99 protein-coding genes, 1 tRNA gene, 1 other RNA gene and 13 pseudogenes (2 of these 114 cut by a window edge) are annotated in these 115,343 nt (G+C 34.3%); 42 read left to right on the top strand and 72 right to left on the bottom strand.

What is annotated here, in order from left to right; genetic code table 11:
* A pseudogene (locus OOK82_RS06995) lies at positions 1 to 73 on the bottom strand (efflux RND transporter permease subunit) (it extends 3,001 nt beyond the left edge of the window).
* Positions 74 to 234: 161 nt separating this feature from the next.
* Here OOK82_RS06995 and OOK82_RS06990 point away from each other — a divergent pair.
* Positions 235 to 885 (top strand): hypothetical protein, encoded by a 651-nt coding sequence (locus tag OOK82_RS06990; RefSeq protein WP_063631240.1) that lies wholly within the window; start codon positions 235 to 237, stop codon positions 883 to 885.
* Between the two features lie 3 nt (positions 886 to 888).
* Here the strand turns inward: OOK82_RS06990 and OOK82_RS06985 are convergent, their stop codons facing one another.
* Entirely contained in the window at positions 889 to 1,626 is a 738-nt protein-coding gene (locus OOK82_RS06985; RefSeq protein ID WP_264687127.1) for a type I glutamate--ammonia ligase, read from the bottom strand.
* Between the two features lie 326 nt (positions 1,627 to 1,952).
* Between OOK82_RS06985 and dnaA the strand changes: the two genes are divergently transcribed.
* The gene (gene dnaA, locus OOK82_RS06980) at positions 1,953 to 3,335 is read left to right on the top strand and encodes a chromosomal replication initiator protein DnaA (protein ID WP_012481713.1); all 1,383 of its coding nucleotides are present in this window, start codon (positions 1,953 to 1,955) and stop codon (positions 3,333 to 3,335) included.
* A 157-nt stretch (positions 3,336 to 3,492) separates the two neighbouring features.
* On the top strand, positions 3,493 to 4,368 hold the full coding sequence (secF, locus tag OOK82_RS06975; RefSeq protein ID WP_010401100.1) for a protein translocase subunit SecF: 876 nt from the start codon (positions 3,493 to 3,495) through the stop codon (positions 4,366 to 4,368).
* Positions 4,369 to 4,373: 5 nt separating this feature from the next.
* Here secF and OOK82_RS06970 read toward each other — a convergent pair whose 3' ends face one another.
* A complete protein-coding gene (locus tag OOK82_RS06970) occupies positions 4,374 to 4,898 on the bottom strand; it encodes a TIGR02281 family clan AA aspartic protease (RefSeq protein WP_264704613.1) in 525 nt (174 codons plus the stop codon).
* 113 nt (positions 4,899 to 5,011) lie between these two features.
* Between OOK82_RS06970 and yidC the strand changes: the two genes are divergently transcribed.
* From yidC to OOK82_RS06950, 4 genes are all read left to right on the top strand, one after another.
* Positions 5,012 to 6,721: a membrane protein insertase YidC gene (yidC, locus tag OOK82_RS06965; protein ID WP_007302796.1), complete on the top strand. Its 1,710-nt coding sequence runs from the start codon at positions 5,012 to 5,014 to the stop codon at positions 6,719 to 6,721.
* Positions 6,699 to 7,127 (top strand): 6,7-dimethyl-8-ribityllumazine synthase, encoded by a 429-nt coding sequence (locus OOK82_RS06960; RefSeq protein WP_007302797.1) that lies wholly within the window; start codon positions 6,699 to 6,701, stop codon positions 7,125 to 7,127. Before yidC ends, OOK82_RS06960 begins: the two co-directional genes overlap by 23 nt.
* Positions 7,127 to 7,609, top strand: coding sequence for a transcription antitermination factor NusB (nusB, locus tag OOK82_RS06955; protein ID WP_064085381.1), 483 nt, complete (start codon positions 7,127 to 7,129; stop codon positions 7,607 to 7,609). Before OOK82_RS06960 ends, nusB begins: the two co-directional genes overlap by 1 nt.
* 394 nt (positions 7,610 to 8,003) lie before the next feature.
* Positions 8,004 to 9,233: an IS256 family transposase gene (locus OOK82_RS06950; RefSeq protein ID WP_264704249.1), complete on the top strand. Its 1,230-nt coding sequence runs from the start codon at positions 8,004 to 8,006 to the stop codon at positions 9,231 to 9,233.
* A 319-nt stretch (positions 9,234 to 9,552) separates the two neighbouring features.
* Here the strand turns inward: OOK82_RS06950 and OOK82_RS06945 are convergent, their stop codons facing one another.
* The 3 genes from OOK82_RS06945 to OOK82_RS06935 are packed head-to-tail and all read right to left on the bottom strand — an operon-like array spanning position 9,553 to position 11,275.
* A complete protein-coding gene (locus OOK82_RS06945; protein WP_264685157.1) occupies positions 9,553 to 9,918 on the bottom strand; it encodes a helix-turn-helix domain-containing protein in 366 nt (121 codons plus the stop codon).
* A gap of 40 nt (positions 9,919 to 9,958) precedes the next feature.
* Positions 9,959 to 10,291, bottom strand: coding sequence for a helix-turn-helix domain-containing protein (locus tag OOK82_RS06940; protein ID WP_264685158.1), 333 nt, complete (start codon positions 10,289 to 10,291; stop codon positions 9,959 to 9,961).
* A gap of 51 nt (positions 10,292 to 10,342) precedes the next feature.
* Positions 10,343 to 11,275, bottom strand: coding sequence for a hypothetical protein (locus OOK82_RS06935; RefSeq protein ID WP_264704250.1), 933 nt, complete (start codon positions 11,273 to 11,275; stop codon positions 10,343 to 10,345).
* Positions 11,276 to 11,473: 198 nt separating this feature from the next.
* Between OOK82_RS06935 and OOK82_RS06930 the strand changes: the two genes are divergently transcribed.
* The 3 genes from OOK82_RS06930 (at position 11,474) to OOK82_RS06920 (ending at position 14,511) form a co-directional block, all read left to right on the top strand.
* Positions 11,474 to 12,277, top strand: a complete 804-nt coding sequence (locus OOK82_RS06930) for a hypothetical protein (RefSeq protein WP_264704251.1) — start codon at positions 11,474 to 11,476, stop codon at positions 12,275 to 12,277.
* A 268-nt stretch (positions 12,278 to 12,545) separates the two neighbouring features.
* Positions 12,546 to 14,231, top strand: coding sequence for a recombinase family protein (locus tag OOK82_RS06925; RefSeq protein WP_264704252.1), 1,686 nt, complete (start codon positions 12,546 to 12,548; stop codon positions 14,229 to 14,231).
* Positions 14,232 to 14,250: 19 nt separating this feature from the next.
* Positions 14,251 to 14,511: a hypothetical protein gene (locus tag OOK82_RS06920; RefSeq protein ID WP_264686642.1), complete on the top strand. Its 261-nt coding sequence runs from the start codon at positions 14,251 to 14,253 to the stop codon at positions 14,509 to 14,511.
* 136 nt (positions 14,512 to 14,647) lie between these two features.
* Here OOK82_RS06920 and OOK82_RS06915 read toward each other — a convergent pair whose 3' ends face one another.
* The 4 genes from OOK82_RS06915 to OOK82_RS06900 form a co-directional block, all read right to left on the bottom strand.
* Positions 14,648 to 15,019, bottom strand: a complete 372-nt coding sequence (locus tag OOK82_RS06915; RefSeq protein ID WP_041582616.1) for a helix-turn-helix domain-containing protein — start codon at positions 15,017 to 15,019, stop codon at positions 14,648 to 14,650.
* A gap of 34 nt (positions 15,020 to 15,053) precedes the next feature.
* Complete coding sequence (locus OOK82_RS06910; protein ID WP_041582615.1) at positions 15,054 to 15,386, bottom strand: helix-turn-helix domain-containing protein; 333 nt, start codon at positions 15,384 to 15,386, stop codon at positions 15,054 to 15,056.
* 103 nt (positions 15,387 to 15,489) lie between these two features.
* Positions 15,490 to 16,149: a JAB domain-containing protein gene (locus OOK82_RS06905; RefSeq protein ID WP_012673223.1), complete on the bottom strand. Its 660-nt coding sequence runs from the start codon at positions 16,147 to 16,149 to the stop codon at positions 15,490 to 15,492.
* A gap of 127 nt (positions 16,150 to 16,276) precedes the next feature.
* Positions 16,277 to 16,747, bottom strand: a complete 471-nt coding sequence (locus tag OOK82_RS06900; RefSeq protein WP_127464170.1) for a hypothetical protein — start codon at positions 16,745 to 16,747, stop codon at positions 16,277 to 16,279.
* A 75-nt stretch (positions 16,748 to 16,822) separates the two neighbouring features.
* Here OOK82_RS06900 and miaA point away from each other — a divergent pair, with 75 nt between their 5' ends.
* The gene (gene miaA / locus OOK82_RS06895; protein ID WP_010407423.1) at positions 16,823 to 17,707 is read left to right on the top strand and encodes a tRNA (adenosine(37)-N6)-dimethylallyltransferase MiaA; all 885 of its coding nucleotides are present in this window, start codon (positions 16,823 to 16,825) and stop codon (positions 17,705 to 17,707) included.
* A gap of 367 nt (positions 17,708 to 18,074) precedes the next feature.
* On the opposite strand, the gene OOK82_RS06890 is transcribed toward miaA, so the two are convergent.
* The 5 genes from OOK82_RS06890 to OOK82_RS06870 all read right to left on the bottom strand — a co-directional run bounded on the left by OOK82_RS06890 (position 18,075) and on the right by OOK82_RS06870 (position 24,956).
* Positions 18,075 to 19,637, bottom strand: coding sequence for a Mur ligase family protein (locus tag OOK82_RS06890; RefSeq protein WP_264687252.1), 1,563 nt, complete (start codon positions 19,635 to 19,637; stop codon positions 18,075 to 18,077).
* Complete coding sequence (metC, locus tag OOK82_RS06885) at positions 19,606 to 20,838, bottom strand: cystathionine beta-lyase (RefSeq protein ID WP_006013396.1); 1,233 nt, start codon at positions 20,836 to 20,838, stop codon at positions 19,606 to 19,608. Before metC ends, OOK82_RS06890 begins: the two co-directional genes overlap by 32 nt.
* A 7-nt stretch (positions 20,839 to 20,845) precedes the next feature.
* Positions 20,846 to 21,130: a BolA family protein gene (locus OOK82_RS06880; RefSeq protein WP_039950480.1), complete on the bottom strand. Its 285-nt coding sequence runs from the start codon at positions 21,128 to 21,130 to the stop codon at positions 20,846 to 20,848.
* Between the two features lie 72 nt (positions 21,131 to 21,202).
* Positions 21,203 to 23,125, bottom strand: a complete 1,923-nt coding sequence (gene dnaK / locus OOK82_RS06875) for a molecular chaperone DnaK (RefSeq protein ID WP_264704612.1) — start codon at positions 23,123 to 23,125, stop codon at positions 21,203 to 21,205.
* Positions 23,126 to 23,198: 73 nt separating this feature from the next.
* The gene (locus OOK82_RS06870) at positions 23,199 to 24,956 is read right to left on the bottom strand and encodes an Rne/Rng family ribonuclease (RefSeq protein ID WP_264704611.1); all 1,758 of its coding nucleotides are present in this window, start codon (positions 24,954 to 24,956) and stop codon (positions 23,199 to 23,201) included.
* Between the two features lie 149 nt (positions 24,957 to 25,105).
* Here OOK82_RS06870 and rpmG point away from each other — a divergent pair, with 149 nt between their 5' ends.
* Entirely contained in the window at positions 25,106 to 25,306 is a 201-nt protein-coding gene (gene rpmG / locus OOK82_RS06865; RefSeq protein WP_012481745.1) for a 50S ribosomal protein L33, read from the top strand.
* A gap of 549 nt (positions 25,307 to 25,855) precedes the next feature.
* Here rpmG and OOK82_RS06860 read toward each other — a convergent pair.
* Complete coding sequence (locus OOK82_RS06860) at positions 25,856 to 26,731, bottom strand: zinc ABC transporter substrate-binding protein (RefSeq protein WP_264686435.1); 876 nt, start codon at positions 26,729 to 26,731, stop codon at positions 25,856 to 25,858.
* On the opposite strand from OOK82_RS06860, the gene OOK82_RS06855 reads away from it, so the two are divergent.
* On the top strand, positions 26,723 to 27,454 hold the full coding sequence (locus OOK82_RS06855; RefSeq protein WP_264686436.1) for a metal ABC transporter ATP-binding protein: 732 nt from the start codon (positions 26,723 to 26,725) through the stop codon (positions 27,452 to 27,454). The genes OOK82_RS06860 and OOK82_RS06855 overlap by 9 nt on opposite strands.
* Positions 27,451 to 28,872 carry a 2-polyprenylphenol 6-hydroxylase gene (ubiB, locus tag OOK82_RS06850; protein ID WP_264686437.1) on the top strand — a complete coding sequence of 474 codons (1,422 nt, stop codon included), beginning with the start codon at positions 27,451 to 27,453 and terminating at the stop codon, positions 28,870 to 28,872. Before OOK82_RS06855 ends, ubiB begins: the two co-directional genes overlap by 4 nt.
* 142 nt (positions 28,873 to 29,014) lie before the next feature.
* On the opposite strand, the gene OOK82_RS06845 is transcribed toward ubiB, so the two are convergent.
* From OOK82_RS06845 to OOK82_RS06825, 5 genes and pseudogenes are all read right to left on the bottom strand, one after another.
* Entirely contained in the window at positions 29,015 to 30,487 is a 1,473-nt protein-coding gene (locus tag OOK82_RS06845; protein WP_264704610.1) for a TomO hydrophobic C-terminal domain-containing protein, read from the bottom strand.
* A 91-nt stretch (positions 30,488 to 30,578) separates the two neighbouring features.
* Complete coding sequence (gene trxB, locus OOK82_RS06840; RefSeq protein ID WP_264686439.1) at positions 30,579 to 31,526, bottom strand: thioredoxin-disulfide reductase; 948 nt, start codon at positions 31,524 to 31,526, stop codon at positions 30,579 to 30,581.
* Complete coding sequence (locus tag OOK82_RS06835) at positions 31,513 to 32,112, bottom strand: peroxiredoxin (protein ID WP_010401485.1); 600 nt, start codon at positions 32,110 to 32,112, stop codon at positions 31,513 to 31,515. Before OOK82_RS06835 ends, trxB begins: the two co-directional genes overlap by 14 nt.
* Before the next feature lie 146 nt (positions 32,113 to 32,258).
* Positions 32,259 to 32,886 (bottom strand): annotated as a pseudogene (locus tag OOK82_RS06830) (IS6 family transposase).
* A 46-nt stretch (positions 32,887 to 32,932) separates the two neighbouring features.
* Positions 32,933 to 33,313: a hypothetical protein gene (locus tag OOK82_RS06825; protein ID WP_264704609.1), complete on the bottom strand. Its 381-nt coding sequence runs from the start codon at positions 33,311 to 33,313 to the stop codon at positions 32,933 to 32,935.
* A 161-nt stretch (positions 33,314 to 33,474) separates the two neighbouring features.
* Between OOK82_RS06825 and ubiH the strand changes: the two genes are divergently transcribed.
* The gene (ubiH, locus tag OOK82_RS06820; RefSeq protein WP_264686442.1) at positions 33,475 to 34,632 is read left to right on the top strand and encodes a 2-octaprenyl-6-methoxyphenyl hydroxylase; all 1,158 of its coding nucleotides are present in this window, start codon (positions 33,475 to 33,477) and stop codon (positions 34,630 to 34,632) included.
* A 231-nt stretch (positions 34,633 to 34,863) separates the two neighbouring features.
* On the opposite strand, the gene OOK82_RS06815 is transcribed toward ubiH, so the two are convergent.
* Positions 34,864 to 35,793, bottom strand: a complete 930-nt coding sequence (locus OOK82_RS06815) for a gamma-glutamyl-gamma-aminobutyrate hydrolase family protein (RefSeq protein ID WP_264686443.1) — start codon at positions 35,791 to 35,793, stop codon at positions 34,864 to 34,866.
* A 60-nt stretch (positions 35,794 to 35,853) separates the two neighbouring features.
* Positions 35,854 to 35,926: transfer RNA gene (locus OOK82_RS06810), tRNA-Phe, on the bottom strand.
* 74 nt (positions 35,927 to 36,000) lie between these two features.
* Between OOK82_RS06810 and coaD the strand changes: the two genes are divergently transcribed.
* Both coaD and OOK82_RS06800 read left to right on the top strand, forming a co-directional pair.
* Positions 36,001 to 36,507 (top strand): pantetheine-phosphate adenylyltransferase, encoded by a 507-nt coding sequence (gene coaD, locus OOK82_RS06805; protein ID WP_063630499.1) that lies wholly within the window; start codon positions 36,001 to 36,003, stop codon positions 36,505 to 36,507.
* A 71-nt stretch (positions 36,508 to 36,578) separates the two neighbouring features.
* Complete coding sequence (locus tag OOK82_RS06800) at positions 36,579 to 36,788, top strand: zinc-finger domain-containing protein (protein ID WP_006013766.1); 210 nt, start codon at positions 36,579 to 36,581, stop codon at positions 36,786 to 36,788.
* Positions 36,789 to 36,802: 14 nt separating this feature from the next.
* On the opposite strand, the gene OOK82_RS06795 is transcribed toward OOK82_RS06800, so the two are convergent.
* From OOK82_RS06795 to OOK82_RS06785, 3 genes are all read right to left on the bottom strand, one after another.
* Positions 36,803 to 37,429, bottom strand: a complete 627-nt coding sequence (locus OOK82_RS06795; protein WP_063630497.1) for a phosphatidate cytidylyltransferase — start codon at positions 37,427 to 37,429, stop codon at positions 36,803 to 36,805.
* A complete protein-coding gene (gene uppS, locus OOK82_RS06790) occupies positions 37,419 to 38,114 on the bottom strand; it encodes a polyprenyl diphosphate synthase (RefSeq protein ID WP_063630495.1) in 696 nt (231 codons plus the stop codon). Before uppS ends, OOK82_RS06795 begins: the two co-directional genes overlap by 11 nt.
* 235 nt (positions 38,115 to 38,349) lie before the next feature.
* On the bottom strand, positions 38,350 to 39,987 hold the full coding sequence (locus OOK82_RS06785; RefSeq protein ID WP_264686444.1) for a hypothetical protein: 1,638 nt from the start codon (positions 39,985 to 39,987) through the stop codon (positions 38,350 to 38,352).
* 151 nt (positions 39,988 to 40,138) lie between these two features.
* On the opposite strand from OOK82_RS06785, the gene odhB reads away from it, so the two are divergent.
* On the top strand, positions 40,139 to 41,311 hold the full coding sequence (gene odhB, locus OOK82_RS06780) for a 2-oxoglutarate dehydrogenase complex dihydrolipoyllysine-residue succinyltransferase (protein ID WP_264704608.1): 1,173 nt from the start codon (positions 40,139 to 40,141) through the stop codon (positions 41,309 to 41,311).
* A 93-nt stretch (positions 41,312 to 41,404) separates the two neighbouring features.
* On the opposite strand, the pseudogene OOK82_RS07785 reads toward odhB, so the two are convergent.
* The 4 genes and pseudogenes from OOK82_RS07785 to OOK82_RS06750 all read right to left on the bottom strand — a co-directional run bounded on the left by OOK82_RS07785 (position 41,405) and on the right by OOK82_RS06750 (position 45,137).
* Positions 41,405 to 42,312 (bottom strand): annotated as a pseudogene (locus OOK82_RS07785) (IS5 family transposase).
* Positions 42,313 to 42,386: 74 nt separating this feature from the next.
* Entirely contained in the window at positions 42,387 to 43,115 is a 729-nt protein-coding gene (locus OOK82_RS06765; RefSeq protein WP_264686472.1) for an ankyrin repeat domain-containing protein, read from the bottom strand.
* 457 nt (positions 43,116 to 43,572) lie between these two features.
* A pseudogene (locus tag OOK82_RS07730) lies at positions 43,573 to 45,030 on the bottom strand (reverse transcriptase N-terminal domain-containing protein); the annotation flags it as partial.
* Positions 45,009 to 45,137, bottom strand: a complete 129-nt coding sequence (locus OOK82_RS06750; RefSeq protein ID WP_264686740.1) for a hypothetical protein — start codon at positions 45,135 to 45,137, stop codon at positions 45,009 to 45,011. The gene OOK82_RS06750 and the pseudogene OOK82_RS07730, both read right to left, overlap by 22 nt.
* 118 nt (positions 45,138 to 45,255) lie before the next feature.
* Here OOK82_RS06750 and OOK82_RS06745 point away from each other — a divergent pair.
* Positions 45,256 to 45,926, top strand: a pseudogene (locus tag OOK82_RS06745) (IS630 family transposase); the annotation flags it as partial.
* A 45-nt stretch (positions 45,927 to 45,971) separates the two neighbouring features.
* Here OOK82_RS06745 and OOK82_RS06740 read toward each other — a convergent pair.
* A pseudogene (locus OOK82_RS06740) lies at positions 45,972 to 47,185 on the bottom strand (IS256 family transposase).
* A 79-nt stretch (positions 47,186 to 47,264) separates the two neighbouring features.
* Between OOK82_RS06740 and OOK82_RS06735 the strand changes: the two are divergent.
* Positions 47,265 to 47,423, top strand: a pseudogene (locus OOK82_RS06735) (transposase); the annotation flags it as partial.
* Positions 47,424 to 47,493: 70 nt separating this feature from the next.
* On the opposite strand, the gene OOK82_RS06730 reads toward OOK82_RS06735, so the two are convergent.
* Positions 47,494 to 50,853: an ankyrin repeat domain-containing protein gene (locus tag OOK82_RS06730; RefSeq protein ID WP_264704605.1), complete on the bottom strand. Its 3,360-nt coding sequence runs from the start codon at positions 50,851 to 50,853 to the stop codon at positions 47,494 to 47,496.
* 681 nt (positions 50,854 to 51,534) lie between these two features.
* On the opposite strand from OOK82_RS06730, the gene OOK82_RS06725 reads away from it, so the two are divergent.
* Both OOK82_RS06725 and OOK82_RS06720 read left to right on the top strand, forming a co-directional pair.
* Positions 51,535 to 54,183 carry an ankyrin repeat domain-containing protein gene (locus tag OOK82_RS06725; RefSeq protein WP_264704604.1) on the top strand — a complete coding sequence of 883 codons (2,649 nt, stop codon included), beginning with the start codon at positions 51,535 to 51,537 and terminating at the stop codon, positions 54,181 to 54,183.
* A gap of 81 nt (positions 54,184 to 54,264) precedes the next feature.
* Positions 54,265 to 56,349, top strand: coding sequence for an ankyrin repeat domain-containing protein (locus tag OOK82_RS06720; RefSeq protein WP_264704603.1), 2,085 nt, complete (start codon positions 54,265 to 54,267; stop codon positions 56,347 to 56,349).
* A gap of 113 nt (positions 56,350 to 56,462) precedes the next feature.
* Here the strand turns inward: OOK82_RS06720 and OOK82_RS06715 are convergent, their stop codons facing one another.
* The 6 genes and pseudogenes from OOK82_RS06715 to OOK82_RS06690 all read right to left on the bottom strand — a co-directional run.
* Complete coding sequence (locus OOK82_RS06715) at positions 56,463 to 57,776, bottom strand: hypothetical protein (RefSeq protein WP_264704602.1); 1,314 nt, start codon at positions 57,774 to 57,776, stop codon at positions 56,463 to 56,465.
* 66 nt (positions 57,777 to 57,842) lie between these two features.
* A pseudogene (locus tag OOK82_RS06710) lies at positions 57,843 to 59,337 on the bottom strand (recombinase family protein).
* Positions 59,330 to 59,770, bottom strand: a complete 441-nt coding sequence (locus OOK82_RS06705; protein WP_264704370.1) for a DUF2924 domain-containing protein — start codon at positions 59,768 to 59,770, stop codon at positions 59,330 to 59,332. Before OOK82_RS06705 ends, OOK82_RS06710 begins: the two are co-directional and overlap by 8 nt.
* Before the next feature lie 4 nt (positions 59,771 to 59,774).
* Positions 59,775 to 60,236 carry an ankyrin repeat domain-containing protein gene (locus OOK82_RS06700; protein WP_264704369.1) on the bottom strand — a complete coding sequence of 154 codons (462 nt, stop codon included), beginning with the start codon at positions 60,234 to 60,236 and terminating at the stop codon, positions 59,775 to 59,777.
* 33 nt (positions 60,237 to 60,269) lie between these two features.
* Positions 60,270 to 60,998 (bottom strand): ankyrin repeat domain-containing protein, encoded by a 729-nt coding sequence (locus OOK82_RS06695; RefSeq protein ID WP_264704368.1) that lies wholly within the window; start codon positions 60,996 to 60,998, stop codon positions 60,270 to 60,272.
* A 167-nt stretch (positions 60,999 to 61,165) separates the two neighbouring features.
* A pseudogene (locus OOK82_RS06690) lies at positions 61,166 to 61,540 on the bottom strand (phage tail protein); the annotation flags it as partial.
* Between the two features lie 221 nt (positions 61,541 to 61,761).
* Here OOK82_RS06690 and OOK82_RS06685 point away from each other — a divergent pair.
* Positions 61,762 to 62,706, top strand: a complete 945-nt coding sequence (locus OOK82_RS06685; RefSeq protein WP_264336326.1) for an IS110 family RNA-guided transposase — start codon at positions 61,762 to 61,764, stop codon at positions 62,704 to 62,706.
* An 81-nt stretch (positions 62,707 to 62,787) separates the two neighbouring features.
* Here the strand turns inward: OOK82_RS06685 and OOK82_RS06680 are convergent, their stop codons facing one another.
* From OOK82_RS06680 to OOK82_RS06595, 18 genes and pseudogenes are all read right to left on the bottom strand, one after another.
* A complete protein-coding gene (locus OOK82_RS06680; RefSeq protein WP_264377167.1) occupies positions 62,788 to 63,765 on the bottom strand; it encodes a phage tail protein in 978 nt (325 codons plus the stop codon).
* Between the two features lie 6 nt (positions 63,766 to 63,771).
* Entirely contained in the window at positions 63,772 to 64,569 is a 798-nt protein-coding gene (locus tag OOK82_RS06675) for a baseplate assembly protein (protein WP_264377168.1), read from the bottom strand.
* Between the two features lie 9 nt (positions 64,570 to 64,578).
* Positions 64,579 to 64,914, bottom strand: a complete 336-nt coding sequence (locus tag OOK82_RS06670) for a GPW/gp25 family protein (protein ID WP_264377169.1) — start codon at positions 64,912 to 64,914, stop codon at positions 64,579 to 64,581.
* Positions 64,915 to 64,919: 5 nt separating this feature from the next.
* Positions 64,920 to 65,174, bottom strand: a complete 255-nt coding sequence (locus tag OOK82_RS06665) for a PAAR domain-containing protein (protein WP_264686947.1) — start codon at positions 65,172 to 65,174, stop codon at positions 64,920 to 64,922.
* Positions 65,175 to 65,182: 8 nt separating this feature from the next.
* Entirely contained in the window at positions 65,183 to 65,638 is a 456-nt protein-coding gene (locus OOK82_RS06660) for a phage baseplate assembly protein V (protein ID WP_264686946.1), read from the bottom strand.
* Entirely contained in the window at positions 65,625 to 66,098 is a 474-nt protein-coding gene (locus OOK82_RS06655; protein WP_264686945.1) for a hypothetical protein, read from the bottom strand. Before OOK82_RS06655 ends, OOK82_RS06660 begins: the two co-directional genes overlap by 14 nt.
* Positions 66,079 to 66,581, bottom strand: a pseudogene (locus OOK82_RS06650) (phage tail protein). Before OOK82_RS06650 ends, OOK82_RS06655 begins: the two are co-directional and overlap by 20 nt.
* Before the next feature lies 1 nt (position 66,582).
* Positions 66,583 to 66,888, bottom strand: a complete 306-nt coding sequence (locus OOK82_RS06645; RefSeq protein ID WP_262986521.1) for a head-tail joining protein — start codon at positions 66,886 to 66,888, stop codon at positions 66,583 to 66,585.
* A 96-nt stretch (positions 66,889 to 66,984) separates the two neighbouring features.
* Positions 66,985 to 67,989 carry a major capsid protein gene (locus tag OOK82_RS06640; protein ID WP_264704601.1) on the bottom strand — a complete coding sequence of 335 codons (1,005 nt, stop codon included), beginning with the start codon at positions 67,987 to 67,989 and terminating at the stop codon, positions 66,985 to 66,987.
* Between the two features lie 24 nt (positions 67,990 to 68,013).
* Positions 68,014 to 68,385, bottom strand: coding sequence for a head decoration protein (locus OOK82_RS06635; RefSeq protein ID WP_264686943.1), 372 nt, complete (start codon positions 68,383 to 68,385; stop codon positions 68,014 to 68,016).
* Complete coding sequence (locus tag OOK82_RS06630) at positions 68,360 to 69,466, bottom strand: S49 family peptidase (RefSeq protein ID WP_264377348.1); 1,107 nt, start codon at positions 69,464 to 69,466, stop codon at positions 68,360 to 68,362. The genes OOK82_RS06635 and OOK82_RS06630 overlap by 26 nt, the downstream gene beginning before the upstream one ends.
* Positions 69,463 to 70,881 carry a phage portal protein gene (locus OOK82_RS06625; RefSeq protein ID WP_264686942.1) on the bottom strand — a complete coding sequence of 473 codons (1,419 nt, stop codon included), beginning with the start codon at positions 70,879 to 70,881 and terminating at the stop codon, positions 69,463 to 69,465. Before OOK82_RS06625 ends, OOK82_RS06630 begins: the two co-directional genes overlap by 4 nt.
* Positions 70,881 to 71,912: a PDDEXK nuclease domain-containing protein gene (locus OOK82_RS06620; RefSeq protein ID WP_012482036.1), complete on the bottom strand. Its 1,032-nt coding sequence runs from the start codon at positions 71,910 to 71,912 to the stop codon at positions 70,881 to 70,883. Before OOK82_RS06620 ends, OOK82_RS06625 begins: the two co-directional genes overlap by 1 nt.
* Positions 71,913 to 71,938: 26 nt before the next feature.
* On the bottom strand, positions 71,939 to 72,163 hold the full coding sequence (locus OOK82_RS06615; RefSeq protein ID WP_211908700.1) for a hypothetical protein: 225 nt from the start codon (positions 72,161 to 72,163) through the stop codon (positions 71,939 to 71,941).
* Position 72,164: 1 nt separating this feature from the next.
* Entirely contained in the window at positions 72,165 to 73,994 is a 1,830-nt protein-coding gene (locus OOK82_RS06610; RefSeq protein ID WP_264704600.1) for a phage terminase large subunit family protein, read from the bottom strand.
* On the bottom strand, positions 73,991 to 75,475 hold the full coding sequence (locus tag OOK82_RS06605) for an ankyrin repeat domain-containing protein (protein WP_141457102.1): 1,485 nt from the start codon (positions 75,473 to 75,475) through the stop codon (positions 73,991 to 73,993). The genes OOK82_RS06610 and OOK82_RS06605 overlap by 4 nt, the downstream gene beginning before the upstream one ends.
* A gap of 19 nt (positions 75,476 to 75,494) precedes the next feature.
* A complete protein-coding gene (locus tag OOK82_RS06600; RefSeq protein WP_264686939.1) occupies positions 75,495 to 75,965 on the bottom strand; it encodes a hypothetical protein in 471 nt (156 codons plus the stop codon).
* A gap of 133 nt (positions 75,966 to 76,098) precedes the next feature.
* On the bottom strand, positions 76,099 to 76,569 hold the full coding sequence (locus OOK82_RS06595) for a RuvC family protein (protein ID WP_264377173.1): 471 nt from the start codon (positions 76,567 to 76,569) through the stop codon (positions 76,099 to 76,101).
* Between the two features lie 724 nt (positions 76,570 to 77,293).
* Between OOK82_RS06595 and OOK82_RS06590 the strand changes: the two genes are divergently transcribed.
* The 6 genes and pseudogenes from OOK82_RS06590 to OOK82_RS06565 all read left to right on the top strand — a co-directional run bounded on the left by OOK82_RS06590 (position 77,294) and on the right by OOK82_RS06565 (position 84,189).
* Complete coding sequence (locus OOK82_RS06590) at positions 77,294 to 77,785, top strand: RNA polymerase sigma factor (RefSeq protein ID WP_264377175.1); 492 nt, start codon at positions 77,294 to 77,296, stop codon at positions 77,783 to 77,785.
* 49 nt (positions 77,786 to 77,834) lie between these two features.
* Positions 77,835 to 78,632: an ATP-binding protein gene (locus tag OOK82_RS06585; RefSeq protein WP_264377176.1), complete on the top strand. Its 798-nt coding sequence runs from the start codon at positions 77,835 to 77,837 to the stop codon at positions 78,630 to 78,632.
* Between the two features lie 23 nt (positions 78,633 to 78,655).
* Positions 78,656 to 79,135, top strand: a complete 480-nt coding sequence (locus tag OOK82_RS06580; protein ID WP_264377177.1) for a hypothetical protein — start codon at positions 78,656 to 78,658, stop codon at positions 79,133 to 79,135.
* Positions 79,132 to 80,364 carry an AAA family ATPase gene (locus OOK82_RS06575; protein WP_264686937.1) on the top strand — a complete coding sequence of 411 codons (1,233 nt, stop codon included), beginning with the start codon at positions 79,132 to 79,134 and terminating at the stop codon, positions 80,362 to 80,364. The genes OOK82_RS06580 and OOK82_RS06575 overlap by 4 nt, the downstream gene beginning before the upstream one ends.
* 514 nt (positions 80,365 to 80,878) lie before the next feature.
* Positions 80,879 to 82,210 (top strand): group II intron reverse transcriptase/maturase, encoded by a 1,332-nt coding sequence (ltrA, locus tag OOK82_RS06570; RefSeq protein ID WP_264686936.1) that lies wholly within the window; start codon positions 80,879 to 80,881, stop codon positions 82,208 to 82,210.
* Positions 82,211 to 82,231: 21 nt separating this feature from the next.
* A pseudogene (locus OOK82_RS06565) lies at positions 82,232 to 84,189 on the top strand (AAA family ATPase).
* A gap of 12 nt (positions 84,190 to 84,201) precedes the next feature.
* Here OOK82_RS06565 and OOK82_RS06560 read toward each other — a convergent pair.
* From OOK82_RS06560 to OOK82_RS06550, 3 genes are read right to left on the bottom strand one after another with little or no spacing between them, the layout of a single operon-like run.
* Entirely contained in the window at positions 84,202 to 84,645 is a 444-nt protein-coding gene (locus tag OOK82_RS06560; protein WP_264704434.1) for a hypothetical protein, read from the bottom strand.
* 45 nt (positions 84,646 to 84,690) lie between these two features.
* Positions 84,691 to 85,311: a hypothetical protein gene (locus OOK82_RS06555; RefSeq protein ID WP_264704433.1), complete on the bottom strand. Its 621-nt coding sequence runs from the start codon at positions 85,309 to 85,311 to the stop codon at positions 84,691 to 84,693.
* A complete protein-coding gene (locus OOK82_RS06550; protein WP_264704432.1) occupies positions 85,277 to 86,473 on the bottom strand; it encodes a hypothetical protein in 1,197 nt (398 codons plus the stop codon). The genes OOK82_RS06555 and OOK82_RS06550 overlap by 35 nt, the downstream gene beginning before the upstream one ends.
* A 342-nt stretch (positions 86,474 to 86,815) precedes the next feature.
* Here OOK82_RS06550 and OOK82_RS06545 point away from each other — a divergent pair, with 342 nt between their 5' ends.
* The 7 genes and pseudogenes from OOK82_RS06545 to OOK82_RS06505 all read left to right on the top strand — a co-directional run bounded on the left by OOK82_RS06545 (position 86,816) and on the right by OOK82_RS06505 (position 93,865).
* The gene (locus OOK82_RS06545; protein WP_264686691.1) at positions 86,816 to 88,447 is read left to right on the top strand and encodes a recombinase family protein; all 1,632 of its coding nucleotides are present in this window, start codon (positions 86,816 to 86,818) and stop codon (positions 88,445 to 88,447) included.
* Positions 88,368 to 89,844 (top strand): annotated as a pseudogene (locus OOK82_RS07725) (YifB family Mg chelatase-like AAA ATPase). Before OOK82_RS06545 ends, OOK82_RS07725 begins: the two are co-directional and overlap by 80 nt.
* Before the next feature lie 77 nt (positions 89,845 to 89,921).
* On the top strand, positions 89,922 to 90,410 hold the full coding sequence (locus tag OOK82_RS06530; protein WP_264704597.1) for a hypothetical protein: 489 nt from the start codon (positions 89,922 to 89,924) through the stop codon (positions 90,408 to 90,410).
* 231 nt (positions 90,411 to 90,641) lie between these two features.
* A complete protein-coding gene (ftsZ, locus tag OOK82_RS06525; protein WP_264375783.1) occupies positions 90,642 to 91,826 on the top strand; it encodes a cell division protein FtsZ in 1,185 nt (394 codons plus the stop codon).
* The gene (locus OOK82_RS06520; protein WP_064085650.1) at positions 91,826 to 92,224 is read left to right on the top strand and encodes an EVE domain-containing protein; all 399 of its coding nucleotides are present in this window, start codon (positions 91,826 to 91,828) and stop codon (positions 92,222 to 92,224) included. The genes ftsZ and OOK82_RS06520 overlap by 1 nt, the downstream gene beginning before the upstream one ends.
* 339 nt (positions 92,225 to 92,563) lie before the next feature.
* The gene (gene ybeY / locus OOK82_RS06510) at positions 92,564 to 93,022 is read left to right on the top strand and encodes an rRNA maturation RNase YbeY (protein ID WP_015587883.1); all 459 of its coding nucleotides are present in this window, start codon (positions 92,564 to 92,566) and stop codon (positions 93,020 to 93,022) included.
* A 54-nt stretch (positions 93,023 to 93,076) separates the two neighbouring features.
* The gene (locus OOK82_RS06505) at positions 93,077 to 93,865 is read left to right on the top strand and encodes a succinate dehydrogenase iron-sulfur subunit (RefSeq protein WP_211908529.1); all 789 of its coding nucleotides are present in this window, start codon (positions 93,077 to 93,079) and stop codon (positions 93,863 to 93,865) included.
* A 3-nt stretch (positions 93,866 to 93,868) separates the two neighbouring features.
* On the opposite strand, the gene OOK82_RS06500 is transcribed toward OOK82_RS06505, so the two are convergent.
* The 4 genes from OOK82_RS06500 to OOK82_RS06485 are packed head-to-tail and all read right to left on the bottom strand — an operon-like array spanning position 93,869 to position 97,301.
* Positions 93,869 to 95,005: a hypothetical protein gene (locus OOK82_RS06500; RefSeq protein ID WP_319803562.1), complete on the bottom strand. Its 1,137-nt coding sequence runs from the start codon at positions 95,003 to 95,005 to the stop codon at positions 93,869 to 93,871.
* 35 nt (positions 95,006 to 95,040) lie between these two features.
* Positions 95,041 to 95,832, bottom strand: coding sequence for a GNAT family N-acetyltransferase (locus tag OOK82_RS06495; protein ID WP_064085647.1), 792 nt, complete (start codon positions 95,830 to 95,832; stop codon positions 95,041 to 95,043).
* Positions 95,822 to 96,304 (bottom strand): phosphatidylglycerophosphatase A family protein, encoded by a 483-nt coding sequence (locus OOK82_RS06490; RefSeq protein WP_029237689.1) that lies wholly within the window; start codon positions 96,302 to 96,304, stop codon positions 95,822 to 95,824. Before OOK82_RS06490 ends, OOK82_RS06495 begins: the two co-directional genes overlap by 11 nt.
* 19 nt (positions 96,305 to 96,323) lie before the next feature.
* On the bottom strand, positions 96,324 to 97,301 hold the full coding sequence (locus tag OOK82_RS06485) for an NAD(P)H-dependent glycerol-3-phosphate dehydrogenase (RefSeq protein ID WP_264704596.1): 978 nt from the start codon (positions 97,299 to 97,301) through the stop codon (positions 96,324 to 96,326).
* A 323-nt stretch (positions 97,302 to 97,624) separates the two neighbouring features.
* Here OOK82_RS06485 and OOK82_RS06480 point away from each other — a divergent pair, with 323 nt between their 5' ends.
* On the top strand, positions 97,625 to 98,395 hold the full coding sequence (locus tag OOK82_RS06480; protein WP_010406882.1) for a response regulator transcription factor: 771 nt from the start codon (positions 97,625 to 97,627) through the stop codon (positions 98,393 to 98,395).
* A 355-nt stretch (positions 98,396 to 98,750) separates the two neighbouring features.
* Here OOK82_RS06480 and rnpB read toward each other — a convergent pair.
* Positions 98,751 to 99,100: RNase P RNA component class A (gene rnpB / locus OOK82_RS06475), an RNA gene on the bottom strand.
* 157 nt (positions 99,101 to 99,257) lie between these two features.
* Positions 99,258 to 101,495 carry a hypothetical protein gene (locus tag OOK82_RS06470; RefSeq protein ID WP_264704595.1) on the bottom strand — a complete coding sequence of 746 codons (2,238 nt, stop codon included), beginning with the start codon at positions 101,493 to 101,495 and terminating at the stop codon, positions 99,258 to 99,260.
* 589 nt (positions 101,496 to 102,084) lie between these two features.
* Here OOK82_RS06470 and OOK82_RS06465 point away from each other — a divergent pair.
* The 4 genes from OOK82_RS06465 to OOK82_RS06450 all read left to right on the top strand — a co-directional run bounded on the left by OOK82_RS06465 (position 102,085) and on the right by OOK82_RS06450 (position 106,380).
* On the top strand, positions 102,085 to 104,148 hold the full coding sequence (locus OOK82_RS06465; RefSeq protein ID WP_264704594.1) for an ankyrin repeat domain-containing protein: 2,064 nt from the start codon (positions 102,085 to 102,087) through the stop codon (positions 104,146 to 104,148).
* A 97-nt stretch (positions 104,149 to 104,245) separates the two neighbouring features.
* Positions 104,246 to 104,746, top strand: a complete 501-nt coding sequence (gene nuoE / locus OOK82_RS06460; RefSeq protein ID WP_264686698.1) for an NADH-quinone oxidoreductase subunit NuoE — start codon at positions 104,246 to 104,248, stop codon at positions 104,744 to 104,746.
* On the top strand, positions 104,747 to 105,958 hold the full coding sequence (tgt, locus tag OOK82_RS06455) for a tRNA guanosine(34) transglycosylase Tgt (protein WP_254229541.1): 1,212 nt from the start codon (positions 104,747 to 104,749) through the stop codon (positions 105,956 to 105,958). It abuts the gene before it with no gap.
* 104 nt (positions 105,959 to 106,062) lie between these two features.
* Positions 106,063 to 106,380: a WD_0736 family protein gene (locus OOK82_RS06450; protein WP_010402415.1), complete on the top strand. Its 318-nt coding sequence runs from the start codon at positions 106,063 to 106,065 to the stop codon at positions 106,378 to 106,380.
* Here OOK82_RS06450 and OOK82_RS06445 read toward each other — a convergent pair.
* Both OOK82_RS06445 and OOK82_RS06440 read right to left on the bottom strand, forming a co-directional pair.
* A complete protein-coding gene (locus OOK82_RS06445; RefSeq protein WP_264704593.1) occupies positions 106,377 to 107,651 on the bottom strand; it encodes a M16 family metallopeptidase in 1,275 nt (424 codons plus the stop codon). The genes OOK82_RS06450 and OOK82_RS06445 overlap by 4 nt on opposite strands.
* 1 nt (position 107,652) lies before the next feature.
* The gene (locus OOK82_RS06440) at positions 107,653 to 108,261 is read right to left on the bottom strand and encodes a superoxide dismutase (protein ID WP_264375731.1); all 609 of its coding nucleotides are present in this window, start codon (positions 108,259 to 108,261) and stop codon (positions 107,653 to 107,655) included.
* 134 nt (positions 108,262 to 108,395) lie between these two features.
* Here OOK82_RS06440 and OOK82_RS07780 point away from each other — a divergent pair.
* A pseudogene (locus OOK82_RS07780) lies at positions 108,396 to 108,928 on the top strand (hypothetical protein).
* Between the two features lie 553 nt (positions 108,929 to 109,481).
* On the opposite strand, the gene OOK82_RS06425 reads toward OOK82_RS07780, so the two are convergent.
* The 5 genes from OOK82_RS06425 to OOK82_RS06405 form a co-directional block, all read right to left on the bottom strand.
* Positions 109,482 to 109,628: a hypothetical protein gene (locus tag OOK82_RS06425; RefSeq protein ID WP_164819305.1), complete on the bottom strand. Its 147-nt coding sequence runs from the start codon at positions 109,626 to 109,628 to the stop codon at positions 109,482 to 109,484.
* 87 nt (positions 109,629 to 109,715) lie between these two features.
* Positions 109,716 to 110,264, bottom strand: a complete 549-nt coding sequence (gene rsmD / locus OOK82_RS06420) for a 16S rRNA (guanine(966)-N(2))-methyltransferase RsmD (protein WP_010402438.1) — start codon at positions 110,262 to 110,264, stop codon at positions 109,716 to 109,718.
* A gap of 104 nt (positions 110,265 to 110,368) precedes the next feature.
* Complete coding sequence (locus OOK82_RS06415) at positions 110,369 to 110,998, bottom strand: WD_0853 family protein (RefSeq protein ID WP_064085846.1); 630 nt, start codon at positions 110,996 to 110,998, stop codon at positions 110,369 to 110,371.
* On the bottom strand, positions 110,982 to 114,233 hold the full coding sequence (locus OOK82_RS06410) for a TrbL/VirB6 family protein (RefSeq protein WP_264686701.1): 3,252 nt from the start codon (positions 114,231 to 114,233) through the stop codon (positions 110,982 to 110,984). Before OOK82_RS06410 ends, OOK82_RS06415 begins: the two co-directional genes overlap by 17 nt.
* 81 nt (positions 114,234 to 114,314) lie before the next feature.
* Positions 114,315 to 115,343: the 3' portion of a TrbL/VirB6 family protein gene (locus OOK82_RS06405; protein ID WP_264704590.1), read on the bottom strand. It continues 1,878 nt past the right edge of the window; only the last 1,029 of its 2,907 coding nucleotides appear in the window; its start codon lies off the right edge, out of view; its stop codon occupies positions 114,315 to 114,317.

The following is a 115,343-nucleotide window of genomic DNA, read 5'->3' as shown; positions in this document are numbered from 1 at the left end:
TATGAGCCGAAGGTAAAATCACGATAAGCAATAATATTACTGTTCTATTCCTCTCTACAAGTAAGCTTTTCATGCCAAACATTATACGTATTTATATCATATTATAGCTAAGATAAATTATATATTAATTAATCCTCATATAGCTTTATGTAAATGATTAAAATTTTTACAATTTTGCAAGCGTAAGAAAATTTCTATATAATATGACTTTAGTATGGTATTTGAGGGATTATTATGGTAGCAGTTTTAAGTGTGACAGAAGGCAAGAATAAAGTGATCGTATCTGGGTTGGTTGGTGTTTCATCAACTTTAGTATTTTTAACAGTGATTCACATTGCTGCAAAGATAGCCATTATAGTTACTGCTGCTGCAGTTACTTACGCATTACTTTCATTGCTTAATAAAGCAGGAGCTAAGTCTGTTAAAACTGATGATATGTCAGAAGATGAAGGGTATAGCAGTGTTGATGAAGGTGAAGAAAAAGATACCGTAAAAGAACCAAAAAGAACTGAAACTGAGCTAGAAGAAGAATTAAAAAATAAAAGAGCAGAAGAAGAAATGAAAAATGGACTACCTAAACATATGGATTTCAAAGGTAATTCACTTTCTAAAAGTGCTGATACTACAGATAGTCATTTCGTTTCTAGTGCTACAAATATTGTTATGGAACCTTTACCTAAACACATGGATGCACTTGGTAATCCACTTCCTGAGCAGCCACCGAGCAACCTTACCAATATAGGGCTTGGATCATCTAAAAGTACGCAGAAACTATCTGCTGCAGACTTGCTATTACAGTATGGGAATGTAAATAATGATGTGAGGAAAGTGCTAGAATGGCCAATTACCTCAAAGGAGTTTAATGGGTTAGGGTTTAACAGGTAGTTGCTATATCAAACTCTCCATCTTATATTGAGGATCAGATGCAATGCCATACACTCTATTTGGCGGAGCAATTTTGTTCTCTATACCAAAAACTATACCTTCAATTATTGCTGTGAGTACTTTTTCAAGGTTACAATCTGCTCCAGGAACACGGTGCTCTAGGCGGCATCTTTTGGAATCGTTGCCAAAATAGGGAATTCTTATCGCAGCAGTTCTGTTATTCACTCCCCAACTAATCGTAGTTGGAGTATGAATATCTGGGTACTGAAATCTTAAATATGAATCATCATTTGGAGCAAAAAATAGCATATGTTTTTTCATCATTGCACATAATCCACCTATGCTGTGAATCAGGTGTTCACTATATTTTTGCTTATTGCCATAAAATAAGTTATTATTATTTGAATCCATGAGGCTAACATGTACATTTAGTGCGCTGCCTGCTCTATCCAAATAAGGTTTTGCTTTAAAAGAAACATTACCATCGAACTCTTGTGCTGTTCCAATCAGTAATTTTTTTACTAACTCAAAATGCATAATTAAATTATCAGGACTCGTATAACAATCACTTTTTATCTCGTATTGGTTTAAAGAACTCTCTTTCTCACAAAAAAATCCAAGAGAAGCTATTTTATTTTTGATGCTATTCAGAAATAAATATTCTTTTTTTATTCCCTCAGTGTAAAACTCCAGTTCAATACCGAATACAGTATTATGACTCAAATTACTTAATATAATCACAAATTTACTTCAATAAATTTATACTAAATCAGCTATATTTATACAAGTACTTTACTTATTTATCAGTAAATTTAATATCTTATTTATACATAATATATTACTATTTTTTAATAACATACTTCTAATCCTCGGTACAAGCGACATTTACAAATTGATTGTTTTTATTTCAAAAAAATGATCAATTTTAGTGCTTTTATACTCTTTACAACTCGTCAAAAAATCCTCATAATTTTAGATATGTATTAAGTAGTGTTAGCTTTTTATCTTACAGTAAGCTATTGATTATCTTGCATCTTTCTGATTATTGTTCTTTCTTGGTGTGGTATATGAACTTAACTAACCCTAAGGTTTCTACTATGTTTTTTGATCAGATTATTACAGTAACGGACCACAATGTTACTTGGGAAAAAATCCAAAATTATCTCCATAATCTCTATGGAGAAGCAACATATAACAGCTGGCTGAGTTCACTAAGATTTATCAGCAACAGAAATGGAGAAGTTTTGTTGTCTGTACCAACAAGATTTATAAAGGAGTGGATTACAGTTCACTACATGGAAAAAATATTGTCATTATGGCAAAGCGAAGATCAAAGTGTATGTTCTATTGATATTCAATTAATTGAAGAAAGAAATTCAAATTCTAATACGATACTAAAAAATAGAGAGGAAAATAATCATAATCTTGGTTCACCACTAGATACCAGATTCACTTTTGATAATTTTGTGGTAGGAAAGTCAAATGAGTTAGCATTTACAGCGGCAAAGCGTGTAGCGGAATCTATAGATCCAATATCAGGAAGCAACCCTTTATTTCTATATGGTGGAGTGGGACTTGGTAAAACACATTTAATGCATGCTATAGCTTGGGACATAGTCAATTCTCCGTCAGCAAAAAGAAAAGTGGTATATTTATCAGCAGAGAAATTTATGTATCAATATATTACGGCGCTGCGGAGCAAAGATATTATGTTATTTAAAGAGCAATTTAGATCAGTAGATGTATTGATGGTAGATGATGTGCAATTTATCAGTGGTAAAGATAGTACACAAGAAGAATTTTTTCACACTTTCAATGCATTGATAGACCAAAATAAACAATTGGTTATATCAGCTGATAGGTCTCCTAGTGATCTTGATGGAGTAGAAGAAAGAATAAAATCACGACTTGGTTGGGGATTAGTTGCAGATATTAATGAAACAACTTTTGAATTAAGACTTGGTATATTGCAGGCGAAAGTGGAACGAATGAATATGTATGTTCCCAAGGATGTCCTAGAATTTTTGGCAAGGAATATAAAATCCAATATAAGAGAACTAGAAGGAGCATTAAATAAGGTTGCTCATACCTCTTTAATTGGAAGAAGCATGACAGTAGAATCAGCTAGTGAGACCCTAATTGATCTTCTTAGGTCAAATCATAGGTCAATCACAATAGAAGAAATACAGAAAAAAATAGCTGAATTTTTCAATATAAAGATTGCAGATATGCAATCTAATAGAAGGCTCCGCAGTCTTGCGAGGCCGAGACAAATAGCTATGTATTTCGCAAAGAAGTTTACGCAAAAAAGTTTACCAGATATTGGAAGAAATTTTGGTGGTAGAGATCATGCTACTGTTATACACGCAGTCAAACAAGTGGAAAATTTCATAAGAACTGACCCAAAATTTGCTGATGAAATCAATCGATTAAAAAAGATGTTTAAGTAGCACTTTATTAATGACAACCAGGCTGTTTTCATTTTTTTGATCAAATATCTTTTTCAAGTAGATTAAGTAAATCAAAGATCATTATTAGTATAAGCTAAGAGAAAATAGCTAGTCGATTGCTTAAAAAGTATATAAAATCACAATTTAAGTAGGAAATATGGCAATTAGACTTATTCCAGATAATCTTGATATAAAATTTAGTAAATATAGAAATTTGACAGCACTTGTTAGCGTTATTCTTATCATTTTTTCAATGCTTACTTTTATGCTGCGAGGAATGAATTTGGGTATAGACTTTACAGGTGGAATTTTGATAGAGATAAAATCTTCAAGCAAGGATGATGCTATTCTCGGTATATTAAAAGAGAGTGGATTTACGATACAGAGTTCAAAAGCTGGTGATAACTTAGTTGTGCGGTTTAAAGATGAGGGAGATGAAGATAAAATTAAAAAGGTTAAAAGTATATTAGAGAGCAAATTAGGTAATTTAGTAACTTATCGCAAAATAGATTATGTTGGTCCACAAATAGGCTCAACGCAGATATTTGAAGGGATATCAGCTATGTTAATTGCAATTATTGGAATATTTTTTTATGTTTGGCTTAGATTTAACTGGCAGTGTGGACTTGGTGGAATAATGGCACTGATCCATGATGTGATTTTAACTCTTGGCTTTATCAGTTTAACGAGTATTGAGTTTAATATTTCATCAGTTGCAGCTCTCCTTACCGTAATTGGCTACTCAATCAATAACTCAGTGGTTATATATGATCGGATTCGAGAGTATCAAAAAAGTGGAAAAAATGCAAAAATAGGTGAAGTAGTTGATGCCAGCATTAATTCGACGCTATTTCGCACTATGTTAACTTCAGGTACTACTCTTCTTGCCGCTCTTCCTTTAGTGCTGATTTGTACAGGTGTGGTCAGAGACTTCTGCTTAATCATTTCTTTTGGCATTGCAATCGGCACCTGTTCCGCAATATTTATCTCTGCTCCTATATTGACCTGCAGAGCGTTGATAAGTAGAGTATAGAACGTTTAACTACGATATAATATTAGCTTGTTATCCCTAATAGTGAAATGAAAATATCTCAAAAAGCTCATACCAAGTAATGAATGGGACATAGAGTGAGTATTAACACTAGCGTGCACATCATTAATTAAAAAATTTCCTATTTTAACTTGAGGTATTTGAACCACTCCAGCTTTTATTTGACCTTTTGCAGTTTCATATATTTTAAAGTCTTGAATGTTTTGTAAGTTAATACCAGCATGTAACGCATCTTTTTGCGATAGAACAATATCAGTTGCTCCGGTATCAAGCAAAAACGTTATATTACGATCATTGACTTGAGCTTGAATATAAAAGTGTCCATCGCATGACTTTGTAAATTCAATACTTCCGCCATTTTGAACCCTTCCTTTGTACGGTAGAAAAGTGCTCAGAAACCTATTGCTTAGTTTATCCCCTTGTGAATCAATAAACATTGCAGTAATGACTATTATCAGTAGCCAAATAACTAGATTTTTTGCTGCATTCATATTATTAAAATTTGAAGCCATAAGAGTAAATTTTTAAGATTAGCGTTAAAAGCTATTATTAAAAATAAGTAAATTTTATTGTTTTAGTACAATATTTAATATATACTTTAAGGAGGTATGTTCGATTTAATTTCATGTCAGAAGCAAAAAATTTAATTTTAGCAACAATTCTTTCTATATTGATTATAGTATTATGGCATATTATTTATGATAATTTTCTTAACACGAGCCAAAGCCAACCATCGATTGAAAATATTGAACATATCGAATCTTCTAACGACCTTGCTCCTATGATATACCAAAATCGTTCTGAAATTATTAATTCTACTAGAGAACAGAGAGTTAATTTAACCAATAACATGCTTGAAGGATCAATTTCTCTGAAAGGTGCAAGGTTTGATGACTTAATCTTAACTAACTACCACTTAGAACCGAGTTCTTCTTCTCCACAAGTGGTGTTACTGTCACCTGCAGAATCAAAAGATGTATATTTCGCAGAATTTGGGTGGCTCGATCCGAATGAAAAGATTAAAGTTCCAGATTCTAAAACAGTATGGCAAGCAGATAAACTCAATCAAAAAGAGGTCAATTTATTTTGGGATAATGAAAATGGCATTTTATTTAGAATGAAAATTAGCCTTGACGATAACTACATGTTTAAAGTTGAGCAAATTATTGAAAACAATACAAAAGATAATGTAGTTTTGGTTCCCTATGGTAAAATCAATCGTAAACGTGATAATATTAACGAATCCTATTGGATATCACATGAAGGAGTACTAGGTGCATTTAACAATAAACTAGAGGAGTGGACATATAAGGATATTTCCAAGAAACGTTTAATAAAGGCCAGCACAAGTGAAAAAAGTTGGTTTGGTTTTGCTGATAAATATTGGTTTACAGCTATCATACCTGAAAAATCTGATCAAATAAATGTAAGTATTAAGCATACGAATGTTAATAACATTGATAAGTTTCAAGTAGATTTTGTTAAACCTTACAAACACATACTCCCTGGTGCAAGTGTTTCTACTCTGAACTACTTTTTTGCTGGGGCAAAGAAGTTGAATTTACTTGATTCTTATAAAGACACTCTTAATATACCTTTATTTGATAAGGCTGTAGATTTTGGTGTACTTTATTTTATAACCAAGCCAGTGTTTTTACTGCTTGAATATTTTAACTTTGTTTTGAAAAATTTTGGCTTAGCAATATTATTGCTAACTTTAGTAATCAAACTTTTGATGCTTCCCTTATCTAATAGATCATATATTTCGATGTTCAAGGTGAAAAGCCTGCAGCCTGAATTAACTCGTATAAAAGAGTTGTACAAAAATGACAGCTTAAAGCAGCACAAAGAGACAATTGCGTTGTTCAAGAGAAACAATGTAAATCCAATGTCGAGCATTTTCCCTATGCTCATACAAATACCAGTATTTTTTGCTCTGTATAAAGTATTATTTGTTACTATAGAGATGAGACACGCCCCTTTTTATTTATGGATTAAGGATCTTTCAGCTTCTGATCCAACAAACATTTTTACATTATTTGGGTTGTTTAATTATAACTTTCCTATTTCTATAGGCATTTTACCTATAATTTTCGGCGCTACCATGATAATTCAGCAGAAGCTAAGTGAGAAAGATCAAACCAGTAAAGATGATATTCAAGTAAATGTTATGAAGTTTTTACCTTACATTTCTGTCTTTATTTTTTCTTCTTTTCCTGCCGGCCTGGTAATATATTGGATATTTAGTAATATTATAACTCTGGTTCAACAATCATTAATAAAGTTGCTTTTAACAAGAAAAGTAGGAATGAATGTCGAAAATACTAATAGTTAATTCAGTTTATTATACTGAAATAGCAAACCTTTTGCTTGAGGGTGCAACTGATAAATTCAAAGGAAATAATATTGGTTACGAGATAATTAAAGCGCCTGGTACGTTTGAGATACCAGCTGCAATTCTTTTTGCGGTCAAAGGCAAGAATACTAATTATGATGGTTATTTAGCTCTTGGATGTGTAATTCGTGGTGAAACTGATCATTATAAATACGTTTGTAAAGGAGTAATCGAAGGCTTAAATGCAATTGTTATGCATCATGCAATACCTCTTGGTATGGGAATAATCACAGCAGATAGTAAAGATAAAGCACTAATTAGAGCTGACAAAAATAAAAAGAACGTTGGTGGCCATGCAGCCTCAACTGTTTTGCATATGATAGATCTACACAATAAATTAAAATAATGGAGGAAAAACCAGTAGATAAAAAGTGGCGCATAAAAAGAAGTACGGCAAGATTTTTTGTTGTACAAGTTGCTTACTCAAATATTTTCGTAGGTTACAACAAAAGCACTTTTAAATTGGAAAATTGTGAACTTAAGGACTACATAAGTACGTTGAAAGATATATTTGAATGTGAAGAATTTGAACATCAGTTCTTAGAAAACTTGTTATGTAAGGTTATAAAAAGCAGTGAAGAATATGATAAAATAATAGAGTCTTATTTACACCCAAGCTGGTCACTTTCACGATTAAATCTTATAAGCTTATCTATTTTGCGTGTTGCAGTATGTGAGTTAATTGATTTTGATACACCAGCACCAATTGTTATTAATGAATATACTAACATTGCATCTGATTTACTTGATGCTCCAAACAAAATTGGCTTTATTAATGGGTTGTTAGATAAGGTAAAGGATGCAGTCAGACTAAATAAAAACCCTTAGTAACTTCTCGTAAGGTATTCGTTCAGTAGGGTGGCAAAATAAGATAGAAAAGACAGCTATAGAAATAAATGGTGTTATCCAATATGATGGCAGTGCTCCTTTTTCTGTCATCCCAGTGCTTGACACTGGGATCGAGATTGCAAGTAATGCATTCGGTTTGGTAAGTATGGATTTTGCGTTATAGAATGAAACACTTTTGGTAAAGAAAACTGGATCCCAGTGTCAAGCACTGGGATGACACCACTTTTGCTTCGATATTTACACATTAGTCATGCATCTGAACGGATACTTTGAGACAGCTTCTATAATAAGCTAAAAAAGAGGGAATGTTCAAAAAAGTGTGTCAAACCGAGAAATAAAAATAAAATAGAAACAAAAAATAGAGGTTTGATATATGAGTTACAAAATAGAAAATGGAACGACTGGCCTGGTAGATTACAAAGAGCTGGAAGCAAATATACTGTCATCAATAAGGGAAGGTAAACCATTGATGGGGAGAGATGGAGCATTAACACCATTTGTAAAAAGGCTGCTGGAAGCAAGTCTAGAAGGTGAAATAGAGCATCATTTATCCAATGAAAGAGAAGAAAAGAATCGAAGAAACGGAAAGAATGGCAAAACTTTGAAGACGAGTGCAGGTTCATTTGAACTATTGACACCAAGAGATAGAGAGGGAAGTTTCGAACCACAGATAGTGAAAAAAAGGCAAACAACAGAACTTGAAACAAAGGTCTTGAACATGTTTGCAAGCGGTGTGGGATACAGGGATATAGCATCCTATGTGGAAGAAATCTATGACCATAAAATATCTGCAGCAGAGATATCTGGAATTACAGATAAATTACTGCCTATAATCAATGAATGGAGGAGTCGTCCCCTACAATCAGTATACCCGATAGTATTTATGGATGGGATGTTTTTTAAGGTCAAAGAGAATGGACATTGCATAAGTAAATGCATGTACAATATATTAGGAATAGACCAAAATGGCAGAAAAGAAGTACTGGGTTTTTACTTAGCAGAAAGTGAGGGAGCTAACTTCTGGCTAGGCGTATTAAATGACTTAAAAGAGAGAGGAGTAGAAGACATTTTGATAGCTTGTGTTGACGGTCTGAAAAGCTTCCCTACAGCTATAAATAGCGTATTTCCCAATGCTGAGGTACAGTTATGCATTGTGCACCAAATAAGAAATTCACTAAAATACGTATCCAGCAAAGATATAAAAGTTTTTATGAATGATTTGAAAAAAATATACCGTGCTACAAGTAGAGAAATCGCCGAAAATTATTTACTTGAACTGGAGGAAAAATGGGGTGAAAAATATCCTTTAGTCATAAAATCGTGGCAAAACAATTGGGAAAATTTGTCTAGTTATTTTAAGTATTCTGGCCCTGTTAGAAGGCTAATTTATACCACCAATCCAATTGAGGGGTTGCACAGACAAATCAGAAAATTTACTAAAACCAAAGGTTCATTTACCAGTACAAATGCCTTGTACAAATTGGTATATTGTGCTATAAAAAAGATAGAGCAAAAATGGGCTATGGCTTTGCCTAATTGGGCTCTAACTATATCTCAACTTGATATCTTTTTTCCTGATAGGTTAAAAATTGAGTTGAACTAAAAATTCGCTTTGACACACTTTTTTGAACATTCCCCAAAAAAGCACAGGAATTTGGCTACATCTTAGTTCAAAAAGATGAACTGGTTGAGGGAGTTTCTTAGAAGCGTTTTCTGCTACAACCTTTTCTTGCACTACCTTATCTCTGTGAACGGTTGCAATTATTTTAGAAAAGTTTATAAATTACTAACTTAATATATAAAATAGTTTTTTTTCATCTTCTTTTTTCCTTATTCTACTTTTCCTTAACTTGACGCAATGGTTTATTGAAAACTTCTTCATGTTATGAAAATATCCAGGTATTTGTACTTTAAAACCTGTATTATTTGTGAGCAAGAGCCTTAATCACTAAATGAACAATGTCACACAAAGTTTCATCCTCAATTTTTCTATATTCCCTCACTAGCCTTGATATTTCTTCGCTGCCTACATCGCTATTGAAGGCCTTATCATGTAAGTCTTCAGAGGCTTTGGTAAAAAAATACGACATATCAACCGATAGTACTTCTGCTAATTTATATAACCTATCAACTACAAGCCTAATCTCTCCGCTTTCATATCCTTGTACATGCTGGAATGAAATTTCAAGCTTTTTTCCTAAGTCTCTTTGACTAAAACCACACATTAGCCTTCTTTTCCTTATTCTTTCACCTATTTGTTTATCAATAGGATGTTGTTTATCTTGCACAATCACTTATTAATACCTTAACTTGTATATTAAAGTAGTACTAACTTTCATTATAACTTTGAGAAAAAGATTTTACCAATGTATAAACTACACTACGTAACCTTTTGCCTTTAATTTCATTATATCCTTTGACTAACTTTAGTATTTCTTCATCATAAGCTTCATGTGAGTCAGTGTGCATATCAGTAAAAAAGTTAGCAACATCTATCGATAGTGCTTTTGCTAAATCATATAATCTACTGGCCAAAACACAATTTGAACCATTTTCGTACTTTTGTATCTGTCTATACGAAACACCTATTCTCTTTCCCAATTCGGTCTGTGTCAAAGCACGATCTAACCTAAGTTGTTTTATTTTTTTACCTAATTGCACTTTTCACCTCTTATTCAAATTTACAACAAATTTTATGAAGTGGAAAAAAAGCTAGCAAAGTAATTGCTTTAATAATTTCTGCCTCTCGCTAATTAAATCGTTTGGCCTTACGTATTTTTTCTCAATTTCCCTCATCTCTTTTTCTCGTTCTGCAATGCTATTTCGTATTACTTCAGCCGAGTATCTGCTTTTGCCACATGCAAACTCTGATCTTAATCTTCTAACCTTATATTCGAGCTCAACAAATCTTTCATGCTGCTCAAGAAGCTCTATCATGTGTTTGATTTCAGAATTCAGCTTTTTTTCCTCAACATCTTTCACAATAAAAGAAAGCAGAAGCTTATCTATTTGGTAATCAATATTTGGTTGGGTAGCAAACAGATTGATCATAGCTTTTACATCAGTAGGATTTGCAACTAATAAGCTAAAATTACTACATAAAAAACTATAGAACTTTATCGTCTTCACAAGATAATTTTTCATATCTTGTGATAATTGAAATTCTTTGTGAATTCCTGATAACGATATTTTTAATTCTTCCAAATATTTCGTATCAAAATTACTTACTTTTTCAGGTACAAGAATCATGAGCAGCTTTTTTATGAGCTCAACATCATTTGACTTAACTGCATTATAAAGAGCTTTATCCTTATCTTTTTTTAAATCATAAAGCTCTGATGAGTTATCTATACTGAATAAATAGTTTGCTACGTCAGTGTTTCCTTGAGGAGAATAGATCAGAATATCCAATTCTCTTAGCGGGTGGTCATCATTAAACTTTTCTAGTAACTGCTTATCGGTAGTTTCCTCTATTGCTAAAGCAGCTTTACTGATCTTTTTCAGTTCAGAAACATTATCTCTTGAATTTTCAAGTATGTCTTTAGCCTTGTCTAGCAGCTGCTCATATAGAACTATTTTTTCTTCATCATCAAGTAGCTGACAATGCTTTTTCAGCTTTTCAGTAGAGTAAGATAGGATATCCATTTTTTTCAATTTTACGATTACGATACCCCATTTTTGTTGAAACTGAAATAATTTTTATAGGATGTGTTTTTCTAGTGTAGATGCCCGCAAAACTTGTTATTATAATATACAGTAAATCAATAAGTCGTATAATATTAACAATTAAATAATATTTATCACGATATGATCGAATAGTAATGAAATTAAGTGAGGGTTACAATGAAAAAAATAAATGGTAAAAAATTGTCTAGTAAAATGTTAAAAGCGGTAGAGCGAATAGCAAAAGAAGGGTTATTACCTAATTTTATAAAAGCTGCTCCAACAGCAAATAAAAAGATTAGTAAATTACCTGTCTTAACATATCCTGAGGAGCTCAATCCATTTCGATCAGCTTTATGCAAGATAAGGCTAAGTGAATATGAAAATATGAAACTAAATGAATTCTTGGAAAAAGCTATTGCAGCTGAAAATATAGACAAATTAAGTAAAATTGTCGATGAAGTTTTGGATTTAGGAATAAGAATAAATGCTGCCAATGAGGATGGCTTTAGCTTTGCTAACGTTACAATGTTTAAGATGTATCGTGATGAGTTCAAAGGAAATAAACAAGAAGATATAATCAGGAAGTTAGCCTTACATGGAGCAGATTTTAATGTACAAGTTGATAAGAAAATAGCTGAAAAAGTGCAAAAAGAAATTGAGCCACAAATATATAGTAGGCTCAAAAAGCTCAGGGAAGTTGGAGAGAACGCTACTATAGAAGGAACTGTTGAAAATGTAGAAATTGATAATAAGACCTTCTATATGGAATTTTCACATAGCTGCATAGTTGATGTTGCCAAAGTTGTAGAAGGCGCAAAAAACTTGGGCCTGAGCAAGGGAGATTTAAATCTCGGTGGCAATATCATAAAAATAGGTGATGGTGAAGTTGAGGTCAAAACTGGGAAAGACGGTAAAAGAAATTACGTAGATATATCCGATAACAGCGCTTTTACACTACCGACAATGTTGCAAAAAACATAAAAATAAAACTAGAGAAAACCATTTCTCGAAAACTTCTGTGTCCAGAACCAAGAGTCCGATTTACTTATAGCGCTAATAATCAATTAACCATCGGCTTTAAGGAATGATATGAACATATTATTTCAAGGAAAAGTCATGAGAAACAAGAGATTAGCTATCCAAATTAGCTGTAGCTATGAACCTAATCGGTTAGCAGAACAATGCTTATCAGATGCTTATGAAAAGGTAGTGTCAAAGGAAATAAGTCAAAAAAACTTAAAACATAAAAATGGGATTCAAGGAGGGTCAAATGGTAACAGTATGTTTATATGCGAGAGTTTCTTCGGGGAAACAAGTAGAAGGAAATACGATAGAAAGTCAAATTGCAGCTTTAGAGAAGCAAATTAATCTGGACGGATACAGATTGTTAAGTGAGTATAAATTTATTGATAACGGCTACAGTGGATCTCATTTAGTCCGCCCTGATTTAGAAAAATTACGTGATAAAGTAACAGAAGGTAAAATTGATAAGATTTACATTCATTCTCCTGATCGTTTATCTAGAAAATATGCATATCAAATGGTGCTGATTGAAGAATTTGAAAAAGCAGGAGCAAAAGTGGTTTTTTTAAATTATGAGATTAACGGTAACCCAGAATCTCAATTACTGTTACAAATGCAAGGTATGATAGCAGAATATGAACGTGCGAAAATTATGGAACGAAGTCGTCGTGGTAAAATCTATGCAGCTAACAAAGGCTATGTAAATGTAATGGGAGGAGCTCCTTATGGTTATCGTTATATAGATAAGCATATGGGAGGAGGACAAGCTTTATTTGAGATTAACGAAAAAGAAGCTGATGTCGTTCGTAAAGTATTTTTGTGGATAGGCAGAGAAAGAACAAGTATTGGGGAAGTATGTCGTCGGCTAAATACTATGTCCATTAAGACACAAAAAGGAAAAGAACGCTGGAATAAAGGTACAATTTGGAGTATGTTGAAAAACCCTGCTTACAAAGGACAAGCAGCTTTTGGTAGAAGAAGGTTAGGAGTAAGATTAAAGCAAGTAAGACCACAGAAAGGCTCTTGTGAGCAGCCAAAAAGTAACCACTCTGTCTATCCTGTTGAAAAAGCAAATTGGATTTATATTAAAGTGCCAAATATAGTAGATGAAGATATATTTGATATTGTTCAAGAACAATTAGCTGAAAATAGAAAAGTAGCAAGGACAAGAAAAAGAGGAGCAAAGTACTTACTACAAGGTTTAGTCATATGTAAGCGTTGTAATTACGGATGTTACGGAACTTGCATGAGAAGTAGACGAGAAGAAGAAGGTGGTCATTATGCATATTACCGTTGTAGTGGTAAAGATTCTTACCGTTTTGGTGGTAATAAGATTTGTGACAATAAACCCATTCGCTCAGATGCATTAGAAACAGCTGTGTGGGAAGAGGTTAAGCAGTTATTGAAAAATCCAAACAGGATTTTAGAAGAATACAAGCGTAGGCTTTCAGAACTAAAAAAATCATCATTGGATCAAAAAAGTGACCTGCTAGAGAAACAAGAAAATAAATTAAAACGTGGTATTGCTAGACTTATCGATAGTTATGCTCAAGAATATATCAATCAAGAGGAATTTGAACCACGAATTAAAGCAATGAAACAAAGCTTAAAAACAATTAAAGAAGAGAAGAAAAAGATATTTTATCAAAAGGAATTAGAACAGGAGGTAACTCTGGTTGTGGCCAATTTAGAAGACTTTTCTTCCAATATTACGTTAAACCTTGATAACGCAGACTGGTTAACTAAACGTGATATTATCAGAACATTGGTCAAGAGAATTGAAATTAACCTTGAGGACGTAAATGTGGTATTTCGCGTAAAAGAGCTACCGAACTCTTCTGGACATAATGGAAAGGAAAATAAAAATTTGCAACATTGTCGTAGGTGTATTTACAGTAACACTTTGCACTAGCCTAGGAGAGCTAAATTTAATGATATATCATGACACAGAAGACTATCATCAAGTACAAGTTGAGGTAGAAGATGAAGAAATGTGGAACGAGTTGCAAGAAATAGGAGAAATCGTAGGAAAGGGTTGTTTATTTGGTGGAATGTCTGTTAAAGAAGTAGTGGAAAAAGGCAGCTTTACTAGATGTGGAAGGTGGGGCGACCAAAATTCTAAAAGTAGTGAGACCTTTTCTTGGGTGAGCAAATTAAAAGATACCAAAACGACATCTGTAGGACGTTCTTGATTGGTGGCTATGTTTTTACATAGCCATAATTATTGCAAAGTAAAGTAGTTCTTGAAATTTAATCAAAATTACCATAAAAAATTTACCTTAACTAGCATTGCTTGTAGAAGTGGATTGAAGATATATTCAGGCAATATTATTTATTGGCAAGCGCTTTTATCACTGAATGCACAATATCACGCAACGTTTCATCCTTAATTTTCCTGTATTCCCTCACTAGCCTTGATATTTCTTCACTACCCACATCGCTACAAAAGGCCTTATCGTGTAAGTCTTCAGAAGCTTTGGTAAAAAAATATGACATATCAACGGACAAAGCTTCTGCCAAATTATACAATCTATCAATTACAAGCCTTACCTCTCCAGTTTCATATCCTTGTATATGCTGAAATGAAATTCCGAGCTTTTTTCCTAAGTCTCTTTGGCTAAAACCGCATATTAACCTTCTCTTCCTTATTCTTTCACCTATTTGTTTATCAATAGGATGTTGTTCATCTTGTACAATCATTTATTAATATATTAACTGAGGTATTGAAGCAATACTAACTCTCATTGTAACTTTGAGAAAAAGATTTTACCAATATATAAACTACGCTACGTAACCTTTTGCTTTTAATTTCATTATATCCTTTGACTAATTTTAGTATTTCTTCATCATAAGTTTCATGTGAGTCGACATGCACATCAGTAAAAAAATCAGCCACATTAATCGATAGTGCTTTTGCTAAGTCGTATAGCCTACTGGCCAAAATTTGGTTTGAACTATTTTCGTACCTTTGTATTTGTCTATACGAAACGCCTATTTTCTTTCCCAACTCAGTTTGTGTTAAACCACAGTATAATCTAAGTTCTTTTATTTTTTTGCCTAATTCCACCTTTCATTACTAATTTTAGCTGCTCAAGCTTATATTGAATTTTTTAATTTATGAAGTAGAAAAAAAGAAGGAAAGTTGGAGAACTTTCCTTCCGGTCTACAGATTACAATAAACCACTATCATAAAAACTAAAGTGGCTCTTCTGTGTTACGATTATGTGATCTATTAATTTCATTCCTACATTTTCGCAGGTTGCAGCTAATGTAAGTGTGTTATCCTCATCCTCCTTTGATGGTTCTGTATCTCCACTTGGATGATTATGTGAAATTGCAATAGATGATGCATCGATCAGTAATCCCTGTTTGATTATTTCTCTCACATATAGAGGTACTCTGTCTATAGTTCCACAGTCTTGAATATACTCGTATATCAAATGACCACTTCGATCTAAGTATATTACTCGCAAGCTTTCCTTTCGTGACTGCCCTATTGCTGTTTTAAAGTATTTTAGTAGCTCTTCTCTGTTATCAAGAATCGACAGCTTTTTTAACTTACCTTTCAGTATCCTATCGAAAATCTCTTTCAGACAAAAGATACTTGCTATTGCTCCATCATTCATTCCTGTAACATTTTTTAGCTCATGAAAGTCAGCGTTAATTACCCTTCCTAAACTACTAAAGAGCTCTATTAGCTTTTTGGCCACTTCTCTTCCTTCTTCACATTCAGATAGAGTACGTTCCAGTAGCTCATGGTCAAGTAAAGACCTGCCTCTACTTGATAAAATGCGAGTTTCCAATTTTTCTTTTCTCTCACTATTATTCATAAAAACCTCCAAGGTCAACATTATATACAAATTCAACGCCAGCTTTCTGACGCAGTAGTTCTCGAGGAATAACCCTTTTGAACTCTAAATTTGCAATGTTGTCCTTGTTGCTTTTACAACAGATTTACTACAATCCGAACTCCGCATTGATTTTATCGACTATCTCCTGTGGTGGATCATCTCCCCATCCTGAATATAAAATCTCTCCATAATCTGCAACATCTATAGAGCCAGTTCTACTTTTTGCCAGAAACATTTCTCTTTTATCTTTATCAACTAATACATAGTGCCAAGCTGATCTTCCTCGATCTTTACCACGAACTAGATATATGAGATCTGATCTACTTCTTCTTGTTGCATCAGCAAAGGATCTTTCGTTGATAGTTCTGCTTTTACTCTTTATGCCGCCACTTTCAGAAAAAGCTTCCTTGGCTTCAGCTTTTTTGTTTGCCAATTCAGAAATTTTTCCTTTTGCTCCTAGTGCATGTTCTTTGGTATTTTGAGATGAATACTTACTGGAAAAACCTCCTCTTGTCTCATTAGAGGTCCTATTTGTAAAACGCTTAGTAAACGAGTTATCGTTATCATTTTCTGCCATAAAAGTCTCCAAATTTTAGATTGTAGAATCCAAATTTTTACTACACCCTATCATAGGTTAGTTAAATTAATATAAATGAAGGATAATATAGTAATTATTACAGGAATTACAGCCTCAGGTAAATCAGAATTATGCGATAACTTGATAAAAAAGTATAAAAACATTAGCATAATAAACTGTGACTCAAAGCAGGTATACAAAGAGATTCCCGTAATTACTGCTCAACCACCAAAGCAGAAAGAATTTTATAGGCTATACGGTTATGTTTCAGCAAGAGAAAATTATTCCGTAGGTTTATGGCTAGAGGATTTAAAGAGGGAAGTTAACAACGCGCTGAAAAATTCACGAATACCCATCATCACTGGAGGAAGTGGGCTTTACATTAGCAGCTTAATCAAGGGATTATCATCGATTCCACAAATAAGCCAGGAAGTGAGAGAAAACGTAAATGAACTTAGGAAAAATTTAAGTAAAGAGGAATTCTACAAATTAGTGCTAAGCAAAGATCCAAGGATTCAAGGTAAAATATTTATTAATGACTCACATCGCCTCTCAAGAGCACTTGAAGTTATCACTGAAACTGGCAAGACAATCTTTGTATGGCAAGAAAATAGACAGCCTCCTTTGTTCAATAATTTTAAGGTATATACAATTCTACCTAAACGTGAGGATATATACCGAAAAATAAATTCTCGTTTTATTGAAATGGTTGAAAATGGAGCAATTGATGAAGTAAAAAACCTACTTAGCATGAACCCATCTCCACATTTGCCAGCTATGAAAGCACATGGAGTACCAGAAATTATAAGATACTTAAAAGGGGAGATTACTTTAGACGAAGCAATACAGATTGCTCAAACAAACACAAGGCATTATGCAAAACGCCAGTACACTTGGTTTAAAAATCAATTTCCGAATTCTCAAGTGATTGACTGTGCAAATAAATTGACAGAATTTTAGATATTTTGATTATTATGTATTATATTGCTATGCCTATGCAAACTTTTCTTGATAGTATTAAACTTTTTTCTTAAAGAACTTTCATCATTGCCTAAATTGTGATTATTAAATTCTTTGTAAAAATATTCTTACTTATGAAGCGCTACTATACCTGTAAGAGCCTTTATCACTAAATGAACTATATCACGCAATATTTCATCCTCAATTTTTCTATATTCTCTCACTAATCTTGTAACCACAATCTCCACTTTCATATCCTTGTATAGCTCTTCTCATAATAGTAGGAACAAGATAAGATAGTGATTTAGTGTAACAAGAAGGTAAAAATGCCAGCAGCGTAAAGTTATGACTTAAGGAAAAAAGCCATTCAGGCGTTGGATGAAGGAGAGAGCAAAACAGCAGTAGCAAATTTTTGGCCCTCTCTAATAACTTCAACATCACTAAATTCAAGGGATTGGCCTTCTATTATTTGGAATCTTTCATGTCCTTTTCCTGCAACTAGCAGAATCATATTTTCATCATGTGCTATATTTATACCTTTCTCTATAGCTTTTTTTCTATCTCCTATCTCCAGTGCATCAGGGCAATGTAACAAAATATCGTGACGAATTTTCCCCGGATCTTCATCACGCGGATTGTCATCTGTGACTATAACTTTACCTGCAAGCATTTGTGCTATTTTACCCATCTCTGCACGTTTTGTTTGATCACGATTCCCGCCACAACCGAACACTAGAACTATCTTTTTATTGAAGTGCCATTTTAAAGACAACAGAGCTTGTTTGAGTGCACTTGGAGTATGAGCGTAATCGACAAATGCAAAAGTGTTCACTTTTTCCATTCTTCCAGGTGGAGAAGCGAGTTTATCTATACACATTCTTTGATAGTCCATACCAGATGAAATAACTATACCGATTGCACACAACAAATTATATGCTTGAAATTGCCCAAAAATCGGAAAAAATGCGTTATAAATTTCATCACCGATTTGAATTGTTAGGTATTGACCATTGGCAGTGGGTATCTGCTTTAATAAAGTAATGTCAGAGTTTTTTTTTCCATAGGTTATAACTTTGTTGCCACGCTTTTCAGCTATGTTGAGCAACTCTCCATATTCGCCTATATCTGCATTTAAAATCGCTGTTTTTTCTTTTGGCAATACCTCATCAAACAACCTTTTCTTGGCCTCAAAATACTCATCGATACTTTTGTGATAGTCCAAATGATCTTGAGAAAAATTAGTAAAAGCTGCAGCATTGAGCCTGAGTCCATGGATTCTGTATTGATCGATTCCATGGCTTGAAGCTTCTAATGCTAAGTGTTCTACGTTCTTATTATTTATGTCACGCAATGTGGAATAAAGATCATCTGCACTTGGCGTTGTAAGGCTATTATCTTTTCTATTATTATTGACACATGTTCCCAGTGTTCCTATAGACGCTACATTATCTTGCCAAATCTGGCGACAAAATTCCACCACTGAAGTTTTACCATTCGTACCAGTTACAGCAGCAACATATTTAGGTTGTTTGAATTGATAAAACCTGCTGACTATTTCACTGTATATTCCTTGAGGGTCCGAGTGGTAAAGCACTGCAAAACTTGGAGTACTTGTCATTCGAGTAGCGGACACTGGAATCCAGTTTTCATTATACAATTGTCTAGTATGCTTGTTTACAATTAAATTTTCTGGATCCCAGTGTCTGAGCACTGGGATGACATCTTTCTTGGCCCCTTGTATTACAACGTCTACACAGTTGTGTACACATCCATTAGGAAGACATGTTACGTGTTCTTTACTCCTTTCTGACACACAAACAAAAAGGTAACCTTCTTTAACTCTCTTAGGATTACATGTGACGCCTTTGATTTCAATATCAAAGTCAGCATTTACAATGTTATGCAGTAGCTCTTTCAGTCTCACAATCATCTTTAACACTTGAACATGGCAGTCTTATTAATGCAGTATTCAAGTCAAAAATCAAATCTTCAGGATCTTCTAGTCCGCAAAATATTCGCACAAAACTTCCACCATAATCTGAATTCATTACAGATCTTGACATAGATCTATGGTCTACTGGTAATATCAAACTGTCACATCCTCCCCAAGAAGCACCAATGCCGAAAACTTTCATGTGATCAACCATGCAGCCTAGTTCTTCACATGAATATTCTCTATCGAGTACTATACTAAATACGCTACTTGCCCCTTTGAAATAACTTTTCCATAAATCATGCTGAGAATAGGAAAAGAGTGCGGGGTATAAGACTTTTTTGATTTTTGGATGTTTTTCCAGCCACTTTGCCACTTGCATTGCTGTACTTTGATGCTTCCTCATGCGTGTTTGCAGTGTTCTAAGTCCCCTGTGTGCAAGGTAACAGTCATGCGATTGAATGGTGACTCCATAATTTTTATAGCTCTCATAAAGCAATTTAAAAATTTTACTTTCAGCAACCATAGCTCCCATCACTAGATCTGAGTGACCGGCTAGATACTTTGTCACCGCGTATAGTGCAACATCAATTCCATAATCAAGCGGCTTAAACAACAAAGGAGTGGCCCATGAATTGTCACAAACGGTTACGATTCCACGTGCTTTAGCAACTTTTACTATATGCTCTATATTTGAAATCTCAAACGTTATAGAACCAGGAGTCTCAATCATGATGAGTGAAGTATTACTCTGAACTAAATCAGTTATATCCTGTGTCGGATTATAAAAAGTTACTTCTACTCCTCTTTTTGGTAGCTCATTTTCGGCAAATCTCTTTAGCCTATAATAACTATTATCTTGTATCAGGACATGTGAACCTGCTTTAGTGAAAGTCAAAATAGCAAAAGTAAGTGCAAATAATCCAGAAGGGTAGATGAGTGCTTGTCCCCTACCCTCAATTTCAGCCAGTGCATTTGAAAAATAATGAACAGTAGGCGTACCAACATTACTGTAACTGTAATCCCTTGCAACACCATCATTGATTACATCGTATATACTTTCTCCATTTGCTGCATTTAAGTAGTCCTTGTAAGTAGGAAATAATATAGTAGAAGAATGATAAACTGGTGGGTTCATCGACCCTTTATAATCATTAAATTTTCTTCCTGCTTTAACTAATAAAGACTCTTCGTTCACATTTTTATTATTTATTTTTTAGATTGTATTCGCTTTGCGTATACAAGTGAAGAGAAATCGCATGTAATCGCTCTATTTCACTCTTTAATAATTCATAGATCAATTTATGCCTCTTTAAAGAGCTCATTCCAGAAAAGTCGTTAGATATTAATACTAATTTGATATGTGAAGGTAGTGTCGAAGAAGAAGCAAAATAATGATCTGCATGCTTTGCTGATTCATCGATAATATTAATATCAATTACACCTATTGAATCGCGTAATTTTTCTTCTATTGTCTTAATAATATCCACAATAGTTCCTTTAAGCAACAATACGCTCCTCTTGTCATCCCACAGTATCTGGGCACTGGGATGACAATCGAATTACTTATTCTCTTCTTTATTATCTATGTCTTGATAATCAGAATCTACTACTTTTTCTTCCTTATCATTTGGATTTCCTTCTGATGAAAAGCCATTTTCAGCACTGTTTTGCTGAGATGCTTGATACATAGCTTCTCCAAGCTTCATAGAAAGTTGAGAAAGATTAGTAACCTTCTGTTGTATTGAATCAGCATCATCAATATTATCAGACTTACTAACTTCCTTTAATTCATTAACTGCATTCTCAATAGCAGATTTATCTTCTGGAGAAATTTTATCACCATATTCTGTCAAAGATTTTTCTGTAGAATGAACTAAACTATCCGCTTGATTCTTCACTTCAATAAATTTCTTACGCTTTTCATCTTCTTGTGCTTTTTCCTCAGCTTCTCTCACCATCCGATTTATTTCATCCTCCGATAAACCACCTGAAGACTGAATACGTATTTTTTGCTCTTTTCCAGTAGCTTTATCCTTTGCAGAAACATGCGCTATTCCATTTGCATCTATATCAAATGTCACCTCAATTTGAGGAACCCCGCGAGGAGCAGGTGGTATTCCTTCTAAACTAAACTGACCAAGCAGTTTATTATCAACCGCCAATTTTCTTTCACCTTGATGTACCTTAATTGTAACGGCTGTTTGGTTATCTTCTGCAGTTGAAAACACCTGAGATTTTTTTGTGGGAATAGTAGTATTACGTTCAATAAGTGGAGTGAACACTCCCCCTAGAGTTTCAATACCAAGAGAAAGTGGAGTTACGTCAAGTAGTAACACATCTCTTACATCACCTTGAATAATTCCTGCTTGTATTGCAGCCCCAATTGCTACAACTTCATCAGGGTTAACTCCTCTATGTGGATCTTTGCCAAAGAATTCTTTAACTTTCTCTATGACTTTTGGCATACGAGTCATGCCACCAACAAGAACTACTTCACCAATTTGACTAGCAGACAAACCAGCATCTTCAAGAGCTTTTTTGCAAGGAATTATAGTCCTTTCAATTAAATCATTCACTAAACTTTCAAGCTTTGCTCTTGTTAGCTTCATATTTAAGTGTTTTGGGCCACTTGCATCAGCTGTAACAAACGGTAGATTTATTTCTGTTTCCATTGCACTTGACAATTCTACCTTTGCTTTTTCTGCAGCTTCTTTGATTCTTTGCATAGCCATTGGATCGTTTTTCAAATCAATGCCATTACTTTTCTTGAATTCACCCAGTAAATAATTTACTACTGCATTATCGAAGTCTTCCCCTCCAAGGTGAGTATCACCATTTGTAGCCTTTACTTCAAAAACTCCGTCACCTATTTCAAGAACTGAAACATCAAATGTACCACCACCAAGATCATACACTACTATTGTGTGTCCGTGCTTTTTATCAAGACCATAAGCAAGTGCTGCAGCAGTTGGTTCGTTAATTATTCTGAGGACATTTAATCCAGCAATTTTTCCTGCATCTTTTGTTGCTTGACGTTGAGAATCATTGAAGTACGCCGGCACTGTTATCACAGCATCCTTTACTTCTTCCCCAAGATAAGCCTCAGCTGCTTCTTTCAGGTTTTGTAGTATAAATGCACCAATTTGACTAGGAGAGTATTCTTTACTATCAGTTGTTTTAACCCATGCATCACCATTTTTTGCTGCAAATACCTTATACGGTACACCTAGATTCTTCATTTCAGGATCGCTATATTGGCGACCTATCAATCTCTTAGTTGCAAAAAAAGTATTACTTGCATTGGTAGTTGCTTGCCTTTTTGCTGGAGCACCAATCAACCTTTCTCCAGATGAAGTAAATGCAACTATAGATGGAGTAGTTCTTGCTCCTTCTTTATTCTCAATTACTTTTGTATCCTTGCCTTGCATTATTGCAACACAAGAATTTGTTGTTCCAAGATCTATACCTATCGCTCTTCCCATAATGAATACTCCCTTTTAAATATTATCTGATGTAAAATATATAAGTATAAAACTCGTTAATTACAAGTCCCGTTTAGTTGTTAGAGCCCAAAAGGCGCGAAAGCCATTTAGTTAACCAAAAGTTGCCCGGTAGTTTATCTGAACTACCAGCCTCTTTATCCCTGCTATTCACAATTTGACATCCAGAATTCTGCAATGGCTTATAATCATTAAAATTAATATGGTCTCCTTGCTTTAAAATAAATGTATCTGCATCTAAACTATTATCAATACTAACATTTAATGTAATATTGAACTCTTTTTCGATTGTAGAAACCATATCACGCTTATTATTAAAAATGTGCGCTATAACTGCACTGCGTGCTATTAAATCAAAGGACTTATTTTGATTTTTATTAGCAATATGTTGCAAATCCCTTAGTATCGATGCAACAACCACTTCGTTTGATTTCACTCTTCCAATACCTTTACAGCGTAAGCACTCTGTAGTATTAATTTCCTGTATATTTGGTTTAATTCTTTGTCTTGAAAAGACCATTAAACCAAAGTCATTGATAAAGCTAAATTGAACTTTAGCTCTATCATCTTTAAACGCCTGCTTGATAGCAAATTCAACATTTTTGCAATACTCAAGTTTCAACATGTCAATAAAATCAACAACTATTAACCCTGATAAGCCCCTGAGATTCGCTTGCCTTGATATTTCAGATAATGCCTCCATATTAGTTCTATAAGCTGTTTCTTCTATGTTATCTTCTCCTGTCATTTTCCCTGAATTTACGTCTATTGAAACAAATGCCTCAGTTAAGGTTATCACCAAAGACCCACCAGATGGTAATTCTACTCTATTGCTATATAATTCAGAAATTTGATCTTCGACTCGATAGTAAGTAAAGATTGGAACAGAACCTCTATATAATCTAGGACGTAATTTTCCTTGTAACACATTTTTAGTGTATTTTCTTACCGCTTCACAAACTTCTCTATCAGATACTATAATTTCTGTATCATTACTACAAAAGTCACGTACAGATCTCATAACTACATCTGCTTCGTTGTAAATTAATGATGGAACATTTAAAGAAGAGAAGTTTTGCTGGATATTTTGCCATAATAAGGTCAAATTATCGTAATCTTGCTCAATTTCTTTCTTACTTTTTCCTGCACCAACAGTTCTTACTATTAAACCTGAGCCTTTTGGTAAATTTATTGAATTTAATATATCCTTTAACTGTTTTCTAACGTTGGTATCTTCAATTCTGCGAGATACTCCACCCCTACTTATGGAATTGGGCATGAAAACACAGTATCTACCGACCAAAGTTACGTATGTTGTAAATGAAGCTCCTTTATTTCCTCGTTCTTCTTTAGTTAATTGAACCAATAACTTTTGATTTACTGAAATCACATCTTGTAACTTATATTTTCTATGTAAAGGTACCTCCCTCACAAAACCACTGCTGGATTCATTACTAGCTGTAGAATCCAGGCCTTCTTCTGTGCAATTATCATTTGAACAGTCCACACCGCTCGAATAGCCTTCGTCAGGGAAAATTTCCTTCTCTTTTTCTGGAATATTAAAGTAATTTAGAGATATCTCAGAAAAAGACAAAAAACCTTGCTTATTTTTTCCATACTCAATGAACACGGCCTGCAAAGCAGGCTCTATACGCTTTACATAAGCAACGTATATATTACCTCTTAATTGTCTTTTTTCCTTGAATTCTTGTTCAAACTCTACAACCCTACCATTAACTAGTAGGGCAACCCTTACCTCGTTAGAACAGGTAGTACTTTCTATCAATAATAACCTTTTGCCATCACTCGCCACTTATTTACCGTCTGCTTTTCATTCTGAAATCTTTTTATACTACTTAATATATTATTGATTGTCAAGAATTTTGCGACCTGCATTATTGGGTTGACTTTCAGTGTTTTGCGTTCTAAACTTGCATAGAGTTTATTATATCACTAACAATTATGGCGAAAAAAAATGCTTCTTTGCTTGTCAAGCTAGTTAGCACTGCAACTAAAACAACAAAAACTGGAGAAGAGAAACTAACAGGCTATTTTTGTGTAAAAAAACGTAATCCTAAGAACCTTCCCAAAAAGCTCGAGTTTAGGAAGTATGACCCAGTGGTCAGAAGACACGTATTATTTAAAGAAGAAAAATTAAAGTAAGTTTATTGTTATATATAGTTTATAATCAAGTTATACTCTAATAATAGAGCTCAGAGATATAATGGAAGGGAAGGTGAAACTCATAGTGTTGATCATTACACAATTAATAAACATAAAGTATAAAACACAGAAAACGCTCTAAAACCTAAAGTGTCACACGTTAGTAGGTCAAAAATCTAAGGGTTTTCCTTAGAGGGTTTATTGGACTAGATCGGATCAATATATAAACGTAAAAATAACCTGAGCTTGCCTAATATAAAAAGGTTCATGTAATTTGAATACAGAGTAAGCAGTAAAATGGCAAAATAAAATAGATAAAAAAATAGAAGTAAATGCAGACACTGATTTTTCATAAATCAAAAGGTGTGCTAAGAATTCCAGCATCACGTGTATAGCCGTGCGGACATTGTGGTAATTTGCGTAGTAGAAGGTGTCATCCCAGTACTTGATACTGGGATGATATACTTCTGGTAGATAATGTCGGTATAGTTGTGATTGGAATAGAAAGCACTAAGTTTGCAATGCTATCTGAATAGATAAAAGAACTCATTACTCAGTGAAACAAGACTTGAAATTTTGTGCAATGCTGCTGATTATATCTAGATATGCATCCTTTCCAGGCTCTACATCTGATCCAATAGGATCAAGAATCACCATTTTTACGTCACTAGAAAAGACATTAGGCTTTATGCTATCCTCTCGTGAATGAGAAACAATACATTTAACGTTTTCCTCTTTCATTACCTTTTTTAATTTCATTAAACTCTTCATACCTATGTAAGAATCCTCTTCTATAGAAAGAATGGCGCTTGGGTAACTTAAATCAAAATATTTTTCGAAATATTGATAAGCATCGTGAGTAACTATGTATTTTTGATTTTTTAACTCATCCAATTCTTTCGTAATTTTTTCTACTTCTTGGTCTATCTTTCTTATAGCCTCCTCTGCGTTAGTATTGTATCGATAGGTATTTTCTTTATCTATATTAGATAATGTTGCACTGATAGAAAGTATCATACTTTTTGCATTTTTAGGACTCAGCCAAATATGCAAATCTTTTTCATCTTGAATGTGACTAGAAAATGAATGTGGTCGAGCAGGAAGTAGATCGATTGCACTTGATAGCGGTATTAACTTCTTATTTTCTTTAGCGAAAGTTTTAACAAATGTTTCCAAAGAATCATCGATATAAAATATAATATTACTAGATTCTAATTTACTTGCATCTGAAGGCCTGAGCATGTAGTTATGTTCAGACACTATTTCGTACATTAGTAACTCTGGCTTTGAAATTCCATCTGTAACAGAAGCTACAAGTGAGTGTATAGGTTTGATTGTAGCTACAATTTTTAAATTGGATGAAAAGGCACTATTGTAGTATAGTGTAAGTGAAAGTAATAGAAAAAAAATCAGTAAATGTCTCATATAAATATTGAGAAGAAGTCAATTTTTGACAAAAAATTAAGTAATGTCAATAACTGCATTCTAAAAATAGAAAACCTTACTCTTGCACATGGTAGTAAAAAAGTTCTTGATAATATCAATATATCAGTAGAAAGAGGAGATATAGTTACAATACTTGGTCCAAATGGCGGAGGTAAAACCTCTTTAGTGAAAGCAGTTGCTGGTATAAATAAAGGCTATATTGGCAGTATTTTATTTGCCGATAATGTAAAAATTAGCTATATGCCACAAAATTTTAGTATTGGTAATTTGATGCCAATAACAGTTGAGTCTTTCCTTTTCAATAGCTCCTCGAAGAGATTCAAAAAAAATCAATCTATCGTTACAGAAGCGATAGAATTGGTTGGCATCGGTAACATTTTAAAGAATCAAGTATTAGAAATTTCTGCAGGACAAACACAACTACTGCTACTTGCACGTTGTTTAATTTCAGAATCTGATTTGATCATTTTAGATGAACCAGTCAGTGCAATGGATATTAACGCACGAGCTAAATTTTATGATATTATAAATAAAATCGCAAAAGAACGATCAGTGTCGATTCTCATGACTTCTCATGACCTTAACTCTGCTCTACCATCCTCAGATTACATAATTTGCATAAATAATACTATCTATTATCAAGGTAAACCTGATGAAATTATGGAGATAAATGAAATATTTGGCAGTTACGCAGCGAAATGATTCAAAATATTCTACGTCTTCTGCAAATAACTACAGTGCTAACACGCTACAATGTGTTACCTTATTTACTTCCACCATCAAAAAAATCAATAAATAAAATACAAGGTCATAAACTAAAGCGTGCTCTTGAAAAATTAGGTCCGGTGTTCATTAAATTTGGGCAATCCATTTCATCACGCACTGATATTTTAAATGAGGACATAACAAATAACTTGCTATTGATATGTGATAGATTGCCATCATTTTCGTATAAAATCGCAGTTAAAACTATAGAAAGTGAGTTTAATTGTAAATTAAGCGACATTTTTTCAAGTTTTTCTGAAAAGCCAATTGCAGCAGCATCAATTTCTCAGGTGCATAGAGCAGTTACAATTGAGGGTAAGGAAGTTGCTGTAAAGGTTTTGAGGCCAAATATTGAGAAAACATTCTCAAGGGATATAAAAATGCTTTCTTGGCTTGCAGAAATTGCAGAAAAATTTAGTGAACAATCAAAAAGGCTGAAGCCAGTTGAATTAGTCAAAACTTTTGCTGAAATTTGCCGATTAGAGTTAGATCTACGCTTTGAGGCTGCCCACTCTTCGGAACTGAAGGAAAATACTAAACATGACAGAGGTTTCTACGTACCTGAAATAGATTGGAGTAGAACTTCAAAAAAGGTTTTAACATTAGAATGGATGGAAGCTATACCAATATACGAAGTTGAAAAGCTGAATAACCGCAAGCAAATAGCTATCAATCTTATAGAATCATTTTGTAATCAAGTGTATAGGGATTGTTTTTTTCATGCTGATATGCATCCAGGAAATCTAATGATCGATAGTAATAACAATATTATTGCCCTGGATTGTGGAATCATGGGTAGAATAGATCGTGAGACATGCTATTATGTTATAGAGATACTCAAAGGCTTTTTAAATAGGGATTATGATCACGTTGCAAAAATGCACTTTAGAGCCGGTTATGTTCCATCACAGCATAGAAATTTTGTTACAGCTTGCAGAGCAATAGGTGAGCCCATTGTTGGACAGCCTATACAGAAGATTTCATTTGCTCGATTACTTACTCAGCTACTAAAAATAACTGGTGATTTTGATATGAAAGTTCAAACACAATTGTTATTGCTGCAGAAAACTATGATTTTATTAGAAGGAACATGTAGGAAAGTCTATCCAGAAATCAATATGTGGAAAGTAGTTGAAACATGGATAAACAGTCAACATGAAAGTAAAATAGGGTATAGGGAAAAAATTAAAAGCTCTTATCCCATCAAAACAATTCAAGGAATATTTAGCCTTATAGAAAAATTAAACCTAATAGCTGACAAAAAATTACAAGTGAAAAATAGATCAAATGGAAAAGCCTACTTTTTACTTTGGTCTGTAATTATAATTCTCATCGTTAAATTTTTAATTTCTTGAACTAAAAGATAATAAAAGCAAGTTTACAACAACTATTTAAGTCTTGAAACCACTCAGGTTCACATTCACTCGAATTATCAAGGTATTTTCAGGATGTATAAAACTTTCAGTAGAGTTTAGAGAAGAAGTAAAAACCTTAACTTCATCCTAAACTGATAACATTACCAAGCTCAGTGCTTGTCACATCACTCAGTACTGTACTTGCTTTATATGAACAGTAGCACCCAATTGCAATGAAAACAAGTGCAGCTACAGCAAGTGAAATACATATTTCTAAATTCGATATTGTTAAACATGCACCAACAGCAAACGCTCCAGATAACACAAAAGAAGCATAGGCATAGTTACTTTGCCTTCTATTATAAATGTTTGCTTCTGAAAGTTTTCTGTTTTTGTTCTTTAAGTCTTGATTTTGAGCTTGAAGTTCTGATCTCTCTTGCCTAAAATTCCTTTCTAACTGTGAAATTTTGTTAGTGTCTCTTTCACTTACAACCCTATTCAGCTCTTTCTCTTTTTCTGTAAGTCGAATTTTTGTTCTTTCAAGCTCATTTCTAAGGTTTTCGAGCTGCTGCAATTCTTGAGCAATCAAATCGTCGTTTATTTCCGGGGCAACATTATGTACATTTGCTGAAGACTGTTCCACAGTTGCAGGGAATTTTCCATTTAGATATTCTCTGACAGGATTAAAACTTTTAAGCAACTCAATAACAACTTGATCATTCATAAAGCAATTATCTTCTACTAATTTTTTTATATCATCCAAATCTTTTCTATTAATAGCATCAGTTAATCGCTCTTTCATAACTTGCTCAATTATTTGCTTCACCCATAGATTTTGCTCTATAGCTGATATTGGCTTTATTTGACTAAAATCTAGCTCCTTATGTTTTAAAAGTTTTCTCAATACTTCTTCGTTACTTTCTGTTATTCCTTGTAAACATGATTTGATAATCAGGCTAAGTGGTGTTTCTATTTCTCCATTTGAATTTCTTTTCCAACAATTAGGGTTGAGTTCTTGATTTAATAGTTCTTTTGCTCGGTCAATATTTCTGTTAGAAAGAGCATTCAATAATTGTTTTCCTGTTTCTGCTTTTTGTATTTCTATGATCAAATGCTCAGCACGATCTTTTTTAGCACATTCCTCAGGATCTTGAAGTCTTTTATTTAGTAGATACATCATTATTCTCGGATGACTTAGTAAGAGTTGTAACACTTTCCTTTGTTGAAAGGACATTGCTAGATGCAAAGCTGTATTGCCATCACCTTTTTTTTGAATATTAACATCTATGCTTCGGTGAAGTAGAAGTAACCTAATCATACTCTGATATTCTTTTTCTTCTTCTGTTTCAGAGCCTGCAGATAAATCATAAATTATAGATATCAAAGGTGTCATGCCTTCTTCATTAAACGCATTAACATCCGCACCTTCTTGCAATGCTTGTTGAAAATGATTCAAAGCTTCTTCAGGTGTTACTCTTTCATCATCAGTGCCTTGAAATTGAATAGCTTTAAATAATTTTTTTGTTGATTGTCCTGAAGTTGTTTGATTTTGAGCTCGTAATCCTGTATCATTAACAACACTTCTTCTAAAACCTACATTACTTCTCGAAAGCATACTAAATTCTCCTCAATCTATAATTTATTAACATAATTATAAAAAAAACAAAGAAAATTGCAAGTAATTTAGTTAAAAATTTTAGAACTAATTATGATTCCAAAAATTTTTCTGCATCAAGTGCAGCCATGCACCCTGTACCTGCTGCAACTACTGCCTGGCGATATACCTTATCTTGAACATCACCAGCAGCAAACACCCCTGCCCTACTGGTTAGAGTTGTTCCAGGTTTCGTAATTATATAACCTTGCTGATCCATTTCAACAAAGCCCTTAAAAATACCTGTATTTGGTGCATGCCCAATTGCAATGAACACTCCATCTACTTTCAATTCCTGGGTTTTATTGATGTCTGTCGATTTAATTGTAATGCCAGTAACTTTTTTAGGATTTTCTTCTCCAAGAATCTGCTCTACGGTATGATTCCATATTACCTTTATCTTATCATTTTTAAAGAGCCTGTCTTGCATTACTTTCTCTGCTCTTAACTTATCACGCCTGTGTATCAGTATAACTTCCTTAGCAAATCGAGTTAAAAATATTGCTTCTTCAACAGCAGTATTTCCACCACCAACCACAGCTACAACTTTATTTCTAAAAAATGCACCATCACAAGTTGCGCATGCCGAAACTCCGTAACCTTGAAATTTCTTTTCACTCTCCAGGCCAAGCCACTTCGCTTGCGCACCAGCTGCGATTATAATTGCATTCGAATAGTAGTCACTAGCATTACCACAAGATCTAAATCCATATTCACCAGAACCTTCAAGTTGTTCTACACTTTTTATCTCATCGTCTATTATTCTTGCTCCCGCCTTCTCTGCATGCAACCTCTTTTGTTCCATGAGTTCTGGACCTTGTATAGAAATAAAACCTGGATAGTTTTCAACATCCGTAGTAATTGTAAGCTGACCACCAGGTTGCATTCCTGTTACTACAATTGGCTCTAAATTTGCACGTGCTGCATATATAGCAGCAGCATAACCCGCTGCTCCAGATCCAATAATAAGAACTTTTGTACTCAATTTATAATTCTGCACTGTGTGAGTTTAGATAATCAGCCACTCCTTCATCGCTTGCCTGCATTGCTGGCTTACCTTTTTTCCACCCTGCTGGACATACTTCACCATGCTCTTCATTATGTTTTATTGCATCAATAATTCTAATAAACTCATCGATATTACGCCCTAAAGGAAAATCATTTATCGATTGATGACGTACAACAAACTTATCATCAATAACAAAAGTTGCTCTTAGTGCAATTGAGTCATCATATAAGACCCCATAGTCTCTTGATATAGACTTTTTGATATCAGACACTAAATTGTAGCTAACCTCTCCAATACCACCATCATTAACTGGAGTGTTTCGCCATTTATAGTGTGAAAATTTTGAATCTATACTTATTCCTATCACTTCAACATTACGTTTTGAAAAATCTTCTATTTTGTTGCTAAATGATATCAACTCAGTTGGACAGACAAAAGTAAAATCAAGTGGATAGAAAAAAAGGACAGCATACTTATCCTTTATATGTTTACTTAAACAAAAATCATCAACTATTTTTCCACTAGCAAGAACAGCCGAAGCAGTAAAATCGATAGCGGATTTTGTTACAAGATTCATAACTAACCTATTCATTCTTAATATTTATAATTTTATACCTTGATACATTTACATGCAAGTTTTCTTTAGCCCCAATCCTATAAAAACGGTTCTGTCGAATCTATAAACCATAGGAAAGAAGATCATTAAAGGTGGGATTATAGGAGTTATGAAGCCATTAACATAGCAAAATTCTCAAAAGTAGAAACATTATTTTAATAATTCGTCTTTTTTGAATCATACGAATATTTTCTATGCCTGTGATGGTAATCTTGGCGGAATGGAAGCTTTTAAACCCAAGCATTGGCTTTATTAGTTTTTTGATAAATCTATCAACAATATTATTTAGATATTTTATTTGAAGAACTGTAATCTTCAGAAATTTCTGCATTCAAATCATCAAGAGCAGCAGTATTACTGCCGCTTTTATCAATTACAATTTTCTCAGGAAGATAGTTACTCCTGAAGGCTTTACGAAAGAATGCAAGTGCTGCAGACTTGTCTCTACTAACACACAAGAGGAAGTCTACAGTATATAAATAAACCCATTTACCGTTTAATTTAATGTAAGTCTCTCCAACTACTACCAACCTGCTTCTTTCTTTTCCTTACTGCCTCATCTATCAGTGGTGATAACCCACCTTTGTAACGTAGCATTTTGCTCCCCTTATACTCATCATTTCTTCCAAATCTCGATAGCTCAAAGAGAATCGACATTTCATGTATACAGATAACATCCGCTGAAAAGCTAAATCCTTTGAAATATGGCAACAATTTTTGATTGATACGAAACATCTTTGCTTTTTTTTTAGACAATTATATCATTCTTCTTTCTACTTCCCTACAAATGCGACAGAACCTTTTCATGATACTGTTTATAATCCTCAAGACTCTTTGATATTTTGCCTTTTAACTCTTCTTGCGAATCTTTGCTTTTTAACGTTTCTTGCAAATTTTTGTCTTTTAACAACTCGTTAGCTTTAGATTTTTCAATTTTTTGCTTCCATTCATCATACGTATATTTACCACGTTGTGTATCTTGACACTCGCCTCCTACATTAAATAGTTCTTCATTACAGATTTTATCACCCTGATAAAAGTAATCGCTTATATTAATTTTATCGCTAGTTAAAGTTTGTCTAATTGCTGCTTTATTTTCTGCAAGTTCTTCTCTGTACTTGCTAATGCAATTTAGTAATTCTTTTTTGCAATCTGTAGTCATAAGCTGTTTCCTTTAATAAAATAAAACCTATTTTAGCATGAAATAATTAATACTTTATTACTAATCTGAGGTATACTAAGGTAGTGATAAGAAGTCCAGCATCTACAAAGTTTGTTTAAACTATTTTCAAAACGAATAAAATGTAATTTTAGGTAAATAAAATGAATTACGATGTAATCATTTCAGGTGGTGGGCTAATTGGTCTTATTACTGCTATTGGCCTGAGTAATGACTCTGTATCTGTAGCCGTAATTGAGAAAAATAGTTTACCACGTGCAGTTGATGATAATCGAGCATTTGCTATTTCTCAAGGGTCAAAAAAAATACTAGAAAAATTAGGAATTTGGCAGTTCTTAGAAGATGAAGCTGAACCAATACTTGATATATGCATATTAGATGGAGATAGCCCATTTACTGTTCATTATGACCATAAAATGGTTGGTGAAGAGCCAATGGGTTATGTAATCAAGAGCGCTATTATATGGAATGCAATTAATAATAATTTTTTGCATAAACTCAATATATATTCTCCACGTTTCTATAAAACAATCGCTTGTGACGAAGGATACGTGGAAGTTACTCTTGATAATGATCAAAAATTGATATCATCGCTATTTATCTGCGCTGAAGGTAAAAACTCTAAGCTGCCAGAGTTGTTTTCTATAACAATAATAAAATTTGATTATAAACAAAATAGCATGGTATTTAATGTAAAACATGAACTACATCACCAAAACTTAGCTGTAGAGAGGTTTTTTCCTGGTGGTCCATTTGCAATTTTGCCAATGAAAGGTGGCTATACTTCTTCAATAGTTTGGACAGAAAAATGCGAAATTTCAAAAATGCTGATGAGCTTATCTGAAGAGGAGTTTATCATAGAACTCAAAAAAAGATTTGGTTCTTATTTGGGAGAAATTGAATTAGAGGGTGAAAGAAAATCTTACCCTTTGAGTTTTACTTTTGCGAGAAAGCTTCATAAAAGCAGAATTTTGCTTATTGGCGATGCAGCACATTCAATCCATCCAGTTGCAGGTCAAGGACTTAACCTTGGAATGAGAGATGTAGAGAGTGTTATTAGACAAATAACTGCTGCAAAATCCTCTGGCATTGATGTTGGCAGTAATTATCTATTGAAGAAAATTTCACGTGATAGATACTTTGATAATTTTACTATGGCACTTGCAACTGATGGACTAAATAGAATATTTTCCAACAGAATACTTTGCGTTAAAGTTCTGAGCAATCTTGGTTTAATGGTAGTTGAAAATTCAGATTTTCTTAAAAAACGCTTCATTCGTCACGCTATGGGGTTTATATAAATCATTAGATTTCTTTCATCATAATCAGGTGTCATTAGAGTAGTTGACACTGGAGCCCAAATTCCATAATGTCATGCCAGTGCCCAGACACTGGCATCCAGAAAAATTTATAAGCAAACTTGAGCTTATGCTAAATTTGATGAAATGAAAAACTGAATTCCAGCGTCACGCACTGGAATGACAAGAAAAAGGGTACTGGCATGACATTAAATGATTTTCCTTATTTTAGCATTAAACGCGGTGAAGAAAATCATTTATAATCGCTATAGCAACTAGTGTTGAAACCTGACGTACCTTTTGGCTTGACAAACGAGAGTTTTTATCTGATTTGACAACAAGGGCTTCTAGATGACTTTGAAAGTAAATATTACCATGCTTATCTTCGATAGCTTCTATTACCCCGTCATTTGCAAATGCTGCAATTTTATATCCAAGTAGCTCTAGCCTTCTTCTATTCTCTGTAGTATTACTTACTGTACCTGAATGAGCATTCGGAAAATAAGTTGAAAACCAGCCATTTTGATTAGGTAGTAAAAATCTAGCTACCACTTTTTCCAAACGACTACCTGGAACAATTTTTATCTGCTGAAGAGGTATATTCTCTTTTTGTGCTGATTTTAAATGATTCTTCTCATCATTAACAACATTTGTTACTTCAATTTCTTTTGCATACATAATGTCTTGTAAACCACCGCATATGGCAAGCAAATGAATTGTAGGATTGTCATCTACTATTTTTACAATTGCTTCATTCACAAGCTGGCGGTAAGGGTTAAGAGCTGAATGAAAGTTATCTGAAATAAATATTCTGTTTATCTTTTGCTTTTTGATAAATTTTGCAACTTCAACTTTTATTCGATCTAGTATCAGCTTTTTTGCCAATATTTCATCTTGTTTTGCAAACTCTTCTTGGATTTCTTTTAGATTAATTATTTTGTCGTAGTCAATGAATATAGTTTTAACCCCAAAATTATTGAATATCTCATAGATATTTTGAGATTCATCTGTTTTCAATAAACCAACAATTATATTATAATTTACTGCATTCTCTGCTGTCAAAGCAGATGGTTCTTTGTTTGCTTTTTCACTATAAGCGATATTACTTAATAGTAGAAATGTAATTAATAGTATATTAAATATTCTATTGTAACATTTATACATTATTTCCTAAATAATTATATTAATACTATAATATACTATAGAACATTAAGAAAAAGAATGTGGCCTGAGCAGGAATCGAACCAGCGACACAAGGATTTTCAGTCCTTTGCTCTACCAACTGAGCTATCAGGCCAACTACGTACTTTCATTTTTAGACAAAAAACGTTATCATGTCCATCAAAAGTTTTTGAAGTATAGAAACAAAGAATGAACATTAATAACAAAATAGGAATTTATCCTGGTACATTTGATCCTATAACTTTGGGGCACCTTGACATAATAAAAAGAGCATGTAAGCTAGTCGATAAGTTAGTAATTGGTGTTGCAGAAAATGTTAACAAACATACTAGTTTCAACATAAATCTACGCACAAGCATGGCTGAAAATGAAGTGAAAGGACTAGGAATTGACGCAGATGTCATATCTTTCAATGGATTATTAATGAATTTTGCCAAAGAGCAAAATGCTTCTGTTATTATCAGGGGGCTCAGAGCAGTATCAGATTTTGATTATGAATTTCAAATGAGCTGGGTAAACTATAAACTCCTTCCTGAAATCGAAACTATATTTCTTCCTGCATCTGAAGATACTCAATTTATCTCATCAGTTTTTGTGAAAGAAATAGCGAGATTAGGAGGAGATGTTAGCAATTTTGTATCAAAAAGTGTCCAAAGCGAATTGATTAATCTAAATAGGGTAAAAAATGGAGAATAAATATTTGTTGTTTTCTCCACTTCAAAGCGGTTATGCTCGATGTACAAAATACTATAAAATAAAGGAGCAGTATGTCAGAAGTGAGGGATAATAATCTAATAGTTTGCTGCCGTGGTGATGAGAATGATGATGGTTCTGGTCATCCAGTAGTATATTTACATAAAGAAGGAGAAATGTATTGTCCTTATTGCAGTAAGCCCATGAGTGAAATAGTAAACTCCGAAGAATTTCAATTTGTTGAGGTGAAAGCAGTGAATAAAAAGGAAAGGACCAAAGGTTAATAGCACTTCATTCTTTAGCTTATGTAAATAGCAATAAAGGGGGCAGTAAAGATGAAACTGTCCATACGGTCAAGTACTCCTCCATGGCCTGGTATAATACCTCCACTATCTTTAACATTGTAAACTCTTTTGATGAGTGACTCAGTGAAATCTCCAAGTTGGGCTAGAATAGCAACTATCAAACCAATTATTGGAGAATAAAAAATTGGAAATAAACTCAAAAATATTGAGCCAAAAATTGCACACACTATTCCAGCTAAGACTGCACCAAAAAGTCCTAACCAAGTTTTCCCAGGGCTAATGATTGGACAAATTCTAGTTTTACCAAAATTTTTGCCGAAAAAATAGGCAGCAATATCGATGCTCCAAATAGTTAAGATAAGCCATACTAATGCATATTTTCCCTGTGGTAGATTATATAGGCATATTAGCGAGGCATTTGGTAGTGCGATTAATAGTAATGCGAAAATGTATAAGATTCTATTGCCCTGAGTTAGATTATACCATTCAAAAGAAGATAAAACTGCAATTGAAAAAATTAGTAGATAAAATGATAAATCACTGAAATATGTAGCAAAAGAAAATATGAGTAATATTACTATTGAGGACAATATTCTAACCATAAAGTTATTATCTACCATATTTTTTTTCTCTTTTTGTATAATCTTCTAGTGCTTTGGTCAAATCTTGACAAGAAAAATCGGGCCACAAAGTATCACAAAAATACAATTCAGCATAAGCTGCTTGCCATAATAAAAAATTGCTTAACCTTTTTTCGCCACCAGTGCGAATTAATAAATCCAATTTTGGCAAATCTTTAGTATACAGAAATTTTTCAAATTCCTCTTCCAATACGCAATCAATATTTCCTTTTATGACGTTGTTGATAGCATGTATAATTTCCTGCTTTGCTCCATAACTAACTGCAACAGTGAGTAATAGACCATCGTTCTTATGTGTCACTTCTTCTGCTTTTTTGATTTGATCGAATATTTTACTGGGCAATAGACTTAAATTGCCAATAAAATTTAACTTAATGTTACAATTGTAAATGAATTTCATTTTATCTTCATTAGTTAAAGTGGAGTAAAATAAATTAAATAGGTAGTCTGTTTCGTTTTCAGATCTGAGCCAATTTTCCATGGAAAATGCATACAAAGTTAAGTAAGGTATGGCCAGGACTGTGCAATGCTTAGCAATATCAAATGCAACCTCACTGCCTTTTCTATAGCCATCAATTTTTACCCTTCCTTGATTGTTTGCCCACCTACCATTACCATCCATAATAATTGCTAGATGTTTTGGCAGAGATTCTAGATTCAACATTTGAATTCAACCTGTTCTAATTAGCTTAATGTCTATATCTCTGTATGAAACGTTCACTATATCCACCTAAAACTATATTATTACTGAAAAATCATTGATAGTCTATATTACAAAAATTTTCTCAACCTCGGTGTCAGCTGCCAGTGATTTTACCAAGAAAATATAGTAAAAATAGTCTGATATAGATGGTTTTACGATATAGTGAAATTATTATAAACAAATGAATTTAGTGGTGTTAGGAATACCTGGCTCTTTTATTTGGATTTATATTCTCAATAACCTGCTCTAAAGATAAATTATATAATTTTGACACAGGTTCTTCGCATTCAGTATATCTTTTAAATGTAGGGAGTGGTATAAGTGACTCTATATTTATGTCCAGCTCTTGGGGAACATATTTAATTATATCTTCGTAAATACGTTCCTTGTTGTTCAAGTAATCGATATTAATATCTGTAATTTTACCAGCTTTACGCAGGAGTATAGCAAGCCTCAAAGTCGACTTTACGCTAGGTTTAAAATTTTTAAATATATTGACAAATACCTTACCAGTAACATTATCTGTTATTGCTTTTAGCTCTTTAGTGGTAACAGAATTGATGCCCTTAACAACATCTTGATCTTCTAGTACTTTTATAATATCTTGAGAACTAAACTTATTAAATATGAGTTCTAATTTCTCAGGAGCAATTGAATTGATGCAATCAACAATTTTTTGATCTTTTAGTGTTTTTATAATATTTTCAAAACTAAAATTCCCATTATTAAATATGAGTTCTAATTTCTTAAGAGCAATCGAATCGATGCAATCAACAATTTTCTGATTTTCTAGTAATTCTATTGTATCTACACAGTTAAGCTTATCACTATAAAATATGAGTCGAAATTTTTCAATGTTAAAAGAAATGATATTCTCAACAACCTCCTGATTTTTTAGTAGTATTATAATATCGCTAAGAAGAAACTTATCATTACAAAGTATGAATTGAAGTTTTTCATAATCAATAAAATTGATGTGCTTAACAAGCTCTTGATTTTCTAGCAACCTTATAACCTTGTGACTGCTACTAGCATACTTGCTACTATTAAACTTATCACTATTATGAATGAGTTCAAATTTTTCATAATCAATAAAATAGAGGTATTCAACAACTCTTTGATTTCCTAATAACTCTATAATATTTTCACCACTAAACTTATCACTCTTGAGTATAAGTTGAAGCTTTTTATCATCAAGAGAGTTAATTCGATCAATAGAACTCGAATCTTTTAGTAATTCTGTAACATTTTGCTCACTAAGCTTACCATCACTCTCAACTATCATCCATTGAATAAAACGGATATTCCTAATAGCATTTTGATTTTCTAGTGGTATTCCCACATCTGCATCGTTGCAAAACTGAACATCATCAACATGTTTTTCATTAATTCCTTTATTTCCTAGTGCTTCTTTAGCGAAGCTATTCGGATCATTTTTTTCATCTTCCTCGTAATCATAATATCCATAATCTTCTTCATTCTCCTCACTATCACTACTTTCGAATTCATTGTTGATATTGCAAACCTTCCCACCTTTTAGTATTTCTAGAATATTGTGCTCCGCAGGTGCATCATTTAGCATGGACCTAAACATTTCATCATCGTAATCGTTGATGTGATTAACAATGCTCTCATCTGATAGTAATTCTTCAATACCTTTGTAACTAAACTTATTATTATACTTGCATAAGATTTTAAGTTTACTGTAATTCATTGAATTGATGCCATCAACAACTCTTTGATTTGATAGTAATTCTCTGTTATAAGTCTTACATATCAGTTGAAGTTTTTCGTTATATAAGTCTTCTGCATTGCCTGCCTTATCAAAATCCATAATCTTATTTCAATTTACTTAGTATTTTAATTTTGCATGTATTAGGAGGAAATAATCAAGCATTATGATAAAAGGCCTAATGAATTTATTAGTTTATTTATGTTTCTTTTCATGTATAAATTTATAGAAAGTTTTATGTAGAAGTTATTTTATGAGCAAAATTATAGAAATCAGAGCGCCAAAAACTCTTGGTGGTGAATCAGTTACGGAAGGTATAGTAAAAATAAAGAAAAATATCGGCGAAGCAGTAAAAGTAGATGACTTGATCTTTGAAATTGAAACTGATAAAACGGCGCTAGAACTAACTGCAGAAGCTTCAGGACAAATAACTGAATTTTTTGTGAAAGAAGATGATGTAATTAGCCCTGATCAATTACTGGCAAAACTTGCTGTAGGAGAAGTAAAAGAAGAAGTGAAAAAAGAAGATAAAGGCGAAAGCGCTGATAAAAAAGATGCCCCTTCAGCTCGTAAAATTATGGAAGAAAATGCAATTAGTGCAGAAAATGTAAAAGGAACTGGCATGGGAGGCAGAATAACTAAAGCGGATGTGATAGACCATATGAGTAAAGCTGAACAACCTCCGGTAAAACAATATGAATCGCCAAAAAGTGTAGTAAGTGGAGAGAGAAGAGAAGAGCGAGTGAAAATGAGCAAAATAAGGCAAGTAATAGCTGCTCGTTTGAAAGCATCGCAAAATACTGCTGCAATACTGACCACGTTCAATGAAATTGACATGAAAAACGTCATGGATCTGAGGGCAAAGTATAAAGAAACTTTTGAAAAGAAATATGGAATAAAACTGGGTTTCATGTCGTTTTTTATAAAGGCAGCAGTGCAAGCACTAAAAGAAATTCGTGAGATTAACGCTGAGATTTCAGGTGATGAAATTGTATATAAAAATTACTATGACATAGGTGTTGCTGTTGGCACTGACAAAGGTCTTGTTGTACCAGTTATTCGTGATGCTGATCAAATGTCATTTGCTGAAATTGAACTAACTTTAGTTGCTCTTGGCAAAAAAGCACGAGAAGGTAAGCTGCAAGTATCGGAAATGGAAGGTGCAACATTTACTATCTCAAACGGTGGTGTGTATGGTTCACTTCTTTCTACTCCGATAATAAACCCTCCGCAATCTGGAATACTTGGCATGCACTCAATACAAAATAGACCAGTTGCTGTGAGTAACTCAATTGAAATCAGACCTATGATGTACATTGCCCTCTCTTACGATCACAGAATAGTTGATGGCAAAGGAGCAGTTACTTTCCTTGTGAAAATCAAAAATTACATAGAAGATCCAAATAGATTGGTTTTGGAAATTTAAGCAGGTTAAAAGCGACAAGTAAGTTTTTCTGAAGTTTTCAAGATGGGTGGCTTTGTTGAATGGCAAGGAATGAGGAGGAGTAATGAAAGGAATTTACGAGGCAAATTTGAAAATAGGCATACCTATATCAGTAAAGTTATTAATCAAATAGCATTTTAAAAGCACCTCTTGAGAGCGATTTACCTCAGATTTATTCTTAAAACTAAATCCAAATGTTTTTTTGAGCCTCAGGAAAAAACTCTCGATACGTGAACGTATTTCATACCTTGTCTTCTTTTTCCAGTGGGTTAAATTGTAAGTTTTCCTTATACTAATGTTGTTGTTTCTTTCTGATAGATAATCTATATTGCTGCAGATTTTTTCTTGGCTTTATGATGGGTTTCAAATTGTATTGATTGCACAACTTATATAAATTATCTGTATCATAAGCTCCATCTGCACGCAGAGACTTAATCTTATAGATATCACCCATTTCCTTTAGTATTTTAGATGCTATCATGTGAAAGAAAATTAGTATATCGAATTGCCATTGCCTTTTTGCTGTTTTCGTCCAAAGCAACATGTAGCTTTCTTATTTGATCTGTACCATTATACTTCCTTATCTTGGCGTTATCTTTGTTATGTTGAGTACTGTTACTATAAATATGGATTACAGTACTATCTATAGCAATTTCAATATTCTCTATGTCATTTTTATCTGTTCTGTGGTCACATAATTTCAAATTAAGTTTGACGAGAAGCTTGTGAATACTTGGAGATTCTTCACTATACTTTGTAAATATCCTTTTATAAATCCAACTGCTTGCCTTAAGCCTATTCTAAATAGATTAACAACTATATGTACTGCAATAACAACCTTATCGCTATAAATCTCCAGGAATTTTTTCTGAACTTTCGTACCAGTTTTCTATAGCTTCATCGATAAAATGAAAGACATTTCCTCTTTTTTCTAAAAATTGATTATACTCTTTATGATTACTGACTTTCATCTTCTGTGGCATATACTCTACAAAATGTTCATTTCTTAATAGAGTAACCACTTTCTTTAGATTTTCTCCCTTTTTTTCTCCCATCTCTACTCGCTATGCAACAAAGCCAGCTCTGCTCTATTATAACTACTACCAATGCTGAATATTGCTTCTTGAAGAACTTTAATTCCAATAAGAGAAAAGGCCTTTATTTTTATGTCTTCTGTTCCACTTTTTCCTATATCCATTATTTTATTAGCAAACTCAGCCCATTTACCTGGCTTTCCTATTTGATTTTCTAGTCTCTCATAGTACTCTGATAAAGAGCGTTCATAAATAAAAACAAAATCTTCAACAAACTTTCTGAGCTTTTCATGCACTTCCTTTTCTTGCGCAGAAAGTCTTTCTGCTTGATTAGAAGATTCTGTTAAATGTTCTTCTAAAGTTTCAATAATCTTTTCCTTATTGGATTGCTTAGCAATATCGAGTGGAGTTTTACCTTGATTATTTTTAATGTTTTGGTCTATACCAGACACATTCAAAAGAAGTTCGACAATGTCTTGATGTTCTTTGCTTACAGCAACATGTAGTGGTGTATTACCACCATCATTGAGATCTATATCATTAATATTTTCTACTTGAGTAAGTAATTCTTTAATTGCATTAGTCTTGTCTAGCTCAGGATTGCCCGTTTTGTGTTCACGTATCATAAGAAACAACTTGGCAATATTAGTATCATCAGGGTTATATTGACGTCTTATTCTATTTTTAAACTGAAAAGATTTTTCTTCCCTATCTGAACTAGTTGCTTGTGGGTTAGTCTTTATATCTTGCATAAAATCCCTCTCTATTTCACATAAAAACCTAAATTTTATTATATGCTAATCAATACAATTGGCAATGCAAGTAGTTTTTATGTGTCTTTTAATATTTTATCTTCAGGCTATTTTATTTAAGTTTTTGACTAAAGAGTTATATATCTCTTTGGCCTAGCAATACATTCTACTAAAAATTTAGATAAATAACCATTTCCAGAACTCAAAACCAGCTAGTGAGTTATCTAAGTGGAGAAAGTCACCTCTCCCCACTTGACTTCAAAACCGGACTTCCCATCATCCGGCTTCTCTCTAATTTGGTATACATACTTCCATGTAATTGATCGTGGCAGTGCTTATGAAGCAAGGATAGATTTTTCATGTTATTATTGCAATCTTGATGATGTACATGTGTTAAACCTAAACCAAAGATAACAATAATTACATTTACCTTGCTGTAACTTCAGTAATTTTATTACTCGTGATCTGGTAATTTACTTAAACGATTTCCCCAATATGGCCAATCTCCATCATACGGAGATCTATTTCCATTTACTTTGATATGTCGTTTAATAGCATGATCCCTATGTCTAATAAGATATAATTTGTTATTTACCATATATCTCCAATTGTCGTTACCATACTTTTTAAAGTATTTTCTTTTAACCCAACACCTTCTTTTGTCATGGTGTCTATAGACAGCCCATTTCCAAAGTTTGTTATGCATAGAGTAGTCTAATAAATTAAAGACTTTGCTTGAGACTACCGAGATGTAATATTGGCTCCAACCCCTTATTATTGGATTAAGTTCTTTTATTACAGTTTCTTGTGGCGCTGCTCGCAACTCTTTAAGCTTATGTTTTATAGATAACAAGTGTTGACTTATAGATTTACGACTTGGTTTAATCAATAACTTGTAACCTCTCTTATTTTGACGTGTTTGATAATGCCTTATTGAAAATCCAAGAAAATCAAATCCTGGCTTTTCCCCATTTAGGGATTTCAGTGTATGTGCAATTCTTGTCTTTGATGACTTTAATTCTAGTCCAACGGGTTTTAGCCATTTTTCAGTTAGAACCTTTGCCTTCATCACAAGTTCCTCGCTCTCGTGTAATACCACAAAATCATCAGCGTACGTAATTACACTAACTGAATTTTGCGCCTGCTTGCGAGACACCCTGCTATATTTCTTTTTCGCATATTGGAAAAGTTCTTCCTTAAGTTCTTCTTTGATATTCTGTTCTAGTCCATATAGTGCTACACATGCAAGTAATGGAGAAATTGCTCCACCTTGAATTGTGCCACGTTTGGTAGGAATGAACTTTCTATCTTCCATAATGCCTGCTTTCAACCATCCTTTTATAATTCTCTTTAAAGTTGGTGTGGTATTAAGTTTTTCAAGCAGTACAGAATGTTTCAAAGCATCCGGAAATATCAGCATCTAGTATAAATGCTGTTTTCTGACCAAGTGCGATAAATATAGCTGCTATTGCATCATGACACGATCTACCAGATCTAAAACCGTAAGTGTTAGGCTCAAACTTTGCTTCCCATTCCGGTTCTAGTGCCATTTTAACAAGTGTTTGCTTTGCTCTATCTGCTATTGTAGGAATACCGAGCGGGCGATACTCCGATGGCCTATCAGATTTTGGGATCCATACCCGTCTTGATGGCTTTGCCTTCTCTCTTATATTTAAGGAATTTGCTAATAGCAATCTTTCCTTTTTATTAAGATTAGACTTTCCATCAATGCCTGAAGTCTTTTTCCCTTTGTTATCCTGAGTTACCCTTCTAACAGCGAGCATTCTTGCACTTGTTGACTTTAGTAATAACCTCTGAAGATTATGCATCTTCTTGATATCATTACATTGTGAAGCTCGGTAAATTCGTTTTTGTAGCTTAAATGAAGATTTCTCAAGCTTGCGCCAAATTCCATTCATACTTAACATTTTGTTGGCTCATAACATATTCACTACTATTCACAACTTTACCTTCCAAATTACAGTGTTTACGTCTGCATATCCCAAATATTACTTTAGGCATTAGCTTCTTAAACAATCCCTCCACATAGAAGCATTTAGTGGGCCACCTTCTTAGTTATAGCTCTTTTCATAATAGTCCAAACGAGGTAAAATAAGGTTTTATAGTAGTGAAGGTAAGGATGCCAGCAGCATATAGTTATAAAAAAAGCAATGGAAGCACTAGAAGAAGGAGAAAGCAGGGAAACGGTGGCAGCAAGATTTAAAATTGGAAGAACTACGTTATGGGAGTGGCAGCAAAGAAGAAAAGAAACAGGAGATTTTCAGTCAAAAAAACTTGGAAATGGAGGTTATAATCACAAAATTACTGACTGGAATAAATTTACTGAATTTGCTAAAAAATATGGTGGTATCGGAAATGGCTAAGCTTTGGAGCAATGTTAGTATCCCAACGATCCATCGAGCTCTTAAAAAAATTGGACTCACACGCAAAAAAAGACATATGGATACAAAGAAAGAAACGAAGAAAAACGCGCTGAATTTTTGAAAATTATAGCAACAAAAGAACCTCAAAACTTAGTTTATATAGATGAGTCTGGCATTGATAACACCGAGTTATGGATATTGCCAGAAGGGACAGAGGTTTTATGCTCTAAAATCTGGTAAAAAAATTCAACGAATCAGTATGATTGCAGCCTTAAACGGCAGAAAAATAGTTGTTCCGTTAACATTTGAAGGCCACTGTAATATGGATATCTTTAATAAATGGTTTGAGCAGTTTCTGACACCGATTTTGAAACCTGGACAAACTGTTATCCTTGATAATGCTACTTTTCATAAGTCTAATAAGATTTGCTAAAGGAGGGGAGTGTTAAATAAAGTGTGTCAAACCACATTTTCAACTCAACTCAATTTTCAATCTACCAGGAAAGAAAATATCAAGCTGTGACATAGTTAATGCCCAATCACGTACAGGCATCGTCCACTTTTCTTCCACCTTTTTTATAGCACAATATACCTGTTTATACAAGGCATTTGTGCTGGTAAATGAGCCTTTGGTCTTGGTGAATTTTCTAATTTGCCTGTGTAGTCCCTCTATCGGATTAGTGGTGTAAATTACTCTCCTCATTGGATCAGAATACTTGAAATAACTAGACAAATTTTCCCAATTATTCTGCCACGATTTTATAACCATAGGGTACTTTGCACCCCATTTTTCATCCAGTTCTAGTAGATAATTCTCAGCAATTTCCTTGCTTGGTGCTTGATATACCTTCCTCAAATCACTTAAAAAGCTCTTTGTATCTTTGCTAGCCACATACTTCAATGAATTACGTATCTGATGCACTATACATTTCTGTATTAGGAAAGACGCTGTTTATAGCTGTAGGAAAGCTTTTTAACACAGGCTATTAGGATATCTTCTACACCTCTTTCCTTGAGGTCGTTTAGTACACCTAACCAGAAGTTCGCTCCTTCACTTTCAGCTAAATAGAAGCCTAACACCTCTTTTCTGCCATTCTGATCTATACCTAATATATTATACATGCACTTGCTTACACAGCGTCCGTCCTCTTTTACTTTAAAGAACATTCCATCCATAAAAACTATCGGATAAACTGCCTGTAAAGGACGACTGCGCCATTCGTTAATCACTGGCAATAATTTATCAGTAATACTGGATATTTCAGCAACCGATATCTTGTTGTCATAAATTTCTTCGACGTGTGACATTATGTCTCTATATCCCATACCGCTGGCAAACATGCTCAAAATCTTTGTTTCAAGTTCAGAATGTAGGCTTGTTTGCCTTTTTTTGACTATTTGTGGCTCAAAGCTTCCTTCTCTGTCTCTTGGTGTTAGCAGCTCGAATGATCCGGAACTTGTTCGTAAAGTTTTTGAATTTTTGCCGTTTCTGCGATTATTTTCTTCGTTCCTATTATTTGATAAATGGCTTTCCATTTCACCTTCTAAACTTGCCTCTAGCAGCTTCTTTATCAATGGTGTTAGCGCTCCATCTCTTCCGGTAAGTGGCCTACCTTCTCGTATAGATGACAGAATATTTGACTCTAGTTCTTGATAGTCTACTAATCCAACATATTTATTTGCCATTTTTTCACTCATGTGTAAAACCTCCGTTTTATATTAATTGTAATATTTTACTTTTCGGTTTGACACACTTTATTTAACACTCCCTAAAGGAGTTGGCGCAGAAATTTTATATCTACCGCCTTATTCTCCCGATTTTAACAAAATTGAGCATTATTGGTTTGCTATAAAAAACAGAGCTAGGAAAAACATCCCTCTATTCACATCTTTTCGTCATGCTGTTGATTCCGCTTTTCTATAAGCTTTTCGGACTATTATGAAAAGAGCTATACTTCTCCTTTGATGGAATTTCTTCATATTTTATCATACCCTCAAATTACTCCATAACCATTACTAAATACAAAGCCTTGATCTGGAGTAGAATGTTTTAAAACAGAAACATCACAAAGATCTCCCTTAGATTGAGAATTTTCTTTAGCACGTTTTAGTTTTTTAAATATTTTAGTGTTTTTATCTATATTCTTCTCAGCATAATCATATAAAAGATGCAGTAACTTTCCACCAGCGTTAATGGCAATTTCAATAGTCGTATTTTCATCATTACCATCTGGAGAGTAGTTTAAGCTTGGTTTGAAACCATGTTTCTTCTTTGATTCTAGTAACTCTTTTATCTCTTTGAGTAATTTATCTAGCTTACGCGTATCCTTTTCATTTGCCGCTTCTTTTACCTTATTAAACAGCTCACCATCTTGAACTCTTTTTATAACACATTTTCTTTTATCTCCTTCATTTTTAACGGATTTGAGATCTATACAACCAACATTAATATTTGGATCAGCAAGCAGAAGGTCAATAATCTTGGAATAGCTATTTTCTAGTGCTAACGACAAAGGAGTAAAATCTTGATAGTTTCCAGTAGCTTTATAATCAACATTTGCCCCATGCTTCAGAAAGAATTCAACTACATACTTATAATCCTTTCCTGCTGCAAGATGTAAAGGAGTCAGCCCATTCCGATCGTTAGCATTAACATTAACATTTTTTTCTTCGATTAGGTATTTAACTATCTCTAAATGACCATTCTCAGCAGCTTTATGTAATGGAATCTTACCTGAAGCATCTTTAGCATTAACATCAGCTCTATAATCCAGAAGAAGTTTAACTATATCTACGTAACCATTTCCTGCTGCTGTATGTAAAGAAGTCAAATTTTCCTGATTTACACCAGCTACAGCATGAACGTCAGCTCCATTACTCAGAAGAGATTTAACTACTTCATAATAACCATTTTCTACTGCCCAATGTAAAGAAGTACAATTTACTTCATCTCTAGCATAAACATTAACTCCTTGTTCAATTAATCTTTTAACCTTTTTCAAATTTTTATTTTTTAAAGCTAAAAATAATTCCTTTGTATTCTTTTCTAATCTTTTTGATTCCTTTTTATCATTTAGATCCTGCTTATGCCTTCCATTCTGAGTCTTTGTACTCTTACTAGTACTATCTTTTTCATCTAAAGAAAGCTGTGGTTTCGCTTCTTGAACTTGATGAAATTTTTTAGCTTTCTTCTTTTTGTTTTTATTATGTCTACTTTCTTTACTCTGAGGTTTGCTAATATCATCTCCTTCATGTTCTGAGCTTTGTGAAGACCTAGAACTTATATCACTCTCTAACACTGAATTTGCACGCTTGTTTTTATCTAAGGCCTGATCCTTTTCATGATCTCTATTAGCTTTCAACGCATTCGTAACCTCTTCAGCATATTCTCTTTTTCCTTCCTTTTGCAATTTTGTTGCTATACGTTCAGCTTGCTCTATGTTTCCTTTCTCTATTAACTCTAGTGCCTTCTTTCTCCATTCCTCAGGACTCGATTTTTCTTGCTCAATATTTACATTATCTTCTTCCTCTGGTTCTATTATTTTCAATAAATTACTTTTATCATCTATAATGTAGACATTACTAGCAGCACGAGTAACTCCAACATACAGAGCGTTCATATAAAATTTATATTTCTCCAAAGACTTATCTTTCTTATCCTTATTTCTTGAAGTGTTAACTTCCTTTTCATTGTATGAATCACGAATTCTATTAATAGTATTATCTATCTCCCCGTCACTTTTATCCGTACATGCTATCTTCCATATTTCATTATAAGCTTTACATGATGTAAACTTGTAAAGAATCACATTTTCAAATTCCAAGCCTTTGGCTTCATGTATATTAAACACAAGTGGAGTATCAAATAACTGACGTGCACTTTTTTTACTTTCATCATTCAGAACTAAAACAGCGCAATTTATAGATTCATTTACTTGTTTTGCTATTTCTTCTTTTTTATCATCAGTAATAAAGCCAACGTTCCCTTTCTTCTTAGTCTCACTCTTCATGAAAAAAGCGTTGTCTACTGTTATTTTATCTTCTGAAGCAAAACAATAATTCTTAAGATGTAGTATACGATTGGCGAATTCAATAACTTGCTCACTATTACGATAATTCCTCTCAAGGGTATAAAAAACTCCCGATCCTTGGCTCATTATATATCTATTTTGACAAAGAAAAGATTTTAACTTAGATAAAGAGAAAAAACTTGGATGTATTACTTGATTAACATCACCACATAGTAAAAAGTTACTCTTATTCTCATCTTTTAAACTCTTTAACACCAGATCTAATGTGCTCTCAGTTAAATCCTGAACTTCATCTACAACAATCGCATCATACATTCCTTCTGTAATGCATTTATGAGTAACAAGATTAGGATCATAATACTCTGAATCTTTTTCTATAAACTTCCTGTACTCTTTAAAAAAATCATAAATATTACTCCTTTCATTCTCAGGAAACATAGATTCTCTCTTTCCTAATTTCTCATATAGGTCTTTTCCGTTCTCTCCTAATAAGCCTTTTCCCCCTATTACAGCTGTAAATTCTTCGAATATTTTATCTCCGTCTTTTTTATACTCCTTAAATTTATCTTTCTTGCATATTTCATCGAACCATGAAAAAAACTTATTTCTATCAATTGGCTTCTTTCCTTTTATATCTTCTGCTTTCTTTTCAAGAAACTCATGAAGAGATAAGAACTCAATTCTTTCTGGAATGCCAATCTTGAATTCACCAGCAATTTCATCATAGTATTCGTATTCAAATAATTCTTTTGATTGTTTTATAAGATTTTCAGACTGGGTAATATATAGAACTTTTCCTTCCTCGAACTTCTCTTTTATCCTTTTTAGGCTCTCCAAAGCCACTGATGTCTTTCCACTACCAGCAGCTCCATTGATAACTAAAGGTAATTCAATCCTTTCAACTATATCTTCCTGCTTTGCACTAAAAGTAATAAATTTACCGAGATAACTAACTTGTGGAGCATCTTCAATCTCTACTGTATCAGGAACTTCTTCACCTATTATTTTTATGTTTCTTATTTTCTCTCTATTCGTTAAAAATTTAGACTTATGATAATCATGATTCAGAATTACTTCTAAAATAACAAAAGCATCTTTGTCATTATGTTTTCTCCTCGTAAATAGTAATCTGTCACTATCACTTAATTTAGCTCGAAAATATTCAATATTCCCATCACCTTTTATTAACTTTATATTTCCTTGGCTTGTAATGTTGTTTTCCTCTAAATCTTTAATTATTTCATTGAACTTTTTCCTTAAAGGAGTTTTACCATTGTCTAAATCACAGTCATTAAACTCTTCACAATAAAATACAATACTCATAACTTTTATTAACTATTTAATTATATTAAGAATATAATAATATTATTAATACGTCAATATATTTATTACTAGATTAACCTTTATTATTTATTAATACGTAATTCTTATCTTGTAATTAGATAAGTAATGAAATAAATTTATACTTGTTTGGTATTAAATGACCTGAGTAATTTGATCGTCTCTAATAACTAAAACCGGCTAGTGAGAGAAGAGTTTGTTTTGGGATGCGTTGGTCTACCGCTAGATCCGTGCGAACTTTTCTTTATAATAATTTTACTATACCACAAAATCCGCTATATTAGACTACTTCAGCTAAATTCACATATGAACTAACTTACCTAGCTTCGGTGCAAGAATTTTAAGCTTCTATTTTCACAACGCAGCTTTTATTTAAATTGTTCTCGCGAAGGTACGTACTATTTTTCTATTTTTGGAATAAAGTAAACAAATAAATTTTCGTTGATGCTAGAGAGTGTAATATTTTGTTGCATTAGAACGGACTTTTAATGTAAGTTGACAGAGCTTTTGATATGTTTCCTTGTTGAATAATTCTAAAATAAATTAATGTTTCTAATTTAGAGGTTTATTATGCATGTTGACAAAAGCTAGGTTAATTCGTACCATTAATACGGTAATATTATAGATACTTTAAAAAGTAGAAGGCCAGTGTTGTTAGGGGGAATGATGGATAGTGACCACTATGAGGTATTAGGAGTGAAACCCGATGCCACTCAACATAAGATAAGACAGGAATACCACAGGTTGTCTAAGGAGTATCATCCGGATAGATTTCTTTCACCTGGTGAACGGGATAAACACAGAAAACTATCGGAAAGAAAAAAAGATGGGGAATCACTCTCATCGTTAGAAGAAGAGCAGCTAGTTCAGCTTGAAAAAAAACTCTTGCCCTTTAAGAAAATTTCTTTTGCATATGGTACATTATCCGACTCAAAAAAAAGAGAGCGCTATGACAGAAAGAGAGAATCTTGTACCCGTGATGGGTATAGTCAAACACCAAGGGCGAGAGATGAAAATAATGATGAAGCTTCAGAAGAATTTGATGAAGAATTCGATATTTCTTACACGACAACCCTTAATGAGTTGAGAAACACTTTAAGCAAAGCAGTCAATGGTGATGATTATCAAAAATTAAATGAAGTTATAAGGGATAATCGATATTATGTGTTTATAACTAGTCTGAATAGTGATAATTTTAAAGCCTTTTGTTCAGAATACCTTAATTTGGATTTGCACGAAAGGACTGATCGTAAGTATATATATGACAACATATTGTCAAAGTATAATCTTGGCACAGAAGGTGGTGATTGCAATTTTTTAGAAAGAGAATTAATACTTCTAGCAATTGCAGCCAATAACAAGCTCGCAGAAAAGTATCAGGATGTATTGCTTAATCAAGAAGATTTAGAACTAAAATCTCTATTACTGCTTGTAGGCGGGCAAAAATACATTGACATTTTATCCGATAAATTGAAAGAGAAAGATAACCGAATAAAAGTTGTAAGCCATAAATTCTTTTCAACTATAGCATTAAGAAAGGAATTTAACCAGCTTTTTACTAGCCATATTACTCAATACTTGAAAACATTAAAAGATAACAATATTGTTGATACGATACGTAATATACTTGATGCAGCGACGTCTGTTCAAAATAAAGAGTGTATCAAAGCAATACTAGTTTCATCCAGAAAAGCTGGACTTAGTGGTGCTAGTCTTTTGTATCTTGCTGCTTGCTATAGTAGAGAAACAGCTCAAGACTTTTTGAATAATGGAATTAGTGTTAATGTTAAAGATATTAATGATATGACACCTTTACACTTTATAGCTCGCAATGTAGGTCAAGTAGCTCAAAAAGATACTAATAATGGGTGGTTTTCTGTGTTGCCTAACTGGTTGAATTTTTCTAGTAGTAGCGCAGGCAACGATGATACGGCACCCTTTCGAGAAGGTATAGAGTTTCTTCTTGGTAAAGGTGCTAACATTGATGCCAAAGATAGTGGTGGTATGACACCTTTACACTTTGCAGTTTGTAATGGCAATTTGGAGATGATAAAGTTTCTTGTGAAGGAAGGCGCTGACTTTGATCTTGAATGTAAGGGTAAAACTGTTTTAGATTTGGCAAGATCATCAGAATCAGAAAACAAAGAAGAAGTGATAAAATTCTTTGAGGAAGAGGTAGAAATAGGAAAGAGGCGTACACCTTTACATTACGCTATTTTAAGTGATAATTCTAAAACACTTAAGCTTCTTCTCGAACAAGAACGCTTTATTAACGCTCAAGATTCTGAAAATTGTACGCCTTTAGCCCTTGCTATTGAAAAGAGCAAATTGGAAGCCATTAATCTTTTACTTAATCATGAAGATTATTTTGATTTTTCATACTTGAGCTTGGCAATCAAAAAGTTGAAAGTATCAAACAACAGAGCAAAGGACATATTTAATCTTTTGGCAGAGAAACTTAAAAAGGAATTTGATGAAACAAAAGCTCAACTTAAACAAGGAAATGGTGATCTAATTAGCCAAGTACAAGTAGAGAAACTTAAGGAAACAGAAGCTAAACTTGCAAGGAATAATGAAGCGCTGGAGCAGATACAGATTGAACTCAAAGTAAAGAAGCAAGAGTTTGCAAATAAAGAGAAAGAGCTAGAAGGTAAAACTAAGGAAGTAGCTGTGCTTCTTAAGGAAAAAAATGGTCTAACTAGTCAAGTAGAAAAGCTTAAGCAAGCAAACGCTGAACTAAAAGAAAAAGCTAGCCAGGTGGAAGAAAATAGTCAATTAAAGGAGAAGCTAAATAGTGAAGTAAATGAACTTAGAGAAGAATCCAATAGAACAAAGGCTCAGCTTAAAGAGAAGGAAGGAGAAGTTAGTAAATTAAATGATCAGGTAACTCAATTTATTAATGAAAAAAGTCAACTTAGAGATGAACTTAACGCAACAAAAGCTCAGCTTGTAGACTTGCAGAAAAAGCTCGATGATGCAAAGCAATTAGAAGAGAATTTAAATGGAATGCAACAAAGCTTGAAAGGTCCAAATCCAGATAATGGAAGCAAAAAACTCTCAGCAGCAAGCGCTCAGGGTAGAAAGCAAATAACCTATGCTTCTATTTCTTTTGTATTATCTGGAGCATTTGCTGTTGGTGCAAGTTTAACAATGTTTCATTCAGCAGTGTGTATTATACTTTCTGTAGCCGCATTAACTTTTCTTGCAGTAGGGTGTTACTGTTCATATAAGGCAAATACGGCACTTAGTAATGTTGAAACCGATCAAGTCTTAAAGGATCCTGAACGTGTAGTTTCTCAAAATAGTGTTTAGAGTATCTTAGTAAAAAAATTATGCTTGATTAGATTTGTTTGTACTATATACTATAGCATGTGTTTATAGATTGGAGTGGATATGGTAGCTAAAGACAATGAGCAAAATCTTAACAGAAAAACAAATCCAGAGATAAACGAAACATTGGAGGGGCTACCAAAAATGCTAGAGAAAGAGCAATTCGATCATGAGTATGAGTTGGTTAAAGAATATTTAAATTCAGCTTATAATCGTCCTTTATTCTTTCATGATCGCTCTTTAGTGGGTGCTGTTGAATTTAAGTATTCACTTGATAATTTAATGTATGAACGGTTTGTTGAAACATCTGATTTAACAGAAAGTCAAGAGGAGTTAAATAAGGGATTATTAAGCATTCTTACCGTCTATCCACCTTCTTTTGATGAAAAAAATGGTTATATTCCAAGACTTACGGAGTTTTTAAAAAAAAATGAGAAACATCCAGATCTAAAATATGTTCTTAACCTAAAAATAGGAGAATCTGGATTGACAATATTACATTTACTATCGAGTGTGGATTGGGTAAGTAGCATATATGGTTGTGCCATGGGTTTACTCTTAAAAGCAGGAGCTGATCCTAATAGAAAGAGTGATGGAGGTAAGACACCTTTACATTATGCTACAGGATCTTGTAGTATAACTCATCTCCTAAGAGCAGGAGTTGATACTAATATAAGGGACAATGAAGGGAAAACACCTTTGCATTATGCTGCTGACATTGGTGATAGTAAAAGTGTAGATTTGCTTCTAGAGAACAACGCTAAACCCGATTTACGTGATGGACAAGGGAAGACCCCACTAGAAGTTGCAATTGATAATCATCACTACCATATTGAAAAGTGCTTTTTCACTGACAGTCAGAAGATATTATACAAAGAATTACATGATATAATTCACGAAGTATTATATCAACGTGAAAGATCGTCTGTAAATTATTTGGATTACATTGGTAACTTTACTAAAAATCTAAAAGACTTTTTGGAGAAACACAAGAATAATCAAGATCTAAAAGTGGTTTTAAATATTCGGGGTAAAGAAGGAAAGTCAAAAGTGCTTCGACGTGCAAGAAGTATTCTTTTTGATTCTGGAATTGGTACCGAAGTAGAAAACTTACTTTTGAAAGCAGGAGTAGCTGACCAAAAAGAGTTAGATTATGACAGGAAAGAGTGTTTGTTTAGGACCTTATGGAGTAATTTAATACCAAGGCAGAAGATAATGCTGAACGAATTTTTTAGTGAAGTATCTAAAGCTCAAAATATGGATCTACTAGAAAAAGTTGTAAGCAAAGCTATATACTCTGGAGTAAGGTTTAATTTTCCTAAACGATTTTCTCAAGGTGAAGATATGTATGAAAGTACGTATAATTTTACAGATCGTGTAATGGAAAGAATTAGTGAATTAGAAAAGAATCCTAAAGTTGCCAGTAAGATAGTATGTAAATTGGTATCAAGAGGAGCAGTATTGTGTAACAATGGTAGCATAAAAGTAATTGAGGCACTGGAGTCAGAATTTCAAGACCATAAAACCAATATGAAAGAAGCCTATGCAGAATATGTCAATCGCACTCTAGAGTTTATGGAAATTGTTAAAAGTGCAGCTAGTGGTAGGGTAAAAAATGCAAGAATGGATAACTCTACTTTTTATTTAGAATATTCAGAGGATAGCACGATAGATGTTGCAAAGATCACAGATGGAGCAAGGAGTTTAGGGCTAACTCAGGGAAGCATAGAATATGGAAGAGACTTGATAAAAATCGGTAAAAGTGAGGTAGAAATTATAACAAGAAATGGCACAAGGAATTACACAGACTTTGCAGATAATAGTGATATAGTATTAACTTTCTACACTAGCCAAGGGGAGTTAGAAGTTAGGTTATACCCTGACGAGCAAAATAAAGAACAAATAAGGGTAGAAATAAAAGATCAAGGTCTGCTGGAAAGTTTAAAGAACTGTGAAGAAGAACTAGGAAGGAATTGCTTGCTAGGAGGGTTATCAGTCAATAAGGCAATAGAACAAAGATATTTTTTCAGATCTGGAAAGCTTAGTCAACCTTCTGAAACACTTAGCGTCAACTCCTCATTAGGTGATGTATCTTTATCTTCTCCTATACAAGAAAGTATACAAAAGGTAAGATGGTCAGTTACATAATTTTACAATGGAAAGCCATGGTAATATTAAGTTAACATTTTGAGTAATTTTCTCAATAAATTATCTTATTTAAAGGTTTACCTGATGCTTATTTGTTTTTAAGCATAACATTTTTATGTTGTATTCAAATAAGAATGAACAATGACAGGCTGTGCTGGATCTTCCACTTTCTCCAGTTTGGTATTTGGCTTGAACGAATTATACAGTGCAAAACCTATACACGCTAATCCAACAATCCCTCCAATTACGGCTATTACATGTATTTTCATAATATAGGATACAACACTACCCACCAATAACACTATCCCAGCACTACTAGACAGGATTACTCGTTTTTGCTGTATTGTTTTTGTTGATGGATTTTCTTCTTTGCCTGCAGCATCACTATTAAAACATTTTCGAAAAGGAAAGCTATCAGAAATATTGCGCTCTTGCACAGCATTTTCTATTGAGAAGTTTTGGACTTTTTTGCTGTTTTCAAATGTCAGGTGAAAATTTTCGTTATCTTCATTGTCTAATAATACTGGATCTAATGGTATCAACCTTTTTGCTGACATCGCTTTTTCTTTAGCACGCTCTATCGTTGTTGGATTAAAATTACCTATACGTTCGTCGTCTAATAATACCAGATCTAATGGTATTAGTCTTTGTGTTGACACCATTTTTTCTTTAGGAAGAGGAACCTCGGTTTCAGCTCTCTCATTATTTTCAAATGTCAGTTGAAAATCTTCTTTATCTTTATTAATATCCTTATATGACTCAGTGTCAGTTTCTTTAGCTTTATAAAAATTTATTATCTCCTCTTGCCCTTCTATATCAAAACACTTATCCATCACTTCTTTAACCTTCCTTGATACACTACAAGCCATCGATTCTTCCATAGTATTGTCTGTTGAAGCATTTTTGCCTTCTTCGTTACTTCCACATGATCTGGTGTCGGTTGATATCTCTGCATTAGCACCAACTTGAATTGTTATATTTTGATTCAGCACTTTCTTATTATTTTTATCATAAAGATCTTTTACTCTTACTACACCATCTTCAACAGCACTATGGGTACGTATTGGTTCTCCATTACTCCCTAAATATTCTGAGATTATTTTCTTATCATTAACTTCCTCAAAAAGACCATGTTTTTTGGCTTCTTCTAAAAGATTCTTTACAGCTTGGTTGTTCTTACAAAATTTAGCATAATGTAGTAGTGTAAATACGTCTTTTCTACCTTCATGTTTGTAAACTACTCTTGTCAGCAGAATCTTTCTTGTGTTGTAATCAGATTTCTTCAATTTTTCACTAATACTTTTACCCTCTTCTATCTTTTTTAATAGCTTAAAAAGCTTTTCTTTATCTTGATTTGTTAACTTGCCATCATTACTTGTCAACTCATAAGTTATATCTGCTCTATTAGCGTTTTTTATTATTCTCATACTATTATACTCCTACTGTTGTCTTTATAAATGAGTTATGTTAGGAAAGTATTAATTGTGCAATTTTTAAGGCGCTAATTTGTAAAATCTTTCAAATTGCTCACTCCACAGCATCGGTATTTCCCTTAAATCAGCTAGCCTCAAATTACTTGGTTGCCTCCCATTTACTATGTCTTCTTTAATCTTCGGAGCTAAATAATTTAATCTTAAAATTTGTTGTATACGTCTTGTACCTATGTTAATTTTGGCACTGAGTTCCTTAACACTTCTATATTTTCCTTCCTCTAGCTGCCGTTTCCATAGGTGAGCTCTTACCACTGCTCTCAGTAGTGCATTATTTGTTTTTCCTTCTGGTTCCATTACCGTGCATTTATTTCCTTTCTTCTTTAAATTCATTGCTATAAATGTCTTCTCTGACTCAGAATGCACCTCTATTCCATCTTCTTTTACCATTACTCCCTTTATTAACTTTTTCACTACTTCTTTCTGCTTTCCAAAACTTAAATTTTTCCACTCTTCTTCGGTCTTTTCTTTCCAATTTTCATATAGCTGCTCTGTCTTCCTCATTACTTCTTTTTCCACTTCTCCAGCTACTATTGTTCGATTCACTGATTCACAACCTTTTCCTCTTAAGTGATTGTTGCATACGTAATATCGATATCTTTTATTCTCTTTTTTTGCATACGTCAGTGTCATATTTACATCACAGCTCTTGCACTTAATTATTCCCCTAAGCAGTGCTTCCTCATATTTTGCTTTCCTATATGGTTGATTCCTTATCAATTCCTGCGCTTTTTGCCACTTTTCCTCTTCTATTATTGCTTCATGCTTTCCCTCATACTCTTTCTCATAATGCCTAATTTTTCCCATATATATTGGATTTGTTATTATTCTTCTCACCGTGGCCTTTTTAAAGATATCTGATTTTGTTCTGTAACCTTGGCTATTTAACTCCCTTGCCAACTCTGCCATTGACTTCGGCTCCAAATATCTTTCAAACATATGCTTCACTGTCTTTGCTTCTTTCTCATTTATTATTAATTCTTTATCTTTCACATCATACCCAAATGGCAAAGTTCCACCCATCCATAATCCCTGCTCCTTTGATGTTGCTATTTTATTTTTTACTCTCTCCACTATCATTTCTCTTTCTAGTTGTGCTGCTCCTGATAACACTGTTTGTACAAACTTTCCCATTGGCCGTATTATTGTCAAATATCTGCGTTACTGCTACAAAATTTACTCTATGCCTTCTAAAAAATGACGTTACTTCGATGCTGTCTTTTGTTTCTCTTGAGAGCCTATCCAGCGTATATACTACTACACAATCTACTTCTCCTTTTTTTACATCTTCAAATAATTCCTTTATTGCTGGTCTTTCTAAATTCTTTCCTGAGAAACCTCCATCGTCGTACCTTTTGGCCAATGCTACCCAGCCTTCTTTGCTCTTTATGTACTTCTCACATGCTACTCGTTGCGCATCTAAACTGTTAAACTTCTGCTCTAGACCGTCTTCATTTGACTTTCTCGTATATATTCCACATCTTATCCCTTTACACATTTTCCCTTCCCTTTTGATCACGCAAACCAAATAGGAGCGGCCCATTGTAACTCATTCCCATTATTTTTCCGGCTACTGCTGATAATGATGTGAAAAATTCTTCTCTGTAGATTAAACCCTTATCTGTTACCATTACTGCGTGAGTCTCTTCCCCTCTCTCTAATATTAGCTCTGTTCCCTCTACTGGCAGTTTATCGCTACTTATTCTTTTTCCCTTCTCTAGCCGATCTGCCAGATACTCTAGTCTTTTTGTCCCCTTTCTTGACATTTCTCCATACGCTTTTTCCTGCATTCTATAAGCTAATCTTGGTATCAGATATTTCTTTGAGTATCTAGGCGCCTCTTCCCCAAATACCTTCTTCCACGTTTTTCTCAGCTCACCCAAAGGTTTTCTCTCTAAATTCATTACTTTCTTTTCTATTTCTTCCTCCATATTTTTAGCCTTTCATAAATAACTTTTCAATTCTGTCTGTTTCTTTCTTTAATACCTCGGTTACTTCTTTACTATAATCCATTGCTGTCATTCCAAATTTATCCGCTTGCTCTATTTCTGCTCCTGCTTCCACTAACTCTTCTACTATTTCCACTTTCCCCACCATACATGCAAGGTGCAATGGAGTGCATTTACTTCCATATTCCTCAGCATTTACGTCTGCTCCTGATTTTATCAATTCCCTCACGATTTCTAGACGTTTCTCCGTTACCGCTAGATGCAGTGCTGTATATCCTCCTATATCTGTTGCATTCACATTCACTCCTTTTTCAACTAATAACCTCACTGTTTTTGCGTCTACTGCATAATGTAGAGCTGTTCTTCCTTTTTCGTCTCTTTCATAAATATTTTTACATGAGTTCTCTAATAATTCTTTTGCTGACTTCTCTTTCTCTTTTTTACTCATAATTTACCTCACCTTTTCTTTAAATTTAAACCCCTAAGCCTTCCTTCTCACCACCTCATCTATCATTTCATTCACTTGGCTCATTATCTTGCTTGCTAAATTTTTACACTCTTCCTTTATTAGTGACTTATCTTTCTTCCTTATTTCTTCTATCTCTATTATTTTGAACTCAGGTAAATAGCTCCTATCCAACATATCTGCTATTTCTTCCACTATCCTCTCTATTCCATAGCACGTCAGTTCTCTACTTTTTGTTATTCCTCCTTTTTCTCTCAGAAATTTACTCGCCCTTTCACTCTCTTTGCTATCACATAGACGATACTTTTCACTTTCCCAAATGTAATACATTGGTGTTGCACCATATTTATTCAGTTGATTAACCTCAGCTCCTGCTTTTACTAGCTCTTTTATTATTTCAACTCCTGCTCCTCCTATTTTGCATGCAGAGTGTAGTGGCGTACATCCAGTGACATATTGAGTGGCATTTACTTCTGCTCCTTCCCTTAGCAGCACTTTTACATTTTCTAAGCTTTTCGCAAATACTGCACAGTGTAGTGGTGTATAACCATTTTTATCTCTTGCATTTACCTCTGCCCCTTTTTTTATTAATAACCTCGCTGTTTTGTAATCAGAGATTTCTACTGCTTGGTGCAATATCGTCTCTCCTTCTTCATTTCTTTTATTAATGTTTTTAAACCCGTTACTTGATACTTCTTTAAAAAACTTACTAAAAGATTCTCTCTTTTCTTCGCTAAACTTCATACTTACCTCACAAAATTAGCTTTTCTAGCGCCAGATAAATTTCTTATGTTTACCTGCTGCTATTTAATTCATGTCCTTTTTAGCATAAGAAAGCAAGTCCTTTTCTTTTTATTTCATACGTTTTAACCTATTATTAACATAATACATGAGGATCTAAATATAAGTATTTAACTTATTACACATATTGCTTGACTATTTTTCCAACTTCTGTGCAAATGTCGATGTTCGTGCCACTTCAGTACTCCTGGGTAAAACACTAAAATGTAATTTTCTAATTCGTGTATTGAGTCTTTTTGCTCTGAATCTGAGTCATTTTTATAGTAAACGTTGTGTTCTGCTAAAACATATTTTCTGACCTTCTGATCTGTATAATTTTTTGCTTTATAGTTGTGAGTAACGCTAAATCTTTCTAAAATTGGCTTGTGTTTTAAATTCCAATATTGCCCTGAAAGTTTATCGCTTCCCAATACAAATTTATTTCCTCTTTCTTCTACGCTACTAACTGGAAAGCACGTATTTATGTCTCCTAAATCCCAACTGTTGTAAGTTAAAAATATGATATAAAGGAGATAAGAGGGAAGATAACCCTACTCACTATAGGAATAGAGTTATCACGGGCGTGTGCGACCGACCAACTGTTGGTATTATAACCGTTCGGATCAAGGTACACTAGCCCATCTCTCGATACGTTTGAATAGTTGCATGGGACATATGTATGCACCCGTTTACAATCTTAAATTAATTAAAACTAATCGAGGTTATTATGATTACATCTTATCAAAATTTTATTGGCATTGATATCGGAAAATTTAAAAATGTTGTTGCAGTTCACAAACAGAAGAACGCTGTCGAATTCGACAATGATACTGCTGGCTGGCAACAATTGTTTCAAGATTTTTCAAATATCTTACCTAATTCTTTAGTAACTCTGGAAAACACTGGAAAATATGAGCTTGGCTTAGCACATTTTCTTGTTGATAAAGATATTGCTGTACATCGAGCTAATACTCGCAAAGTAAAAAGCTTTGTTCTATCTCATGGAACTTTAGCAAAGTCTGATCAATCAGATGCAAGAGCCCTTGCTCAGTATGGGTTTGAACGCTATAGTACTCTATCTCTATTTGCACCTATGTCAAAAGAACAAACAACCTTAGTTGCACTTTGTCAACGTCGTGATGACATTACAAAAATGAGAGCTCAAGAGAAATCTAGGCTTGCAGCACCTGAAAACGACCATATAAAAGAAAGCTGTCAGAAAACTATTGAATTCTTTAATAGCCAGATAGATGAGCTCAACAATACCATACAAAAAATTATTGATGAGAATCCAGAGTTACAAAAGCGCCAAAAAATCCTTAAAACAGTTCCAGGAATAGGTGCAAAATTATCTCAAGATTTTCTGTGTCTAATGCCAGAACTTGGTTATGTAAGTAGGGGAGAAATTGCAAGTCTTGCTGGAGTTGCACCTCATCCGAAAGAAAGTGGTAAAACTATTGGTTATCGCAGAATAAGTGGTGGCAGAAGCAACGTTCGTGAAAAGCTTTTTACAGCTGCGATGTCTGCTTCAAGGTCTAAGTCTGCGCTTGGTGCCTTCTATTCAAGGCTTGTTGGTAAAGGTAAAAAGAAGATGGTGGCTATGACAGCTCTAATGCGTAAAATCATAGTAATTGCCAATGCGAGGCTTAAAGAAGCAGTCAATGTGAATTAAAAAAATCTGCATAGAAAATAGGTTAACGAATATGTGGATAAATACGTCTACACACATTTAAAGTATTTATCCACATATTCGTTAACCATAAGATCTAAGCAGTAACTGTTGTTTGATACAAAATTTTTCTATGATTAAGTTAGGGTTTTTATTGTCAAAAATGCACTTTTTACTCGAATAAAAAACAAAATTACAAACAAAAGTTGTAATGAAACTAAATTCAAAAAATTTTAAAAAACATAGTTGATCTGACAATACTATTAATGCTTTAGCACACTTAATTTCTGGCAATAAACTCTGTGGTAGAGGATATAGTGCTTCTAAGTTGTACCACTCATGATTTCTTTCATATGTACCGTTGTAATTCTTCGTGTGAGGCTCTTTCTCTCCTAATGTTGCAACATCTAACCTATATAAATCATTACTGTAACTTCTATCATAATGTGATCTAAAAGTGCCAAATTTAAATCTTGGATTTCCTATTTTCAGCTCAAATGAGTTTTTTCTTCCAAACGATAATACTGGTCCTTCTTTTGCTATTTTTACACCTGAGTAGTCTGAAAGAAGATCTCCAAAAATACTTTCATCTAACATAAATCGCTGAGCATTATAATAGTCATTGAATATTCGCATTAATCGAGATCTTGCCGGTGCAGAAAGTTTTGCCAGAGCAATTACACTATCGACAAAAAAGTCATTAGGAACATCAGAGATGCCAATTTGAAATTCAGCAAAATGCTCTCCTGGTGGTTCTTCTTGAATGGTAATATTATCAATGTTTGCCCACTTCAGCGCCATCTTCAGTGACTGTGGTGTACCGCGCAAACGTTGAAATCTTATTCCGTTTTGCTTAGCTGAGACCCATTCTTTTAATGCACTCTTAGTAGCTTTCTTACCCCAGGATAAAATTTCTCCCAAGCCGTATTCCGCTACTAGCCACGGCAACATTTCAGTCTGTGGGTTAATTTTAAATCCCCGTAGAGAATTTGCATCAAAAGAATAATTAATTATGTCTGTAAGTATTTGCTCTTGCTTTGAAGCATTTGGAGGAAGTATCACCAATTTTTACCTAACACTTAAATTATTTAAAGTAACGCATTCATTATCTCGCACGACGATGTCTTCTATCGGCTCTGTAAGCTCTATATTCTGCATACCTTCTATAAAGAGGTGGGCAATAATCCATGATCTGGTAACATTCCACCCTAAACCTTTAGCAGATTCAAGATCTTTGATAAATTGTTCCTTTGCAGCTTCGATAACATCTTTGGATGCAGTAGGGTAAATATGCACTTTAGCATGAATAGTAATGGGAATAATACCACAGCCAATAACTGTAAGCGTATCTGTTAATACACGAATATCATCGCGAATAACGTGATTTCTGACGATCTCTAGCAATTCTTCTGAAGGTACTCCATCATTTTCTGTGGAAAATATTGAAATCTGTACACTTCCTGGTATAGTTGATACCACTTGCGCATCTTTTACTCTTGTGTCAGCAGATAATGCATGATAACGATAATGCTCTTTGCTTCCTGCTGTTGACCAACCAACAATTTTGGCTTTTACCCGCTTTCTTAAGGATTCATCATTCTCTGACTCCTTTCTCAGCACACCATAAAATTCAGCCAAGTGATCAAGGTCATTACCTCTTGCAAAAGCAAGTAAATTTGCCTGTGCTGCATCATTAATCCTTTGCCTAAGAAGTAGTTCACGCCAGGCTGCCACTTCCAGGATTTTTATTGCTGGATCACTCTCAGTTAGCGCAGAAAAACTTGCATCTCGACGCATTAACTCTTCTTTCATTCGCGAAAGGATTTCCTCAAATTTTAATGTTTCGACAATATTTGGTGTTTTCATTCTACTGCCTTATACTATAATACCATCAAGGCGGATCGGCTCTCCATTTGGTAGATAGGTTCCTTCTAAAATGAGAGTTACTTTGCCTTCTTTAATTTCTGTTACTTGTACACGTTTAAGCTTAAATCGACGCTCCCACTTTTCCAGTGCTTCTGCAACTGCTGCATAAAGTTCTTGTGCAAAACCAGGTACAATTGGATGATCAATCAGCTCAAATAATCTTGATCCGTAATCTCGGCGCATAACACGAGTACCAATTGGTGTAGTTAAAATATCAACTATTGATTGTTTTAAATGCTCTATACCACTGATTCTTTTGCCAGTTTCAGAACTCATACCACGCATATTATTTACCCTGCAAAGACATTGTTACTTCCTTGTTCTGCTATTGCTCCACAGGAAATTAGGTCACCAGTACGAGCAATCGCTTTGCCATTTGCAAACACTGCTTTCGACCCTTGAGTCATTACTTTTCCTTCACTCAAACTATCTCCTTGCCTACAGACAGGTCTTCCGTTTATAAATACATCTCTGCTTCCACTTATACAAAAATGCGGCAATGCTTCTTCACAGTGATCTCCTAGGCGTATAACTGATTTATTCATTACTTTCCCTAATTTAGATTTATTCTTTTTGCTTTTAGTTTTATTTCGTTCTTTGTTATCTCTATGCTTGATTCCCCAACCTTCAGTGTTATTTTGTCTACTACTTCAATCTCTAAATGATGTTTCCCTTTATCATATGTAAATCTTGTCCCATCTTGAAATTTTACACTATTTACTTCCTTTTTATTCTCTGGAGGAGGGTATTTTTCCTGATATATTGCCGGTAACACCACCCCCAAAGACAATTCTCCCAATGGTGATAATACTATTACCTGTTCATCAATATTTGGTGGTGACCAACTTTCAGCTCTATTTGTTATCCATGGAAGAAAATCTGTTACAAGTTCACCTATTTTAACTTTTACTTTAGCTTTTTCATAATCTATTTTTTCGACAATGCCTATACGGACAATGTTGGCCAATTTCCTCCGCAATTCTGAAATTGCAAAATTACTTTCCAACATTCACATCGATTAAATGAGGTTTTATTTTACTCACTTCCCAAATCGATCGCCCTACATGCAATTCGTGCGCCCAGTCTACCATCCACACTAAATATGCATCGAGCTCTGGCCTAAAATCATCTCCTCCTCCTGATATAAATTCTCCTGGTGAAACATTTTTCACGTTCCAAGTATTTTTATTTACTACTCTGGCAACCTCAGCAGCTAATGATCTGACAATAATAGGGGCATTTTCTATTGTGCTATCAATCACAATTCGTGCTTCAAATTTTGCTCTCAGCGCCAGCTCCTCTGTTCCTGGATCTTTTCCTTGCTCTAGACTTGACAATTCTACAAATACCGCTGGAGCCGCTAACTCTTTCCTTATTGCTGGATATACTTCACATGTCTGTATCGCTGGTATCTCTGCCTCTAGCGTATTACAAATCGCTTCATGTAAATTAGTCCAAAATGCCGTCATAAAATAACTCATGTGTAAAATATTTTTCAAATATCCTTTCAACTTCATAATTAACAATATTATCCTTGAAGCCTCTGGTTTCAGTGACAATTTAACTTCCTTTATTGGCAATGCTGCTCTTCCTTCACGTTTAAAAATACCGCTATTTCCTTTTGGCATAACTGCTGCAAATCCTCCTATAAACTCATGCTTTCCTACTTTCGATCCCCTTCTTGTTTTTTGTATTTTACCAATTGTCGATGCTCTAATGTCATAGAGATTTGCTCTAATTAACACGTCTAATCTGCTAGTTTTCGCCTTAAAAATTCTTAATCTCTTTCTTATCAAACTTAATTTTATCTTCTTTTCCTCACTGATTTCCTTAGCTGCTTGCGCTTTTAACCATAGTGCCGTTTTGTTTAATGCCTTTACCGTTGCTAATTCTACTTTTCTTCTTTTAGCATTTACACTTTCTATTACCTCAACTTCTATATGAACAGACATTTTACACCCCAGACGCTTTTATTTTCCACGTTATTCCAGACTTGTCTCTAAGTGGCGGTGAGTGTACTTTATATCTTCGATCACCTATAACAAAAACATCTCCCACTATTGGCTTTAACACATCAAACGCACTTACTTCTAACGCTAAAGTTTCTTCCACAAATTGTCCTTCACCAATCTCGTATAATTTATCTGGCTGTTGCTTTAATACTTGTACCATGTATGACTTATCCTTTGATTTATACAAAGCCACTTCTCCTAAATGGGCAAAACAATCTTCTAATAATCGCTTAATATTCTCTTGCATATTTCTTTTTGATATACTAACCTTTACATGCTAAGAAAGCGCATATCGGTAGAGTCGTTCTGTGCCTCACCACCTTGTAGTTACTCTACCAGTATGTTATGCTATAGCGACTTTTACTAATACGCCAGGTCTATGGCACATTGGCAATGGATTTGACTGCGTATGTAAATCTGTTCCTCTATCAAATCTTCTTGGTTCTTGCTTTGCATATAGTGGCTGTCCTAGTGTGTTTACCGTCTCATTAAAATCTGCTGGTGCAAAATATGTTGTAAATGTGCTTGCTGTTCCTAGTGGAAAACAGTGACCTGTATCTTTCTCAATAAATCTTCTCACGGTTCCTTCAGGATCAGTTGCTTGTCCTCTGTATTCCTCAAATGTTATTCCACAAAACGTAAATCCTGATCTCATATCATTCCGAAGCGCTGCTCCTTCTTGCCATCTTTCATATGCTTCTTTTACTTTACTATGCGAAGTTAATGCATCAAAAAATTCAGGGCTTACCAAAGCATGTACTCCTGTCATATATTCACCACTTAGATTATCTTCTATATGCCGGAGTACTTCCATACACTTACGCTTTACATCTGTTGTTGCTGTTCCTAGTGCAAAATTTACTACTTTTGGCGTGATTTCAAATTCGTTGTACAGATTTAATAATTCTGACCCGTCAGCATCTAAAATTATTCCTTTCAGCGCTCCCATTCGTAAATGCTCTAATGTTATTGCGTGTTTGTTTCTCATTAGCTGTAAATGGTCAGTTACTACGTCTGCCAGCGCTTTCAGTTCACTCTCTGATCCAAATGCTCTTATTCCCTGTACTTCTTCTGGTAACACTACATCATCATGAGGAATATGTGGAATCGTAAATGTTCTTACTTTTCTTTTTCCTCTTTTTCCTACTGTTGCTGGTGCTCCGGGTAACTGCGTTGGTAGTAAACTTAACACTCCGTTGTGTTCTTCTATGGTAATATGTCTAAATCTTACTGACCTACTTGGAAATAAATTTAGATTTCCAACACGTCCATAATTTATCGGCAATATATTCATCGCATTTGTTAGTGCCGTCATGCTAAATGCTGTATTTGTAAATGGATTTTGCATTCTTTTTCTCCTTATTAATTTTAGTTAAACTCCCTTGCGGATAATGATCCCTCGTCCTTCAAGTTGCTTTATTGCTGCAGTTTTCTGCTCTTCAGTGATATTTGCTGGCCATACAATTGCATGATCGGCAAGAAGAGCAATACGAGTAATTATTACTGCTTTAGTATCTCCATCTTTGCTATTTACATCGCTTGTTATTACACCTATCGCTGTTTGTGTGCCATCTGTGGCAGTTGGATTTATTACCTTAATCATGTTGTCTTTATCACGACCAACAACTGTACCAAGTTTAAGATTTTGACCTTTAGCTACTGCTATTGAGTCTCTTGAATACAGGCTTGATGCCTCATACTTTAATAAGTCACCTAGATTATTTTGTTCGGTTATAGTACTCATTTTGCTTTTCTCCTTTTGTTATATATTTTAAATGCCTACGACTTTTCGCTACCTGCATCATCAACTCTTCTCCTGAATTCTGTGGTATTGCACTCAGTATCTCTGTCTTTTTCGTTTGCTCTGCAAGTAATTCCATTAAAACCTCCCTTGCTTGCTCAACACTTACGCCCTGCTCAATAAATTCTCCTATCTTTTCTGGCATCTTTGATATATTACATAAACGTATTAATTCAAGAACTTCAGTACGATACTTAGTTAAATTATTAGTTTCTTCTTTTAGGTCAGTTATAGTTTGTTCGTTCATAGTAATACTCCTGTTTTTATTAATATATTTAAACTCTGAAAGAATTGTAATTCCATCTGCAAGACCTATTTCTACTGCTTTCTCGCCAAAATATAGCCCTGCTTCTGTTGATTTGATTGCCTCTACAGAAAGGTTTCTATTGCGTGCTATTAGCTCAACCAGCATTTCATATAAACGATTCACTTCGCTTTTTAGATTTTCTAAACTCTCAGAAGTTATTGGCTCATGTGGATTTAAATCATTTTTTCTACTTCCTGCAAACACTGTGGTATATTTTATTCCACATTTTTCATCAAATCCACTTTGATCTATATGACTTGCTATTACTCCTATACTCCCAACTCCTGAAGTGCGGGTGAGAAAAATCTTTTCAGCGCTAGAAGCTATAGCGTACGCAGCAGAATATGCATCATCATTTGCTATCGCTATTATCCTCTTTTTTCCTCTTGATTCATAAATAAAGTCAGCTAGGTCAAATATACCGTTTACCTCTCCTCCGGGGCTATCTATTTCCAGTATAATTGTCTCTATGCTACTATCTGCTAATGCTTGTGTAATTTGTTCTTCTATTTGCTCATATGATGTCATTCCGAGCATTTCATCAAATGCACCAGGTTTTTTAGTTAAAATGCCATGTATCGGTATTATTCCTCTTTCACTATTTCTTACTGCATGTTTTATATTTTTAAAGATAGGCTGCTTTCCTGTTTGTAGTGACAGTAACTCAAAACTCCTTGGTTCTACCATTACACATCTGTTTAGCCATTGTTGTTTCATATCACCTCTTGATTGGCCGTAACGTCAGAATCAAAACTTAAGCCCAGTTCACTTGCACGTCTTTGATCTTCTGCTATTTCTTGGTCAATTTCTTCTACATCATAACCCATTTCTGATACTACTTCCGCTCGACTCTTGAATCCATTTCTTACTGCCATTTGTTGTGCTTGCTGATCTTTCAGTGGATCCACCCAATCAAATCCCTGTGGTATCCATTTTACTTCTTCTTTCACTGCTTTTACTACTTTTTCATCTATACTCAGTTCTCCACAAAGCACTGCTAATTCTAGCCATCTATTCCAAATAGGTCTACAAAACTGGAACACTATCACGTTATGCTGTAACATTGCACACCTTCTGCGAAACTCTATCAGCCCTGCTCGAATGGATGAATAATTAACACCTGTTAAATCTCCTGTTAGCTGCTCATATGTTATTCCTGTACCTATTGCTATTGCCCTCAGTTGCTGTCTCATGAATGCTTCATAACTTCCTCCTACGTCTGATGGTTCTGAAAATTTTATGTCCTCTCCTGGGTCTAAAAGCTGCATTGTTCCAGGTTCCAGTCCAGATAGTGCTACTCCTTGCTCACTTGCTTCACCTTCTCCCATGATATTTGCTTCTGGATCGAGTCTCGTAATAAATCCAGCAAACATTGCTGCAGTTTTCTTTCTCACCAGCTCTGCATCATCATATTGATCAAGCTCATAAAGCTTCAGCAGTATATTAGAAAGCCATGGCTCCCCTCTGATTTGCCCAGGTCTTAATGGTCTATAAATATGTAAAACATCATTTGCTGGCACTCTCACTGATTCACCAAACGAGCCTTCACCAGGGTGTTCTTTAAATAGGTAATATGCTTCTCTTTGCCCAAGCTTGTTAAACTCAATCCCGTTTCTTATTACATTACCATTTCCTAAAGTTTGATTTGTTTTATTATCTAAATGTTCAGACTCAAGTACTTGCAGTTGTAATGGTACAGAAAATCCATCTTCGAGTTTACGATTTCGGAGGCGTACAAAACATTCTCCTCCCTCTATCATACTTCTGCATACTAGAGCTTGTAATCCATAAAAATCACTTACTCCGTTACTATCTGCTTCATCTGTCCATCTTAGCCATAATTCTTGTACTTTCTTTCGAAATTCTCCATCTCTTGCTTTTGATTGCGGTTTTATTCCTGTCCCAATAGAGTTACTCACTATGGTATCAATGATATTTGCTGCATATGGATTTTTTCTCACCATATCACGTGATCGACTACGTAAAGTTTCAAGGTTTTGAGACAGCAAATTGTTTATACTTCCTAACTCTGGTTGAAAGTGAAAAAATCTTCTTCCTGACCCTGCTGCATCCCATGCAGAGCTTTTGATTTTTGGCTTACTAAATAGTTGTTTGAATGATTTGAGTAGCATTACTTCTCTTTATCTGAAACTTTAGATAACTCAGCTTCTAATTCCTCTATCGTTGGTAAAGCTGTCTTTATATTCTCTGGTAGACTTTCAGTTATTCGATATTCTGCTAGTCCTATTGGTTTTGTCATATCTTTTAGAGTGTATTTTGCTAGTACATCATTTTTAGATTTACATAAAATCAACCCTACAGATGGTTGATCTGTCTCGTGTTTTAGCAAGTCATCTACTGCTGAAAGGTAGAAATTCATTTTACCGGCGTATTCTGGTTTAAACTTATTATCTTTCAATTCAATTACTATAAAACAACGTAATTTTAGATGGTAGAATAATAGATCGACAAAGAAGTCTTCATCACCAACATCTAAATGAAATTGTCTACCTACAAATGCAAAGCCTTCACCAAGTTCTAACAAAAACTTCTCCATATGTCCTACAAGACCTTTTTCTACTTCTCTTTCATGAGCATCCTTTCCTATACTTAAAAAATCAAAAATATATGGATCTTTTAACGTGTAATGCGCTAGATCTGATTGAGGTGAAGGTAACTTCTCTTTAAAATTAGTGATAGCCTTTCCTTGACGTTTATGTAACCCAAGTTCAATCTGCATTACCATGATGTTTCTTGACCAGCCATGTTCTATAGCTTCTTTTATGTAGAATAGCCTCGCTTCTTTGTCCCGAACTAAGTCCATCAGAAATACATTATGTCCCCATGGCAATTGGGCAACAAGTTGTTGCACAAATTCAATATCTTGATATTCCCCTGCAAACTGCCTCATATATTTTAGATTTCTTGTGCTAAAACCTTTCATTTCTGGAAACTCAGCCTTTAAGTCTCTACTTAACTGCTCAATTACTTTGGATCCCCAACCTTGGCTCTTTTGTTTTTCTAGAATCTGTGTTCCAATATAATGATAAAGTAGTAGTAGCTCTTTATTTACTGTTCTTGCTGCTTTATAACGACTAATAGCAATCTGTTCTTTCAGCTGCTCTAAAAATTCTGTATATTCTTTTGCTATAATTTTTGTCATACGGTTCCTTTCAACGATTTTCATCATTATATGATCCCCTTACTCGTTGAAAAAACAATTTTCCTCTTTGGCTTCATGCCCGCAACTTTTAACCCCGCTTTTATTCGTTGCCTGAGCTCCAATAAATCCTTTATTTGAACTTCCCCGTACCGTACAATATGGTCACCATATGCAATTGATACTACTCTCTCTCCATTTTGTAGTTTCTTTATCGCTTCTTCGACTTGAATTAAATATTCTTCGTTATACATTTCACTTCTCATTCAACCATTGGCTTTGCCTTACTTTTTTAGGCTTTTTGCTTTCCATTTTTCCACTCAAACTATTCCATTTATTTTCTTGCCACCTATCAATTCCAAGCGCAATAGATGCAGCTCTCGCATAAATTCGGCAATCTAGCACTTCGTTTCTTTCTCTTACCTTTTGCCACTCCTGTTTGGTGTATCCCTTTACTACCTTGCTGACTAACTGCTCTGCCGTTAGCTGCTTAAAATACTCAGGTGCATACTCGGGAAAATGACAATATCCAGGTAGAGCTTTTCCTTCTTCTTCTTTTAAAATATTAAATAATTGAAAAAGCTCTGACTTTAATATTGATACTCCTACTGGCCAGAGCTTTATTCCTCTTTTTAATTTTTGACCACCAACTGTTATATCTACTCTACTTGGGCTACTAAGTGGCACTAACGCTTTATTTACACCTTTCACTGCCATTACTCTTCCTGATCCTTGATGACTTCTCACCCAATTGTATACTTCCTGCGTTGCATATCCAGCATCTACTGCCATCATACTTATCATATATTCAAGCCCATTTTCACCGATAAAATGATGATTGAGGAGCTCCGAAAGCTTTCCCCATACTTCTCCACTTCCTGTATCTCCTTCAAATACTCGGTAGTCTATTGACCAATTTTCTCTGCCTTTTCCCCAGGCTACAACTTCTACTTCCAAGCGATCTTTTTGAACATCTACTCCTGCTGTGAGAACTACTTCGCCTTTTGGTACTGTGCCAATCTGAAAAAATTCTCTCCTGTTAAATAATTGCTTCCAGTCCGGTACTTCTCCTTTATCTACCCAGGTTTCTCCAAGCGTGGTATTTATCCAAACTTTCAGTAATTGTTCACTTTCCTTTGCATGGAGAAAGTTCTCTACTGCTTGTTGCCAACTATACCAGCCTACTGGACTATAAAGACTTGAAAGATGAAATCCTTTTTTCTCCCCTTCTTTTGCCCCTGTAGCTCTCCATTCTCCACGGTCTAGCATCTCTGTCTTTTGATGATTTTCTATCTTTTCACCACATTCTATACACATATAGTGTGCTGTATTTGGATTTTTATCTTCCCATTTTATTTGTGACCACTTTAAAATTTGGTAATAATTACAATGCGGACATGGTACAAAAAAATATCTCTTGTCTGTAGCTTCAAATTCCTTCTCAATTCTGCTTATTCCATGAATCGTTGGCGTTGATACTAAAAAAATCTTTCGCCGTGCAAATGTATTAGTACGGGCTATGCTGAGTAAAACTGGATCTCCTTCACCTCCCGAATCTCCTGGATAGGCATCTATTTCATCAAGAAAGAGATATTTTACTGGCATAGATCGGAGGCCTACACTGCTATTTGCTCCGGTTATTACTACTATTCCACCTGGAAATTCCTTACTTTGTACAGTATTCCCTGAATCTCTTGATCTTGGGTCTTTTACTTTACTTTTTAAACATGGTGTACTTTCAATCAGTGGCGCAAATCTTCCTTTTGACCAACGTTTTCCCATTTCAACTGTTGGCTGTACTACTAGCATTGGCCCTGGTGTTTGATCGATGATATAGCCTATCCAATTGTTACCAGCTTCTGTTCCCCCAATCTGCGCTCCTTTCATGAATACTACTTTTTCTGCAGGTGAAGAAGGAGAAAGTGAATCCATTATTTCTTTTAAATAAGGAGTTCTTTCTGTTCTCCATTTCCCTGGCTCTGATGCTGCAGTTGGTGCTAGAACTCGATACTCATTTGCCCACTCTGATACTTTAAGCTCTGGATCTGGTCTTAAACCTTCAGAAAAAGCTCTAGCGTATATCATTGTCTGCATCTACTCATAATTGACTCTATCTCAACATCATTAACAGTAGAACTACACTCTTCCAGTTCCATAAACATCTTTTTCTGAAATTCCTTTTCTATGTATCTTTTGCTCATCTCACTTATCATTATTGCTATAATAAGCGCAAGTATTCCTGTTGTTGTTGCAAAAATGATTGTACTGCTTATTGTTGTTGCTGTTAAACCTATATATGCTGCCATTGCTACTGCGCTAACTGTAATACAGATGCAGATAATATTATTATGTTTTTTCATCCTTTTATCTGCTATTTCTCTCTGTGCTATATATTTATTATGAAGGGTTGGAAAATTAACAACGGTATCTCTGCAGAGTAACGCTCCATTTTTTTCAGTAAATAAAACTTTAAGTAACTCTAAATTATTTGACTTGATTGCTAAGTGCAAAACAGGTGTATAGTTTGCTCCTTTTTTCAGTAGTAATTTTACTACATGTAAATGTCCTTTTTCTGCAGCAAGGTAAATAGGTGATAAACCTTTATTATTTACAATATCAATATCAATTTCTTCCTTTAAGATTGCATCTACAAGCTCAATTTCTCCTCTTTGTGCAGCTAAATGGAGTAGACTATTCTTTTCAGAACCGTATTTATTACTCATCAAAGCCTTCTTTATCTCAGGTTTAGCGTAATCAAATGGTGTCTTGCCCCTATCGTCTTTTACCAGAGGGTCTATATCTTCTCGCGTTAGTAAGACCTCTATTGTTTTAAGTCTTTCAGCGTAATGTAGAGGTGTTCTATTTTCGTAGTCCTGCAAATTGACTTGAGCATTAGGCTCCTTTATTAAGCATTTGAGAATATCAAGACATAAATCCCTTTCATCGTAATTAGTATTACTTACAGCTATATGCACAGGTGATAATTTCATCGAGTTTTGTCCTACACGTGCGCTATTTACATCTGCTCCTAGCTCCAGTAATAACTTTACTATCTCCAACTTCTTGTTATTAACTGCATAGTGCATTGGTGTCTGATTTCGTGCATCAAAGACATCTATTTCAGCGCTTCCTTCTTCCACTAAAATTTTGACAACATTTTCATGTCCTATGCCTGCTGCTAGATGTAATGGAGTATGATGCAGAGCATTTCGTACATTAACGTCAATACCTTTTCTGATCAAATATCTCACTGCATTAATTTCACCTATCATTGCAGCTAAATGAAGTAAGCTATCTTGTTCTGATCCGTATTTGTGATTGATTAATGCTTGTAATATTTCTGCTTTTTTACCTTCTTTGGCATAATCTAAGGAGGTTTTGCCTTCATTGTCCTCAACAAAAGGATTAATGTTCTTTTTCGTGAGTAACAGATCTACCATACTTAATTCATCAAACTCTATAGCGCAATGCAGTGGAGTTTTTCCGTTTAACCCTCTGACATTAACATCTAATCCAGGTTGATTAATGAGGCATTTTATTAACTCTAAACTTAAGTTATCAGCCATTTTATATTCAAAATCTTTTTTATATTTGAAATTTAGTATTAGATAATTCTTGTAATGAGTTTGTAATCTCTTCGGTTAGCGCCATATGAATCTTTTCAGTGTCGCTCAGTGATGCAAGCAGTGCTGAAACTCTATTTGGAATATTAAGCAAATTATTACGGACAACTCTTGCTACATTAAACGCATCGCGCTTTACTTCTTCTACTGCTACAAGTTCTCCTATCTCAGCCTTAGCTTTCGCCTCAAGAAGTTTACCACGCTCCGTTTCATTTTTTATTCGCGTTTTTAGCAATATCGTTGAAAGCTTTTCTCCATTCTCTTTTCTTCTCAGTGGTTGACTTGGATCACGAACAGCTTTCAGAGCTTCATTTGCCTGCTCGGGGTCAATAAGTCCATCTTTGAGTTCAACGATTCCTTTCTTTACCAAAGAACAGACATATTGCCTTGAAAACCCTTTTTCTCTTGCCCATTCTGCTTGCTTAATTTTCACCTTTTTTTCTCCTTTTTTGGCACTGCTCAGCTATAACTGCACAAGTAGTCAACATTTGAAATATTTCTGACGCTAAAGAAGGCCCGAGGTCAGGACCACCAAACCCTCCAGCATGGCCGAAAGGACCCACTTTTTATGATACTTTTAATGTATTAAAATCTTTACTGAAATTCATAACATAGAACATTAAAGCTAAAGAATCTGCTTCATTATCATCTGTTGGACAGAAACCCTTTTTCTGTACTGCTTCAATTACATCAGCTTTACTTGCATTGCCTTTGCCTGTTATAAAGCGTTTGATAGTTTTCACAGATACACCTTTGTATGGCACATGATGTTCTTCACACCAAGCAGAAAGATGTGCTAAAAACCCTCCATAGATATGTGAAGCATCAGTTCCCAAGTGTCTTCTCACTTCTTCAAAGTACACAACTTCAATACCTGGAAATTTATACTTAAGTGCATTAAGCCAATTACGAAAATTTAAAAACTGCATTCCACCACCACTAAACCTGCTAACATGAAAACTCTTACTTCCACTTTGCACTATTCCATCATGTAAAATAGTCCAACCAGTTTGTTTGCCAAGATCTAGGGTGAGCATTTCCTTTCAATTGCTGAGTACATATATATACAAGATTTGGAAAATTTTCGTCCAAAAAATCTTCAATTTTTGAAAAATTTTTTATAATTAACTCTTTCTTGAAGATGTTTATTTAAAAACCTTACTTATCCTAAACATGATTTTTCTACTTTTAGAGTTTTTTTTATTATTCTAAATCTTATATTTTATATGTTTTTATATATGTGTATATTTTTATATATGTATTATATATATATTATATATAAGGGTTTTAGGAAGCTGGAACCCTCCATATTGGCGGACTTCAGATATGCCGTTCCTAGGAACGGTTTTAGGAACGCATGGTGAAAACCCTCCATACAGGCTAATTCTAGATTCCTGATTCCTAATTCCTGATTTAGGAAGCCAGTAATTAGGAACGGAACTTAAGATCATAGAGAGCACATTTTTCCCTCTTAAAAATTGGTAATATTGAATTTCAAAATATGAAATTCTTATATATCTTACTACATTTTTAACATAATTTTAGAAAGCCTGAGCTACCCACTCTTTGAAATCCATTCAAAATAGTTTCCAAAAACCTGAACTGTATTATTTTAAATTGCATCAGTATTATTCTCAAAAAAAAATAACAGAATATCAATAGATTAAAAATCGCATCAGTATTATTTATTTTTGCTCCTGTCCTACATAACGGCATTAATAACTCCCATCCTTAAAGCATTAATTTGTTTTAGGGAAAACCATGAAATTAAAAAATATAGCTATAATTGTTAAAAACGTAAAATACCAAGCCTATAGACTAAAACTTGCTAAGTGCTTTATTGATGAGAATAACGAAGATCTTGAGCAAGAACTCTTCTGTGAAATTTGGCCATGTCTTGATCAATATGATGAAGATAAAAGTAGCTTTAACACTTTCGTAGCAAGATTAACTGAAAACAAAGCTATTAACTTGCTAAAGAAACAGCGATGTGCAAAACGCGATATCAATAACTATATTAGTATCGATGTAACAGAGCTACTTGAGAGTGAAATAACAAAACGCATTGATGTAGACTATATGATCTCGGTTTTACCAAAGGAATGGCAAAATATATGTGAGCAACTTAAGTTTTTCAACTTACATGAAGTTGCCAAAATGAACAACGTTTCAAGAACCACTTTAAACAATATTATCAAGAAGATACGTGCCAAACTTTCTCCTATTTACTACGAAGGCAAAAAGAAAAATTGAACAAAATTTTTGCCTTTCTTGTATATATACATTGCAGCATGGATAAATAATGATTCTTAAAATTTTGAATAATAATGAAAGATTGCAAACAATATCAAGTGTAAAGATGGTCATCTTTGGTCCTTATGGTATTGGTAAAACAAGTCTCCTAAAGACTATAGATGAACCAACACTTTGCCTTGATTTTGAAGCAGGGCTTCTTGCCGTTCAAGACTGGCAAGGAGATTCAATTAGTCTTCGCACTTGGAATGAAGCTAGAGATATTGCTTGTCTTATAGGGGGGTCTAATCCTGCGCTGAAGTCTGATCAAGCATACAGCCAAAGACACTATGAACATGTATCTGGTAAGTACAAAGATCTTTTCTCTGAGTTTTCTAAATACCGATGCATCTTTGTAGATAGCATAACCGTTGCTTCACGTTTATGTCTGTTATGGGCAAAAATGCAACCTGAAGCTTTTTCTGAGAGATCAGGAAAACAGGATATGAGAGCTGCGTATGGATTACTTGCTCAAGAAATGATGGCTTGGCTCAATCAATTTCAACACATCAGAGACAAAGACATCATCATAGTTGGCACTTTAGGTCAATATCTCGATGACTGCAATCGTCCAACTTGGCTACCTCAATGCGAAGGAACTAAAACTGCCAGTGAAATTCCTGGGATAGTTGACGAAGTAATCAGTATGGTTGGAATCAAGAAAGATGATGGAACGGAGAAGCGCTCTTTTGTTTGCCACACTTTAAACCCTTGGGGATACCCAGCTAAAGACCGCAGTGGACGCCTGAGTATGGTTGAAGAACCGCATTTAGGCAAGCTGCTTACAAAGATTAAAAGCAAGTTTTAAAATTTAAACATGGAGAGTGATATATGTTACAAAACCTATTAACTGATTTTAACACTGTAAAACCGCAAAGTAGACTGATACCAAAAGGTACAATAGTAAAGGTAAAAATGACAATCAAGCCTGGAGGTTATGAGCATTGGTTTACTAAAAGCCCCACTACCGGTAGCATTTATTTAAATACAGAATTTACCGTTATTGAAGGTCTATATGAAAAGCACAAGATTTACCAAATAATTGGTATTAAAAGTAATAAAGCAGAAGATACTTGGGGAGAAATGGGTCGCTCTATGCTTCGCAGTATCTTGGAATCAGCACGTGACATTCATCCACATGATAACTCAGAAAGTGCAATCCTTGCTCGTAAGCTAAATTCAATTGCAGAATTAAATGGCTTAGAGTTTACAGTAAAGGTAAGTGTTATAACTGATGAATATGGAGAAAAGAACAAAATTGCTTCGGTAGAATACCGCAAAAATTATGAAATTGACAGAGTACCATTTTGAAGTACGACGAGGAAAAGCTTTGGTCTGCTGTCGTTACTAGAGGTATTCAGGACGCAGTAGGAAAAAACTCAAAGCTAAGAGAAGAAGCAATTCATTGGCTGAATTCAAAATCTTTTGAAACTGTTTGTGAGCTAGCTAATCTCAACTTTACACGTATGAAAAATATGTATGGGAATTTTATGTCTAAAAAGCAAAAAGAGTTAAAGATGTTATTGATTGATAATATCAAGGAGTGTGTTTCTTACCTACTTCCAAATGGTGAGTTTTACCGAGAAAAAACTTATATCGGAAACTTAAATGGAAATACAATTACAGTTAAAATAGTAGGTAAGGAAGCTGGTGATTGGCGTAATTTTACCAAAGGGACTAGCGGTGATATTATTGATCTTTGGATTTTGATTAAAGGTGATATATATTCTGCTAGAAAGTGGCTCAATAAAAAATCAAAGAGTGGAGAAAAAAAAGGGGGGAAAAGAGAAGAAAAAATATTTTCTGTAAAGCAGTACTTAAGTGATCAATCACCAATACCAGAAGATATAATAGCTCCACGAATTCTCACTCCAGGTGGTCTTTTAGTCATTGGTGGTACGCCAAAGGTTGGCAAAAGTTATTTTCTTCTCTCTTTGCTTGCACATCTTGCAGCAGGAGTGTCGTTTCTTAAGATGAAGTCAGCAAGGCCACTAAAAATAATCTATCTGCAAAATGAGATGGAGTACAATTATATCAGGGAACGCATACAACAAATCATAACTAATCAAAGGCTGCCAAATCTAGCAGAGGAAAACTTGATTGTTACTACAAAGATGAGATTAACTTTAAATGATGAAGGTATAGAGAGAATAAAAGAGATCATAGGGGAAAAATTTAAAACGATAGATCTTATCGTCTTGGATTCGATTGACTATGAAAATATATTTTCTGGCCTGCAAAGCAGAATAGAAAAATTACGTTCTATAATTAATCCTATGGCTGGAATCATTATTACACGTCATACCAGAAAAGTATCCACAGCTACACTCGCAAAAAGTCCTTTTCAAGCTTTAATTGGTGCTAATGCTTTAAGAAGTTTTTATACATCTGGTATGGTAATGTTTCAACCAAATAAACGTGCAAATGTCTTGCAAGTAGTATATGAGCTAAGAAACGGTAAATCAATACCAGCAAAATTCATTAGCAGAGTAAATGGGCGTTGGCAGAACTCTAAAGTTATAGCTACAGGTGCGCCGTAGAGACATGGAAAGTGTTGAAGCTGCATGATAGATGAGGGTGGGCCCCTCGGAGCCGGTTTACAAGAGCAGGCTTTAAACAACCATAAGCTGCTTTGGTAAAGAGCCAAGGTGGTGAGCGTTATGGAAAAGGTGCAACTATGCATCATGTGTGAAGTAGAGAGATGAACGAAAGTGAACCACTGATGAAGTGTCGAAAATGACAATTAGGAGGCGTCAAAACCAGGGGTTCTGTAGTAACCTGGGATAAGTCTATCAGGAGCTTGTTTACTGGGTAGATGGCGTCCGGCATAGAGGTGGCATGAATCTATTTTAGGCTATTGTGCGGAACTACGGGAACCTGTCGTTTCGATGATAAGGAAGAAATCCAAGGAGCTAAACTCTAAGGATGAGAGTACCGATGCGAAAAACAGGGGCGGATCAGCTCGTAGTAGTGAAGAAGTTTCTGTAATGGGAATGGAGCGAAGGGGCTGAGTTATTTAGTTTTAGTTATTTATCAACCGCAAGGGAGGAGTTAATGAATAAAACAAAGTCTTTTGATATACCAAAGCAACTTATTTGGAGAGCTTATAAACAAGTATCGAGAAATAAGGGTGCTGCTGGTGTAGATGAGGTTTCGATAACAAAATTTGAGGAAAATCTAAAAGATAATCTGTACAAACTATGGAATCGGATGTCATCTGGAAGTTATTTTCCAGAAGCTGTAAAAGCTGTTGCAATACCGAAAGGTACAGGAAGAGGACAAAGAATTTTAGGTGTTCCTTCAGTAATCGACAGGATAGGGCAAACAGTAGCTTCTATGTATCTTGAGCCGCTAGTAGAGCCAAAATTCCACGAAGATTCATATGGTTATAGACCAAATAGATCTGCATTGGATGCGGTAGACACAGCGCGTAAAAGATGCTGGAGGTACGATTGGGTGATAGATCTTGATATATCAGGATTTTTCGACAATTTAGACCACAAGTTGGCATTGCAAGCTATCAAGAAGCACACAGACTGCAAATGGGTCATACTGTATGTTGAAAGATGGATGAAAGCTCCAATTCAGCAAACAGATGGCAGTAAGGTAATCAGGGATAAAGGAGTTCCACAGGGAGGTTCAATAAGCCCGATAATCTCAAACATATTTATGCATCATGTATTTGATGAGTGGATGAGACAAAAGTGCCCAACAATACCATTTGAGAGGTATGTAGATGATGCGATAGTGCACTGTAAGACTCAGAAGCAGGCGGAATTTATGAAGATAGCAATTGAAGAAAGATTGGCTGAGCATAAGCTAAAATTACATCCTGAAAAGACACAAATTGTGTACTGCAAGGATGACAATAGAAAAAGTGAATTTCCTACGCAAAGTTTTGATTTTCTGGGCTACACATATAGACCAAGGTTAGCAAAAAGTAAAATAGGAAAGCATTTTGTTTCATTTCTTCCTGCAATTAGCAACAAAGCCAAGAAAAATATTACTACAACCATAAGGTCATGGAAAATACTACGAAATACACACAAAACATTAGAGGAAATATCAAAGATAGTAAATCCAATAGTCAGAGGATGGTATCAGTACTATGGCAGGTTTTACAGGAAAGAGATATACAAACCTCTGAGAAACATAGAGCGGCACCTAGAAAAGTGGGTCAGAAGAAAGTACAAGAAACTTCGAACTCATGGAAGACTAGCAAGGCAACTTCTAGGAAAAATGAGAAAGGAAGGGCCAGAAACTTTCTACCACTGGATATTAGGTTTAGGTCAAAAGATGAATAATGGAAGCTGTGTGAGTCGAGAGGTTCATGCACAGTTTTGCGAGGGGCTCGTGGGGAAGTTCCACCGGTCTACTCTCCCTTAATTTGTCCGCAAAACGGACACTATGGTAGAGCTCAAAACTCAGCTTTTGCAAAACATCAGATCTTGTCTTTTTCACCTACTACCAAGAGGAACATTTCGTGGTGATAAGTTTTATGTAGGTGATGTACAGGGTAACAAAGGCAAAAGCACTGTAATAGAGTTAACAGGTGAAAGAGCTGGATTATGGAAAGATTTTGCAACAGGAGAAGGTGGTGACATTATTGACCTTTGGGCAACAGTACACGGGAAGAATGCAAAAACAGAGTTTCCTGAAGTAATGCTCTCAATAAGTGAATGGCTTGGCATCAAAGAAAAAAATAATATTAGAGATCTAGAACAATACCTGACTTGTAGTTGGAACTACTACGATGAAAATAACCAAGTAATCGTAATAGTCTACCGTTATGATCCTCCTTTAGAGAAAAAACAGTTTAAACCATTTGATGCTAAAAAGCAGAGATTCAAAGAGCCAGAGATAAGGCCGCTCTACAACATTCCAGGTATCTTAAAATCAGATAAGGTTGTTCTGGTTGAAGGAGAAAAATGCGCAGAAGTACTTATAGAGAAAGGAATAACTGCAACAACAGCAATGTTTGGAGCAAATGCACCTATTGATAAAACAGATTGGACTCCGCTAAAAGGTAAACATATTATCATTTGGCCAGACAATGATGAAGCAGGTAATAAATATGCTAAAAACGCTGAAAAGAAACTTTTAGAACTTGGTGTTGCATCACTTGCTACGCTTAGGATTCCACCAGATAAACTAAGGAGTTGGGATGCTGCTGATGCTGTACAAGAGAATATAGATATTTTTGACTTCATCGAAAAAAACTCAAGAAAAATAATTATTAAATCACCGCTTGATATTTTTAGCTGGAGTGTGGAGCGTTTTGTAGGTCCAGTACCAAAGCAAAGATTCTTAGTTGAAGGATTATTTCCTTTGGGTGTCACATCTATTTTAGCTGCAATGGGTGATACTGGTAAAGGCATGCTTCTTCTTGACCTAGCCCTCAAGGTTGCAGCTAGCATAGATCAGGTATGCGGATTTGGCCAACTTGTTACTGAACATGGATCTGTGGTGGTATTTTCTGCGGAGGATGATACAAATGAAATACATCGTCGCTTAGAACGACTTGATCCAAAATGCGAGAGATTGAAATATAAAGGTAGGCTATTTATTGTACCATTACCAAACATCGGAGGATCTCTTACCATACTTAAGAACGTTCGCGGTAAAGTTGTAGAAATCTCTCCAGAATTTGAGTCGGTAATGAAGCAGCTGAGCAGGATAAAGGATTTAAAGCTCATTATATTTGATCCCCTTGCTTCTTTCATTCATGTAGCACTGGAGCTTCAATAATTACTGCACATCATATGAGAAAGCTGAAGGGAGAAAAGCCTATATCAACAGTAGAGCAAGCACGAGATGCTATTCGAGGCACTTCTGCTCTCGTAAATGGAGTCAGGTGTTCTTTTGCTTTTTGGCCTGTTGAAGATATGACTAAACCAATGATTTTTAGGTCAATTGGAAAAATCCCAAGACAAAATGCACTATTTTATGGAGCTGTTGTTAAAGCAAATGGCCTGGCTGATCGTACCATACGCACTTACCTAAGAAATGAAGAAACAGGGCTATTGGAAGACATCACTGAACAATTAAAAGCTCAAAATATTAGCGATAAAGATCTTAAAATATATCTTATTGATTCAATTGCGCGAGCTGCTATTTCAGGACATCCATTTACTCACACAGGAAGTGCAGGAATACATAAACAACGACATAGACTGCCTGAAGTTTTTCATAGTATGGGAAGAGATAGATTAGAGCGTATAGTGCAAGAGCTTTTACAGGCAAAGCAAATAGTTAAAGGAATGGCTAATGGTTCAAAAGAGGATAAATGGCTCGATATTAAAACAGGACCATTTGCACGTGGAGTGGGAAAATTTATTCATGGAGCTGAAAAAAACTATTTTTGATAACAAAAAACTCTATTTTTTTATAGTCAAAGTAAAAGGGTTAATACGATAACCATGTGATGATCTTTGCCAACCAAGGGTTTGTATTACATCATCACGTTCAATACTTAATCCTAATTTCTCAGCCAATGTAGCTTTGATCGTTTTTTGCATCTTGTTTAATGGTTTTCTGATTTGATGTTCTAAATCTGCTTCTAAACTAAGTCCCAAGAGTTTTTCTAACTGATTAATATTGAGAAGTGTATGTTTTTCAGGTGGTAACTCTTTCTCACAGTCATGTAAAAATTGCTTGAACAATATTCGAAAAATATTAAGGCATGATGCAGCTTTTTTATTTATAACTTCAACGCTATTAACATATACCATACCTTTAACTACCTGTAACTCCAAAAGCTTTATTGGCACAATTGGTTCAACACGTTTAAGCGAAATATATGAAGCTGGTAAAACTTGCAAAGAAGTATTTTCTACTACCTCTGGTACTCCTTTTTTAGCTGCCTCTTAGAATATCTCAGTTACAGTCTTATACTGGCAAAACAGTTCTACCATTCGCACTACATATAGGCTCAATAATAGATTAGGTATATCTTTTTTTAGAGTAATGAGAACTGTCGGATGGACTCTCAGTTTATCTATGGTTAAAAATATCGCATCAGTACAAAAATCAAGGATTATTAGATTTACAATATGACCTTGATCACAAGTATAATAAACTCCTTTTTCCATTTTTCCCCACATAAGTCTTGAATCATTCAACTTTGTTTCAAACCAGTCTATGATTTTCTCTATATTTAAGTATATGGATAAGAGATGAAATCTCTGTTTTTTATAAGTATTAGGCAAAATATGACGAGAACAGTTTTCACAAATAGCGTCATCACATGCTTCATCAAAGTCTGGATCGATAAAAATCTCATTGCTACAACTTGGATCAATTACATTTGGCCAATCAAGATGATCTTCTTCACGAGAGCAAACAATATAGTACCTTTCTTGCATTTTTATCAATCCAAGATCAAATAAGTATCTTGCTGCTTTAATGTGATTTTGACTTGGATTAACCCAAGAACTATTTGAACTTAAAAGATCAGCAATTTGCTCGTGAAAGGATTTTAAGACCATAAGATTGTTCCATATGTTTCTTCAGGTCCTCTCTTTCTTTTTTATTGAGCGGATGCTCTGAATAATAAATTTCCCCACTTGATTTGAAAGAAAATGTTACCTTTTTGTTTTGGAACATTACTTTAGCTGATTGAATAGATTGTAGTATGTTGCCAATAGCTGGCTTTAAAATATGTAACTCTGGTGCAATAGGATCATACGGCTTTACACTTAAAGTAAGATATGTATTACTATTTTTAAAATAATCTGACTTAAAATTTAACTCAAATATACAAATATTAGGGTCAGAACCCTCTATACATGCTTGAAGGAATTTATGCACTTGTAGTAGAAAGTTCTTATCCTGTATATTTACAAAAGTACATTCGCAGTTAAAATAACCACTTACAATACTATTTGCTATTTCCACAGCTTTATTGGTATTTTTAGCACAGAGATTAACCTTTGTACCATCAATCGAAAAATCTAAAATCATCCACTCAGGTTTATGGCCATGAACAACTTTGTTTGAGTTAAGCAGTAAATCCATGTCACTTCCTCGACGTACAAACATATATATTCGATCTTGATGATGGAAAAAACCCTGCAACTGGTCATCATCCTTAAGTATCTGCTCTACGGATTCTTGTGACATAAATTCCTTAAATGAAGTATTTATTTGTCTTGGTGGTTTCTGTAGAGCAAATGATACGAAGCCTTTCTTTTGTACTTTATCAAAGTGATAGACAGATTTTAGAAGTTCGCAACTTATGTGAAACAGTAAAAATAACAAGGATCTTTTATCGTACTTAGTATTATTTTTGATCAGGTACGATCTCATTAACTCTTGAGTGAGGGCAAATCTTGCTACTTCACTAACTGTAGCCTCAAGTTTCGTGCGATCAAAGTGGCTAATGAGATAATAGTCAAAAAGAGAGTCAGAGTAACTGGTAAGTATCTTACGTTTTTGTTGAGTCGATCTATCGTCATAATCTCCGTCCTGAAAAAGTTGCCCATTTAAATGATTTTTAAAGCAATGCTGAAAAATGATACTCAATTGTCTACCAGAAAGAGAATCAAGCCATAGTTTACGTAATTCTAAATCTTGAAAGCGATCTAGCAAGAGATTAACGGGAACCTCTAAATCACTCTCCCAGAATTCATAACTTGGATGAACATTCATGATACTTTAAATAAGCCATATCATACATAATATGATAATTCAAGTAAAGATTTTTTGGACATAATTTTTTCAAATCTTGTATATTGATTAGGGAGAATTTCTTGTTTGCGCGAACTAGACAGCTTTTTTAAATTAAGGTGTTTAGTTTAAAATGGTAAACGTTTTCTTTTAGCTATGGCAATAGAAGTCTCCTAACCTATAAGAAAATTCACAGGAAGAAAAACATGCAAAAAGGGGATTTAACTATTTATTGCCGTTATGAGCCCAGTCGGTTGGCAGGTACATATTTGGCAGATGCTTATGAACAATTATTGAAATATAAAATAAAGGAGGTAGAAGAAAATGACAACCGTAAGCTTGTATGCAAGAGTTTCATCAAGACAACAGGCACAAGAGAATACGATAGAGAGTCAGATTGTAGAATTGGAGCGTCGCATTAGTAGCGATGGACATGAGTTATTAGATGAGCATAGGTTCATCGATAATGGCTACAGTGGATCAAACTTAGAACGTCCTGGCTTAGAGAGTTTACGTGATAGAGTAGCAGAAGGTAAGATTGATAAGATATATATTCATTCACCTGATCGGCTATCACGGAAATTTTCATATCAAATGATCTTACTCGAAGAGTTTAAAAAGGCTGGATCTGAAATAGTATTTTTAAATCATAAGTTTGATGATAATCCTGATTCCCATTTATTTCTACAGATTCAAGGAGCAATAGCAGAGTATGAACGTGCAAAGATTATGGAACGAAATCGCAGAGGAAAACTTCATGCAGCTAAAGCTGGGTGTATAAGTGTGATGGGTAGGGCGCCTTACGGTTATCGCTACATAGCAAAACACGTAGGTGAAGGAAGTGCTCAATTTGAGGTTGATGAAGAAGAGGCAAATATAGTGCGTAAAATATTTAGTCGGGTTGGCCAAGAAAGAGCAAGTATAGGAGAAGTTGTACATGAACTGAATAAGATACCGGTAATAACACGAACAGGAAAAAGGTATTGGAAAAGGAGCACTATTTGGAACATGTTAAAAAATCCTGCTTATATAGGACAAGCAGCTTATGGTAAAACTAGGACATGCTCAAAACCACAAGTAAAAAAATCAAAAAAAGGAACTTGTGGTAAACTTAAAAGTGGTCGCTTTAATAGTGATAAAGAGAATTGGACTTATATTCCAGTACCAAAAATAATCAATGAGCATTTATTTGATTCAGTGCAGGCACAACTAACTGAAAATAGGCAAAGAGCAAGAGTACGACAAAGAAGAGAAACATATTTATTGCAAGGTTTAATGGTATGTCAACGTTGTCAATATACTTATTGTGGTACAAACCACGTTCATAAAAAGTCGACATATTATTACTATCGTTGCTCTGGTACAAACTCTAGCAAATTCAATGGCAATAAAATCTGCGATAATAAATCAATACGCACTGATATATTAGATGGAGTTATATGGGAAGAAGTCAAGAGTATCTTGAAAGAGCCAGATAGGATTGCAAATGAATATCAACGTAGATTGTCAGAGAACAAAAAACCTTTACATAATCAAACACGTGAAAAGCAAGAAAGTAAGCTAAGATTAAGTATCAAAAAATTTATTGATAGCTATGCCAAAGGGTTTATAAGCCAAGAAGAATTTGAACCAAGAATCACAACAATGAAACAACATTTGAAAGAAATTGAAGAAGAGAAAGAAAGAACGCTTGATCAAAAAAAACTACAACAAGAATTGAGCCTTGTTACAGATAGCTTGAAAAACTTTTCCTCAAGTGTTGAATCAAAGCTTGATCAAGTGGATTGGCAGACTAAGCAAAATATTATTAGAATGTTAATTCATCAAATTGAAATCAACCACAATCACCTATATATAGTATTTCGCATAAAAAGTCTTGCAAATTTTGATCAAAATAGCCATAATAGAATTATGCAATGTTGTACTAGCAGTCAATATTGTTGGACTGCCGGATAAAACTGTTGCAGAATCTAAAGAGCGCATCAGAGCGGCATTAAACTCAATTAATTTACTACTACCTCCAAAAAGAATCACAGTTAATCTTTCCCCTGCGGATTTGCTTAAAGAAGGTAGTCATTATGACTTAGCTATTGCTGTTGGATTACTTGTTGTAATGAATGTGATACCAGTTGAAAAAGTTCAGTCTTATATAATTATGGGCGAGCTTGCACTAGACAGCAGAGTCATACCAATCTCAGGAGTACTTCCAACAGCAATCAATGCAAAACAGGCAAATAAAGGAGTAATTTGCCCAAGGGGAAATGGAGTAGAAGCTTCATGGGTAAAGAATGTTTCTATTCTAGCTATAGAGAAATTAACCGATATTATCAGACATTTTAAGGGTGAGCAGTTAATTCAGCCGGTAACTTTTAACTATAGCGCTGCACCCAAAGAAAAAAATTCAGTTCCAGATATAAAGGATATTAAAGGTCAAGTTGTTGCAAAAAGAGCAGCTGAAATTGCAGCAGCAGGTGGACACAATATGCTCCTTGTTGGACCTCCTGGTACTGGAAAGTCAATGCTTGCTAAGCGATTTATAGGGCTATTACCCGATTTGACTGAACAAGAGATGATTGATGTTAATATCATCTCTAGCATAACAAAAGCCGGTAACGAAACATTTAAAGTAACTCGTCCCTTTCGTGAACCTCATCACTCATGCTCGATGTCAGCGATGATAGGGGGAGGGAAAAATGCAAAAGCCTGGGGAAATCACCATGGCTCACAATGGTGTGTTATTTCTTGATGAGCTACCTGAATTTCCAAGGCTTGTACTTGATTCTCTACGTCAACCACTTGAAGATAGAAAAGTTACTATTGCACGTGCAAATGCTCACATTACTTATCCAGCTAATTTTCAACTTATAGCTGCAATGAATCCCTGCAGGTGCGGTTATTTAGGTGATGCAAGTAGATCGTGCAACAAAGCTCCAAAGTGTGGCACAGATTACAAAAACAAAATATCAGGACCATTGCTTGATAGAATAGACATATGCATTGAAATGCCAAACGTTAGCATACTTTCTCCTGAAATCTCTGTGGAGGGAGAAAGTACCGAATTTATAAGAGGAAGGGTGATAGCAGCGAGAAAAATTCAAACTGAGCGTTATAGTAAATTTAATATTCGTTGCAATGCAGAAGTCAGTGGTGAAGCATTAAATAAATTCACTGAACCAGATCAGGAAGGGTTAGAATTGCTAAAATACGTACTGAAAGAAAATTACATTTCCAATCGAGGCTATACACGTGTATTAAGAGTCGCAAGAACCATTGCAGATCTTGCGAAAAGTGAGGAAATAAAAAGAGCACACATCGCAGAAGCGCTGAATTACAGAATAAGAATGTATAAATAAATTAATCTGCTTGACAGACAACTTTTTTTTGCCATATACTACCATTAGTGAAATTTTAATATTTTTGGAGTAAAGTTATGAGAAGAATTGAAGAAATAAAAAATAAATACAGAAGTGAAGGGCTTTGGTCAGCAGCTAAAGAAGTTCCTGTGCAAGGTTGGGGTCTTGTAAAAGAAAATCCGAGTGAAACAGTTGTTACTTTTGTAGCAATTGCAGCAGTAGCTTCGCTTACGGCTGCTTATTTCTTAAGTCCAGCTTATGCAACCTTTGTTGGTACAGTTGGAACAAAAGCTGCAACACTTGTTAATCCTGCTATTACTACAATGTCTAATTTTGCAGTTGCTCATCCACTCATTGCTAGTTTGATAGTTCTTGCTGCAGTAGCAGCTCTAATAGTTGCACCTGTGCTTGCATATAAAAACAGTGGTAAATCAGAGGAAATTAAAGCCCTCAATAGCAACATTAACGAAATAGCAGCAAAAGTAAACGAAGATAATACAGACCCAAAAACTATGATTGATGAACTTAAAGTAATGCCTTGCTTGGCGAATACTCGCCCTGTATAAATTATGCTTTCAACAAAAAGGACAGGCTTCTGTCCTTTTTTACTTACAAGTACTTTCTGTTTTTTTTGCAGTTTTAAGTAGTGTTGTTTGAAAGCCTGTAATCATTACATCTTAAGAATAAGTAAATCTTGTTTACTATTTGCATATATCAAAATGAAAAATGTTTGCATACTTTTAAAAAGATAGTAACTTGTTATCAAGTGAATTCACTAATATTTGAGTAAAATTTAAATGTCAATCGACCTTAGTTTACCAGAATTACCCATATTGCACCCAAGGATTACCGTTGTGGGAGTGGGTGGTGCTGGTGGAAATGCTGTGAACAACATGATTCAATCCAATTTACAAGGAGTAAATTTTGTTGTAGCAAATACCGATGCTCAAGCGTTAGAGAAGTCATTATGTGATAAAAAAATTCAACTTGGTATTAACTTAACTAAGGGCCTTGGTGCTGGTGCTTTGCCTGATGTTGGTAAAGGTGCAGCAGAAGAATCAATTGATGAAATTATGGAGCATATAAAAGATAGCCATATGCTCTTTATCACAGCAGGGATGGGTGGTGGTACTGGAACAGGTGCTGCACCGGTAATTGCAAAAGCAGCCAGAGAAGCAAGAGCGGTAGTTAAAGATAAAGGAGCAAAAGAAAAAAAGATACTGACTGTTGGAGTTGTAACTAAGCCGTTCGGTTTTGAAGGTGTGCGACGTATGCGCATTGCAGAGCTTGGACTTGAAGAGTTGCAAAAATACGTAGATACACTTATTGTCATTCCCAATCAAAATTTATTTAGAATTGCTAACGAGAAAACTACATTTGCTGACGCATTTCAACTCGCCGATAATGTTCTGCATATTGGCATAAGAGGAGTAACTGATTTGATGATCATGCCAGGACTGATTAATCTTGATTTTGCTGATATAGAAACAGTAATGAGTGAGATGGGTAAAGCAATGATTGGTACTGGAGAGGCAGAAGGAGAAGATAGGGCAATTAGTGCTGCAGAGGCTGCGATATCTAATCCATTGCTTGATAATGTATCAATGAAAGGTGCGCAAGGAATATTGATTAATATTACTGGTGGTGGAGATATGACTCTATTTGAAGTTGATGCTGCAGCCAATAGAGTGCGTGAAGAAGTGGATGAAAATGCAAATATAATATTTGGTGCTACTTTTGATCAGGCGATGGAGGGAAGAGTTAGAGTTTCTGTTCTTGCAACTGGCATTGATAGCTGTAACAACAATTCATCTGTTAATCAAAACAAGATCCCAGCAGAGGAAAAAAATTTTAAATGGCCTTATAATCAAATTCCAATATTAGAAACAAAAGAATATGCTTCAACTGAGCAAACAAACGAAAGAGTTAAGTGGGGTAGCAATGTTTATGATATACCAGCTTATTTAAGAAGAAAAAAATAATGCAATTTTGGCTACTCAAGTCAGAGCCAAGTGAATACTCGTGGCAAAAAATGGGAAAGGAGCAGGTGACGCAGTGGAATGGTGTATGCAATTATCAAGCTCAAAATTACATGAGAGCTATGAAATTAGGCGATCTTGCATTTTTTTATCATACAGGTAAAGAGAGAGTTATACTTGGAATAGTTGAAGTATTAAAGGAGTATTATCATGTTTATAATTCCAAATTTGGACTAGTGAATGTAAAATTTTTGAAACCTTTAAGTAACCAAGTGACGTTAAACAGTATAAAACAAAACCCACTTTTGAAAAATATGGTTATATTAAAACAATCACGTTTATCAGTTTCTCCAGTTTTAGAGACTGAGTGGAATGAAATAATAAGGATGAGTGATGTGTAATACCTGTTGCCAAACAATATTACCTCAGCACACAACATACAGCTGTATGAGTGTTTGTTTCGAAGTAGCCGATTTTTCATCAAACACAAAGCAGTGCTTGACACTGGAATCCAGCTGTAATGCAACCACATTAAAAATGTTGTGTTTTAATATAGCTTTTATATTCACTCACCTAATGTCTAATCAGAATTCCTGGATCCCAGTGTCGGAGCACTGGGATGACATACTTCTAGTGTACAATATTCGTATAGTTGTGTGTATGATACGATGGTCTATAATTCTTCTTTTTTGGGTTCCAATGTCAAGTGATGGGATAATGTCCTTTCTGGTGCTTTATTCATGTTAGAAGTAAATATTCTTGATAAGAGGTGGCATAGTATTACGAAGGACCCACAGAGTTTTGTATTAAATATTATTAACGCTTCTCTAAAAGAATTAAAAATAGATCATTATAAACCAAATATATCAATAGCTCTCGCTGATGATAACTTGCTACATCAACTTAATCTTAAGTTTAGAGAAATAGATAAGCCAACTAATGTACTATCATTTCCATGCGAACAGTTATCTAGTGAATGTGATCTAGGAGACATAGCAATTGCAGTAGATACAATAGAAAGAGAGTCTCATGAGTACTGTATATCTATCCTCACTCACACTGCACACATGTTAGTTCATGGATTGCTGCATTTACTTGGCTATGATCATCAAAAAGAAGATGAAGAAATTATAATGAAAAGTTTAGAGAGCAAGATTTTAGCTTTGCTTGAATTTGAAAAGGAAAAGTATGGTAGATAATACCAAAATATGTTATTTACAAAAAAGGGGTTTTAGCTGTAAAAGGTAAGCAATATGGTTCAGTTTTCTTTACCAAAAAATTCTAAAGTTAATAAAAAGGGCAAGGTTTATCCTACTCCTACTGGAGCAAAAAATATTAGAAGATTTCAAATTTATCGTTGGTCTGCTGATGATGATAAAAATCCAAGAATAGACACATTTTTTATCGATATGGATAATTGTGGCCCTATGGTACTTGATGTATTAATAAAAATAAAGGATGAAATAGATTCAACCTTAACTTTTAGACGCTCTTGCAGAGAAGGAATATGCGGATCTTGTGCAATGAATATTGATGGTACCAACACTCTTGCATGCACTAAATCTATACATGATATAAAAGGTGAAGTAAAAATATATCCACTACCTCATATGTATATAGTAAAGGATCTAGTTCCAGATCTAAGCCAATTTTATGAGCAATACAAATCGATTAAACCTTGGTTACAAACAGATAAATCTGCCTTACAAAATAAAGAATACTTTCAATCTCCTGAAGATAGAAAAAAATTGGATGGTCTGTCTGATTGTATACTATGTGCTTGCTGTTCGACTGGTTGCCCAAGCTATTGGTGGAATGGTGATAAATTTTTAGGGCCAGCGGTATTACTGCAAGCTTATAGATGGATTGCTGACAGTCGTGATAATAAGAAAGAAGAAAGACTTGCTTCTTTAAACGACCCATTTAAGTTGTATCGTTGTCATACAATAATGAATTGTACAAAAACCTGCCCGAAAGGGCTTAACCCAGCAAAAGCGATAGCGAAAGTAAAACAGCTTATGGTAGAGAGAGAAGGAATTTGAGTGTTATTTCTGGCACTCTTCGTAAGAAAATAGTAGACCCTCTGAAGCATAGGGTATTGTTAATACTCTAAACGTTCTTCCATTCATGAAATGTATTGTTTCACCATATGATTCCAGTAATCTTTTAAACAACTCATGTCTTTGATTATTAATAGTTTGAAAATCCTTTTTTCCTAAAAGCTTTTTAGATTCAAATAGGTGAAGCATAATCTCGTGATAAGTTGGATAAGACTCCAAAAATTTTGGATCAAACTGAAAAGTTTTTATAAAAGCATTATTATAAAATTTTAGCTTTTGATTCTTACTATATATCGCTACAGCAATCGATAGCTTCTCAAGCAAACTTTCTTGTGCAGCTAAACAATTGCTTAGCTCAGTATGTAATTTTTTTTCATCACTAATATCTTTTCCATACATTACTATGCTATTAGAATTTTGCACTGGAACTTCAACAAAATTAAAAACCTTAGGTTCGTTCTTGTAAGTTATTACACACTCTCCTGGTTTTACGTTATAGGAGCCACTCGCAACAGTAAATTTTTTAGAGCTGCCTATATATTTATCATAAAATAAGTTATAAAACCTTACTTTTTTATTCTTATTGTGCTTCAGTATTGGAAATGGTAAAGAGTCAAAAATTTTTTTATAGTTCTCCAATTCTCGCATAAGCTTACTATTTTCTAACTCAAGTTCATTAGCTTTTATCTTATAATCGGAGATATTCCTTATCCATAACAACACACCAATCACATTATTAGAATAATCTATTATGCTTTTACCATAACATGTGCAATAAACCTCACTGTCTTTTGACTTTAAATCTAGAGTAAAAGATTTATTTATTTCCTTTGCCTCAGCAAAACTTTTAATTAAGCTTTCTGATTGCTCAAAAAAATTTACAAACTCATTAAATGAATAAAAAACAGTATTAAGCAAAATTAGTAAATTGGGAGAAAATTTTTCTATACGTTTTTTTGCGTCCCAAATATAAAATCCATCATTCACAGTATCTATTAAATTATTTATGATAACATTTTGATGTTGTAAGTCCTTAATTTTATTACTAATTTTTAATTGAGAATATGAGAAAAAGAAGAATACTAGAATTAGTAGTAAAACTATTTCATACAAAAAAAACATAGTATTCTAAAACAAATATAAAAATTTGTAACCTCTCAGCAAAGAGATTGTACTGAAGAGGTATATAAGTGAAGATTGCCCAATACCCTAAAGCCTAATCTCTTATAAAGGTTTACAGAAGGTTTCATGCAATGTGCTACTATGTATTTGCACTCAAATTGCCTAGCTATCTTTATTCTTTCTAGAACCATTTGAGTTCCTATTCCACGACCCCTGTAAATTGGTAAAACTCCATCGCTATAAAAACCAGCTATGCTGTCTTGAATATAAAGACCGCATGTTCCAACAATTTCGTTATTTAGCATTACAAGAAAAAATCTTAACCTTGAGCTCTTATCATCATAATTCGATAATTGGCGAAAAAATGTGCTAACAATACTAATTCTATGATAAAAAATTTTAGAAGTGTGTAAATCTAATTGCTCTAAGAGCTCACTACTATTTACAACATTGAACTTCAAATTTGGAACAGCATCATCAGGCAAAAAATAATCTTTTATATTGAGTAAAACTTTTTTTGGTGTGCTAACGTGTTTTATTTCGCATTTTTCTAAAATACCCCCTATTTTTATACGTGGACTTATTATCCATGTTGCTTCTATATTTCGTGCTTTGAGATAATCTAGAGTTCTGCATATGGAAAGCTCAGTACATTGATCTTCACAAAACACAAAATTAAATAACGATTCTCTGGTACCATTTACTGTAAATATAACATTATCAAATTCGTCATGTATTTCCCACTTGGACAAATTCGTTGCATAAAGTATATAATCCTTTAGGTTCTGAATAATTAAGCTTGAATAACAAATTTTTTTATTCTGCATAAACCAACAATAAACAATAAAAGGCTCCTATAAAAACAAAGGCTAAAATTGCAGCTACAACATCATCTAGCATAATACCTAAAGGACCTTTTGTATTTTTATCAATCAAATTTATAGGCCACACTTTTATTATATCAAAAAACCTAAAGGAGAAAAAGCACACCAACAATACAGAGCTATTCATTTCTTGTTCTAATAATATTGAAACTAGAAGTACTGTCAGCAATTGACCAACTACTTCATCAATTACTACCTCTTTTGGATCATGCGGAGCTTTGTAATGTTGTATATAATTGCCTGTAGACCATAATCCAACTAAGAATAAAAAAAAAATAATTGCTGTACCTAAAATTCTGTCATTGAGTAATATAGGAACAATTGGGTAAGCAGCTAAGCTGCCTATAGTACCTGGCATGTGTTTTACCGTGCCAGATAGCCACCATGTTGATATTAATTTATATAAAAATTTCACAATATACCGAAATATAAAACTAATTTACAAGAACAGAAATAGTATCTTCTATAGAAGTATTTTCATATAGCAATCTATAGATCGCTTCACATATGGGCATTTTTATCTTTAGCTTTTCTGCTAAATCAAATGCAGACTTAGCAGTGTTAAAACCTTCAATTACCGACTTACCTTCTGATAAAATCTGCTGAGCACTAGAACCATTACTATTAGCTACTTTAGATCCAAAAGATAGATTTCTTGAATTTAATGATGTGCATGTCACAAACAAATCGCCTAAGCATGCTGGTCCAAGTAGTGTATTTATATCTACATTGCCGTCACCAACTTTTGCTGAGTATAAAGCCTTAATTTCACTCATACTTTTCGTAATTAATGCTGCATGAGCATTAAACCCAAACCTACCTAGAACAACCCCACATGCTATAGCAAAAACATTCTTTAACGCTGCACAAACCTGTATTCCTATAACATCGCTACTAAGGTACAATTTAATATTTTCTTGCTGTAGCTCTGATACTAATTTTAAACCTAATACTTCATTTTGACATGCAAGAACCATCGAATATGGTAATTTTCTTGCAACTTCTATAGCAAAGCTAGGACCAGAAAAAACAGCAAGAGGATTATTAGGTAAAACTTCATTGACTACTTCACTAGGTAATTTTAATGTAGATTTTTCTATTCCCTTACAAGCCAAAATTATTGCCACATTTTTTTTTAGGTTACAATCATTCAATTGATGACATATCTCCCTTAGAGACTGAGTAGGAACAGCTAGAATTATTACTGAAGCATTAACTGCATCTTCAATAGCTAATTTTACTGATACATTATCAGAAATTGGACAATCAGGTAGCTTGTCACTTTCTCTTTTCTCTTTAATTGATTCAAATATGGCCTTATTGCGAGTCCACAAAATTACATTTTTCTTACTACTTAATGAAATCGCAATTGCTGTACCCCATGCGCCAGCACCTAAAACTGATATTACCACTCAATATTCCTGAAAGTATTACTTATAATTTAAAACTGTAGAATAAGTAAATTAAAAATATAACATAAAAGTATAAAATAGTTTAAATATCTATTAACCTAAGTATTCTTTTAATAAAAATAGCTTCTATTCAATATTTACTAAAAATAGTATTATTATAGTATATCTATTGTATTTTAGATCTATTTGTATAATTTTGGAACGACACATTAACTATTAATTAATAAGTGTAATTTCTATTATTCATTAATAAAAATTTGATTTGTTACTTTCCTTGGTTATATATATTACTAAAATTATAAATTATTTATGGGGTGTAAAATATGCGTATATTATTAATTGAAGATGATCAAGTAAGTGCAAGGACTGTAGTTAATGCCTTAACTTCTGATGGACATTTTTGCGACGTTGTTACTTCTGCACAAGATTATAACAATAATATGGTTTCCTCGGGTGGAGACTGTTACGATCTAGTTATTCTAGATATACACCTGCCTGGTGATATTGATGGATATGATATACTGTTAAGATTAAGAAGTGCAAAAATCAAAGTTCCTGTTTTAATACTTTCGTGTATCTCCGCTGCCAACCATAAAGCTAAAGGACTTGGGTATGGTGCCGACGATTACTTAACCAAGCCATTTCACAAGAGCGAATTATTAGCTCGAATTAAGGCCATAGTCCGACGTACTAAAGGCCATCCCGAATCAGTGATAAAGATTGGTAATATGAATATCAATTTTGATCACAGGATTGTTGAGGTAAAAGGCAAAACAGTTCACCTTACTAACAAAGAGTATTCCATGATAGAATTGCTGGCATTGCGTAAAGGAGCAGTGTTGACAAAAGAAATGTTTTTAAACCATCTTTACAATGGCTTGGACGAACCTTCAGACAACAAAATAGTTGATGTTTTTATGTGTAAATTACGTAAAAAACTTGAAAGTGCAAATGATGGAATAAGCCACATAGAAACCGTTTGGGGTAGAGGATATGTTCTAAAAGAGTATGTTGACGATGAAGAATACTCTAGTGTTAATATAAGCGAAAGCAGTAGTGACTATCAAGCAGAACAAGTGAAGGACAACGCATGAAATGCTTTATTCACCCATTCATTGAAGCAACAAAATAGGTAGATGAAATAAGATAAAAACCAATCGTAAAAGTGAGGTAACATGGTTAGTCTTTTAGAACTTTACAAAGACTTGCAGCAAAAAATAGAAAAGTTGGAAGCTAAGCTAAAAAGTTATAGGTAAGAAAATAAGGTTTTAGAGATAGAGAATGACGAGTTAAAGGAAAAGCTCGGTTAAAATTCAAGCTTTGTTAAGTTCAAAAGGAAATAAAAAAAGAGATAAGCCAAGAAGTAAAAGGAATATAGGTGGTCAAATTGAGCGTACAGGATATGTGAAATGTTTGATACATTTACATAGTATGGCTGACATTCATGCATTGCCTAGGTGAAATATAAGCCGAGTTCTGTTTATGTAGCTATTTATCTGGAGTAAATGTTACCATTTACTTCATGCGATTTACCCGAGTAGATATGAGAAAAACATAAAATCTACTTCTATTTAATCTTGCTCCTAGTGTTGGTTACTTGACTACCAATGTTGCCATTGTTATGGTGCGCTCTTACCACACCTTTTCACCCTTGCCTAATAATATTTTAGGCGGTAATTTTCTGTAGCCCTATAACTGGAGTTACCTCCGGCGGGCGTTACCCGTCACTACCTTTTCTTGGAGCTCGGACTTTCCTCTGCTGTGTTTATCACACAACAGCAGCTACTTATTTCACCTAGAAATTATACTTTAACATTAAAATCACAAAAGCAAAAGAAAATTTCCTAACAGTCTACATACTAAAAACATTCAGACAAATAGCTAAAGGTGATATTCCGGTACATCATCGCTATCCCAAGATAAGCTTTTTTCACTTTTAGACTCTAGCTCAGTCAGTCAAGATCCTGGTCCACCGCTTGAAGACGATGAGCTACTTCTTGACCGACTACTACTCTCCACCGATATACTGTTTAGCACTGTTTCAGATTGATCCATAGTTCGCATAGATATATGTCTCATTCTGTTATTAGCGATAAAAATTTCTTCATCGCTATTGCCACTTGAAGATGATCGCCTTCTATCATTGAAATTAGTTAGTTCTAACACAGGGACAGAATTACGACCCTTAACATATTTGTATGCTATGAATCCTATAATTCCAGCAATACTTATTATCGCTCCAACCAAAGACCCACCTATCATTCCTGCCCTATTAGACTCTATAGCAAGCTGAGCGGGCTGTGGTGAAGGAGTAGTTTGAGGAAGTAAAGTTGTAGTGAACAGAGGAGTTGTTGCTTTTGTTCTAGTACTTGGGATAATGGACAATGTTTGTATAGTTTTCTCTGAGTTTGTTGTTGGCGCATTAGTTGGCATTGTAGTAATCATAGTTGCTTGTGAAGTCGCAATAGTTTCAGCTACTGTCGTTGGTTCTGATGACGTACTCATCTTAGTTGTTAATTCTGTTAAAGGCTTACTCATCGTAGTACTGCTTGCTGTAAAAGTTGACTCAACAGTCGCTGCTGTAGATTTTACAGTACTTGTCTCAGTTTCTGAAGTTACTATCGGTGCACTAGTTGACGTTGTAGCAACTGTGGTCGCTTGTGGAGTAGTAGTTGTTTTTGCTACTGTTGTTGGCCCCACTGTTACTGTACTTGTTTGAATTGTTGACTCTGTTGAAGGCCTACTCGTTGTAGAAGTAGGTGCAGTGGTAGTTGATGCTACTGTTGTTGACTCCACTGTTACTGTACTTGCCTGAGTTGTTGACTCTGTTGAAGATTTACTCATTGTGGAAGTTGGTACAATGATAGTTGATACTTCTGTTGTTAATTTGGTAGTCTTTACAGTGTCGGTTTCTGTTGTGCTAGTAATTGCAGCAGTCGTCGTTTTCTTAGAAGTCACAACCGTCTCTGTAACAGTTATAGGAGCCACAGTACTGCTGGAAATAATACTAGGCATCAATTGGCCGTTAATGATATTAACAAAATCACTGAGAGCTTTGATACTGCTTGTCGGTATTATCGTTGCTTCAGAAGATTTTCCAGAGCTCTCTCTATTAAAAGTTATAATACTCTCTCCACTTACCGCAGTGACGATAAAACCTCCTTGGCCATTGTCTTTAACATACAATTGTTCTATAGGATCTTCACATTCACAAACAGTAAAATTTGATTTTGGTCCTTTCTTAGCAAGGCTTACTAAATGCAATTCTTGCGTATTAGAAGATTGTTTTTTTGCAAGAAAAGCAACTAAATCATCACCTCCAGTTCTTCTTACATACTGTAAAAAGTTTATTTTTCCTGGATTAGAGATAATAAATGATGCTTTATCTATTTGACAATTTTTCTTAAGCAAACATTCATCTTTCTTTCCATTTTTTAGATCCTTAACCACTTTAGCCATATCGAACTTAAAAATATTTGTTCTTGCTTCTGGCTTCCCAATAATCTCTTTGCTCATCTGCGCATAAAGCATCGTATTTTCATCTAGTACTAATTGCCCTGGATTATCAAATTTGAATAATTTCCTTTCTGTGATGCCGCTTTTTCCAGGTAAAGCCCTAAATTTTCCATTTGTGTCTGATTGTAAATACCAAGAAACTAAAGCTTGATCCTTTAAGTTATGAGCAATTACAACAACATTACCATTACCAACTTTTACTGCTTTTGGTTGAAAATAACTATTGCCTTCATTTGCAAGACTATTTATATCAATGTTCTTGTATAATTTTACTTTTCCTACGTATTCAACTAAGGGAATATTAGTTGAATGCTTGATTTCGTAGGTGTTGAATGTTAAGCCTTTGATGCACTTTTCTTTTTTGTTAATTTCTTCTGTAGGAAAGATAATTCCAACTTTATCTATTTCAGCTGAATTTTCTATTAGTGTGGGAGATAATTGGCCCTTGAATTCATTTGCTACGTTGACACATGTATCACACTCGTATGTTTTCGATTGATATAATGGACTAATAAGTAACTTTACTCTACTGCTTCCATTGCCGTTATCTTGATAGCTGAGTCCATAAGTAACTCCATTTCCTTCAATCAACCCTACGTTTACTGGGTTAAAACCTATCGCTTCTTTAACTTTCAGTGTAGTTGTATTAACTCTAAATAATCTACTTAATATAGACATAATTATATTTAAAATTTTAATAAAACGCTATTATGATTATTTCTATATGTAACGTCAATAAAATTTTAACTAAAATTAAGAAATTAATTTTTAAGTGCTCTAAGATAATACGCTAATAAACCCAGATTTCCCATAGACAATATGTTTCCTTTGAAACCATATAATAAATTTAGCAGCTTGTTGACAACAGAAATTCCTTTACAAATCCCCCAAATACCCTTACCATGACATCAAGGGTATTTATGACTCAAAACTTGTTTTTGATCTGCAGGCTCAATGACAAAATTCAGTAAAAAACTCAGGGTATTTATTGGCGAATTACATAAAATTATAGTGGCTTTTTTTATTTTTTCTACATTCAGCCAAAATCCGCTTAAAATAAGCGTTAGAACATTATTACAATGCCAATTTACATTATAAAACTCACTACTAGGGGATTCTTTTGCCTTTTTTCCATCTGGTTAATTTCTTAATGTTTATAATCCCGCTACGTGTTAGTGATATAACTATACAAGAAGTAGTAGAAAGCTAGCTTGCATTAGCTTTATTTGTTATAATTACATTCGGTTTTATAAAGTGAGGAGTAAATATGCCAGAAGTTACTGGGGAAGATTCTAATAAGGAAAGTAGAATAGAAAACGAGCTACAACAGGATTATGAATATGAATTGATTAAAAGTTTATTCATGTTTCCTGATAGGCGTCATTTGGTAGATATTGCTGAAGCTACAAAAGGCTCGTTTGATAATTTAATGTGTGCGTGGCTTGTTACAACTGAGTTGACAGACAGTCAAGAAGAGTTAGATGAGGAATTGCTATCTATTTTTAGTGCAATGAGATCTTTGAGTGCAGGAGATAGTTACCGACAACTTCAAAAGTTTTTATTAAATAATAAAGATAATCAAGATCTAAAAACCGTTCTTAATTGTGAAAGGGGAGAGTCTAGTTTGACGATATTGCACATAATATCAAGTATGGCTTGGACAAGAAAACAATATGATTGTGCCGTAAGTTTGCTTTTAGAAGCAGGAGCTGACCCTAATATCAAGAATGATAAAGGAAGGACACCATTACACTATGCTACTGGACCTTATAGTATAGCTGCTCTCTTAGAAAAGGGAGCTGACCTTAATGCAGAAGATAATGAAAAAAAAACGCCTTTGCATCATGTTGCTAGTGTTGGTTGTTCTGAAGGCGTAGTTTTACTCTTAGAGAAAGGAGCTATTTCTGATCAAGGTGATAAACAAGGAAAAACTCCTCTGCAAGTTGCACGTGATAATCATCATGAACATATTGAAAAGTACTTTGTGACTTATAAGCGAGAGAAGTTGAGTGATAAGTTACGCTCTATAATGGAAACAAAAGACTGGTTCGAAGATGGTTCAGGTTACGTTTTAACTAAGAGACAGGGGGGCTTGAGAAGAAAGTTGTTGGATATAGTAAATAACTCAGAAGGTGATTCAGTTGTTGAAGATCTACAAGAATTCTTAGATGATTTTGGGAATGATCAAGATCTAAGAATGGTTTTGAATCTTCGAAGTAATGAAGGAGAGTTGCAGGTGCATCAACATGCTAAAAATCTTGATTCTTTTGCTCGTTCAGGTACTGATGAAAGAGCAAATAAATTTGAAGTAAAAAGATTACTTTTGAAAGCAGATGCAATCAATTTACAATGGTCAAGTTATGATGAGAAGGAGTATTATTCTAGGGATTTATGGAGTAATTTACCGCCGAATCGACAGATAAAGCTAAAAGAATTTTTAGATAAAGTTTCTAAAGCTCAAAATATGGATGAACTAGAAGGAGTTGTAAATGAGGCTATTCTCTCAGGAGGAAGGATTAATAGACGATTTTCTCAAGATAAGAAGCGTAATTTTACAGATTGTGTTATGGAAAGGATTGGTGAGTTAGGAAAGAATCCTGAAGTTGCAAGCAAGATAGTATGCAAGTTGGTATCAATAGGGGCAGTGTTATATAATAAAGATAATATGAAAGTAATTGATACACTAGAATCTGAATTTAAAGAGCACAAAGAAAATATGATAGAAGCTTATCTAGATTATCTAGAGAGTACCCTAGATTTTATGGAAGTTATAAAAGGAGCAGTTATTAATGGTATGGTAAAGAATGCAAAAATAGATAACACTACTTTATACTCGGAATATTCCGAAGATAGTATAATAAATGTTGCAAGGCTCACAGAAAAAGCTAGTGAGTTAAGGCGAGCTCAGGGAAACATAGACTATGAAAGAGATATAATAAAGATTGGTAAAAGTGAGGTAGCAATTATAACAAAGAATGGTATAAGGAATTACACCAATCTTGCGGACGATAGTGATATAGTGTTGACTTTCCCTACCACTAAGGGAGAGTTAGACGTTAGGTTATATCCTGATAAGCAAAATAAAGACTGGATAAAGGTAGAAGTAAGAGATCAAGAGAGGTTGAAAGAATTAAAAGATTGTGGAGAAGAAATAGGAAAAAATTGCTTATTTGGTGGTTACTCAGTTTACAATGCTATTGAACGTGGGTACTTTGAAAGGCCTGCAGGAATTTTCCAGGGAGAAAGATTACAAAGTGGTGAAAAAGTTTCTCATGTAGATCAATTACAAAGTAAAAAAAATAATAAGGTACGTCAAATTGGATTATACTAAGCTTGGTTTACAGTAGGTCTTAGATTATGCAAGAAGTCTAATTGCAATTGTTAACTCTTCAAGTATAATTTGTTGAGATTTACATGAACCTTATTAGATGAAAGAGAAAGAAGAGCAGTTTAGTTTTACACCAGACAATCTTAGCAAAGCAAAAAAGTCTATAGAGATGTATCCTAAAGGTAGAGAAGGAAGCGCTGTTATGCCTTTACTGTATCTAGTACAAGAACAATGCGGATGGGTTTCTGAATCTGCCATGCGCTACGTTGCTGACATGCTTCATATTCCACATATTCGCGTATATGAAGTGGCAAATTTTTACACCATGTATAATTTAAAGCCAGTAGGTAAATATCTAATACAAGTTTGTAGAACAACTCCTTGCTGGTTATGCAATAGCGAGGAAGTTTTAAGTACCTTTAAAAAGAAGCTTGGAATCAATATCGGTGAAACCACTAAAGATAATCTATTTACTTTAAAGGAAGTTGAATGTCTTGGTGCATGTGTTAATGCCCCTGTTGCACAGATCAATAACGATTTTTATGAAAACCTCACTCCTGAAAAAGTGGAAAATATCATAGCAGAACTTTCAAGTAAATAGATGGAAAAGTTCTCGTTTAGGATAACCAAGCAATCAGGTTCTGCAAGAGTTGGAACGATCAAAACTCCAAATGGAAGTATAGAAACACCAGCATTTATATTTTGTGCAACCAAAGCTGCTATTAAAGCTGCAGATATCGAGAGAATCAGAGAAGCAGGTACTCAGATAATACTTTCCAACACCTATCACCTAATGCTCCAACCGGGAGAGGATACTGTGGCAAAGCTTGGTGGCTTGCACAAGATGATGGGATGGAGTGGGCCAATGCTCACTGATTCTGGTGGATACCAGATATTTAGTTTAGGACACGGATCAGTTTCAGAAGAGATAAAGGGAGTAAGACAGAAACAAAAAACTCTGATCAAAATTAACGAGGATGGGGCAATTTTTCGTTCTTACATAAATGGTAAAACTTATTGTCTAACTCCTGAAAAGTCGATACAAATTCAACAAAAATTAGGTGCAGATTTAATCTTAGTTTTAGATGAATGTACTCCATTTCACGTCAGCAAGGAGTACACAAGGAAATCGATGCTCATGAGCCATAGATGGGCTGAACGTTCTTTAAATGAATTTGAAAAAAATAATAATGGCAAACAGGTGCTTTATGGAATTAGTCAAGGCGGAGTGTATCAAGATTTGCGTAGAGAAAGTTGTGATTTTATCAACGATTTGCCATTTTTTGGTCAAGCAATAGGTGGATCACTTGGTCAAAGTAAAGAGCAGATGTATGATGTAGTTTCCTTTACTATGGAACATTTAAAAAAAGATAGGCCTACTCATTTGCTTGGTATTGGTGGAATTGTAGACATTTTTCGTGGAGTAGAGCTTGGAGTTGATACATTTGATTGCGTGCATCCAACTCGCCTCGCAAGACATGGTGGCGCGCTTGTTAAAGTAAAAAATAGAGATTCTATTTCTTCAAAGTGCAAAGAGCATATTAATTTGCGAAATCAACGATTCGAACTAGATGATAACCCAATTGAGAGTGATTGTTTGTGCTTTACCTGCAGAAAACATTCAAGAGCTTATATACACCATCTACTGAAAGCTAAAGAGTTGCTGGCTTATACACTCGTTACCATTCACAATGTTTTCTTCATGAATAAGTTGATGGAATCAATAAGACAAGCAATATTGAATGATAGGCTAGATCAGGAAAAAAATAATTGGATTAGTGAAATACCGCTGCATTGTGAATTATATACCTAGTTCATATTTTGCACATGTGCGTTGCATTTTTTAATCTTCTTTAAAAACTTGACAGTACATTATATATACGGATATACTAGAAATATAATTTTTGTGAGGCATTTATGGTTAAAAATAAAGAAAAACATCAAATAGCGTTTTGCGTTTCAGCCTTTACACTCTTAGCTGGTTTATCATTAATCGCAACTGGAATTGCAGTGGGTACCGTACCTGCTATAGCTTCTTGTTTAGTGATAGGAGGAATTTTAACTGCCTTGTCTATTGTGCAATCAGTAGAAAGCTATTTATTTTTACAAAACAGCGAAAAAACTTTCAATAAAATGATTAGTGGTATATGCGATGAACCAGAAAGCAAACTTTTTATAGAAAGGATTTTGCAACCATTCATTGAACTTTTTAGTGAGCATAAGCAACATAATTAAAGTACACTAAGCATAGAAACCACTTTATCGTAACTTGGCAATGAATTAATTTCTCCAATCGCAGCTAAAGTAATTCTTTCATGCTGAGATAGCAATTCTTCTGCTGCTTTTTTTATATCGTAAATAGTAACAGCACTAATTTTTTCTATTAATTCGTTTTTACTGATGTATTTATTATAGTTACCGTAGTAGTGTCCTAACGTTTCAGCACGCGAGCTAACACTTTCGCGTGACATTAAAATTTGAGATTTTACTCGTTCTTTTACTCTATTTACTTCTTCTTCCTTTAAATCATCTGTAGACAATTTCTTCAGCTCTGTCGTTATAGCTTTCAAAAGCTTATCTAGATTACTACTATCTGTACCAGCAAAAATCGAAAGCATTCCTGTATCAGCATAGCTAGAGTTGAATGAGTAAATGGAGTAAGCAAGCCCCTGCTTTTCTCTTACTTCCTGGAATAGGCGTGATGACATTCCACTTCCCAGTATAGAATCAAGCACTTTAAATGTGTGATATTTATTATCATCACGAGAAACACTAGGTAGCCCAATTAATAAATGTACTTGATCTAATTTACGATGCTCTAGATATTCGCCACCGGTATAACTTGCATTCTCGCTTTTTTTCAGCTCTTTTGAATGAATCTTTGAGAGAAAGTCTTTGATTAATTGAACAACCTCCTCATGTTCAACATTTCCTGCAACAGCAAATATAATGTTCTCGCCAAAGTAATGCTCATTTATGTAGTTATCTAGATTAGCTCGAGTAAAAGATTTGACAGTATCTTGCGTACCCAAGATTGACCTACCAAATGGTTGATCTTTATAAGCTGCTTCAAAATACTTATCAAAAATGATATCGCTCGGTGAATCATTAGTTTGAAAAATCTCTTGTATTACAACACCCTTTTCGCGTTCCAATTCATCCTCTGGAAATGTAGAATTCATTAATATATCTATTAATATATCAATGCCAGTTTTTATATCTTTTTTAAGAACCTTTGCATAATAACTGGTGCTTTCTCTACCGGTGCAGGCATTGAAGGCTCCACCTATGTCGTCAAAAGCTTTTGCAATTTCAAAAGCAGTTCTTGTCTTTGTTCCTTTGAAAGCCATGTGCTCTAGGAAATGAGATATTCCATTTTGACTTGCACTTTCAGCTCTACTGCCAACACCAACTCGTATATTTAAAGCTACGGAATCAACTTCATGCACTCGCTCAGTTATTATGCGCAGACCATTATCTAGTTTTGTTACTTGTGGTATATTCATCTTATATATTCTTCTTTAAATTCTCTTCTACAAAATCCCAATTGATCAAATGATCAAGAAAAACTTTTATGTAGTCAATTCTGCGATTTTGGCAATCCAAATAGTATGCATGCTCCCATACATCCATAGTAAGTAGTGGCACCTGGCCATAAATTAGCGGTAGATCCGCATTTGGAGTTTTAGTGATTTTGAGTTTTCCTTTTTCAAGTACTAACCACACCCATCCACTGCCAAATTGGCTTACTCCATAATTTGAAAATTCTTCACAAAATTTGTCAAAGCCACCAATATCATCTTGAATTTTTTTTGCTAGAAGACCATCATCTTTAGGCTCACCACCACCATTTTTTTTCATTGAATTCCAATAAAAAGTGTGATTCCAAACTTGTGCTGCATTGTTAAAAATAGGAACTGTATTATTATTTCCATGAACTTTCGTTACTAATTCCTCAATTTCCATATGTTGATAATCTGTGTTTTCAACCAGTTCGTTGAGTTTATTTAAATATCCCTTATGGTGCTTGTCATAATGAAAATTCAATGTATTTGCAGATATGTAAGGTTCTAAAGCTGCTTTATCATATGGCAGCTCAGGTAAAGTAAAACTCATGCTGACCTCTTTATTTTCGATGGTATGGTAATATGTGCTTTTGCGCAACACATAATTTAGTGATGTTTGTTGCAGTTATTCTAAAATAATCTATACTGATAAGGTAACTATTTTTTTATTTTTAGAGGGTTAATATGCCAAGTTCATATAGTAATTTTAAGAAATATGTTAAATTCGGAGATGTTCCTACCAAAAGTGTTGGATGTAACAAAATTCCACAAAATAGTTTCTATAAATCCGTTTACCTTATCAACAGTGTTGTTGGGCCAGTGAAAAATGTAGCTCTTGGTAGTTACAAAAAAATCCTTCTATGATTGGGATTATTACTTTTGCGTTAGCTAGTGTAATTCTGCAACCTTTATATCTAGCATTGGCGTATTTGTCATACTGGCCGGCAAAAGGATTAGCGAAAGTAGTAGATAGTTTTGATCTTAAGCGTAACACAAAATCGTTAATAGATTATTCATCCATGTTGTCATGTAAGGCATGGGACCATAGTAGTGCATTATCTAAATTTGTTAATGCAGTTTTGAATTATGCTGTTAGTGCTGTTATCTGGGCTGCTGCGCTCGTTGTTACACCACTCGTTTGGACTATTGATAAAGTGGCAAGTAAATTTAGTGATGCAAAAAGTGAAGGTGTTGGTAGTCCTTCTTTTTCAAAATAGATAGCCTACCAAGTACATGTGAAACCATTGTATCTGTGTGGCAAAATAAAGTAGACGAGATAAAGACACCTATAGAAGCAAGAGGATGTCATGCAAGTAGCTGACACTGGCATCCCGATAGAATGTTGGGGAGTGTTAAATAAACTGTGTCAAACCTCCATTTTATCAATTTATTACTTTACTTCTCGGTTTGACACAGTTTATTTAACACTCCCTTTCGAGCAAGTTCTTTCAATCGAAACACTATATGTACGTTATCATCGTCAATTTCAATGCGTTGAACTAACTTTCTTATTATATCAAGTTTAGTTTCATAGTCTGCTTGATTAAGCTCTCTCAGAGGAAAAACTTTCTACACTGTTTGTGATAAAATCTAATTCTCTCTGTAGACTCTTTTCATCGATAGCTTCTTCCCTTTGATCTCTGATTCCTTTAACTCCTTTTCCATGCTCTCAACTTCTAAGTCATACTTTTCCTTCGTTATATGACCCCTTGCATATACATAAGCTAATTTTTCTATACCTTGTTCTATTTTACTTGCACGCTTTTCAAGTTAATCCTTTGCTTGCGTACTTTCATGTTTTACGAGTCTGAGCTGATATTCCTTAGTCATTGCCTCTGGTTCTTTGAGTACCATCTTCATTTCTTTCCATACTGCTTCTTCTAGTATATCAACTCGTATTGATTTGCTGTTACACACCCTATTCCCAACAAAACGAATTGATTTTTTCTTTCAGTCCTCGGAAAAATCTTACTTAGCTTAGCTATAGATGTTTACAAAAGAAATTCAAGTGAGTGAAGAAAGAAAAATTATTTTTGCAATACCGTAGGTACGCTCCACAATTATATTGAAGTTTTTATTGCACTCAAAACCTTCATTTTTCCTCATTTCTAGAATTATTAACGCATTATCATTTAACCAGCCTGAGTGAGCTAACTCGTCTAAAGTTGAGTTAAACAGATTGATATTATAAGGTGGATCCATAAAAACTATATCGCACTTTGAAATAGGTCTTGGTAATCCGTTAGCATTGCAACAAATTAACGTGATATCGCTCGTAATTCCAAAATCTTCTGCTGTTTTTTTAGGCAGTTGCAAATTGTAATAATCTGAATCTACCATGAATGCATGTTTAGCACCTCGAGAAAGTGCTTCAAATGAAAAAGAGCCACTTCCGCAGAATAAATCAAGTACATTTAGGTTATAAATAGGTTTTCTTGAAGAAAGTATACTAAATATTGCTTCTCGGACACTACTCATAGTGGGCCGTGCAGCTAAATTCTTGCCTGTAGTTATTTTTCTTCCACGATATTTACCCGCAATAACACGTAACATATAAAACAAGTTCGAAGTTAACTAATTATTTATAATACACATTTAATGTCAACATAGCTTCAGCAGTCTAATAGAAAGAAGGTTGCTTGTGGAGGAACGCAAGATCAATCGCTTTTCTTTGATTTATTTTCTATACTGATTGCACGACCAATCTCGTCTTGTAAATCATCATGGTTGTTTTTTTCATCATGACCCATCCCTTCAATTCTACTTTCTAACTCTAACTTAATTAAAGTATTGATTTTCTCTATACTATCGAGGAAATTGTGACACTCTTCATCACTATATTCCTCACCAGATGCTTTTTTTTCTATAAATAGACTTTTGAACCCTATTAGATCAGAACTCTGATCGGCATTCAACACAATATTTCTCTCTATAAAACTAAGATCTGATAGTAACAAACTAACCTCTAATAGATCTTCACTTTCAATGTTTGCAAGATTATCAAGATCGTCTAAAATAGAGAACATCTTAAGCTCCTTCTGTGCAATTTCTTTGTCTTCTTTGTCAAATTCTGACGATAGCCCTTTATCATCTATAAGTCTCTCATTCAGAGCTTTATTTAGCTTTGAAAGACTAACATCACCTTGCTTAGTGCTATCTAGTAACAAATCTACCCTCGCTCTGCGCGCATTTAAAACATCATTGTAATCGTTTAACTTGATATTACCATCTTCGTCTTGCTGAAGACCATAATAACTTAGCCCTTTGAAATTACGATTCTTCATCATTCTCTATGTTCTCATTCCTTTCATTATCTTGACGCTCTCTATCTTCTCCGGCACGTATAGCTTCTGTAGTGTTTTTTAGGGTTTCTGGTTCCGCACCTAATTTTCGATTTGATTGATTAGGCTTATTTTCTTTTGATGATTCATCTTCTTCTGGTTCTCTCTTGCGGCCAATAGTGTAGTCATGAAGCTTCTCAAGAAATTCCCGTCTATATGTTTTTGCTCTATAGAGTAGATTATGCTGGTAACCATCCTTTTCTCCTTTAGCAGGGTTAATTCCTATAGAGTCGAGACCATGTTCCCAAGTAAACTTCATAGCATCTTCTATTGTATAGCCCAAATGTGATCCTACATATCCTTTATAATATTCTAAATATTTATCAATTCTTCTATGTGCAATATCTTCTTTATCAATTCCAAACGCCCTGTAGATTTTTTCCTCAAGCTTATCAACATCATTTTTAGGTGATGTTGCAAATTTTGTTGCTTCAATAGTAGCACCTACAAGCTTACGTGGCACATTAATAGCATATTTCAGCACACCCCCAACTCCTGGTATTCTACCTAGCAAATTAGCTGTACCTCCAGCTAATCTGTCCGGTACATGAGTAGCCCAATTACCTAAAGACTCTAGCCCTCCACCAATTTTATCTTGCATCTGTTGTTTTAATCCCTGCATTAAACCAGTCACAGGTGATGCTTGATACATACTAGATATATTGTAAACACCAAACCCACCACCGGCAATGCTTGAGCCCATCTGTTGTACAAACTCCTTCAAAGAAAACATCAAAAACGAAAGCAAGAACAATACAAAGATCTCTCCTGCGTTGATTAAATAACCTCTCTGTATGTCTTGCACCCTTTGGTAATCACTATTTTCTTTATAATTTTTGCAATCCTCACAATCTTTACATTTCTGACAGTATTCACTGTTGGGATCCTTATATAAATCATGAAGTTTCAGTATTCTACAACCTTGTTTTTTTATCGCACTCCGCACTAAAGATCTTATTTCATTAATTATTTCCCTATAACTATTGCATTTATTTATATCTTGACAGTAGCGTTTTATTATTTCACTAACATCACCTATCCTTTTCTCTATATTGTTGATCAGTAATATAATGTCAGCCCTCTCTGATGCATGAGATAAACTATTTGTTAAGCGTACTAGATCTTTTGCACTACAGCCATTACTAACTATCATATCACTTTCCGCAATATAGTGGTCTGCTGGATTATCTTTAGTTCCAGGAATTGGATTAAAGAAAGGATAATCTATATAACGAAAACCTTTATTAATGTAATCTGGTGGAAGAGGGATATATCCAGCGCCACCAGTAAACTTTACTGTACCACCTATTCTGCTTAGTTTTTCTATACCTTCTATATTCTTATCTACGTTCAATGGAGAAGCCTCTCCAATAGCATAAGGTACAAAAATTTGCCCTGGAGTCCAGCTAAAGTATTCTTTATCAATTATACAAAAACCACCAAATACCCATTTTGGAGCACATAACTTTATTTCAAGCCATTTATTATAGCACACAGTAAAGCCTAACTGTTTATAAAAGGTATTCATTATCATCGCAGCAAGTAATGACAGCAGGGTAAATATCATAATTGATTGCAAACAGAAACTAATACAGAATTTTATCCAACCCTCAAATAGACTTTTCAGTGGTGAAAATAAAATAGAGATTAGGAATAGCGGCATTATAGCTACAAGAAAAGCTATACCCATAAAACCAGAAAGGAATATTATGTAAGCATACATACACAGCAGGAAATATAAGACAATCCCTATAAAAATTGCCGGTATCATAAGGAGACTTGCCCACATTTGATAATGTAAAAATGCTGCAAACTTTTTCCAAACAGAGTAAGCAAAAAACTTATTAAACATATCCTCCATGAAGCTAAACAATTTAGCTTCATTTCCTTGAGCAACGTTTGAATTACCTCCGGTGTTCATGTTGGGAGCAAAATTAGTAATTATGCTTATCAATTGTTCAAGACCTTTAACAAATAAAACAAGAAAATGATCATAGAAAAATCTAAAACTTCCAGGAGATATAAGCACTATTACTAGAGTGATTTTCATCATTCTGATGAGCATATCATGCTTAGTTTCTCTTATCATTCCAAAAAGATAAAGAAGCGATGAAATCACTATAAATAGAACAAGCAAGGAAAGAACAAAATTGTGAAAGCTCGTACTTTTTTCAGCTATATTTTGAAACATCGCTTGTGCAGCTGCAGGATCATTGCTATCAAAATGCTTTTTACAATTTTCGTTAATCAATAATACACATTTTAGATAGTTATAAACGTAATCAAAAAATCCAAAGTTACTTGGTTTCTGCACTCCGCTCAAAAATTCAAAAGAGTAGCCACCTGCATTATCTAGATAATATCTATCTAATATCTTTACATATATTTTCCATCCTTTTTCTAACCTCACCGTATTACAATTCCTGTCCTGTAATGTGGTGTTATCTCTGTCTAAAGTAAAAAGACCGCTCCCATTTTCTGCCATGGAGTTGTAACCTAGATGTACAGTAGGATATTGAGGATCGCGCATTAACTTTAGATTTTCGTTAGGATCACCTTTCCCCGTTTTAAACAAAAGATAAGCACCATGACCGTTGGTAAACCAACATGGAGCACCACGTGATACTGTATTTGCGCTATCATCTTCATTAATGCACTTGCACTTTACAGTGCAACTTGCTTTAGGCTTACTTGAAAATTTTTGCATGCTAGGTTTATAATCATTACAAACTAAGTGAAAGTCAGGCAGACTGTTGTCACCTTCCCCTCTTTCAAATTTGGTTGCATATTTTAACTGCTCCAAACTTTCCAAACTATAACTACTTTGAGATTTCTTCTTATTACTATTGCTCCAAGATGTCCATGCACCATTTACTCGTACTACTAAACTATCTCCATTGGTTTCAAGGCCGGTATCCTTCCACTTCACTACTTGATTAGGGTGAAAACCATAATTGATTTCTCCGGTTTCAGGATCAATAGGTTCTCCACTTTCACCTTCTGGAAAAAACGCATCATGACCGATTGGAAAATGAGCACCAACTGCAACCGGTTCAGGACCAAAATAATCAGCAGATATACATCTTGGAAAAGGCATATCATTCTTACTACAACCTGTAACCAGAACACAGATTACCAAAATTAATAACCTAAACCAACATTTGCCTAAGCGTGATTGCATACCTAAACTTTTTCCAATACAGAATAAATTTCTAAAACCTTACTTCAAATATCTTTTTAATTAGTTACTCCATATATCTCATCAATCTTCCTTGACTTGTCCTTTTGTTTTATCAGAATCCTTTTGCTTATCTGGCTGGCTTAGTGTTTCAGATTTGCTCATTTCTCTGCCAGCACTCCCTTTCCCATCTGCTTGCTTTGGTGTATCAGGCAATTTAGCTTCAATTTTGCTACGATCTTTACTCATTCCCTGCTTGATGTTATGTATCATATTTTGGGTTCTATCATCAAGGCCAACAGTTGACAGCATAGCTTGTGATGCGCTCCTAGAAATATGACTAACACTTTGAGCAACTCCATAACCAGAGCTGAACAACGCCTGCGCCATAGTTTCTGATATAGAAACAAAAGCTTCCATTGCACTAGCAATGATGAGATATATAAATGCCTGGATTAGATCTATAGGTAATGCTGCAAAGTGCCCACCAGCCCTTTCTCCAGTACTGAACGCAACATCAACACTAGTACCAGGACTATACCCAAGAGGTAATATTGATTTCATAAGACACAGATCATACGATAAAAAATTTACACTAATTAAGCATTGATAGCATGCAGAAAAATTTGTGAGGTTGTATAGAACTGAATACATTAACTGGTTTAAAAGAGACAAGGATGAAAATAAAATGACTGGTTGCAATGAAACATGAGCCAGCGTTTTTATCCAATTATCAAATAATGTTTTAGTTTGTTGAAATAGAATAAATACGATAAATAAAGGTGCTAATGACAATAAAAATGCCACTAAAACAGTAGATATTACATACTTAAACGTAGCACTAATAATGCATCTTAAAAACACAAAAGTAGCATAAAGTATTGCCAAAAATGCAATAAAGCCAAAAGGTCCTGATAGCATTAAAGACAAAAATTTCAGCCATGTTTCTCCTGTAAATAATACTCCCGCTGTTAAATCTAAGAATGCAAATTTTTTACCTCCTTCTCCTATATAGCCAGAAAAACTATCAACTAAATAAATGCTACCATCAACAAAAAGCCCAGACAAAGTTGTACCAAAGAATTCCCAACTTCTATCACTAAAAGCAAAAGC

The organism is Wolbachia endosymbiont (group B) of Apotomis betuletana, assembly GCF_947250475.1.
Taxonomy (GTDB): domain Bacteria; phylum Pseudomonadota; class Alphaproteobacteria; order Rickettsiales; family Anaplasmataceae; genus Wolbachia.
The sequence above is the reverse complement of the archived record's forward strand: the minus strand, read 5'-3'. Positions and strand labels throughout refer to the sequence as shown.

Bases quoted from the DNA above. Each gene is read 5' to 3' on its own strand.
- OOK82_RS06990 (WP_063631240.1), top strand. From the start codon at position 235: ATGGTAGCAGTTTTAAGTGTGACAGAAGGCAAGAATAAAGTGATCGTA.
- dnaA (WP_012481713.1), top strand. From the start codon at position 1,953: ATGAACTTAACTAACCCTAAGGTTTCTACTATGTTTTTTGATCAGATT.
- secF (WP_010401100.1), top strand. From the start codon at position 3,493: ATGGCAATTAGACTTATTCCAGATAATCTTGATATAAAATTTAGTAAA.
- OOK82_RS06970 (WP_264704613.1), bottom strand. From the start codon at position 4,898: ATGGCTTCAAATTTTAATAATATGAATGCAGCAAAAAATCTAGTTATT.
- yidC (WP_007302796.1), top strand. From the start codon at position 5,012: ATGTCAGAAGCAAAAAATTTAATTTTAGCAACAATTCTTTCTATATTG.
- OOK82_RS06960 (WP_007302797.1), top strand. From the start codon at position 6,699: ATGTCGAAAATACTAATAGTTAATTCAGTTTATTATACTGAAATAGCA.
- nusB (WP_064085381.1), top strand. From the start codon at position 7,127: ATGGAGGAAAAACCAGTAGATAAAAAGTGGCGCATAAAAAGAAGTACG.
- OOK82_RS06950 (WP_264704249.1), top strand. From the start codon at position 8,004: ATGAGTTACAAAATAGAAAATGGAACGACTGGCCTGGTAGATTACAAA.
- OOK82_RS06935 (WP_264704250.1), bottom strand. From the start codon at position 11,275: ATGGATATCCTATCTTACTCTACTGAAAAGCTGAAAAAGCATTGTCAG.
- OOK82_RS06930 (WP_264704251.1), top strand. From the start codon at position 11,474: ATGAAAAAAATAAATGGTAAAAAATTGTCTAGTAAAATGTTAAAAGCG.
- OOK82_RS06925 (WP_264704252.1), top strand. From the start codon at position 12,546: ATGGGATTCAAGGAGGGTCAAATGGTAACAGTATGTTTATATGCGAGA.
- OOK82_RS06920 (WP_264686642.1), top strand. From the start codon at position 14,251: ATGATATATCATGACACAGAAGACTATCATCAAGTACAAGTTGAGGTA.
- OOK82_RS06915 (WP_041582616.1), bottom strand. From the start codon at position 15,019: ATGATTGTACAAGATGAACAACATCCTATTGATAAACAAATAGGTGAA.
- OOK82_RS06905 (WP_012673223.1), bottom strand. From the start codon at position 16,149: ATGAATAATAGTGAGAGAAAAGAAAAATTGGAAACTCGCATTTTATCA.
- OOK82_RS06900 (WP_127464170.1), bottom strand. From the start codon at position 16,747: ATGGCAGAAAATGATAACGATAACTCGTTTACTAAGCGTTTTACAAAT.
- miaA (WP_010407423.1), top strand. From the start codon at position 16,823: ATGAAGGATAATATAGTAATTATTACAGGAATTACAGCCTCAGGTAAA.
- OOK82_RS06890 (WP_264687252.1), bottom strand. From the start codon at position 19,637: ATGATTGTGAGACTGAAAGAGCTACTGCATAACATTGTAAATGCTGAC.
- dnaK (WP_264704612.1), bottom strand. From the start codon at position 23,125: ATGGGAAGAGCGATAGGTATAGATCTTGGAACAACAAATTCTTGTGTT.
- rpmG (WP_012481745.1), top strand. From the start codon at position 25,106: ATGGCGAAAAAAAATGCTTCTTTGCTTGTCAAGCTAGTTAGCACTGCA.
- OOK82_RS06855 (WP_264686436.1), top strand. From the start codon at position 26,723: ATGTCTCATATAAATATTGAGAAGAAGTCAATTTTTGACAAAAAATTA.
- OOK82_RS06860 (WP_264686435.1), bottom strand. From the start codon at position 26,731: ATGAGACATTTACTGATTTTTTTTCTATTACTTTCACTTACACTATAC.
- ubiB (WP_264686437.1), top strand. From the start codon at position 27,451: ATGATTCAAAATATTCTACGTCTTCTGCAAATAACTACAGTGCTAACA.
- OOK82_RS06845 (WP_264704610.1), bottom strand. From the start codon at position 30,487: ATGCTTTCGAGAAGTAATGTAGGTTTTAGAAGAAGTGTTGTTAATGAT.
- OOK82_RS06835 (WP_010401485.1), bottom strand. From the start codon at position 32,112: ATGAATCTTGTAACAAAATCCGCTATCGATTTTACTGCTTCGGCTGTT.
- OOK82_RS06825 (WP_264704609.1), bottom strand. From the start codon at position 33,313: ATGACTACAGATTGCAAAAAAGAATTACTAAATTGCATTAGCAAGTAC.
- ubiH (WP_264686442.1), top strand. From the start codon at position 33,475: ATGAATTACGATGTAATCATTTCAGGTGGTGGGCTAATTGGTCTTATT.
- OOK82_RS06815 (WP_264686443.1), bottom strand. From the start codon at position 35,793: ATGTATAAATGTTACAATAGAATATTTAATATACTATTAATTACATTT.
- coaD (WP_063630499.1), top strand. From the start codon at position 36,001: ATGAACATTAATAACAAAATAGGAATTTATCCTGGTACATTTGATCCT.
- OOK82_RS06800 (WP_006013766.1), top strand. From the start codon at position 36,579: ATGTCAGAAGTGAGGGATAATAATCTAATAGTTTGCTGCCGTGGTGAT.
- OOK82_RS06795 (WP_063630497.1), bottom strand. From the start codon at position 37,429: ATGGTAGATAATAACTTTATGGTTAGAATATTGTCCTCAATAGTAATA.
- uppS (WP_063630495.1), bottom strand. From the start codon at position 38,114: ATGTTGAATCTAGAATCTCTGCCAAAACATCTAGCAATTATTATGGAT.
- OOK82_RS06785 (WP_264686444.1), bottom strand. From the start codon at position 39,987: ATGGATTTTGATAAGGCAGGCAATGCAGAAGACTTATATAACGAAAAA.
- odhB (WP_264704608.1), top strand. From the start codon at position 40,139: ATGAGCAAAATTATAGAAATCAGAGCGCCAAAAACTCTTGGTGGTGAA.
- OOK82_RS06765 (WP_264686472.1), bottom strand. From the start codon at position 43,115: ATGCAAGATATAAAGACTAACCCACAAGCAACTAGTTCAGATAGGGAA.
- OOK82_RS06750 (WP_264686740.1), bottom strand. From the start codon at position 45,137: ATGCCTAAAGTAATATTTGGGATATGCAGACGTAAACACTGTAATTTG.
- OOK82_RS06730 (WP_264704605.1), bottom strand. From the start codon at position 50,853: ATGAGTATTGTATTTTATTGTGAAGAGTTTAATGACTGTGATTTAGAC.
- OOK82_RS06725 (WP_264704604.1), top strand. From the start codon at position 51,535: ATGATGGATAGTGACCACTATGAGGTATTAGGAGTGAAACCCGATGCC.
- OOK82_RS06720 (WP_264704603.1), top strand. From the start codon at position 54,265: ATGGTAGCTAAAGACAATGAGCAAAATCTTAACAGAAAAACAAATCCA.
- OOK82_RS06715 (WP_264704602.1), bottom strand. From the start codon at position 57,776: ATGAGAATAATAAAAAACGCTAATAGAGCAGATATAACTTATGAGTTG.
- OOK82_RS06705 (WP_264704370.1), bottom strand. From the start codon at position 59,770: ATGGAGGAAGAAATAGAAAAGAAAGTAATGAATTTAGAGAGAAAACCT.
- OOK82_RS06700 (WP_264704369.1), bottom strand. From the start codon at position 60,236: ATGAGTAAAAAAGAGAAAGAGAAGTCAGCAAAAGAATTATTAGAGAAC.
- OOK82_RS06695 (WP_264704368.1), bottom strand. From the start codon at position 60,998: ATGAAGTTTAGCGAAGAAAAGAGAGAATCTTTTAGTAAGTTTTTTAAA.
- OOK82_RS06685 (WP_264336326.1), top strand. From the start codon at position 61,762: ATGATTACATCTTATCAAAATTTTATTGGCATTGATATCGGAAAATTT.
- OOK82_RS06675 (WP_264377168.1), bottom strand. From the start codon at position 64,569: ATGAAAACACCAAATATTGTCGAAACATTAAAATTTGAGGAAATCCTT.
- OOK82_RS06670 (WP_264377169.1), bottom strand. From the start codon at position 64,914: ATGCGTGGTATGAGTTCTGAAACTGGCAAAAGAATCAGTGGTATAGAG.
- OOK82_RS06665 (WP_264686947.1), bottom strand. From the start codon at position 65,174: ATGAATAAATCAGTTATACGCCTAGGAGATCACTGTGAAGAAGCATTG.
- OOK82_RS06660 (WP_264686946.1), bottom strand. From the start codon at position 65,638: ATGTTGGAAAGTAATTTTGCAATTTCAGAATTGCGGAGGAAATTGGCC.
- OOK82_RS06655 (WP_264686945.1), bottom strand. From the start codon at position 66,098: ATGACGGCATTTTGGACTAATTTACATGAAGCGATTTGTAATACGCTA.
- OOK82_RS06645 (WP_262986521.1), bottom strand. From the start codon at position 66,888: ATGCAAGAGAATATTAAGCGATTATTAGAAGATTGTTTTGCCCATTTA.
- OOK82_RS06640 (WP_264704601.1), bottom strand. From the start codon at position 67,989: ATGCAAAATCCATTTACAAATACAGCATTTAGCATGACGGCACTAACA.
- OOK82_RS06635 (WP_264686943.1), bottom strand. From the start codon at position 68,385: ATGAGTACTATAACCGAACAAAATAATCTAGGTGACTTATTAAAGTAT.
- OOK82_RS06630 (WP_264377348.1), bottom strand. From the start codon at position 69,466: ATGAAACAACAATGGCTAAACAGATGTGTAATGGTAGAACCAAGGAGT.
- OOK82_RS06625 (WP_264686942.1), bottom strand. From the start codon at position 70,881: ATGCTACTCAAATCATTCAAACAACTATTTAGTAAGCCAAAAATCAAA.
- OOK82_RS06620 (WP_012482036.1), bottom strand. From the start codon at position 71,912: ATGACAAAAATTATAGCAAAAGAATATACAGAATTTTTAGAGCAGCTG.
- OOK82_RS06615 (WP_211908700.1), bottom strand. From the start codon at position 72,163: ATGTATAACGAAGAATATTTAATTCAAGTCGAAGAAGCGATAAAGAAA.
- OOK82_RS06610 (WP_264704600.1), bottom strand. From the start codon at position 73,994: ATGATATACGCTAGAGCTTTTTCTGAAGGTTTAAGACCAGATCCAGAG.
- OOK82_RS06605 (WP_141457102.1), bottom strand. From the start codon at position 75,475: ATGGCTGATAACTTAAGTTTAGAGTTAATAAAATGCCTCATTAATCAA.
- OOK82_RS06595 (WP_264377173.1), bottom strand. From the start codon at position 76,569: ATGCTCACCCTAGATCTTGGCAAACAAACTGGTTGGACTATTTTACAT.
- OOK82_RS06590 (WP_264377175.1), top strand. From the start codon at position 77,294: ATGAAATTAAAAAATATAGCTATAATTGTTAAAAACGTAAAATACCAA.
- OOK82_RS06585 (WP_264377176.1), top strand. From the start codon at position 77,835: ATGATTCTTAAAATTTTGAATAATAATGAAAGATTGCAAACAATATCA.
- OOK82_RS06580 (WP_264377177.1), top strand. From the start codon at position 78,656: ATGTTACAAAACCTATTAACTGATTTTAACACTGTAAAACCGCAAAGT.
- ltrA (WP_264686936.1), top strand. From the start codon at position 80,879: ATGAATAAAACAAAGTCTTTTGATATACCAAAGCAACTTATTTGGAGA.
- OOK82_RS06555 (WP_264704433.1), bottom strand. From the start codon at position 85,311: ATGGTCTTAAAATCCTTTCACGAGCAAATTGCTGATCTTTTAAGTTCA.
- OOK82_RS06550 (WP_264704432.1), bottom strand. From the start codon at position 86,473: ATGAATGTTCATCCAAGTTATGAATTCTGGGAGAGTGATTTAGAGGTT.
- OOK82_RS06545 (WP_264686691.1), top strand. From the start codon at position 86,816: ATGACAACCGTAAGCTTGTATGCAAGAGTTTCATCAAGACAACAGGCA.
- OOK82_RS06530 (WP_264704597.1), top strand. From the start codon at position 89,922: ATGAGAAGAATTGAAGAAATAAAAAATAAATACAGAAGTGAAGGGCTT.
- ftsZ (WP_264375783.1), top strand. From the start codon at position 90,642: ATGTCAATCGACCTTAGTTTACCAGAATTACCCATATTGCACCCAAGG.
- OOK82_RS06520 (WP_064085650.1), top strand. From the start codon at position 91,826: ATGCAATTTTGGCTACTCAAGTCAGAGCCAAGTGAATACTCGTGGCAA.
- ybeY (WP_015587883.1), top strand. From the start codon at position 92,564: ATGTTAGAAGTAAATATTCTTGATAAGAGGTGGCATAGTATTACGAAG.
- OOK82_RS06505 (WP_211908529.1), top strand. From the start codon at position 93,077: ATGGTTCAGTTTTCTTTACCAAAAAATTCTAAAGTTAATAAAAAGGGC.
- OOK82_RS06500 (WP_319803562.1), bottom strand. From the start codon at position 95,005: ATGTTTTTTTTGTATGAAATAGTTTTACTACTAATTCTAGTATTCTTC.
- OOK82_RS06495 (WP_064085647.1), bottom strand. From the start codon at position 95,832: ATGCAGAATAAAAAAATTTGTTATTCAAGCTTAATTATTCAGAACCTA.
- OOK82_RS06480 (WP_010406882.1), top strand. From the start codon at position 97,625: ATGCGTATATTATTAATTGAAGATGATCAAGTAAGTGCAAGGACTGTA.
- OOK82_RS06470 (WP_264704595.1), bottom strand. From the start codon at position 101,495: ATGTCTATATTAAGTAGATTATTTAGAGTTAATACAACTACACTGAAA.
- OOK82_RS06465 (WP_264704594.1), top strand. From the start codon at position 102,085: ATGCCAGAAGTTACTGGGGAAGATTCTAATAAGGAAAGTAGAATAGAA.
- nuoE (WP_264686698.1), top strand. From the start codon at position 104,246: ATGAAAGAGAAAGAAGAGCAGTTTAGTTTTACACCAGACAATCTTAGC.
- tgt (WP_254229541.1), top strand. From the start codon at position 104,747: ATGGAAAAGTTCTCGTTTAGGATAACCAAGCAATCAGGTTCTGCAAGA.
- OOK82_RS06450 (WP_010402415.1), top strand. From the start codon at position 106,063: ATGGTTAAAAATAAAGAAAAACATCAAATAGCGTTTTGCGTTTCAGCC.
- OOK82_RS06445 (WP_264704593.1), bottom strand. From the start codon at position 107,651: ATGAATATACCACAAGTAACAAAACTAGATAATGGTCTGCGCATAATA.
- OOK82_RS06440 (WP_264375731.1), bottom strand. From the start codon at position 108,261: ATGAGTTTTACTTTACCTGAGCTGCCATATGATAAAGCAGCTTTAGAA.
- rsmD (WP_010402438.1), bottom strand. From the start codon at position 110,264: ATGTTACGTGTTATTGCGGGTAAATATCGTGGAAGAAAAATAACTACA.
- OOK82_RS06415 (WP_064085846.1), bottom strand. From the start codon at position 110,998: ATGATGAAGAATCGTAATTTCAAAGGGCTAAGTTATTATGGTCTTCAG.
- OOK82_RS06410 (WP_264686701.1), bottom strand. From the start codon at position 114,233: ATGCAATCACGCTTAGGCAAATGTTGGTTTAGGTTATTAATTTTGGTA.